This window comes from Tritonibacter multivorans (assembly GCF_001458415.1).
Taxonomy (GTDB): Bacteria; Pseudomonadota; Alphaproteobacteria; order Rhodobacterales; family Rhodobacteraceae; genus Epibacterium; species Epibacterium multivorans.
Genome location: NZ_CYSD01000043.1, coordinates 170545 through 284051 on the forward strand (window position 1 = coordinate 170545; position 113507 = coordinate 284051).

At 58.8% G+C, this 113507-nt stretch carries 104 protein-coding genes and 3 tRNA genes (2 of these 107 only partly in view); 47 read left to right on the plus strand and 60 right to left on the minus strand.

All coding sequences use genetic code 11. The annotated features are described in order from the left end of the window. Positions 1-161: the 5' end (the start) of a penicillin acylase family protein gene (locus TRM7557_RS18915; RefSeq protein ID WP_058291790.1), read on the minus strand. The gene continues 2308 nt to the left of window position 1, outside the view; the window shows 161 of its 2469 coding nt (coding positions 1-161); the start codon lies at positions 159-161; its stop codon lies beyond the left edge, outside the window. Between the two features lie 127 nt (positions 162-288). On the opposite strand from TRM7557_RS18915, the gene TRM7557_RS18920 reads away from it, so the two are divergent. Next, positions 289-1161, plus strand: coding sequence for an NAD(P)-dependent oxidoreductase (locus tag TRM7557_RS18920; RefSeq protein WP_058291791.1), 873 nt, complete (start codon positions 289-291; stop codon positions 1159-1161). A gap of 57 nt (positions 1162-1218) precedes the next feature. On the opposite strand, the gene TRM7557_RS18925 is transcribed toward TRM7557_RS18920, so the two are convergent. Both TRM7557_RS18925 and hemB read right to left on the minus strand, forming a co-directional pair. After that, the gene (locus tag TRM7557_RS18925; RefSeq protein ID WP_058291792.1) at positions 1219-1794 is read right to left on the minus strand and encodes a lipid-binding SYLF domain-containing protein; all 576 of its coding nucleotides are present in this window, start codon (positions 1792-1794) and stop codon (positions 1219-1221) included. Between the two features lie 153 nt (positions 1795-1947). Next, on the minus strand, positions 1948-2946 hold the full coding sequence (hemB, locus tag TRM7557_RS18930; RefSeq protein WP_058291793.1) for a porphobilinogen synthase: 999 nt from the start codon (positions 2944-2946) through the stop codon (positions 1948-1950). Between the two features lie 247 nt (positions 2947-3193). On the opposite strand from hemB, the gene TRM7557_RS18935 reads away from it, so the two are divergent. Both TRM7557_RS18935 and mfd read left to right on the plus strand, forming a co-directional pair. Then, positions 3194-3715 carry a hypothetical protein gene (locus TRM7557_RS18935; RefSeq protein WP_058291900.1) on the plus strand — a complete coding sequence of 174 codons (522 nt, stop codon included), beginning with the start codon at positions 3194-3196 and terminating at the stop codon, positions 3713-3715. Between the two features lie 60 nt (positions 3716-3775). After that, entirely contained in the window at positions 3776-7231 is a 3456-nt protein-coding gene (mfd, locus tag TRM7557_RS18940; RefSeq protein WP_058291794.1) for a transcription-repair coupling factor, read from the plus strand. A gap of 61 nt (positions 7232-7292) precedes the next feature. Here mfd and TRM7557_RS18945 read toward each other — a convergent pair whose 3' ends face one another. The 3 genes from TRM7557_RS18945 to TRM7557_RS18955 all read right to left on the minus strand — a co-directional run bounded on the left by TRM7557_RS18945 (position 7293) and on the right by TRM7557_RS18955 (position 10876). Continuing rightward, positions 7293-8516, minus strand: a complete 1224-nt coding sequence (locus TRM7557_RS18945) for a multidrug effflux MFS transporter (protein ID WP_058291795.1) — start codon at positions 8514-8516, stop codon at positions 7293-7295. Positions 8517-8675: 159 nt separating this feature from the next. Beyond that, positions 8676-9362, minus strand: coding sequence for a DsbA family oxidoreductase (locus tag TRM7557_RS18950; RefSeq protein WP_058291796.1), 687 nt, complete (start codon positions 9360-9362; stop codon positions 8676-8678). Beyond that, complete coding sequence (locus TRM7557_RS18955) at positions 9359-10876, minus strand: class I adenylate-forming enzyme family protein (protein WP_058291797.1); 1518 nt, start codon at positions 10874-10876, stop codon at positions 9359-9361. Before TRM7557_RS18955 ends, TRM7557_RS18950 begins: the two co-directional genes overlap by 4 nt. A 92-nt stretch (positions 10877-10968) precedes the next feature. On the opposite strand from TRM7557_RS18955, the gene TRM7557_RS18960 reads away from it, so the two are divergent. After that, on the plus strand, positions 10969-11592 hold the full coding sequence (locus TRM7557_RS18960; protein WP_058291901.1) for a helix-turn-helix domain-containing protein: 624 nt from the start codon (positions 10969-10971) through the stop codon (positions 11590-11592). Between the two features lie 35 nt (positions 11593-11627). On the opposite strand, the gene TRM7557_RS18965 is transcribed toward TRM7557_RS18960, so the two are convergent. The 5 genes from TRM7557_RS18965 to TRM7557_RS18985 form a co-directional block, all read right to left on the minus strand. Next, positions 11628-11840 (minus strand): hypothetical protein, encoded by a 213-nt coding sequence (locus tag TRM7557_RS18965; protein ID WP_058291798.1) that lies wholly within the window; start codon positions 11838-11840, stop codon positions 11628-11630. 99 nt (positions 11841-11939) lie between these two features. Further along, positions 11940-12599 carry an aquaporin gene (locus tag TRM7557_RS18970; RefSeq protein WP_058291799.1) on the minus strand — a complete coding sequence of 220 codons (660 nt, stop codon included), beginning with the start codon at positions 12597-12599 and terminating at the stop codon, positions 11940-11942. Continuing rightward, positions 12596-13072, minus strand: a complete 477-nt coding sequence (locus TRM7557_RS18975) for an arsenate reductase ArsC (protein ID WP_058291800.1) — start codon at positions 13070-13072, stop codon at positions 12596-12598. The genes TRM7557_RS18970 and TRM7557_RS18975 overlap by 4 nt, the downstream gene beginning before the upstream one ends. A gap of 23 nt (positions 13073-13095) precedes the next feature. Continuing rightward, positions 13096-13965, minus strand: a complete 870-nt coding sequence (locus TRM7557_RS18980) for an arsenate reductase/protein-tyrosine-phosphatase family protein (protein ID WP_058291801.1) — start codon at positions 13963-13965, stop codon at positions 13096-13098. Positions 13966-14054: 89 nt separating this feature from the next. Beyond that, positions 14055-15893: an extracellular solute-binding protein gene (locus TRM7557_RS18985; protein ID WP_058291802.1), complete on the minus strand. Its 1839-nt coding sequence runs from the start codon at positions 15891-15893 to the stop codon at positions 14055-14057. A 397-nt stretch (positions 15894-16290) separates the two neighbouring features. Between TRM7557_RS18985 and TRM7557_RS18990 the strand changes: the two genes are divergently transcribed. Both TRM7557_RS18990 and TRM7557_RS18995 read left to right on the plus strand, forming a co-directional pair. Beyond that, positions 16291-17076 (plus strand): 3-hydroxybutyrate dehydrogenase, encoded by a 786-nt coding sequence (locus tag TRM7557_RS18990; RefSeq protein ID WP_058291803.1) that lies wholly within the window; start codon positions 16291-16293, stop codon positions 17074-17076. Positions 17077-17103: 27 nt separating this feature from the next. Then, positions 17104-18108 carry a patatin-like phospholipase family protein gene (locus tag TRM7557_RS18995; protein ID WP_058291804.1) on the plus strand — a complete coding sequence of 335 codons (1005 nt, stop codon included), beginning with the start codon at positions 17104-17106 and terminating at the stop codon, positions 18106-18108. 41 nt (positions 18109-18149) lie between these two features. Here TRM7557_RS18995 and TRM7557_RS19000 read toward each other — a convergent pair whose 3' ends face one another. From TRM7557_RS19000 to TRM7557_RS19015, 4 genes are all read right to left on the minus strand, one after another. Then, positions 18150-18833 (minus strand): DUF502 domain-containing protein, encoded by a 684-nt coding sequence (locus tag TRM7557_RS19000; protein ID WP_058291805.1) that lies wholly within the window; start codon positions 18831-18833, stop codon positions 18150-18152. Between the two features lie 87 nt (positions 18834-18920). After that, positions 18921-19829 carry a pseudouridine-5'-phosphate glycosidase gene (locus TRM7557_RS19005; RefSeq protein WP_058291806.1) on the minus strand — a complete coding sequence of 303 codons (909 nt, stop codon included), beginning with the start codon at positions 19827-19829 and terminating at the stop codon, positions 18921-18923. After that, positions 19826-20734 (minus strand): PfkB family carbohydrate kinase, encoded by a 909-nt coding sequence (locus tag TRM7557_RS19010; protein WP_058291807.1) that lies wholly within the window; start codon positions 20732-20734, stop codon positions 19826-19828. The genes TRM7557_RS19005 and TRM7557_RS19010 overlap by 4 nt, the downstream gene beginning before the upstream one ends. A 73-nt stretch (positions 20735-20807) precedes the next feature. Continuing rightward, a complete protein-coding gene (locus TRM7557_RS19015) occupies positions 20808-21449 on the minus strand; it encodes a thiamine phosphate synthase (RefSeq protein ID WP_058291808.1) in 642 nt (213 codons plus the stop codon). A gap of 180 nt (positions 21450-21629) precedes the next feature. On the opposite strand from TRM7557_RS19015, the gene TRM7557_RS19020 reads away from it, so the two are divergent. From TRM7557_RS19020 to TRM7557_RS19030, 3 genes are all read left to right on the plus strand, one after another. After that, the gene (locus TRM7557_RS19020) at positions 21630-22379 is read left to right on the plus strand and encodes an RNA methyltransferase (protein ID WP_058291809.1); all 750 of its coding nucleotides are present in this window, start codon (positions 21630-21632) and stop codon (positions 22377-22379) included. Between the two features lie 68 nt (positions 22380-22447). After that, positions 22448-23593, plus strand: a complete 1146-nt coding sequence (gene ctaA / locus TRM7557_RS19025; RefSeq protein ID WP_058291810.1) for a heme A synthase — start codon at positions 22448-22450, stop codon at positions 23591-23593. A gap of 2 nt (positions 23594-23595) precedes the next feature. Next, positions 23596-25065 carry a carboxypeptidase M32 gene (locus tag TRM7557_RS19030; protein ID WP_058291811.1) on the plus strand — a complete coding sequence of 490 codons (1470 nt, stop codon included), beginning with the start codon at positions 23596-23598 and terminating at the stop codon, positions 25063-25065. Positions 25066-25098: 33 nt separating this feature from the next. Here TRM7557_RS19030 and TRM7557_RS19035 read toward each other — a convergent pair whose 3' ends face one another. Then, a complete protein-coding gene (locus TRM7557_RS19035) occupies positions 25099-25449 on the minus strand; it encodes a DUF6614 family protein (protein WP_058291812.1) in 351 nt (116 codons plus the stop codon). Positions 25450-25585: 136 nt separating this feature from the next. After that, positions 25586-28327, minus strand: a complete 2742-nt coding sequence (gene gyrA / locus TRM7557_RS19040; RefSeq protein WP_058291813.1) for a DNA gyrase subunit A — start codon at positions 28325-28327, stop codon at positions 25586-25588. Between the two features lie 229 nt (positions 28328-28556). Between gyrA and pgl the strand changes: the two genes are divergently transcribed. Both pgl and TRM7557_RS19050 read left to right on the plus strand, forming a co-directional pair. Continuing rightward, positions 28557-29228 carry a 6-phosphogluconolactonase gene (gene pgl, locus TRM7557_RS19045; RefSeq protein WP_058291814.1) on the plus strand — a complete coding sequence of 224 codons (672 nt, stop codon included), beginning with the start codon at positions 28557-28559 and terminating at the stop codon, positions 29226-29228. A gap of 87 nt (positions 29229-29315) precedes the next feature. Beyond that, positions 29316-29501, plus strand: a complete 186-nt coding sequence (locus tag TRM7557_RS19050; RefSeq protein WP_058291815.1) for a hypothetical protein — start codon at positions 29316-29318, stop codon at positions 29499-29501. A 43-nt stretch (positions 29502-29544) separates the two neighbouring features. On the opposite strand, the gene TRM7557_RS19055 is transcribed toward TRM7557_RS19050, so the two are convergent. From TRM7557_RS19055 to TRM7557_RS19065, 3 genes are all read right to left on the minus strand, one after another. Then, a tRNA-Gly gene (locus tag TRM7557_RS19055) sits at positions 29545-29618 on the minus strand. Positions 29619-29707: 89 nt separating this feature from the next. Further along, a complete protein-coding gene (locus TRM7557_RS19060) occupies positions 29708-31756 on the minus strand; it encodes an ASKHA domain-containing protein (protein ID WP_058291816.1) in 2049 nt (682 codons plus the stop codon). Positions 31757-31856: 100 nt separating this feature from the next. Next, the gene (locus TRM7557_RS19065; protein ID WP_058291817.1) at positions 31857-33035 is read right to left on the minus strand and encodes a CaiB/BaiF CoA transferase family protein; all 1179 of its coding nucleotides are present in this window, start codon (positions 33033-33035) and stop codon (positions 31857-31859) included. A 199-nt stretch (positions 33036-33234) separates the two neighbouring features. Here TRM7557_RS19065 and guaB point away from each other — a divergent pair, with 199 nt between their 5' ends. The 3 genes from guaB (at position 33235) to TRM7557_RS19080 (ending at position 38310) form a co-directional block, all read left to right on the plus strand. After that, positions 33235-34683 (plus strand): IMP dehydrogenase, encoded by a 1449-nt coding sequence (gene guaB, locus TRM7557_RS19070; protein ID WP_058291818.1) that lies wholly within the window; start codon positions 33235-33237, stop codon positions 34681-34683. 39 nt (positions 34684-34722) lie between these two features. Beyond that, positions 34723-35892: an RsmB/NOP family class I SAM-dependent RNA methyltransferase gene (locus tag TRM7557_RS19075; RefSeq protein ID WP_058291819.1), complete on the plus strand. Its 1170-nt coding sequence runs from the start codon at positions 34723-34725 to the stop codon at positions 35890-35892. A gap of 102 nt (positions 35893-35994) precedes the next feature. Continuing rightward, the gene (locus TRM7557_RS19080; RefSeq protein WP_058291820.1) at positions 35995-38310 is read left to right on the plus strand and encodes a PAS domain-containing hybrid sensor histidine kinase/response regulator; all 2316 of its coding nucleotides are present in this window, start codon (positions 35995-35997) and stop codon (positions 38308-38310) included. On the opposite strand, the gene TRM7557_RS19085 is transcribed toward TRM7557_RS19080, so the two are convergent. Next, positions 38307-38900 (minus strand): hypothetical protein, encoded by a 594-nt coding sequence (locus TRM7557_RS19085; RefSeq protein WP_058291902.1) that lies wholly within the window; start codon positions 38898-38900, stop codon positions 38307-38309. The genes TRM7557_RS19080 and TRM7557_RS19085 overlap by 4 nt on opposite strands. 203 nt (positions 38901-39103) lie before the next feature. On the opposite strand from TRM7557_RS19085, the gene recA reads away from it, so the two are divergent. From recA to TRM7557_RS19100, 3 genes are all read left to right on the plus strand, one after another. Beyond that, a complete protein-coding gene (recA, locus tag TRM7557_RS19090) occupies positions 39104-40177 on the plus strand; it encodes a recombinase RecA (protein WP_058291821.1) in 1074 nt (357 codons plus the stop codon). 200 nt (positions 40178-40377) lie between these two features. Further along, on the plus strand, positions 40378-43029 hold the full coding sequence (gene alaS / locus TRM7557_RS19095) for an alanine--tRNA ligase (RefSeq protein WP_058291822.1): 2652 nt from the start codon (positions 40378-40380) through the stop codon (positions 43027-43029). 3 nt (positions 43030-43032) lie between these two features. Further along, entirely contained in the window at positions 43033-43320 is a 288-nt protein-coding gene (locus tag TRM7557_RS19100) for a DUF1330 domain-containing protein (protein WP_058291823.1), read from the plus strand. 170 nt (positions 43321-43490) lie between these two features. Here TRM7557_RS19100 and typA read toward each other — a convergent pair whose 3' ends face one another. After that, complete coding sequence (gene typA, locus TRM7557_RS19105; protein WP_058291824.1) at positions 43491-45311, minus strand: translational GTPase TypA; 1821 nt, start codon at positions 45309-45311, stop codon at positions 43491-43493. Between the two features lie 391 nt (positions 45312-45702). On the opposite strand from typA, the gene TRM7557_RS19110 reads away from it, so the two are divergent. Together TRM7557_RS19110 and TRM7557_RS19115 are read left to right on the plus strand one after the other, a co-directional pair. Further along, positions 45703-45996 carry a hypothetical protein gene (locus TRM7557_RS19110; protein ID WP_058291825.1) on the plus strand — a complete coding sequence of 98 codons (294 nt, stop codon included), beginning with the start codon at positions 45703-45705 and terminating at the stop codon, positions 45994-45996. Continuing rightward, positions 45987-47564: a methyl-accepting chemotaxis protein gene (locus TRM7557_RS19115; protein ID WP_058291826.1), complete on the plus strand. Its 1578-nt coding sequence runs from the start codon at positions 45987-45989 to the stop codon at positions 47562-47564. Before TRM7557_RS19110 ends, TRM7557_RS19115 begins: the two co-directional genes overlap by 10 nt. Before the next feature lie 65 nt (positions 47565-47629). Here the strand turns inward: TRM7557_RS19115 and TRM7557_RS19120 are convergent, their stop codons facing one another. The 3 genes from TRM7557_RS19120 to TRM7557_RS19130 are packed head-to-tail and all read right to left on the minus strand — an operon-like array spanning position 47630 to position 49699. Further along, entirely contained in the window at positions 47630-48793 is a 1164-nt protein-coding gene (locus TRM7557_RS19120; RefSeq protein WP_058291827.1) for an HD domain-containing protein, read from the minus strand. A gap of 1 nt (position 48794) precedes the next feature. After that, complete coding sequence (locus tag TRM7557_RS19125; protein ID WP_058291828.1) at positions 48795-49046, minus strand: hypothetical protein; 252 nt, start codon at positions 49044-49046, stop codon at positions 48795-48797. After that, the gene (locus tag TRM7557_RS19130; RefSeq protein WP_058291829.1) at positions 49046-49699 is read right to left on the minus strand and encodes an alpha/beta hydrolase; all 654 of its coding nucleotides are present in this window, start codon (positions 49697-49699) and stop codon (positions 49046-49048) included. Before TRM7557_RS19130 ends, TRM7557_RS19125 begins: the two co-directional genes overlap by 1 nt. Before the next feature lie 191 nt (positions 49700-49890). On the opposite strand from TRM7557_RS19130, the gene iscR reads away from it, so the two are divergent. The 10 genes from iscR to TRM7557_RS19180 all read left to right on the plus strand — a co-directional run bounded on the left by iscR (position 49891) and on the right by TRM7557_RS19180 (position 58476). After that, complete coding sequence (iscR, locus tag TRM7557_RS19135) at positions 49891-50349, plus strand: Fe-S cluster assembly transcriptional regulator IscR (RefSeq protein ID WP_058291830.1); 459 nt, start codon at positions 49891-49893, stop codon at positions 50347-50349. 47 nt (positions 50350-50396) lie between these two features. Then, positions 50397-51440, plus strand: coding sequence for a cysteine desulfurase family protein (locus TRM7557_RS19140; protein ID WP_058291831.1), 1044 nt, complete (start codon positions 50397-50399; stop codon positions 51438-51440). A 20-nt stretch (positions 51441-51460) separates the two neighbouring features. After that, positions 51461-52981 carry a Fe-S cluster assembly protein SufB gene (gene sufB, locus TRM7557_RS19145; RefSeq protein WP_058291903.1) on the plus strand — a complete coding sequence of 507 codons (1521 nt, stop codon included), beginning with the start codon at positions 51461-51463 and terminating at the stop codon, positions 52979-52981. Between the two features lie 39 nt (positions 52982-53020). After that, positions 53021-53335: a heavy metal-binding domain-containing protein gene (locus TRM7557_RS19150; RefSeq protein WP_058291832.1), complete on the plus strand. Its 315-nt coding sequence runs from the start codon at positions 53021-53023 to the stop codon at positions 53333-53335. 145 nt (positions 53336-53480) lie between these two features. After that, positions 53481-54041 carry a hypothetical protein gene (locus TRM7557_RS19155; protein WP_058291833.1) on the plus strand — a complete coding sequence of 187 codons (561 nt, stop codon included), beginning with the start codon at positions 53481-53483 and terminating at the stop codon, positions 54039-54041. A gap of 116 nt (positions 54042-54157) precedes the next feature. Further along, positions 54158-54913, plus strand: a complete 756-nt coding sequence (sufC, locus tag TRM7557_RS19160) for a Fe-S cluster assembly ATPase SufC (RefSeq protein WP_058291834.1) — start codon at positions 54158-54160, stop codon at positions 54911-54913. Then, a complete protein-coding gene (locus tag TRM7557_RS19165; RefSeq protein WP_058291835.1) occupies positions 54913-56193 on the plus strand; it encodes a SufB/SufD family protein in 1281 nt (426 codons plus the stop codon). The genes sufC and TRM7557_RS19165 overlap by 1 nt, the downstream gene beginning before the upstream one ends. Before the next feature lie 3 nt (positions 56194-56196). Continuing rightward, the gene (locus TRM7557_RS19170) at positions 56197-56682 is read left to right on the plus strand and encodes a hypothetical protein (protein WP_058291836.1); all 486 of its coding nucleotides are present in this window, start codon (positions 56197-56199) and stop codon (positions 56680-56682) included. Continuing rightward, the gene (locus tag TRM7557_RS19175; RefSeq protein WP_058291837.1) at positions 56679-57227 is read left to right on the plus strand and encodes a YIP1 family protein; all 549 of its coding nucleotides are present in this window, start codon (positions 56679-56681) and stop codon (positions 57225-57227) included. The genes TRM7557_RS19170 and TRM7557_RS19175 overlap by 4 nt, the downstream gene beginning before the upstream one ends. A 28-nt stretch (positions 57228-57255) precedes the next feature. Then, complete coding sequence (locus TRM7557_RS19180) at positions 57256-58476, plus strand: cysteine desulfurase (RefSeq protein WP_058291838.1); 1221 nt, start codon at positions 57256-57258, stop codon at positions 58474-58476. Between the two features lie 50 nt (positions 58477-58526). Here TRM7557_RS19180 and TRM7557_RS19185 read toward each other — a convergent pair whose 3' ends face one another. The 12 genes from TRM7557_RS19185 to TRM7557_RS19240 all read right to left on the minus strand — a co-directional run bounded on the left by TRM7557_RS19185 (position 58527) and on the right by TRM7557_RS19240 (position 71479). After that, entirely contained in the window at positions 58527-59957 is a 1431-nt protein-coding gene (locus tag TRM7557_RS19185; protein WP_058291839.1) for a methyl-accepting chemotaxis protein, read from the minus strand. A gap of 620 nt (positions 59958-60577) precedes the next feature. After that, positions 60578-61267: a phosphate regulon transcriptional regulator PhoB gene (gene phoB, locus TRM7557_RS19190; protein ID WP_058291840.1), complete on the minus strand. Its 690-nt coding sequence runs from the start codon at positions 61265-61267 to the stop codon at positions 60578-60580. A gap of 3 nt (positions 61268-61270) precedes the next feature. Further along, positions 61271-61981: a phosphate signaling complex protein PhoU gene (gene phoU / locus TRM7557_RS19195; protein ID WP_058291841.1), complete on the minus strand. Its 711-nt coding sequence runs from the start codon at positions 61979-61981 to the stop codon at positions 61271-61273. A gap of 34 nt (positions 61982-62015) precedes the next feature. Continuing rightward, a complete protein-coding gene (gene pstB, locus TRM7557_RS19200; protein WP_058291842.1) occupies positions 62016-62813 on the minus strand; it encodes a phosphate ABC transporter ATP-binding protein PstB in 798 nt (265 codons plus the stop codon). An 18-nt stretch (positions 62814-62831) separates the two neighbouring features. After that, positions 62832-64175, minus strand: a complete 1344-nt coding sequence (pstA, locus tag TRM7557_RS19205; RefSeq protein WP_058291843.1) for a phosphate ABC transporter permease PstA — start codon at positions 64173-64175, stop codon at positions 62832-62834. Then, positions 64175-65653 carry a phosphate ABC transporter permease subunit PstC gene (gene pstC / locus TRM7557_RS19210; RefSeq protein ID WP_058291844.1) on the minus strand — a complete coding sequence of 493 codons (1479 nt, stop codon included), beginning with the start codon at positions 65651-65653 and terminating at the stop codon, positions 64175-64177. The genes pstA and pstC overlap by 1 nt, the downstream gene beginning before the upstream one ends. A gap of 100 nt (positions 65654-65753) precedes the next feature. Further along, entirely contained in the window at positions 65754-66809 is a 1056-nt protein-coding gene (locus TRM7557_RS19215) for a substrate-binding domain-containing protein (protein WP_058291845.1), read from the minus strand. Between the two features lie 312 nt (positions 66810-67121). Further along, entirely contained in the window at positions 67122-68162 is a 1041-nt protein-coding gene (locus TRM7557_RS19220) for a sensor histidine kinase (RefSeq protein ID WP_058291846.1), read from the minus strand. 53 nt (positions 68163-68215) lie between these two features. Next, entirely contained in the window at positions 68216-69370 is a 1155-nt protein-coding gene (locus TRM7557_RS19225; RefSeq protein ID WP_058291904.1) for a trans-sulfuration enzyme family protein, read from the minus strand. 24 nt (positions 69371-69394) lie between these two features. Continuing rightward, positions 69395-69916: a gamma carbonic anhydrase family protein gene (locus tag TRM7557_RS19230; RefSeq protein WP_058291847.1), complete on the minus strand. Its 522-nt coding sequence runs from the start codon at positions 69914-69916 to the stop codon at positions 69395-69397. Continuing rightward, positions 69913-70566 carry a guanylate kinase gene (gene gmk / locus TRM7557_RS19235; protein WP_058291848.1) on the minus strand — a complete coding sequence of 218 codons (654 nt, stop codon included), beginning with the start codon at positions 70564-70566 and terminating at the stop codon, positions 69913-69915. The genes TRM7557_RS19230 and gmk overlap by 4 nt, the downstream gene beginning before the upstream one ends. Positions 70567-70582: 16 nt before the next feature. Next, positions 70583-71479, minus strand: coding sequence for a YicC/YloC family endoribonuclease (locus TRM7557_RS19240; protein WP_058291849.1), 897 nt, complete (start codon positions 71477-71479; stop codon positions 70583-70585). Positions 71480-71702: 223 nt separating this feature from the next. On the opposite strand from TRM7557_RS19240, the gene TRM7557_RS19245 reads away from it, so the two are divergent. Further along, positions 71703-72617 carry a PAS domain-containing protein gene (locus TRM7557_RS19245; protein ID WP_058291850.1) on the plus strand — a complete coding sequence of 305 codons (915 nt, stop codon included), beginning with the start codon at positions 71703-71705 and terminating at the stop codon, positions 72615-72617. A 128-nt stretch (positions 72618-72745) separates the two neighbouring features. Here the strand turns inward: TRM7557_RS19245 and TRM7557_RS19250 are convergent, their stop codons facing one another. Together TRM7557_RS19250 and TRM7557_RS19255 are read right to left on the minus strand one after the other, a co-directional pair. Continuing rightward, the gene (locus TRM7557_RS19250; protein WP_058291851.1) at positions 72746-74152 is read right to left on the minus strand and encodes an FAD/NAD(P)-binding protein; all 1407 of its coding nucleotides are present in this window, start codon (positions 74150-74152) and stop codon (positions 72746-72748) included. Positions 74153-74368: 216 nt separating this feature from the next. Further along, positions 74369-75739 (minus strand): class II 3-deoxy-7-phosphoheptulonate synthase, encoded by a 1371-nt coding sequence (locus TRM7557_RS19255; RefSeq protein WP_058291852.1) that lies wholly within the window; start codon positions 75737-75739, stop codon positions 74369-74371. 198 nt (positions 75740-75937) lie between these two features. Between TRM7557_RS19255 and TRM7557_RS19260 the strand changes: the two genes are divergently transcribed. After that, positions 75938-76939 (plus strand): GlxA family transcriptional regulator, encoded by a 1002-nt coding sequence (locus TRM7557_RS19260; protein ID WP_058291853.1) that lies wholly within the window; start codon positions 75938-75940, stop codon positions 76937-76939. 5 nt (positions 76940-76944) lie between these two features. Here the strand turns inward: TRM7557_RS19260 and TRM7557_RS19265 are convergent, their stop codons facing one another. After that, positions 76945-78054: a PQQ-dependent sugar dehydrogenase gene (locus TRM7557_RS19265; RefSeq protein ID WP_058291854.1), complete on the minus strand. Its 1110-nt coding sequence runs from the start codon at positions 78052-78054 to the stop codon at positions 76945-76947. 159 nt (positions 78055-78213) lie between these two features. On the opposite strand from TRM7557_RS19265, the gene TRM7557_RS19270 reads away from it, so the two are divergent. The 6 genes from TRM7557_RS19270 to TRM7557_RS19295 all read left to right on the plus strand — a co-directional run bounded on the left by TRM7557_RS19270 (position 78214) and on the right by TRM7557_RS19295 (position 83891). After that, on the plus strand, positions 78214-79407 hold the full coding sequence (locus TRM7557_RS19270; RefSeq protein WP_058291855.1) for an ABC transporter substrate-binding protein: 1194 nt from the start codon (positions 78214-78216) through the stop codon (positions 79405-79407). Between the two features lie 96 nt (positions 79408-79503). Further along, positions 79504-80286 (plus strand): ABC transporter ATP-binding protein, encoded by a 783-nt coding sequence (locus tag TRM7557_RS19275; RefSeq protein ID WP_058291856.1) that lies wholly within the window; start codon positions 79504-79506, stop codon positions 80284-80286. Positions 80287-80288: 2 nt separating this feature from the next. Continuing rightward, positions 80289-80852, plus strand: a complete 564-nt coding sequence (locus TRM7557_RS19280; protein WP_058291857.1) for a hypothetical protein — start codon at positions 80289-80291, stop codon at positions 80850-80852. After that, on the plus strand, positions 80845-81558 hold the full coding sequence (locus TRM7557_RS19285; RefSeq protein ID WP_058291858.1) for an ABC transporter ATP-binding protein: 714 nt from the start codon (positions 80845-80847) through the stop codon (positions 81556-81558). The genes TRM7557_RS19280 and TRM7557_RS19285 overlap by 8 nt, the downstream gene beginning before the upstream one ends. 3 nt (positions 81559-81561) lie before the next feature. After that, complete coding sequence (locus TRM7557_RS19290; RefSeq protein WP_058291859.1) at positions 81562-82572, plus strand: branched-chain amino acid ABC transporter permease; 1011 nt, start codon at positions 81562-81564, stop codon at positions 82570-82572. Beyond that, the gene (locus TRM7557_RS19295; RefSeq protein ID WP_058291860.1) at positions 82569-83891 is read left to right on the plus strand and encodes a branched-chain amino acid ABC transporter permease; all 1323 of its coding nucleotides are present in this window, start codon (positions 82569-82571) and stop codon (positions 83889-83891) included. Before TRM7557_RS19290 ends, TRM7557_RS19295 begins: the two co-directional genes overlap by 4 nt. A 99-nt stretch (positions 83892-83990) precedes the next feature. On the opposite strand, the gene TRM7557_RS19300 is transcribed toward TRM7557_RS19295, so the two are convergent. Further along, positions 83991-85541, minus strand: coding sequence for a helicase HerA-like domain-containing protein (locus tag TRM7557_RS19300; protein ID WP_058291905.1), 1551 nt, complete (start codon positions 85539-85541; stop codon positions 83991-83993). A gap of 640 nt (positions 85542-86181) precedes the next feature. Between TRM7557_RS19300 and TRM7557_RS19305 the strand changes: the two genes are divergently transcribed. Then, positions 86182-86763: an invasion associated locus B family protein gene (locus tag TRM7557_RS19305; RefSeq protein ID WP_058291861.1), complete on the plus strand. Its 582-nt coding sequence runs from the start codon at positions 86182-86184 to the stop codon at positions 86761-86763. An 81-nt stretch (positions 86764-86844) separates the two neighbouring features. On the opposite strand, the gene TRM7557_RS19310 is transcribed toward TRM7557_RS19305, so the two are convergent. Genes TRM7557_RS19310 through TRM7557_RS19325 form a run of 4 tightly spaced genes read right to left on the minus strand, consistent with a single transcriptional unit; the run spans position 86845 to position 91133 of the window. Continuing rightward, positions 86845-88053, minus strand: coding sequence for a beta-ketoacyl-[acyl-carrier-protein] synthase family protein (locus tag TRM7557_RS19310; RefSeq protein WP_058291862.1), 1209 nt, complete (start codon positions 88051-88053; stop codon positions 86845-86847). A gap of 23 nt (positions 88054-88076) precedes the next feature. Continuing rightward, positions 88077-88334, minus strand: coding sequence for an acyl carrier protein (locus TRM7557_RS19315; protein ID WP_058291863.1), 258 nt, complete (start codon positions 88332-88334; stop codon positions 88077-88079). Positions 88335-88389: 55 nt separating this feature from the next. Further along, a complete protein-coding gene (gene lpxD / locus TRM7557_RS19320) occupies positions 88390-89463 on the minus strand; it encodes a UDP-3-O-(3-hydroxymyristoyl)glucosamine N-acyltransferase (RefSeq protein WP_058291864.1) in 1074 nt (357 codons plus the stop codon). Positions 89464-89501: 38 nt separating this feature from the next. Continuing rightward, positions 89502-91133: a L,D-transpeptidase family protein gene (locus tag TRM7557_RS19325; protein ID WP_110590818.1), complete on the minus strand. Its 1632-nt coding sequence runs from the start codon at positions 91131-91133 to the stop codon at positions 89502-89504. Positions 91134-91493: 360 nt separating this feature from the next. On the opposite strand from TRM7557_RS19325, the gene TRM7557_RS19330 reads away from it, so the two are divergent. Beyond that, positions 91494-92060 (plus strand): YcbK family protein, encoded by a 567-nt coding sequence (locus tag TRM7557_RS19330; protein ID WP_058291866.1) that lies wholly within the window; start codon positions 91494-91496, stop codon positions 92058-92060. Positions 92061-92225: 165 nt separating this feature from the next. Then, a tRNA-Arg gene (locus TRM7557_RS19335) sits at positions 92226-92302 on the plus strand. 50 nt (positions 92303-92352) lie between these two features. On the opposite strand, the gene TRM7557_RS19340 is transcribed toward TRM7557_RS19335, so the two are convergent. Continuing rightward, entirely contained in the window at positions 92353-93096 is a 744-nt protein-coding gene (locus tag TRM7557_RS19340) for an enoyl-CoA hydratase/isomerase family protein (protein WP_058291906.1), read from the minus strand. A 446-nt stretch (positions 93097-93542) separates the two neighbouring features. Here TRM7557_RS19340 and aroQ point away from each other — a divergent pair, with 446 nt between their 5' ends. Both aroQ and TRM7557_RS19350 read left to right on the plus strand, forming a co-directional pair. After that, positions 93543-93986: a type II 3-dehydroquinate dehydratase gene (aroQ, locus tag TRM7557_RS19345; RefSeq protein ID WP_058291867.1), complete on the plus strand. Its 444-nt coding sequence runs from the start codon at positions 93543-93545 to the stop codon at positions 93984-93986. 5 nt (positions 93987-93991) lie between these two features. Continuing rightward, a complete protein-coding gene (locus TRM7557_RS19350) occupies positions 93992-94744 on the plus strand; it encodes a helix-turn-helix transcriptional regulator (protein ID WP_058291868.1) in 753 nt (250 codons plus the stop codon). Positions 94745-95239: 495 nt separating this feature from the next. Here the strand turns inward: TRM7557_RS19350 and tsf are convergent, their stop codons facing one another. The 5 genes from tsf to TRM7557_RS19375 form a co-directional block, all read right to left on the minus strand. After that, positions 95240-96115: a translation elongation factor Ts gene (gene tsf / locus TRM7557_RS19355; protein WP_058291869.1), complete on the minus strand. Its 876-nt coding sequence runs from the start codon at positions 96113-96115 to the stop codon at positions 95240-95242. Between the two features lie 79 nt (positions 96116-96194). Beyond that, the gene (gene rpsB / locus TRM7557_RS19360) at positions 96195-96962 is read right to left on the minus strand and encodes a 30S ribosomal protein S2 (RefSeq protein WP_058291870.1); all 768 of its coding nucleotides are present in this window, start codon (positions 96960-96962) and stop codon (positions 96195-96197) included. Positions 96963-97155: 193 nt separating this feature from the next. Beyond that, positions 97156-97989, minus strand: a complete 834-nt coding sequence (olsA, locus tag TRM7557_RS19365) for a lyso-ornithine lipid O-acyltransferase (RefSeq protein WP_058291871.1) — start codon at positions 97987-97989, stop codon at positions 97156-97158. Beyond that, positions 97986-98753, minus strand: coding sequence for an L-ornithine N(alpha)-acyltransferase (olsB, locus tag TRM7557_RS19370; RefSeq protein WP_058291872.1), 768 nt, complete (start codon positions 98751-98753; stop codon positions 97986-97988). Before olsB ends, olsA begins: the two co-directional genes overlap by 4 nt. 122 nt (positions 98754-98875) lie before the next feature. Beyond that, a complete protein-coding gene (locus TRM7557_RS19375; protein ID WP_058291873.1) occupies positions 98876-99058 on the minus strand; it encodes a DUF3553 domain-containing protein in 183 nt (60 codons plus the stop codon). 30 nt (positions 99059-99088) lie between these two features. Here TRM7557_RS19375 and TRM7557_RS19380 point away from each other — a divergent pair, with 30 nt between their 5' ends. Then, entirely contained in the window at positions 99089-99685 is a 597-nt protein-coding gene (locus TRM7557_RS19380; RefSeq protein ID WP_058291874.1) for a histidine phosphotransferase family protein, read from the plus strand. 56 nt (positions 99686-99741) lie between these two features. Here the strand turns inward: TRM7557_RS19380 and TRM7557_RS19385 are convergent, their stop codons facing one another. The 7 genes from TRM7557_RS19385 to TRM7557_RS19415 all read right to left on the minus strand — a co-directional run bounded on the left by TRM7557_RS19385 (position 99742) and on the right by TRM7557_RS19415 (position 106050). Further along, a complete protein-coding gene (locus TRM7557_RS19385) occupies positions 99742-101007 on the minus strand; it encodes a glutamate-5-semialdehyde dehydrogenase (protein ID WP_058291875.1) in 1266 nt (421 codons plus the stop codon). A 78-nt stretch (positions 101008-101085) separates the two neighbouring features. Then, the gene (gene proB / locus TRM7557_RS19390) at positions 101086-102204 is read right to left on the minus strand and encodes a glutamate 5-kinase (RefSeq protein ID WP_058291876.1); all 1119 of its coding nucleotides are present in this window, start codon (positions 102202-102204) and stop codon (positions 101086-101088) included. Further along, complete coding sequence (gene obgE, locus TRM7557_RS19395; protein WP_058291877.1) at positions 102192-103229, minus strand: GTPase ObgE; 1038 nt, start codon at positions 103227-103229, stop codon at positions 102192-102194. Before obgE ends, proB begins: the two co-directional genes overlap by 13 nt. Positions 103230-103370: 141 nt before the next feature. Continuing rightward, the gene (locus tag TRM7557_RS19400; protein ID WP_058291878.1) at positions 103371-103916 is read right to left on the minus strand and encodes a GNAT family N-acetyltransferase; all 546 of its coding nucleotides are present in this window, start codon (positions 103914-103916) and stop codon (positions 103371-103373) included. Positions 103917-104129: 213 nt separating this feature from the next. Beyond that, positions 104130-104399 carry a 50S ribosomal protein L27 gene (gene rpmA, locus TRM7557_RS19405; protein WP_058291879.1) on the minus strand — a complete coding sequence of 90 codons (270 nt, stop codon included), beginning with the start codon at positions 104397-104399 and terminating at the stop codon, positions 104130-104132. 12 nt (positions 104400-104411) lie between these two features. Then, positions 104412-104963, minus strand: a complete 552-nt coding sequence (gene rplU / locus TRM7557_RS19410; protein ID WP_058291880.1) for a 50S ribosomal protein L21 — start codon at positions 104961-104963, stop codon at positions 104412-104414. A gap of 265 nt (positions 104964-105228) precedes the next feature. After that, entirely contained in the window at positions 105229-106050 is an 822-nt protein-coding gene (locus tag TRM7557_RS19415) for a DUF2059 domain-containing protein (protein ID WP_058291881.1), read from the minus strand. 195 nt (positions 106051-106245) lie between these two features. On the opposite strand from TRM7557_RS19415, the gene TRM7557_RS19420 reads away from it, so the two are divergent. The 3 genes from TRM7557_RS19420 to TRM7557_RS19430 all read left to right on the plus strand — a co-directional run bounded on the left by TRM7557_RS19420 (position 106246) and on the right by TRM7557_RS19430 (position 110463). Further along, positions 106246-106335 (plus strand) — tRNA-Ser (locus tag TRM7557_RS19420). Positions 106336-106690: 355 nt separating this feature from the next. Next, a complete protein-coding gene (locus tag TRM7557_RS19425; protein ID WP_058291882.1) occupies positions 106691-107530 on the plus strand; it encodes a hypothetical protein in 840 nt (279 codons plus the stop codon). After that, complete coding sequence (locus tag TRM7557_RS19430) at positions 107527-110463, plus strand: molybdopterin-dependent oxidoreductase (RefSeq protein ID WP_058291883.1); 2937 nt, start codon at positions 107527-107529, stop codon at positions 110461-110463. The genes TRM7557_RS19425 and TRM7557_RS19430 overlap by 4 nt, the downstream gene beginning before the upstream one ends. 47 nt (positions 110464-110510) lie before the next feature. Here TRM7557_RS19430 and TRM7557_RS19435 read toward each other — a convergent pair whose 3' ends face one another. Further along, positions 110511-111851, minus strand: a complete 1341-nt coding sequence (locus TRM7557_RS19435) for a tetratricopeptide repeat protein (protein ID WP_058291884.1) — start codon at positions 111849-111851, stop codon at positions 110511-110513. Between the two features lie 187 nt (positions 111852-112038). Between TRM7557_RS19435 and TRM7557_RS19440 the strand changes: the two genes are divergently transcribed. Further along, complete coding sequence (locus TRM7557_RS19440; RefSeq protein WP_058291885.1) at positions 112039-112782, plus strand: helix-turn-helix domain-containing protein; 744 nt, start codon at positions 112039-112041, stop codon at positions 112780-112782. Between the two features lie 20 nt (positions 112783-112802). Here the strand turns inward: TRM7557_RS19440 and TRM7557_RS19445 are convergent, their stop codons facing one another. Beyond that, positions 112803-113507 carry the 3' portion of a LysR family transcriptional regulator gene (locus tag TRM7557_RS19445; RefSeq protein WP_165610566.1) on the minus strand. It continues 210 nt past the right edge of the window, so 705 of the gene's 915 nt are visible here — the last part of the coding sequence; the start codon falls outside the window, past its right edge — the gene reads right to left on this strand; it ends in the stop codon at positions 112803-112805.

Sequence of the window (113507 nt, forward strand, 5' to 3'; positions counted from 1 at the left end):
CGCACAATTTCGATCGGGGCTGTGGGCCCGGGCAGTGCGATGGTCTTGTCGTATTCCGGCAGGGACTGCGACGCGAGGAAATAGACCAGAAGGACACCCGCAAGACACAGCAGAATCGCCCCGGCTGCAATCCGCAGGAGCCACTTAAAGAGCAGGCGCATGGTGTTCTATTCCCTCGATTTTTCTTGCTGTTGTCGCATGGGGAGATTGCGCTTTGCAATCGCCCTGTTAGGGTTGCCGCAACCATAGGCGAAGTTTCAATTAGGGAAAAGAGAGGGGGCACCGACAATGGCAAAAGTGGCGTTTCTGGGACTTGGGGTCATGGGCTATCCGATGGCCGGTCATTTGCAGGCAGCGGGCCATGAGGTGACTGTTTACAATCGCACAACCGCAAAGGCCGAAGCCTGGTCCGCAGCGCATGGCGGACGCTTTGCCCGCACACCGCGCGAAGCGGCCGAGGGGACAGAGTTTGTGATGTCCTGTGTCGGCAATGACGATGACCTCCGGTCCGTTTGTGTCGGTGAGGATGGCGCATTTGCGGGCATGTCGGCGGGGGCTGTTTTTGTGGACCACACCACGGTCTCTGCCAAAGTCACCCGAGAGCTGTTTGATATCGCTGCGGAAAAAGGCATCGGCTTTGTCGATGCGCCGATCTCTGGCGGGCAGGCCGGGGCCGAAAACGGTGTCTTGTCCGTGATGTGTGGCGGCGAAGAAGACGTTTACGGCAAAGCCGAACCTGTGATTGGCGCCTATGCCCGGATTTGTCGTCGTATTGGTGACAGCGGCGCGGGTCAGATGACCAAGATGTGTAACCAGATTGCCATCGCGGGGCTGGTGCAGGGCCTGAGCGAGGCGCTGCATTTTGCCGAAAAAGCCGGTCTGGATGGCCGAGCAGTGGTCGAGGTGATCAGCCAGGGCGCTGCGGGCAGCTGGCAGATGGCCAACCGGTCTGACACCATGTTGGACGATCATTTTGATCACGGCTTTGCCGTCGATTGGATGCGCAAGGATCTGGGCATCTGTCTGGATACAGCGGATGAAACCGGGGCAAGCCTGCCGGTCACTGCGCTGGTGGATCAGTTCTACAAGGATGTTCAGAAGATCGGTGGCGGGCGTTGGGATACGTCATCCCTGATTAAACGTCTGCGCGCACTGGACTGATTAAACACAAAAAAACCCTCCCGAAAGGGAGGGTTCTCGCCACTCAAGACGCACCGATCAGGGAATGATGCGTGTGTATTTGATGCCTTCGACAGTGGCGCCAATGCGCAGACCGGCCTGGCCAAAGACGGCGGCGATCACCGGGGCGGTCAGCGTGTTGGAATCTGCGGTAATTGAATTGCCTTCGTCGCTGATGACATATTCCAGATCAGCGCCCGCCGCCCAGCCAGAGGACCGGCGGAAGTTCGCAAGCGCGTCCTGAGTCATGAAGAACAGAACATGCGCATATTGCTGCGCGCCGATCTGTAGGCCAGCATTGCCTTTGATCGCGGAGTAATAATCCACGGTCACATCATCAATGCGCAGCGCACCACGGCCGAAGGCACCGCCAAAGACAAATCCGGCTTCGGTGACCAATGGCATCACCAGCATACCCGCTGCCTTATTGGACAGGTCAATGGTGCTGGGATATTGGCTGTACATTTGGTTCAGCGTGGCATCCACGCGGGCGTCCAGGGTGCTGGCATTGGTATTGCCGACGCCATTGCCGCAGGCGCTGGTCACACCAGCGGTTGCAAGCGCGCCAAAGGCAAATGCCCGGCGGGACATGATTTTAGGGGTCTGACTGCTCATTTTTTTGTCTCTCGTGCCTGTCGAGGGGGATTTCTGTATTGTTTATTGCCCCATACCATATGCGCAAAAAACCGCTCTGTCATCCTTGCCGGAGTTTTGATGCGCGGGTTCCTGCTGCCACGGCGGAGCTGGGACAGAGGTGGGCTGTCTGGCCTAGCCGTTCAAGATGCGAGCGGCTGCCGGGGCGAAATAGGTCAGAACCCCGTCACAGCCCGCGCGTTTGAAGGCCAGAAGGCTCTCCATCATCACCGTTTCGCCATCCACCCAGCCGTTCTGGGCGGCAGCCTGGATCATCGCGTATTCGCCAGACACCTGATAGGCAAAGGTGGGGACCTGAAATTCGGTTTTTACACGGTGGCAGATGTCCAGATAGGGCTGACCCGGTTTCACCATAACCATATCGGCGCCTTCGCTGAGGTCGCGCGCAATCATCCGCATGGCTTCGTCTGAATTGCCGGGATCCATCTGATAGGTTTTCTTGTCACCCTTGAGTGCGCCAGACGCGCCGACCGCATCGCGAAACGGCCCATAATAGGCCGAGGCATATTTGGCGGAATAAGACATAATCGTCACGTTCTGGTAGCCGCTGCTTTCCAGCGCCTGGCGCAGGGCACCAATGCGGCCATCCATCATGTCAGAGGGGCCGATAATGTCAGCGCCGGCCTCTGCCTGCGCCAGTGTCATTTTCACCAGCGCCTCAACGGTTTCATCATTGCGGATTTCCCCATCAATAACAAAGCCATCGTGGCCGTTGATATTGTAAGGGTCCAGCGCGACATCGGTCATGATCGCAATGTTCGGCGCGGCCTGTTTGATGGTGCGGATGGCGCGATTTGTCAGGTTCTCGGGATTCCAGGCCTCTGCGCAATCGGCGGTCTTCAGGCTGGGATCTGTATAGGGAAAGATGCAGATGGCAGGTATCCCCAGTGCCTCTGCCTCGCGGGCGGCGTCTGTCAGTTTGTCAATCGACCGACGCACCATGCCGGGCATGGAGGCGATTGGCTCCTCGATGCCTTCACCCGCACGCACAAACACGGGCCAGATCAGGTCATCCACCGTCAGCGTGTTTTCCCGAACCAGCGCGCGTCGGGCAGGGCTTGCACGCAGACGGCGTGGGCGGGCGTGGGGAAAAGGGGCTTGGACTGGCGGCATATTCGATACTCGCGTGATCAGGAGATATGCACTTGGTGGCATGGAATGCCGCCGAACCTCAAGAGCAATGCCGCTTGCGAATGCCCCCCTGAGTAGGAATGTCGCGCTTGCCTTTGAATTCAGAGATCTAGCTCTTGTGTCAATCGGGTGTGCATTGGATATAGAGTAGGATTTCCGGAACCGGTCCTTCACGCGAAGTGGGCGGTGAAACCACCGGGTAGAACACTTGCACAAGATGGGGCCGCGCGTGGACCTGATTGATTTCCTGACCGAGATGATTGATCTGCGGTCTTTTTCTAATCTCTGGTATTGGATCGGGCTGGCGGTTCTGTGGTCCTCGGCCAGTCACTGGGTGCTTGGTGTTCCCTTTGATCTGATCGCGCGAGCCGGTCGCAAGGGCGGTCAGGTGGCGATTGATCTGGAACTTGCTGTCGGCGTTCAGGTGCGGCGTGCCTTGCATATTGCTGAGTCTGCGGGAAATTTCCTGATCGCCTTTGTGTTCTTTGTGCTGACCGTGCTGGTTCTGCTTGGGTTTGTTTATGGGGTGGAGTTTGCGCAGGCGGTCTTTCTGATGATGTGCCCGATGTCGCTGGTCGGGGCGATGAACCTGCGCACTGCGCGTCAGATTGTGGGTCTGGATCTGTCTGGCGACGCTTTGCGCAAACTGCTGTTGCGCACGCGGCTTAAAATCCAAATGCTGGGGTCTATCTCTATTTTTCTGACGGCCTGTTGGGGCATGTATCAGAACCTGCTGACAGGGGCGCTCTAGGCGCGATTGCCCACTGACATGAGCCGCGCGCGTTGCGGCGCAAGGAAAGGAACAGCGCAAATGGCGCAGAACACTTTGGTCATGGGCGGCGCGCCCGAGGGCTTTGATGCGCGGCTTCTGCTGGCAGAGGTCGCCAAAACTGGCGCGCCGGTGGTGCATGTGGCCCGTGATGACAAGCGGATGGAGGCGATGCGCGCCGCGCTTGCGTTTTTTGCGCCGGATATGCCCGTTGTCATTTTCCCCGGCTGGGACTGTTTGCCCTATGACCGGGTGTCGCCCAATGCCGATATCGCGTCTGCCCGGATGGCAACACTGGCGGCGCTGGTACATCAGATGCCGTCGCAGTTCATTTTGCTGACCACCTTGAACGCGGCAACCCAACGGGTGCCTGCGCGATCCGTCCTGCGCGAAGCCGCCTTTACCGCCCGCGTTGACACCCGCGTGGATGAAGAAGCGCTGCGCAAGTTCTTGGTTCGTATGGGTTTCACCAAAGCGCCGTCTGTGATGGAGCCGGGCGATTATGCGGTGCGTGGCGGTATTATTGACATCTTTCCGCCGGGCGAAAGCGGTCCGGTGCGGTTGGATCTGTTTGGCGATGTTCTGGACGGTGCACGCCGGTTCGACCCGGCCACCCAGCGCACCACCGAAAAGCTGGAAGTTGTTGAGCTGGCGCCGGTGTCCGAGGTTATTCTGGACGATGCGGCGATCACCCGGTTCCGCCAGAACTACCGGTTGGAGTTTGGCGCCGCAGGCAATGACGATCCGCTGTACGAAGCCGTGAGTGCCGGGCGCAAACATCAGGGGATGGAGCATTGGCTGCCGTTCTTCCACGAAGACCTCGAGACGCTGTTTGACTACCTGCCCACCGCGAGCATCACGCTGGACGATCAGGTGACGCCTGCGCGTCTGGCGCGGTGGGACACAATCGCCGACCAGTATGAAACCCGCAAAGTTGCGATGCAGGCCAAGGGGCGCTTGGACAGTGTGTATAAACCCGTGCCGCCGGGGTTGCTGTACCTTGATGATAGCGCCTGGGAGGTCGCCATTGCCGACCACCGCGTGATCCAGTTCCACCCGCTGCCGCAGGCCTCTGGCCCCGGTGTGGTGGATGCCGGCGGGCGGATTGGCCGCAATTTTTCGCCCGAGCGGCAACTGGAAAGCGTCAGCCTTTTCGGGGCCTTGGTCGATCATGTGAAAGCAAAGCTGCAAAAGGGGCCGGTGCTGATCGCGTCCTATTCCGAAGGCGCGCGTGAACGGCTGACCGGTCTGATCGAAGACGAAGGCTTGGCCGAAGCGATCCCGGTGATGGATGGCACCCGGCTGGGGAAATCCGGTCTGCATCTGGCCGTCTGGGCGCTGGAGCATGGGTTCGAGACGCCGGATATGACGGTGATCTCGGAACAGGATGTGTTGGGGGATCGCCTGATCCGCGCACCCAAAAAACGCCGCAAGGCCGAAAATTTCCTGACCGAAACCCAATCTCTGTCACCTGGCAATCTGGTGGTTCATGTGGACCACGGAATTGGCCGTTATATGGGACTGGAAGTGGTCACCGCTGCGGGCGCTGCGCATGAGTGTATTCTGTTGGAATATGCCGAAAACGCAAAGCTTTACCTGCCGGTGGAAAACATTGAACTCCTGTCCAAATATGGCCATGACGAGGGGCTTCTGGACCGTCTCGGTGGCGGTGCCTGGCAGGCGAAGAAAGCCAAGCTCAAGGAACGCATCCGCGAGATGGCGGACCGGCTTATTCGCATTGCTGCGGAACGCGCCCTGCGTAAAGCCCCGGTTATTGATCCACCGCCTTCGGCCTGGGAAGAGTTCTCGGCCCGTTTCCCTTATCAGGAGACCGAAGACCAGCTGCGCGCCATTGGTGATGTGATGGACGACCTGCACTCCGGCGCGCCGATGGATCGTCTGGTCTGCGGCGATGTGGGCTTTGGCAAGACCGAGGTCGCCATGCGCGCGGCCTTTGTGGCGGCGATGTCGGGCCTTCAGGTTGCCGTGGTCGCTCCAACCACGCTGCTGGCGCGCCAGCACGCGGCAGGCTTTGCCGAACGCTTCCGGGGCTTTCCCTTGGAAGTCAGGCAGTTGTCCCGATTTGTTTCCACAAAAGAAGCGTCCGAGACCAAAAAAGGCATGGCGGCGGGCACCATTGATATTGTCGTTGGCACCCATGCGTTGCTGGCCAAAAACGTCAAATTCCAGAACCTTGGTCTGCTGATCATCGACGAAGAGCAGCATTTCGGCGTGGCGCACAAAGAACGCCTCAAGCAGCTGCGCAGTGACATTCACGTGCTGACGCTGACCGCGACGCCGATTCCACGGACCCTACAGCTGAGCCTGACCGGCGTGCGCGATCTGTCGATCATTGGCACGCCACCGGTGGACCGTCTGGCGATCCGCACCTATGTCAGCGAATTTGACGCGGTGACCGTCCGCGAGGCGCTGCTGCGCGAACATTATCGCGGCGGGCAGAGCTTTTATGTGGTGCCGCGCATTAAGGATCTGGCGGAAGTCGAGGATTTCTTGAAACAACAGCTGCCAGAGCTGACCTATGTGGTCGCCCATGGTCAGCTGGCTGCCGGAGAGCTGGATGACCGGATGAATGCCTTCTATGACGGCAAATATGACGTCCTGCTGGCAACCACGATTGTCGAAAGCGGTCTGGACATTCCAACAGCGAACACCATGGTGGTACATCGTGCGGATATGTTTGGTCTTGCGCAGCTTTATCAGATCCGGGGGCGCGTGGGGCGCTCCAAGACGCGCGCCTATGCCTATCTGACAACAAAACCGCGCCAGCGCCTGACCGACACAGCTGAAAAACGCCTGCGTGTGCTGGGCTCGCTCGACACGCTGGGAGCAGGATTTACCCTTGCGTCCCAAGACCTTGATATCCGCGGTGCAGGTAACCTGTTGGGTGAAGAACAATCGGGCCAAATGCGCGATGTCGGTTATGAGCTGTACCAATCCATGCTGGAAGAAGCGATCGGTAAGATCAAATCGGGCGAGCTTGATGGGCTGACCGATGGTGATGACCAATGGGCGCCGCAGATCAACCTGGGTGTTTCTGTTCTGATCCCCGAGGACTATGTCCCGGATCTGGATGTGCGTCTGGGGCTCTATCGCCGACTGTCGTCGCTGACCACCAAAGTCGAATTGGAAGGCTTCGCCGCTGAACTCATCGACCGCTTTGGCAAATTGCCCAAAGAGGTGAACACCTTGATGCTGATCGTTCGCATCAAGGCCATGTGCAAGAAGGCGGGTATTGCCAAGATGGATGGCGGGCCAAAGGGCGCGACCATTCAGTTCCACAATGACAAGTTTGCCTCACCGCAGGGGCTGGTGGAGTTCATTCAGGCGCGGAATGGGCTGGCCAAGGTCAAAGACAATAAGATCGTTGTGCGGCGCGACTGGAAGTCGGATGCGGATAAGATCAAAGGGGCCTTTGCCATTGCCCGTGATCTGGCCGAAAAGGTTGTCGCCGAGAAGAAAAAAGCCAAGGCCAAGTAACCCCGGCCTAAAGCTCACAAAGAAAAACCCCGGTCCGCAAAGGCCGGGGTTTCTTTTTGTCTTAGGCGGCTGCCGTGTCTTTTGCCTCGGCGCGGGCCAGTGCCAGCATACAGAGGAACCCAAGCGCCACATTGACCAGCACCCCGGCAACCAACGGCACGATGGTGCCGTTGAACATCAACCCCGTGGGCGCGGCGATCAGCGCGGACAGCACGGTCGACACGGCGCCCATAACAGAGGCACCGATCCCGGCAATATGGCCCAGCGGCTCCAGCGCGATAGAGTTCAGGTTGCCCATGGTCACACCGATCATGAAAAAGACGGTAACCTGCCAGACCAGGAACAGTGGGAAGGCGGCGGCGCCAAGATCAAACTGTGTCGACAGCAGCATGAGCATGCTGCCAACGGTCTGAAGCCCCAGCGACCACGTCACAACTTTGCGCATGCCCACACGGCCCACAATCCGCGCGTTCACATAGGAGGCAGAGCCCGCAAGCAGTGCAACGCCCATGAACCAGAACGGAAAGGTTTCGGCCTTGTCGAACACCTTGTCATAAACGGGCTGCACCAGAACGATCATGGTGAACAGCATGCCCTGACACAGCGCCAGACACAGCAGCGGCAGGCGGAACGACGGGTATGTGGCCATTTCCTGAATGGCGGACCAGATCAGCGGGGCAGACAGCGGGCGACGGTCCTCTTTGGCAAGTGGCTCCTCAATACGGAAGCACGTCCAGACGGCAATGATCGCACCAAAGATGGCAAAGCCAATAAAGATCGCACGCCAGTCGGCCAGCCAGATAATACCGGTGCCCAGAAGCGGCGCAAAGGCAGGAACCACGGTAAAGATCGTCATCGCCAGCGAGATGATCCGCGCCATATCGCGGCCAGAGTACAAATCACGGACAATCGCCACGCCCACAACCCGCGGCGCGGCAACGCCAAGGCCCATTAGCACACGGGTGATCAGGATCATGTCCAGCGACTGGGCAAAATAGCCCGCGATGCCGCCAACACCATAAAGCGCCAGCCCCCACAGCAGAACAGGCTTGCGGCCAAAGGCGTCAGACAGGGGGCCGGTAAAGAAGGTGCCTATCCCCATACCGAGGATAAAAGCAGAGATGATCAGCTGCGCCCGGTTCGGATCACTTGGGCTCAGGCTGGCGCCAATATCGGGCAGGGCCGGAAGAATGGCGTCGATGGAAAAGGCGATGCAGGCGAACATCATTGCAATCAACACAACGAATTCACCTTGGGACGGGATCGTCCGGCGGGGGGTAGTCATATTCGGAACCTCTGGAAACTCCGTGCGCAGATGATGCTGCCTACGGAAGATGGCTGCGCTAACATGAATTGCAAGCGAACGAAAGGTCCGAGCCCCCCTGAAGGTAAAGCAAATGCCAAGAACCAGCGGCCAAATAGGCCACTGGGACGCGGCTATGCGTTAGGCGTTTGGCTCTTCGTCCGTCACGGGGGGCTGATCCGCAAGCTGCGCCTGAATGTCCGCGATGACCTGTTTCCACAGCTCGGGCTTTTGCGCACCCGGAACGGCGTGCTGGTTGGCAACGATGAAGGTGGGCACCGAGGAGACACCCATTTCACGGGAATGGGCATCGCGGCCCTGGATCAGCTCTGCGTCTGCATCGCCGGACAGAAGACGTTCGACCATGGCGCGGTCCAGACCGGCCTCGGCTGCGATGTCCAGCAGCACGTCAACCGCGCCAATGTCCTTGCCATCCTCGAAATAGGCTTTGAACAGCGCATCAACCACGGCGGTCTGTTTTTCTTCCAGACCGGCCCAGTGGATCAGGCGGTGGGCTTTCATCGTATTCGGGGTACGCGCAATGCCTGCAAGGTCAAGCGTCAGCCCCGCAGCTTCGGCGTGTTCGGCGATCTGGGCATAGACTTTGACGGCATTTTCCTTGCCGCCGAACTTCTGTTCCAGATAGTCGCGACGATCCATGCCCTCGGCTGGCATATCGGGGTTCAGCTGGAAGGGATGCCATTCAATGACAAAGGGGTGATCTTCGGCCTCGGCCAAGGCCTTGTCGAGGTGCGTCTTGCCAATATAGCACCAAGGGCAGATCGGGTCGGAAAGAATGTCGAGTTTGACTTTCTGGATCGGGCTCATGTGCGATGTCCTTCGTATAATGCGGGCAGGGCGCGGCGGCGGAGCTTGCCATTGGGGCCCAGCGGCAGGGCCTCGACGCGCTGATAGGTCTTGGGCTGCTTGTAATCGGCCAGCCGGGATTTGGCAAAGTCACGAAGCACCTCTGCGGTCAACTCTTTGCTACCGGAATAGAACCCAACAATGATCTGCACGTCTGGCTTCACCTCAATGGCGGTCACGGCAAACTGGGTCAGATGCGGGCAGGTGGCCATTGCGGCCTCAACCTCGAGCGGGGAGACCCGGTATCCGCCCGCATTCATCATATCGTCGGCGCGTCCCAGATAGGTGACCTGCCCGTCAGCATCCATGGACCCGCGATCTCCGGTCAGGAACCATTCGCCCTGCATCCGTGCGCGCGTGGCCTCAGGCGCACCAAAATAGCCGATCATCAGACCGGGGTCGGTGCGGTGCACGGCAATCACACCGGGGTCATTCAACGGCGCTGGGCCATCGTCGCCAAGGATCGCCACACGCCGTCCGGTTTGCGGCTGACCAAGGCTGGATCCCGCGCTGGGCAAATGCGGCGCGGCAGAGATAAAGGTTGAGCATTCCGACATGCCGAAGGCTTCATAGATCTCGCGGCCTGTACGGTCCCGCCACGCGGCGTGGAGCGCAGGGGACAGTTTCTCTCCGGCGGAAAGGCAGTGGCGAAGGCGTGGGAAGGCCAACGCGGCCTCCTGCTTCAGAATGTGGCGGTAAATACCCGGTACGCCTGCAAAAATGGTTGCCTCTGAACGATCGAGAAGCCTTGCGAGATCGCCAGGCTGCGTCCCGGCCTTCGGCACCAGAGCGGTCGCGCCTACAGTCAGCGGATCCATCAGGCCGGTGCCAAGGGTAAAGGTCCAGTTGAACGCCCCCGCGTGCATCATGCGATCATCTGGGCGCAGGTCATACCAATCGCGGATCATCATGCGTCGGGCCCAGATGGCGCGGTGCGCATGGGCGACGGCGCGCGGCCGCCCGCTGGTGCCAGAGGTATAGACAATATAGGCCAGATCATCCCGGCCACTGTTGTGCTGCGCGTGGGGTGTGGCTGTCTGTAGGCGGCGCAGTGTCTCGGTGGTCAAAATGCGCGGGTGCGCTGGGCACGACAGGTCGGGTTCATGCAGAATGGCGGCAGGGCCCAGATCCGCAATTATGCCCTGCACTTCAGGTTCGCTCAGCTGGCCTGAGGTGGGCACCGGGATCAAACCGGCCCAGATGGCGGCCAGAAATGCAATTGGGAAGTCCACAGTATTTCCAAGCCGCATCAACAGGATATCGCCCGGCGTGAAGCCTTCGTCCAGCAAGCCTGCCGCCAATCCGCGCACGGCGCGCGAAAACTCTGCCCGTGTCCAGACCTCGGTGGATTGCGCCCCCAGCACTTCGAGCGCGGGTTTGTCGGGGGACACATCCGCCTGCGTCAGCACATACTGCGCCAGGTTCAGGTGACATGGGCAGGGCGTCGCAGTGCCGCGGTCAAAGATAGAAAGCAAAGGCGGGTCTCCCTTTGGTTTTGCCGTGTTTTCTGCGGCTGGTGGCGCGACTGAGCGTTGCAAGCTGTCCGGGGCGGATTTATACCAGCTTCATGGATGAACGCGACCCCAAAAGCCTGATTTCCATTGCGCATGCAAATGGTGAAGAGACGGCCCCCGAACCTCTTGATCTTGGTGCACGTGTGCGCGAGCTGCGAAAGCAGCGGGATTGGACCCTGGAGCACGCAGCGCAGCAGGCGGGTCTTGCGCGCTCGACCCTGTCCAAGATTGAAAACGGTCAGATGTCGCCGACCTATGACGCGCTGAAAAAGCTGGCCGTTGGCCTGCAAATTTCGGTGCCTCAGCTGTTTACACCGCCGCAGAAAGATCAGGTGAACGGGCGCATGGTGGTGACCAAAAGCGGCGAGGGTGCCGCCCATGCCACGGCGACCTATGAACATGAAATGCTGGCTGATGGTCTTACCCGCAAAAACATGTTGCCCTATCGGGCGCGTGTGCGGTCGCGGTCGATGGATGAGTTCGACGGCTGGGTCCGTCATGACGGGGAAGAGTTTCTCTATGTGCTGACGGGCGTTGTGCGCCTTTACACCGAATTCTATGAACCCGTTGAAATGCGCCGCGGTGACAGCGCCTATTACGATGGGGCTATGGGTCACAATGTGGTGTCAGTCAGCGCAGAAGATGCGACAATCCTGTGGGTCACATCCCTTGCCTGAAGCAGGTGAACTCGCGTTCTGAATTTTAAGGTGTTTTAGCTGTGATCCAGCTCGCGGTGGAGGCTTTCCAGATACAGGAAGTCTTCCACTTCGGCGCGCGCTTCACTTTCGGTGATATGCTGTTTTTTGGCCATGAACCGAATGAAGCGGTCCAGGTCATCCGTCGGCAGATTGTCATCGAAGTTCTGGATAATCGGGAAGCGCTGCCGCAGGCGCGGCAGACACTTTCTTAGATCGGAGGCTTTCATGGGCTTGAACACGTCGGACAACCTCCGGTTTCACCAATCACACAGATTGCCGTCCATTGTAACAAAGAACCATAAAAAAGGAACTTGTTTTAGCTTCGCTTAATCCTTCGGCGGAAAAAGGCGAGGCAGGATCAGATGAGCGACACCGACGCCGATGATCTGCATCACAATGAACATAAAGATGTGACCCGGGTAAATCCCTGCAAACGTGTCAGAAAATCCGCGCGCAATGGTGACCGCAGGGTTCGCGAAGCTGGTCGAAGATGTGTACCAGTAAGCGCCCGTGATATAAAGCGCGACAAGCGTCGGCACGGCCTCGGCCCGAGATTTCAGTCCGCCAAAGATCACAAAAAGCAGGCCAAATGTTGCAATCACTTCCGAAAACCACTGCGCGCCGCCGGTGCGATGCATGGTTGCGGACGCCTGAAGGACAGGCAGATCGAACATGATGTGGCTGGCCCAGACCCCCAGAATGCCGCCCGCGACCTGAACGCCAACATAGGCCGGTGCGTCTTTCCAGGCAAAATCGCCGCGCAGGGCAAAAGCCAGCGTCACGGCTGGGTTGAAATGAGCGCCCGACACAGGGCCCAGCGTGGTGATCAGCGAATAGAGGATACAGCCAGTGGCAATCGCATTGGCGAGCAGCGCCAGGGCAATGTTTCCGTCCGCAAGGTTCTGGGCCATAATACCAGAGCCAACAACGCCAATCAGCAGGAAGGCGGTTCCGAGCCCCTCGGCGAGCAGTTTTTGCGCGCTCATAGGATGTCCCCAATGCGGGTGAGATGCGGTTTCAGCGCGTCTTTGCTCAGGGTTTCCAGCGGCAGGTCCAGAAACGCTTTTGCGCGCTTTTCCAGAATGTCAAACGCGGTGCGGAAGGCTGGATCCCAGTCGGGCTCGGACGCGGCAGCGGGGTCTTCTACGCCCCAATGGGTGCGCAGCGGTGCACCGGGCCACATGGGGCATTCCTCGTTGGCGGCCGACCCGCAAACGGTGACGACCAGATCCATGACCGGCGCGTCCTCAGTGCCAAATTCATCCCAGCTTTTGGACCGCGCATCTGATGTATCGTGGCCCTTTTCTCCTAGCAAAACAAGAGATTGCGGGTGGACCTTGCCCGAAGGTTTGGACCCTGCGGAATAGGCAGTGACGCGGCCCTGTCCCAATGTGTTCAAAAGGCTTTCCAGCAGAATAGAGCGCGCCGAATTACCGGTGCAAAGCACAAGAATATTCATGAGTGGTGGCTTTCCCTAAAATATCAATCCGTGAGTGGGGTGTTGAGGCTGTGAGTGGTGGTGTCTGGCCCCGGCTTGGCGCGGCCAATATCATCGAGCTGGTGCTGCAATGACATCTTGTCGAGCGTCTCAAATGGCAACGCGACAAAGGCTTTGAGGCGGTTCAGAAGCAACCCGTAAGTTTGCTGAAACGCGAGGTTCTTTTCGGCTTCGGTGCCTTCGACACTGGCCGGGTCCGGCAGCCCCCAATGGGCCGACATGGGCTGGCCGGGCAATGTGGGGCAGACCTCGTTTGCGGCGTGGTCGCAAACGGTAAAGACAAAATCCATGTCCGGTGCCAGATCGGCGAATTCATCGATCGACTGGCTCGACAGATAGGAGGTGTCATAGCCTTTGGCTGTCAGCAGCGACAGGACCTCGGGCCGCGGGCCGTTGCCGGGCGTGGCGCCAGCCGAAAAAGCACGGAATTTGCCGTTGCCCAACTGGTTCAGAATGGCTTCGGCCAGAATGGAGCGGGCAGAGTTGCCGGTGCAGATGAACAAGACATTGAACGGCACTTGCTTGGACATGGTTACGTCTCCTTGAGGCTGAGCCGCCAGGCACACATCCGGCCGGTTCTGACAGCATCCCCCAAGGAGCGTGCCCATAAGGGCTGTCATGGCTTCGACATTGGCCTGATAGCGCAGTGAGGCGCCCTGGCGCTGCTGCGAAATCAGACCTGCTTGGCGTAGGTGGCCAAGGTAGGTCGAAGCGGTATTGGCCTTTAGATCCAGACTGCGCGAGATTTCCCCTGCGGGCACAAAGTCGGGAAACCGGCGCATAAGCAGGCGAAACAGGTCCAGCCTGTTTGGATGTGCCAAAGCGGCGAGCTGATCTGTGATCGTTAATTCCATATTTCATGAATATGTGAAATTATCGCGCGCGCCAAGTGATTTTTCCAAAAAAAAAACGGCCCGCGATGGGGCCGTTCTCCGGTGCTGGTTTAGGGGCTCTGGTGCCACCAGACTTCGGGCATGAAATAGTAGCCATCTCCATAGATCGGAAGGCGCATGGGATACCGCAGGCTGGCGTCATGTAGAATGCGGCTTTTTGAGTAATGCCAGATCGGGATGACATAGCGACCGGCGGTCAGGATCCGGTCCAGCGCTTTGGTGGCCGCGATAAAATCCTCCTGCGTGCGCGCCGACAGCATTGCGCCGATCATCGCGTCTGCAGCGGGGCTCTGGACGCCCATCAGATTCCGGGATCCTTGGGCATTGGCGGATTCGCTGCCCCAGTAGAGGTATTGTTCCGTTCCAGGGCTGAGCGACAGGGCGCGGCGCACAAAGGTCAGATCAAATTCGAACGCCGACTGCCGTTCCTGATATTGCGCGCTGTCGACCAGATCCACGGTCAGTGTGATGCCAAGCCGTTCCAGCGCAGGCGCATAGATGTCGGCAGCGCGTTGGACTTCTTCCTCGCCCAGATTGCCGTGTTTGATCAGCAGGCTCAGGTCCAGAGGTTGGCCATCGGCATTGCGCAGCACGCCGTCCTGCACGGTCCAGCCTGCGTCTTCCAGCAGTCCACGGGCCTTACGCAGGTTTTTGCGATTGCGTTCGCTGCCATCGCTCACCGGCAAGTCATAGCCCTCAAGCGTGCCTGCAGGCAGATCCGCCGCAAAAGGTTCGAGCAGCTCAAGCACCTTGCCAGTGGCGGGTCCATGATCCATCGCAAGGTAAGAGTTCGAGAAATACGACGTGATCCGGGGCAGGCGGCTGCCGGTGATCGTTTCATTGATGAACTCGAAATTGAACGCCTGGATCAGCGCTTCGCGGACTCGCCAGTCACTCAGAGCGGGGTGGCGTGTGTTGATCGCAATCCCGGTGATGCCCGAGGGTTTTTGATTTGGAATTTCCGTCTTGATCGCGCTGCCGTTTTGCACGGCTTCAAAGTCATAGGCGGTGTCCCACTTGTGGGCATTGAATTCTCGCATGGCCGACAGTTCGCCCGCTTTCAGGCTTTCGAACAGAACGGTCTGGTCGCCAAAGAAATCCAGTTTGATTTCATCCAGGTTGTTGGTGCCACGCCGAAGGGGCAGATCTTTGCCCCAATAGTCCGGATTGCGCATAAAGGTGACCTGGCGGCCGAATTCAAAGTCTTTGACGCGGTAGGGACCGGTGCCGATGACTTCTTCGTTGGACGGTGCGTCGGCAAAGCTGCGGCCGTCCCATTGTGCCTTCTTGAGGATCGGGCGCAGCCCTGCGATCAGGGCCAGCTCGCGGTTGTCACCGTCAAAGGTCAGCCGCACGGTGCGATCGTCCACAGCCTCGATGCTGGAAATCTGCGCCCACAGCCCGCGATAGCGCAGGTTGCCCTCGGTGCCGAGTGTTTCATAGGACCAGATCACGTCCTCAACCGTGACCGGGCTGCCGTCCCAGAACGTGGCTTCGGGACGCAGGGTGAATTGGACCCAAGACCGGTCTTCGGCAGTCTCGATGCTTTCTGCCAGCAGACCATAAAGTGTGAAGGGCTCGTCAAAGGATCGGCCCATCAGCCCTTCATATCCCCAGAACCGGATCTGCCAAGGGGGCGTGCCTTTCTGGACAAAGGGGTTCAGAGTGTCAAAGCCGCCCGTGTTGCCAAAGACAACGGCGCCGCCCTTCGGGGCGTCGGGGTTGACGTAAGGGAGGGCATTGAAATCGGCCGCAAGGGCTGGGTCGCCGTACATGGCAATGCCGTGGCTTGGGGCTGCAAGCGATTCGGATGCTGCCACTGCAGAAGACGCCAAGAGGGCGATTCGGAGCAGGCCGGGGCGGAGGCGGGTGAAAAAACTTTGTCTCACTGTCGGGTAAATCCTGTTCTCGTCCTTATTTTCAGGGCTAGGCCACGCTAACTTCGCCTTTCCGAGAATTCAAACTTTTAGCTTGGATGGGCGCTGGAAATTGCTTATAACGGAGTCACTGCTCGATAGGTTTCTTGCCTGTATGAAACCTGCCTCAATGACTGAACGCCGGCCTTGCGCCGGCGTTTTTTTTGTGCGGTTTTTCTGAACTATTCATTTTTCAACATCGATGGCCCCGACGCCAGTGTTGTGCAGGGTATCCCGACCGTTTGGCGGGAGTGCTCAGAATCTCTTCGCCCCGGAGGGCGATCAATTACACGTATCGTTTGGGATGTGCTAGTGACTTTGCACGTGCAGAATGAAAATATATCCACAGGTCATTTCTGGGAGAGGTTGAATGGCAATTGAATGGTCGCTGGCGGGCAAAACCGCTGTTATCACCGGGTCGAATTCGGGCATTGGTCTGGGTATTGCGCAGCAATTGGCGAAGGCAGGCGCAGATGTGGTTCTGAATTCCTTCACGGACCGCGACGAAGATCACGCGCTGGCGGCTGAGATCGCCGCTGATTACGGTGTCACTGCGCGCTACATCAAGGCCGATATGTCCAAGGGCGACGAATGCCGGATGCTGATCGAAAAAGCGGGTCGTTGCGATATCCTGGTGAACAACGCTGGCATCCAGCACGTGGCTCCGATTGATGAGTTCCCGATGGAGAAATGGGACGCCATCATTGCGATCAATATGAACTCTGCTTTCCACACGACGGCAGCGGCTTTGCCCAAAATGCGCGAAGCAGGCTGGGGCCGGGTGATCAATGTGGCCTCGGCCCATGGTCTGACGGCGTCGCCCTTTAAATCGGCATATGTTGCGGCAAAACATGGGGTGGTGGGCATGTCCAAAGTCATCGCTCTGGAAACCGCCGAGGAACCCATCACCTGCAATGCGGTGTGTCCGGGCTATGTGCTGACCCCGCTGGTCGAGGCCCAGATCCCTGACACGATGGCCAAATACAATATGGGCCGCGAAGAGGTGATCAAAAAGGTCATGCTGGAGCGCCAGCCCAGTCGGGAATTTGCGACCGTTGAGCAGCTGGGCGGCACTGTTGCCTTCTTGTGTTCGGATGCGGCGGCGCAGATCACCGGCACCTCGATCAGTGTTGATGGCGGTTGGACCGCACTTTAATGACGCAAGCCAAAGGGTTGGACTGACATGGTAAAGAAGATCAATCTGGCCCTGCAAGGTGGAGGCGCCCATGGTGCCTTTACCTGGGGCGTGCTGGACCGGTTTCTGGACGAAGATGATCTGGAAGTCACTGCCATCACCGGCACCTCCGCAGGCGCTTTGAACGGTGCGGCGTTCAAGGCGGGTATGGTCAATGGCGGGCGCGACGGCGCGCGTGCGACGCTTGATAAACTCTGGGCCCGTATGGGCGCGGTTGGCGATATGCGGATGAACCATTGGATGACGGGTCCGATGGTCAATGCGCTGCAGTTTTCGCCAATTGAAACCGTGAGCCAGATGGTCTCGCCCTATCTTTATGGGCCGTTTTATAAAAACCCGTTGAAACCTGTGGTCGAGGCTTTTGATTACCGCCGGGTCTGCGCGGACGAAGGGCCGGAGCTTTATATCTGCGCAACCGCGGTGCGGACAGGAAAGGTGCGCGTTTTCTCGGGCGATGAGATCACCACGGATGCGGTCCTGGCCTCGGCCTGTTTGCCCAATCTGTTTCAGGCGATCGAAATTGACGACCCGGAAACGGGCCGCATGGAGGCCTATTGGGACGGCGGCTACACCGGGAACCCCGCGCTGTTTCCGTTGTTTCGCAAACATTTGCCGGATGATCTTTTGGTGGTGAATATCAACCCGTTGGAACGCGATGAGATCCCCAAAGCCCCTCATGAGATTTCCAACCGGGTAAACGAGATCAGCTTCAACTCCTCGCTTTTGCGAGAGCTGCGCGCGATTTCCTTTGTGCAGCGGCTCTTGTCAGAAGGGGTGATGGAGCAGGGGCGGATGAAGGATATTCGCGTCCATATGGTGTCCGATGATGAACTGATGACCCAACTGTCGGTGACCACAAAGATGATCCCGATCCCACGGGTGCTGAACCAGCTAAAAGCGGCTGGCCGCAAGGCGGCAGATGGGTTCCTGCAGGCGCATAAAGGTGACGTGGGTCATCGCCAGACCGCCGATCTACAGGCAATGTTTGGATAAAGGAAAGCCCGGCTGAAACCGGGCTTTCCTTATTCGTCCGCTTACGCGTCTTCGGGGGGCTGGCTGGGATCTTTGCCGTTTGGATAAACAAGCCCGGCCGAGATCACCAGCTTTGCCGCATCCTCAACACTCATGTCGAGCTCGATAATGTCTTCTTTTGGGAAGTACAGAAGAAACCCCGAGGTCGGGTTTGGTGTGGTTGGGACAAAGACGCTCATCAGCTTGCCACCGGTTTCAGCCTTGTCGGCCACTTCGCCTCTGGCCTCGGTGGAGATGAAGCCAATCGCCCAGATGCCGCGGCGCGGATATTGGATCAGGCAGGCTTTCTCGAAAGAGCGTTCGGTCTGTGCAAACACAGTTTCTGAGATCTGTTTGATCCCGGAATAGATCGAACGCACCACCGGCATCCGATCAACCATGCTTTCGGCATAGCCAATCAGCGACCGGCCAATGATGCCTTTGGCGATCCAGCCGACCAGAATGGTAAACAGCAGGAAAAAGATCAGGCCCACACCACGCAGGTTGATGCCTATGTATTTTTCCGGCTTGAAGGTTTCGGGCACCAGTGGCAGCACAACGCCGTCGATCCAGCCCATGGCGGTCCACAACAGCCATATGGTCAGGCCCACGGGCGCAATGACCACGATCCCTGTCAGGAATGAGGAGCGCAACCGGGAAAAGAGACCGGGCTGGCGAGGTTGTTCTTCGTCAAAGGGCGTGTTCATTGGCGTCGTCTATATGGGGTCGGTTGCAAGCTATGTCGTCGTTGTCGTAACGACAATGGTTTAATGCCACCGACCCCGAGATTTGCCTTAGATTTTGAGCAATTCCTGAGCGATTTTCGAAGCCAGCCGCGCGTTGTTGCGTACAAGCGCAATATTAGCGACCAATGAACGGCCCTCGGTCAGTTCAAAAATCCGCTGCAGCAGGAAAGGCGTGACGCCTTTGCCGCTCACGCCCTGTGCGTCGGCCTCGGACTGGGCCTGCGCGATGATCGGCGCCAGCTCGTCTGCCGGGATCTCCGCATCTGCGGGAATCGGGTTGGCAACCAGCTGGCCGCCGGGCAGATCCAGGCTGACACGCATCTTATGGGCGCGGGCGATATCTGCTGCGCTGTCCATGCGCAAAGGTGCCGCCAGATCAGAGGTCGCAGACCAGAACGCCGGGAAGCTGTCCTGACCATAACCGATGACCGGAACGCCCTGGGTCTCCAGAACTTCGAGTGTTTTTGGCACATCCAGAATGGCCTTGGCACCCGCAGCAACTACGGTCACCGGGGTCTGGGCGAGCTCCATCAGGTCGGCGGAAATGTCAAAGCTGTCTTCTGCGCCTTTGTGAACGCCGCCAATGCCGCCAGTGGCAAAGACGGAAATGCCAGCCAGACGCGCCGCGATCATGGTTGCGGCCACGGTGGTCGCGCCGGTGCCGCCGGTTGCGATGCAGGCGGCGAAATCTGCGCGGGACAGTTTTGCGACATTGGTCATCTGCCCCAAGGATTGCAGGGTGTCGGCCTCAAGACCCACATGTAGCACCCCGTCGATCACCACCATGGTGGCGGGTGTCGCGCCTGCGTCGCGTACGTCTTGTTCCACCTGTGCGGCCACTTCGACGTTCTGCGGGAAGGGCATGCCATGGGTGATAATGGTGCTTTCCAGCGCCACAATTGCACCACCAGCCGCGCGGGCGGCTTCGACTTCTGCGGAATATTGGATCTTGATCAAACCGGGGGTTCTCCTGAAACATAGGTGGCCGCGGCGCGCAGGGCCGAGGCAAGGGCGGTGTCGCGGTCTTCGCCGCGCGCTTCGGCCACAATATGGGCCGCCATAAACGTATCACCAGCCCCGGTGACGCGGGCGACGGTCACCACGGGCGGGGCTTGGGTGCAGCTGCCGTCCTGATCCGCCACGGTCGCAGAGCTGCCGCCATCGGTGACCAGAACGCGGGCCGCGCCGCGCGCCAGCAGGGCGTCTGCGGCCTCGGCGCTGGAGGAAAATTCTTCCTGACACAGGATGCTGGCCTCTTCGAGGTTCACATAGAGTGTGCCACGGGAATGGGTCATGAAGGGGCGCAGCCGTTCCGCCTTGCCGGGCGACGCCGGGGCGACACGCAGGTCCGCCTTGTCAAACGCAGGATGCGTTGCGATTTCGGTCAGCAGCGACAGTTTGAGGTTCCCATCCAGGGCAACCGGGCCGGTGTAGGGCACGGCCTCGGACCCAAGCGTGCCATCCAGAAGCGGGCGCAGGATCTTGTCGCCAGCCGCTTCCAGCGAATGCGCGTCTGCAATGGCCGCGATCAGACCATTGGCGCCCTCGATGGCCATATAGCGGTCGGTTGGAAGGTCCTCGGAGCGGTACAGGTGATCGGTGATCAGCCCCAGCTGTGCGCAGGCTGCGACAAGTTCGTTGCCTTCGGCGTCCCGGCCAACCGCACTCAGCGCGGCGGGGCGCATGCCAAAGCGCGCCAGTGTCATGGCGATATTCATCGCCACACCGCCGGGCAGGCGGGTGATGCGGCCGGGCACGTCCGAGCCGACACGCATTTCAAGGTTGGAACGGCCGATAATGTCCCAAAGGACCGACCCAATGCAGAGAATATCCGGGGTTGCCGGTGTAGGAGCCTGTGTCATGACCGTCCTATTGCCGCCTTTGTAGGGGGCTCGCAAGTGATTTCGCGAGCGCTCACTCACGTGGTTTCGTGGATTACGCCATTGCGTCCTGAAGGGCGCTGAGGGCTGCGACCGGGTCATCCGTCTTCCAGATTTCTTCACCTATGCCGAAGAAATCCGTGATCGGTGACAGGGTGCGGATCAGGTCGGTGGTCAGACCGCCTTCGGCCACAATCGGGACCTCGATCATCTCGGACCACCATTGAAACAGCTCCGGTTCGGCCACGGCGCCATCGCCCAGACCGGACAGGCCAACGGGGCCAAAGCAGACATAATCCGCGCCCGCTTCGCCGGCGCTCATCCCGTCGTGGCGCGAGGTGCCGCAATGGCAGCCCACAATCGCGTCCGGCCCCAGCGCCTTGCGCGCGGTGCGCACCGACCGCGAGCTGTCCGACAGGTGCACCCCGTCCAGCCCCAGACGTTCGGCAAGGATCTGATGATCTGAAATCACCAGCGCAATGTCGCGCGCATCGGTCACCGTGCGCAGCGCATCCGCCGCCCGCAGCAGAACATCTTCGTCCCGCGATGCCAGATCCAGGCGCACGCAGGCGACATCTGTATGGTCCAGCACACGCGCCAGTTGCTCGGGGAAGACATCCAGCTCGAAGCTCGGCGGGGAGATCAGGTAGATCTGCGGCTGTTCAAGTTGATCCTGAGACGGGTCGGCGTTGGCCATGGCTGCTCTCCTGAGAAAGATGTCGGAGGGGAAGGTGAAGGCGCTGTTTACCTGATTTCGCGGTTTGCGCAAGGATTTGAAGGGGGAAAACGTCGAATTTCCCGCAGTGCACCGCGTGAAGCCCTTGCCCCTTTGGGCCATGCCCAGTAGGGGAAGATCACTTTTTCCGGAGACGTAAAGATGCCAAGCGAGACCCCGCAACCTTCCTTTGTTCTGGTACGCCCGCAGATGGGTGAAAACATTGGCGCTGCTGCGCGCGCGATGTGGAATTTTGGCCTTGATCGTATGCGCATTGTCGCGCCGCGCGATGGCTGGCCGAACCCGAAGGCTGTGGCGATGGCCTCTGGCGCAGGGCGTCTGCTGGACGAGGCACAAATGGCGGCCGATCTGCCCGAAGCGCTGGCGGATTGCACCTATGTCTTTGCCACCACTGCCCGCCCACGCGAATTGACCAAGCCGGTCTTCAGCCCGGAAGGCGCGATGAAGAAAGCGGCCGAGCTCATCGGGCAGGGTGAAAAGGTCGCGGTGTTGTTTGGCCCCGAACGGGCCGGGCTGGAAAACGACGACATCGCCAAAGCCAATGCGATCATTACCGTGCCGGTGAATCCCGAATTTGCCTCGTTGAACCTCGGCCAATGTGTGCTGCTGACCGCGTATGAGTGGCGCCGCCAGGCGGATACAGTGCCGGAGGAGGTCACCGATCTGGGCAAAAACGATTGGGCCACCAATGCCGAAATCGAAGCGCTGGTCACCCATTACGAGGACCGTCTGGTGGAGGCGGGCTATTTCTTCCCGCCGGAAAAAGCACCTGGCATGAAGACCGTGTTCCGCAACCTCTGGTCCCGCATGCGTTTGACCCGTGCCGATGTTCAGATGCTGCATGGGATCATGCGGCAAATGGTCCGTTGGAAAGAACACAGCGACAAATAAATCGCGGGAAGGTGGACGCAACCCCTTGCGCCCCCTAGCTTCCTTCAAAGCGACGATAAGAGGCCGACATGAGCAACCGCAGCATTTTTGAAGAGGTGTCCACCGAGAAGGCAGAGACCAAAGCGCCAGAGCCGGGTCTGATCGACCGTGGCCGAGGTGGCGCGCGCCGGGCGATCCGCGTCTGGCTGTCTGTGCTGTTTGCGCTGGTGGTGGCCATGATTGTGGTGGGCGGCCTGACCCGTCTGACCGACAGCGGCCTGTCGATCACCGAATGGCGCCCGGTCACTGGGGCGATCCCCCCCATGTCCGAGGCCGACTGGCTGGCAGAGTTCGAAAAATACAAACAGATCGATCAGTACCAGATCATGAACCAATGGATGGAACTGTCTGATTTTAAAGTGATCTACTGGTGGGAATGGGGCCATCGCCAGCTGGGCCGTGTGGTTGGGCTGGTCTGGGTCTTGGGATTCTTTGGGTTCCTGATTGCGCGTCAGATCCCTGCGGGCTGGACGGGCCGGTTGGCGCTGCCGGGTCTTCTGGGTGGAATGCAGGGTGCGATTGGCTGGTGGATGGTTGCCTCTGGCGTGACATCTGGCGGAGGGATGACCGCCGTGGCGTCCTACCGTCTGGCAACGCACCTTGGGTTGGCCTTTGTGATCCTTGGCTTCCTTGGCTGGTACATCCTGATGATGGGCCGGGAAGAGCGCGACCTGATGCAGGCGCGGCGCGGCAAAGAGGCCAAGCTGTTTTCCATGTCCACCGGCCTGATGCATTTTGCCTTCCTTCAGATCCTGCTGGGCGCATTGGTTGCGGGTATTGATGCGGGCCGGTCCTTCACCGACTGGCCGCTGATGGGCGGTCAGGTTCTGCCGCCGAACATGTGGATGGTTGAGCCGATCTGGAAAAACTTCTTTGAAAACCCGGGTTTGGTCCAGTTTGTTCACCGCGTCAGCGGCTATCTTCTGATGGCCTTCGGTGTTGTGGTCTGGCTGCGGTCGCGTGGCAGTGCCCATGTGGCGACCCGCTTTGCCTTCAACGTGGTCTTTGCGGTGCTCAGCCTGCAGATGCTGGTGGGTGTAATTACCGTCATTACCGCTGCACCGGTTGAGATTGCGATTGTCCATCAGCTGATTGCTGTGCTTCTGTGGGCGGTGATCCTGCGGGCGCGTTTCCTGGCCGGATACCCGATTGCAACTTCGATCAAAGGTCATTGAATATGAACGCTTTTGAGCAGCTTCTTGCATTTTCACGCGACACGCAGGCGCTCGGCCAGATCGCTGGCCGTTTGGGGTGGGATCAGGAAACCATGATGCCTGCGGGCGCGGGCGCGCAGCGCGGTGAGGAAATGGCCGCAATCGAAGGCGTGCTGCACGCGCGACGGTCCGATCCCAAAATCGCGGAGTGGCTTGCGAGCGCAGAAGCCCCAGATGCGGCAGGCGCCGCAATCCTGCGCGAGATTCGCTATGGCTATGACCGCACCCGCAAAGTGCCGGCCGATCTGGCGCGACGCATTGCGCAGGTGACCTCAGAATCCCAAGCCAAATGGGCCCAGGCCCGCGCGGATGAAGATGTGGCTGCCTTCCTGCCGGTTCTGGAAGAAGTTGTGGCACTGAAACGCGAAGAAGGTCAGGCGCTGGCCGAAGGCGGTGACGTCTATGATGCGATGGTCGCGGATTACGAACGTGGCGTAACCGGTTCGGACCTTGCGAAAATCTTCGATGCCATGCGCCCCGGTCTGGTCGATCTGCGCGCCCGTGTGCTGGAAAAACCTGCCCCCAAGGCGCTGGAAGGCCGCTTTGATGAGGGCAAACAACTGGCGCTGTCTGAACAATTGGCGGTGGCCTTTGGCTATAACCTCAACAATGGGCGTATCGACAAGGCCGTGCATCCGTTCTGTTCCGGCAGCGGGCAGGATGTGCGCGTGACCACCCGCACCAGCGCGACCGATCCGTTCAATTGTTTCTACTCGACCGTGCACGAGGTCGGCCATGCGGCCTACGAACAAAACGTCGATCAGGCCTATCTGCTGACCCCGCTGGGGGGTGGTGTGTCCATGGGCGTGCACGAAAGCCAAAGCCGGATTTACGAGAACCAGCTGGGGCGTTCGCGTGCCTTTACGGGCTGGCTGTTTGCGCAAATGCAGACGAGCTTTGGTGATTTTGGCATTGAAAACGCGGATGAATTCTACGCCGCGGTCAATGCCGTTCATCGTGGTTACATTCGGACCGAATCCGATGAACTGCAGTATAACCTGCACGTGATGCTGCGGTTCGGGCTGGAGCGCGCGTTGATGACCGGTGACCTGTCGGTTGGCGATCTTGAGGCTGCCTGGAACGACCGTTTTGCGGCGGACTTTGGCTATGCCGTCGACAAACCCTCCAACGGTGTGCTGCAGGATGTGCATTGGTCGGTTGGCCTGTTCGGGTATTTCCCGACGTATTCGCTGGGCAATATCTATGCCGGTTGCCTGTACGAGGCGTTGACCCAGGCGGTTCCAAACCTCGAGGCGGATCTGGCCGAGGGCAACACCCGCCGTGCAACGGAATGGTTGCGGGAAAACCTGCAACAGCACGGCGGCCTCAGATCCCCGAAAGACACGATTGTTCATGCGATCGGCGGGGAGCCAACCCATGAGCCGCTTAAGGGCTACCTCGAAAAGAAGTTTTCCGAGATTTATGATCTTTGAGAAAAGGCCGCGTGTTTCGCGGCCTTTTTTGTTTTATATCAATGCCATACGTTCGGCTCTTTCGGTGTCTGGGAACGGGCGGTACAGCCCAATGTCGTGATGCGCGATCAGTGAGGTCACATTGGCGTAAAGACGCTCCACCTCTTCATCATGTTCGCCCAGAACTTTAAAAGCCGCGTCCAGTTGGACCATATCGTCAAACTCGATCTCCAAAAGGAAATCGCGGCAGCTGTCACTGGCAAGGCTCAGTTTTCGGCGCAAAAGACGCCAGTTTCGGACCACGCCCCGGTCTTTTAGATATCCAAGCCATTGATCCAAAGCGCTCGCAAAAGCGAGCGCCTTGGCTTCGTGATGCAGGTCGATCTGACAATGGTAGAGGTTCATCGCGTCGCTCCTCCTCAAAAGCGCGTTTCCCACTGGAAAACTTTCCAGAGTCTGCCGCGCCAAGATGGGCGATCGGTAAATGAAAACGCCGCCCCCGGATGGGAGCGGCGTCAATTCTTCGCGAAATAGGCAGGGTTTATTCTTCCGCGCCGTCCTCTTCACCGCTTTCTGCGATCCAGGCCACGGACACAACCTCTTCACCTTTGCCGGTGTTGAAGACACGCACGCCACCAGCCGAACGGGAGCGGAATGAGATGCCATCCACAGGCACGCGGATCGACTGCCCCTTGGAGGTTGCCAGCATGATCTGATCGTCAAGTTCAACCGGGAAGGACGCCACCAGCGCGCCGCCGCGCATGCCTTTGTCCATCGCTGTGACGCCCATGCCGCCACGGCCGCGAACCGGATAATCATGGCTGGACGACAACTTACCGGCACCACCTGCAGTGATTGTCAGGATCAGGTTTTCGGCTGCAGACATTTCCGCATAGCGTTCCTGGCTGATGGTCGCGTTGGCGTTGGCTTCCTCATCCGCAGTGCCTTCCGCATCATCTGCAAGGCCCGCCACCGCACGGCGCATTTTCAGGTAGGCCGCACGCTCGTCCGAGGTCGCGTCAAAGTGACGGATCACCGACATGGAGACAACCTCGTCGCCGTCGCCAAGTTTAATGCCCCGCACACCCACAGAGTTACGCGAGTTGAACACGCGGACCTCGGTCGTGGGGAAGCGGATCGCGCGGCCCGTGTTTGTCACCAGCATAATGTCGTCATCTTCGGAACAGATGCGCGCATTGATCAGCTTGGTGTTTTCGTGTTCGTCCTCGAACTTCATCGCAATCTTGCCGTTGCGCATGACATTTGTGAAGTCCGACAGGCGGTTACGACGCACAGTGCCCGCAGAGGTCGCGAACATGATCTGCAGATCAGCCCATTCTTTTTCGTCCCGGTCCACTGGCATGATCGCCGCAATGGAAACTCCGGTCGGGATCGGCAGGATGTTGACGATCGCCTTGCCTTTCGCAGTCCGGCCACCTTGCGGCAGGCGCCAGGTCTTCAGTTTGTAGACCATGCCATCGGTGGTGAAGAACAGAAGTTGTGTGTGGGTGTTGGCCACGAAGAGCGTGGTGATCACGTCCTCTTCTTTGGTCTGCATGCCCGACACACCCTTGCCGCCGCGTTTTTGCGCGCGGAAATCGGCCAGCGGAGTGCGCTTGATGTAGCCACCCGAGGTCACGGTCACAACCATGTCTTCGCGCTCGATCAGGTCTTCGTCGTCCATGTCACCGGACCAGTCAACGATCTCGGTGCGACGGTCGACTGCGAAGTTCTCGCGAACTTCGCGCAGCTCATCGGCAATGATGCCCATGATGCGTTCGCGCGAACCGAGAATTTCGAGGTATTCCTTGATCTTACGCGCCAGTTCTTCCAGCTCGTCGGTGACCTCTTTGACACCAATCTGGGTCAGACGCTGCAGGCGCAGTTCCAGAATGGCGCGGGCCTGCGTTTCGGACAGGTTATAGGTCCCGTCGTCGTTCATCTTGTGGGTTGGATCATCGATCAGCTGGATATAGGCCGCAATGTCACCAGCAGGCCAGCGACGTTCCATCAGTTTCTGACGGGCTTCGGCGGCATCCGCCGAGGCGCGAATGGTCGCAACGACTTCGTCCACGTTGGAGACGGCCACGGCCAAACCACAGAGAATGTGGCTGCGTTCGCGTGCTTTACGCAGGTTAAAGGCCGTGCGGCGTGCCACAACATCTTCGCGGAAGTCGATGAAAGACGTGAGGAACCGGCGCAGGGTCAGCTGTTCCGGGCGGCCACCGTTCAGCGCCAGCATGTTGCAGCCAAAAGAGGTCTGCATCGGTGTAAAACGATAGAGCTGGTTCAGGACCACTTCGGCGGTTGCATCGCGCTTCAGCTCGACCACAACGCGGACACCGTTACGGTCGGATTCATCCTGCACGTGAGCCACGCCTTCAATGCGCTTTTCGCGCACCTGTTCTGCGATCTTTTCGATCATTGCGGCCTTGTTCACCTGATAGGGAATCTCATCCACAACAATGGCATAGCGGTCTTTTCTGATCTCTTCCACGCGGGTTTTTGCGCGGATGATCACAGAGCCACGGCCCTCAAGATAGGCTTTGCGCGCACCAGAACGGCCCAGCATCACACCGCCGGTTGGGAAGTCCGGACCGGGCACATAGTCGATCAGCTGCTCTGAGGTCAGGTCCGGGTCATCGATCAGCGCGAGCGTGGCGTCAACCACTTCGCCAAGGTTATGCGGCGGAATATTGGTGGCCATACCAACCGCAATGCCGCCAGCACCATTGACCAGCATGTTCGGGAAACGCGCGGGAAGAACTGTGGGTTCACGGTCCTTGCCATCATAGTTGTCCTGAAAGTCGACCGTTTCCTTGTCGATATCCGCCAACATAAAGGCCGAAGGCTTGTCCATGCGCACTTCGGTGTAACGCATTGCCGCCGGGTTGTCGCCATCCATAGAGCCAAAGTTGCCCTGACCGTCCAGCAGCGGCAGCGACATAGAGAAGTCCTGCGCCATGCGGACAAGCGCATCATAGATCGCGCTGTCGCCATGCGGGTGGTATTTACCCATCACATCGCCAACAGGACGCGCCGACTTGCGGTAGGACTTGTCGTGGCTGTTGCCCGTTTCGTGCATCGCATAAAGAATGCGGCGGTGAACCGGTTTCAAACCGTCCCGCAGGTCCGGGATCGCGCGGCTGACGATAACCGACATCGCATAATCCAGATAGGAGTTGCGCATTTCGGTTTCGATAGAGACGGTGGGGCCGTCATAGACCGGGCGTTCGGGAAGATTTTCGTCTGCGTTTTCAGGAGTTTCCGGCGTATCGCTCACGTTGGCAGCCTGTTCTTTTTTGAAATCTATATTTTGTGTTACGACCTTATCAGGAACCGCATATCCAGCGCAAGCTATCAGCCGCTTGTGGGGCGCTTTGTTCGTCGCAAATCGTCGCTTTGGCGGCTGTTTTCGCCCCTTTGCAGTCGACGCTCGGTGAATTATGAAGAGAGGGCTTGAGGGCGCTGCCGCTCGGGCCAGAATTTCCGCGAAAATCGAGGTGAGGACGATGGAATTTAAAGAATACGCAGATCGCGAACTCTTGGTGTTAGCGGTAGCGGATCGGATCGCCAGTGATTTGAGACAACATCTGGATCACAACGATCAGGCTGCCATCGCGCTGGCTGGCGGGACGACGCCGGGGCCGATTTTTGACGACCTCTGTGCGGTCGATCTGGCGTGGGATCGGGTCAATGTCATGGCCTCGGACGAACGCTGGGTGCCAACGGATCACGAACGCTCCAATGCAAAGTTGATCCGCGAGCGGCTGTTGGTAGAGCACGCGGCAAAGGCACAGTTCCTGCCGTTTTTTCGGGAAGGCCTGACGCCCGAAGCGGCAGCCGAAAAAGTATCCGCCGAAGTGGACGCTACGGGCCCGCTGGCTGTGGCACTTCTGGGCATGGGTGAAGACATGCATACGGCGTCGTTGTTTCCCGGTACAGCCGGTTTGGAGGCCGCGCTTAGCGCAGATGCGCCTGCTTTGGTTGTCCTGCGTCCCGACAGTCAGCCCGAAGTGCGCATGAGCCTGAGTGCACAGGTTCTGAACGGGGCCATAAATAAGCATCTTGTCATCTTTGGGGAAGGCAAGCGGGCCGCTTTGGATCGCGCGGTGAGCCTGCCGCCGGAAGAGGCCCCGATTAACGCGGTGCTGTCCGAGGCCACGGTGCATTGGGCGCCGTAAAGGGCGTGCAACAACCGCTCCAAGGTGCGAAGTACGTGCCTTGGAGCTCCTTTGAAATCAAAGTCGTACCCGAAGTAATTACATCCGATGAGCAAAGAAATCTCCGTAACCCGCCGCGACGATGGGCAAATCCAGGTCATCAAAGGGACGTGGTCCGACACCTTCCCGGAAGACCAACGTCAGCCCTGGATCGAATGGTATGAGCAGATGCAGAAAGACCATGGCTACGAGGGCTATGGCGAGATGGCACAGCGGCTGCGCGACCTGGGCTGATCCCCTTAGGGTCGGCCAGACAAATTCATCGATTTCAGGAGGTTGGAGCGGGTAACGGGAATCGAACCCGTAACTAAAGCTTGGGAAGCTGCCGTGATACCTTTTCACCATACCCGCGCTCGCGAGGCCCAGAACTAAGCGGCAGCCCCAGGAAGGTCAAGGGGCTGCCGTTGTTTTTTATGTGGTCTATCAGGGTGAGCTGTGGATTAGCCGCGACGGCGGCGGCGGCGGCCACCGGCACCTGCGCCTCCGGCGTCTCCACCGGTGTTAAAGTTCACGCTCGGCAGGGTCACGACGCTTTCCAAAATCGGGAAAGGCTCTGCCGAGTTCGGAATGGCCGAAGCGTTGACAAAATGTTCTTGGAAACGCGGTTCGACTGCGGTTTCGATCTTTTCGATCTGACGCACCGTGTCTTCGATCTCGCCGCGGGCTTTGGTGTTCAACAGGGCAATCCGCGCACCTGTCCCTGCGGCATTGCCCGCGCTGGTGACCTTGTCCAGCACACAGTCAGGGATCATGCCCAACACCATCGCGTGTTTGGCCGAGATATGTGCGCCAAAGGCCCCAGCGAGCACCACGCGGTCCACGGTGTCGACGCCGAACTTATCCATCAGCAGGCGCGCGCCAGAATACAGCGCGGCCTTGGCCATCTGAATGGCGCGGATGTCTGGGTTGGTGACCGTAATGGTCGGACCACCCTCGGCCGAGCCATCCCACAACAGATACGCATTGGTGCGCCCGTCCTGAATACAGCGTACGCTGCCAGTCTGTTCTGCCGACCCAATCAGGCCAGAGGCATCCAGAACGCCCGCAAGGCGCATTTCGGCAATCGCCTCGATAATGCCGGACCCGCAGATCCCGGTGATCCCGGTGGTCGCTATGGCCTCTGCAAAGCCGTTTTCATCAGACCAGATGTCCGATCCGATAATGCGGAACCGGGGTTCTTTGGTGACGGGGTCAATCTCGACCCGTTCAATCGCACCCGGCGCCGCCCGCTGGCCCGAAGAAATCTGCGCACCTTCAAATGCAGGTCCGGTCGGGGACGAGCACGCAAGGACTTTTTCCTTGTTTCCCAATAGGATCTCGGCGTTTGTTCCGACGTCCACAATCAGGGCAAGGTCTTCGGATTTATCCGGCGCCTCAGAGAGAGCAACCGCTGCCGCATCTGCGCCCACGTGGCCTGCGATACAGGGCAAAAGGTAGACCCGCGCCGACGGATGCAGGGTCAGATCCAGTTCGGTTGCTTTCAGGCGCATCGCGTCCGAGGTCGCAAGCGCAAAGGGGGCCTGACCCAGCTCAAAGGGATCAATGCCAAGGAACAGGTGGTGCATAACCGGGTTGCAGACAAAAACCGCATCGACGATCAGCTCTTTGTCGATCTCGGCTTCGCCCGCGATCTGATCAAACAGTGCGTTCATGCCGTCACGCACGGCAGAGGTCATTTCCTTGTCGCCGCCTGCGTTCATCATTGCATAAGACACGCGGCTCATCAGGTCTTCGCCAAAGCGGATTTGCGGGTTCATAATCCCCGAAGAGGCCACGACCTCGCCGGTTTTCAGATCACAGAGGTGCGCGGCAATGGTGGTGGAGCCAAGGTCAACGGCCAGACCATAGATCGTGCCTTCATAGAAGCCGGGCCAGATCTGCATGATCTTTGGCGGGGTGGTCTCATCGCCCAGGTGAACCGCAACGGTGACCTTCCAGCCGCCTTTGCGCAGCACCGGCTGCATCAGCTGAAGAATGCGAAGATCGGCTTCTACGCCTTTGATCTCCCACTGTTTCTCCAGCGCTTCGATCAGGCGCTCCAGATCGCCGGAGGGCTTGTGCATGTCGGGTTCTTCGACCTCGACATAATACAGGCGCACGGCGGGGTTCATGGTGATGTCGCGCACTTCGGCGCGCTTGCGCACCACCTGACGGTGCACCTGGCTTTCTGGCGGCACGTCGATGACAATGTCGCCTTCGACCTTGGCCTGACAGCCCAGACGGCGGCCGTCGATCAGCCCGCGTTTGTCCTTGTAACGCTGCTCAACCTTGTTCCATTCACTGAGCGCGTCATCTGCAACCGTTACGCCGTGTTTCGGAAATTCTCCGTAAGACGGGGTAATCTGGCATTTGGAACAAATCCCGCGGCCGCCACACACGGAATCCAGATCCACGCCCAATTGGCGTGCAGCGGTCAGCACAGGTGTGCCAACCGGGAAACGTCCGCGTTTGCCGGAGGGGGTAAAGACGACGAGGGGATCTTCTGCCATCAGGTCATGCCTTTTCGTGATCTTCTTTAGATATCGACCATATGTCACTTTTTCTAATCTGAAAGGCAAGCAGCGGCGTTATGGGAAATGTTCACGTCGTTTATGAGCTTTTTTCCAGCCAACGGAGGATGTGGTCGCGGTGCTCGTCCAGCTTTGGCGCGGGCGCGCGGGTGCTGGGATCGGGCAGGGCGCTCATCTTAATCGGATTGCCGGCCGCGACATAGGCCGGGCTGCCGCTTTGGTCCAGCACATCCACAACCATATTGCGCGCTAAAATCTGCGGGTCCTGCATCACCTGATCGACGGTTTGGATGGGTCCCGTCGGAATGCCTGCCTGTGTGAGGAGTTCGATCCAATGCTCGGCCGGTTTGTCGATGGTAACTGCTTCGATCAACCGTTTGAGAAGGCGCGCGTTTTTGCATCTTTCGGGGTTGGTGGAAAACCGCGGGTCCTGCGCCAGTGGCAAGTTCAGCGTGACGCAGAGCTGGGCAAACAGGGCATCGTTTCCGGCCGCGATCACAAAGAGCCCATCTTTCGCATGAAAGGTTTCAAAGGGCGCAATAGACGGGTGGCGCGCGCCAGAAGGGCGCGGCGCGTCGCCCGTGACCGATGTGATCGCAATCGCATGTTCCAGCAGGGCCAATTGGCTGTCTAGCATGGCAATATCGATCTTCTGACCAAGGCCGGTTTTTTCCCGCGCAATCAGGGCGGCCAGCACCCCTTGGGTCAGGAACATGCCGGCCGCAATATCTCCAATCGACGCGCCGACGCGCACAGGCTCGCGGTCCCGCTCTCCGGTGATCGACATGACCCCGCCACGGGCCTGAACCACCATATCATAGGCGGGCCGCAGCGCTTCGGGCCCGGTGTGCCCAAAGCCGGAAACAGCGCCGTAAATCAGGTGTGGATGCTGCGCATGAAGCTGGTCCCAGCCATAGCCCAATCTGTCCATCACGCCGGGGCGATAGTTCTCAAGTAGAATGTCAGACTTTGATAAAAGCTGTTCAAAAACAGAACGATCAGAGGTGTCCTTTAGGTTAAGTGCGATGCTTTCCTTGCCGTGGTTGATGGTCGCGAAATAGGCGCTTTCTCCGTCTTTGAACGGTGGGAACGCGCGGGTGTCATCGCCAAGACCGGGCCGTTCCACTTTGATCACCCGGGCGCCAAGATCGGACAGGGTCATCGATGCATAGGGTCCGGCCAGCACATGGGTCAGGTCCAGAACTGTCAGGCCCGCCAGCGGCGCGGCCCCTGCAGTGTTCTCGTTGCTTTGGGACATGGGAGGGCTCCATTTTATGGTCTGCACTACGGGTGATCTAGAAAGAACGGGTCTGGTTTCCTTTGATCCAGATCAGTCCATAAGGCCCTGATTCAAAGGTTTCGCAAAAATGCGAAATTATTTGCGGTAAGGGCCTTTTCCCCAAAAAAGATCTGTGCAATAGGGTCACCGTCAAACGGGCTATGCATGGGGAAGACAGATGCAGATTCGTGAGGCACTCACCTTTGACGACGTATTGCTGGTTCCAGCCGCTTCAAGCGTGCTGCCGAACACAGCTGACACCCGCACATGGGTGACACGCGATATTGCATTGAACATTCCGCTTCTGAGTTCGGCCATGGACACCGTGACCGAAGCCCGCATGGCCATCGCAATGGCGCAGGCTGGCGGCATGGGCGTGATCCATAAAAACCTGGATGTGGCAGAGCAATCGCGTCAGGTTCGCCGCGTAAAACGCTTTGAAAGCGGCATTGTTTACAACCCGATTACCCTGACGCCCGACCAGACCTTGGCTGATGCCAAAGCGCTGCAGGAACGCTACCGCGTCACCGGTTTCCCGGTGGTCGGCGAAGACGGCCGCGTTGTGGGCATTGTGACCAACCGCGACATGCGCTTTGCCACCGATGATGCCACCCCAGTCAAGGTCATGATGACCTCGGACAATCTTGCCATGTTGCAAGAGCCCGCGGATCTGGAAGAGGCGAAAAGCCTGATGAAGGCGCGGCGCATTGAAAAACTGCTCGTGACCGATGGTGCTGGCAAGCTGACCGGTCTGCTGACCCTAAAAGACACCGAACAGGCGGTTCTGAACCCCACGGCCTGCAAGGACGATCTGGGGCGTCTGCGCGTCGCTGCGGCAAGCTCTGTGGGGGACAGCGGTTTCGCCCGCTCTGAAGCGCTGATTGATGCCGGTGTTGATATAGTTGTGGTTGATACTGCCCACGGTCACTCTGCCGGGGTTATTGAGGCGGTTCAACGCATTAAAGCGCAGTCCAACGCCGTTCAGGTCATCGCAGGCAATGTTGCCACGGGCGATGCGACCAAGGCGCTGATCGACGCTGGCGCCGATGCTGTGAAGGTTGGCATTGGTCCGGGCTCTATCTGTACCACCCGTATGGTGGCCGGTGTTGGTGTGCCGCAGCTGACCGCGATTATGGATTGTGCCAGTGCGGCTGGCGATGTTCCGGTGATCGCTGACGGCGGCATTAAATTCTCGGGCGATTTTGCCAAGGCAATCGCCGCTGGCGCCTCCTGCGCGATGGTTGGCTCCATGATTGCGGGCACGGATGAATCTCCGGGCGAAGTCATCCTGTATCAGGGTCGTTCCTTCAAATCCTACCGCGGCATGGGCTCCATGGGCGCAATGGCGCGTGGTTCTGCCGACCGGTATTTCCAGAAAGACGCAGCCTCTGACAAGCTGGTGCCCGAGGGCATCGAAGGTCAGGTGCCGTACAAAGGTCCGGCAGGCACCGTTCTGCACCAGCTGGTGGGCGGTCTGCGCGCTGCGATGGGCTATACCGGCAACGGCACCGTCGAGGAAATGCGCAAAAACAGCAATTTTGTCCGCATCACCGGCGCAGGCCTGAAAGAAAGCCACGTCCACGACGTGCAAATCACCCGCGAAGCGCCGAACTACCGGATCGGCTAAGGAGCGTCTCATGGCCGTTTGGCACCAGAGGGCAGGGGCATGACCCCTGCCGCCCGCTATCAAGCGGCCATAGAAATCCTTGATCACGTATTGGACGGCAGTGCGGCCGAACAGGCGCTGACCTCCTGGGGGCGCCGCAGCCGCTTTGCAGGCTCCAAGGATCGCGCGGCTGTGCGGGATCATGTGTTCCAAGCACTGCGTTGCCTTCGGTCTTATGCGGTGCTTGGGGGCGCACGCAGCGGACGCGGGCTTGTGCTGGGGGCACTGCGCGCGGCGGGACTTGATCCTGAAGCGGTTTTCACCGGTGAAGGACATGCGCCCAAGCCCCTGACTGAAGGCGAAAAAAATCCCCCTTCCGGATTTTCCTCGGCGTCCGAAGAGCACGACATCCCAGACTGGCTCTGGCCGGATTTTGAGGCGAGCCTTGGGGCCGAGGCCACGGATGCTGCGCAAGCGTTGCGGACCCGTGCGCCTGTGCATCTGCGGGTGAACATGGCCAAAGGCACGCGGGCATCGGCGATTGCGAAACTGTCCGACGAGGACATCATCACCGAAGCGCACCCCGCGTCCGAGACCGCGCTGACGGTTCTGGAAGGCGCGCGAAAGGTCAAAAATTCCAATGCGTTCCAGTCCGGTCTTGTGGAATTGCAAGACGCCGCAAGCCAGGCTGTTGTGGATTTTGTTCCGCTCGCAGACGGCCAGAAGGTGCTGGACTTTTGCGCAGGCGGTGGCGGCAAATCGCTCGCTTTGGCGGCGCGGGCGAAGCTGCGATTGTTCGCGCATGACGCAGATCCCAAGCGGATGAAGGACATCGCGCCGCGTGCAGAGCGTGCCGGTGCCCAAATCAAACTCCTCAATCCCGGCGCGCCCAAGCAGGAAGCGCCTTTTGATGTGGTGCTGTGCGATGCGCCTTGTTCCGGCACCGGATCCTGGCGTCGCGCCCCCGAAGGCAAGTGGCGTCTGGACCGTGACGGTTTAGACCGCACGCTGCAGATCCAGTCTCGGATCCTGGATGAGGCCTGCGAGCTTGTCGCGCCGGGCGGTGTCTTGGCCTATGCCACCTGTTCCATGCTGGCGCAGGAAAACCGCGATCAGGTTGACGCTTTTCTGGCTCGCACCAATGGCTGGACTCTTGAGGCGGATCAGGCGTGGTTTGTCCATCAGGGCACGGATGGCTTCTATATTGCTGTCCTGCGGCATGTGGCCTGACAGCACGTTTTAGGAAATTGTTAAAGATCATGGCTTGGTTAACTTGGCCTTAACCAATCTTGTCGTGATAGTGCGGCTAAACCTTTCATTAACGGAGCGCGAATGCTCGGTCGTCCCACGTCTTCTGTACCGTCGCTCAAGGTGCAAACGCCAGAACAGGCGCGTCTCATTTCCATTTTGGTGCTGGCACTTGTGCTTGTCCTTGCCTCGTGGCTTGTTGAGGGGCCCGCGTGGGTGATGCGAGCCATGGCGGCTGTTGGGCTGACCCTTGCCGCAGTCACCGCGATTGTGGCGTTGCAAGCCCGAAAACAGCTGACCGAACGCGCCATGGTGCGCGATATGCTGAGCGGCTTCATTGACAATGATGCCACCCCCAGTTTTGTCACCGATGCGGATGGTGTCATTCACGCCTGCAACCGTGCCGCGCTGGACCGGTTTGAGGGCGCGGCCTCGGAAACGCTGACGGCCACGCTGCGTTCCTTGCTGGCGAACCCTTCCGCTGTTTTGTTCCGCATGCGTAGCAAGGCCACCAAAGAGGGCCACGCCAAAGAGGAACTGTCTGCGCGAAGCGGTCAACTGCGGTTGAGCGTGCATGAAATGACAGCGGGCAACTTCCTGTGGCGGATTGAGGACGTGACCCCCGAACGGTCCACGGGGCGCGCGACCGAGACGGTTTCGATCCCGATGGTCACCATTGGTCGCACGGGCACCATCTTGTTCATGAATGAGGCGGCCCGAAAACTGGTGGGTGAGCGGGTTAAATCCACTGAACGCCTGTTTCCGGGCGGCCCGGTGCTGAGCGGTCAGGTGCAGGCGCTGATGACGGCGCAGGGCCCGGTGGATGTACTGGTTCAGGAACATCAGCGTCCGCAGGGGCGTTCGGAGCTGTATTTCCTTGAGGCAAAACCGATCTCCAGCGGCCCGCAGGCGGGGTTTGAGACCCTTCCGGTGCCGTTGTTGAAAGTGCTGCCCGATGGTCAGGTTGTGTCGGTCAATCGGATGGCGATGAACCTGCTGGGGGTCGAAGATTTCAAAGGCCAGTATCTGGGTGAGCTGATGGAGGGCCTTGGCCGCCCAATGACCGAATGGCTGAAAGAAACAGCGCTGGGTCTGGCGCAGCACAAATCCGAATTCCTGCGCGTCAGCCGCAAAGATAAAGAGGTCTTTGTTCAGGTCACGCTGGCCCGCGTGGTCGAAGATGATGGCACCTCGATCATTGCGGTTTTGAATGACGCGACCGAGCTGAAGACGCTCGAAGCGCAATTTGTGCAAAGCCAGAAGATGCAGGCAATTGGCCAACTTGCGGGCGGTGTGGCGCATGATTTCAACAACCTTTTGACTGCGATTTCCGGGCACTGCGATCTTTTGTTGCTGCGCCACGATCAAGGTGATCACGACTATGGGGATCTGATCCAGATCCATGAGAACGCCAACCGGGCCGCAGCCCTGGTGAGCCAGCTGCTGGCCTTCTCGCGCAAACAAACACTGCAACCCGAAGTGCTGGATGTGCGCGAAACCCTGTCGGATCTCACCCATCTGCTGAACCGTCTTGTCGGCGAACGGGTCACCCTGACCCTAAGCCACGATCCGGTGATGCGCGCCATTCGCGCCGACAAACGCCAGCTGGAGCAGGTCTTGATGAACCTTGTGGTCAACGCAAGGGATGCGATGCCGCAGGGCGGGGAAATTCGTATTGAGACCGAAACCGTGTCCCTGACAAAGCCGCTGGAGCGGGACCGTGCCGTGGTGCCCGAAGGCGATTGGGTGTCCATCCGTGTCAGCGACGAGGGCACCGGTATTGCAGCCGACAAGCTGCAGAAGGTCTTCGAACCTTTCTACACCACCAAACGCACCGGTGAAGGCACCGGGCTTGGCCTCTCGACCGCCTATGGCATCATCAAACAAACCGGTGGCTTTATCTTTGTCGACTCGACCGTCGGGCAGGGGACGACCTTCTGCATGTACTTCCCGGTTCACAAAAAGCGCGAAGAGGTCGAGGAAGCTGCAAAAGAAGTGGTTGTCGAAAAAGCGGCCCCTGCGGTTAAACACGGCGAAGGTGTGATCCTGCTGGTCGAGGATGAGGCCCCCGTGCGCGCCTTTGCCTCGCGCGCGCTGCGGATGCGGGGCTATACCGTGCTCGAGGCCGAATCCGCCGAAGACGCGCTGGATGTCCTGTCGGATGCGGATCTGAGTGTGGATGTCTTTGTCACCGACGTGATTATGCCCGGCATGGATGGGCCAACCTGGGTGCGCCAGGCGTTGGAAACGCGCCCCGGCACGAAGGTTGTGTTTGTCTCTGGCTATTCGGAAGGAGCCTTTGGCGACGCACAGCCCGAGGTGCCGAATTCGACCTTCCTGCCGAAACCTTTCTCACTCAGCCAGCTGACCGAGACGGTCCAAGAGCAGCTGGACCTCTAGGGGATGCTGTCGTAAAGGTCGAATTCCTCGGCGCATTTGCGGCGCAGAATGGCTTCGGTCTTCTCAGATAACGTGAGCTCCATCTTCGGGCTCACGTTTTTTTGTTCCGTCTCAATCGTCAGGCCAAGCCGGTCTTCCAAGAAGCTGTGAAACTGGCTCAGCGCTTCATAGCGGAACAGGTGATCGACCTTGCAGCCGTTGGGCTGTGCTTCCAGAAATTTCGCTTGCGAGCCGACATTGGCATAAGGCGGTCGGTTGCCGCGGCAATAGTCGCGGACAAAATCGTCAAAGGTGATGTCTTTAGTCGAGGCAGGCTTGCCGTCCAGATGGGGGCGTTGGCGGAACCGGTACCAGCTGCCCAACCAGTCGACCGGCTCGCGCATCACCGCTGCAACTTCCAACTCCGTACCGCAGACCTTGTCAAACATCGGCCGGATCCAGCGGTTGTAGCGGTAGACAGGGGCGTGCTTCAGTTCGGGTGGGTCGGTAATGACCATATCCGCATGGGGGCGCAGCGCCGCCTGCAGCGCGGTTGTGCCCGTTTTGGGCACGGACAACAGCGCCAGCCGCGCCTTATAAAATACCATCATTGCGTAAAGGATCCGGTAATACTTCTGCTCTTGGCTCATGGTAAACCATTCTTTAACCGCCGGGACAGTCCTTTTGTGTTGTTCGTTTTTTCTTGCAATGTTCTCTTTTTGATCCCATATGGAACAAGAGGTGAACAAAGCAGTCACAAAGCAATCATTGTCGTCAGCCTCCGGGTATGACACATAGAGAGGAACACGGGACTATGGCGGATCTATTGACCATGAAGGACGACAAGAAAGCAGGCGACAAGCAGAAGGCGCTGGACAGCGCGCTGGCGCAGATCGAACGGCAGTTCGGCAAGGGCTCTATTATGAAGCTCGGCGACGGCAATGCGATCCACGAGATCGAGGCGAGCTCTACCGGCTCTCTGGGTCTTGATATTGCGCTGGGGATTGGCGGTCTGCCGATGGGCCGGATCATTGAAATCTATGGTCCGGAAAGCTCGGGTAAAACCACGCTGACCCTGCACTGCATTGCCGAACAGCAGAAAAAGGGCGGCGTTTGTGCCTTTGTGGACGCGGAACACGCGCTGGACCCGCAGTATGCGAAAAAGCTGGGCGTTGATCTGGACGAGCTGCTGATTTCGCAGCCTGACACCGGCGAACAGGCGCTTGAGATCACCGATACGCTGGTGCGGTCCGGCGCGGTGAACATGGTCATTGTTGACTCGGTTGCGGCGCTGACGCCGAAATCGGAACTCGAAGGTGACATGGGTGACAGCAGCGTAGGCGTTCAGGCCCGCCTGATGAGCCAGGCAATGCGCAAGCTGACCGGTTCTATCTCGCGGTCCAAATGCATGGTCATCTTCATCAACCAGATCCGCATGAAGATCGGCGTGATGTTCGGCTCTCCGGAAACCACCACTGGCGGTAACGCGCTGAAGTTCTACTCCTCGGTCCGTCTGGATATCCGCCGGATTGGCGCGATCAAAGACCGGGACGAGGTCGTGGGCAACTCCACCCGCGTCAAGGTTGTGAAAAACAAAGTGGCGCCGCCGTTCAAACAGGTCGAGTTTGACATTATGTACGGCGAAGGCATCTCCAAAATGGGGGAACTGCTGGATCTGGGTGTGGCCGCAGGTGTGGTCAACAAGTCCGGCGCCTGGTTCTCTTACGGGGACGAACGCATCGGGCAGGGGCGCGAGAACGCCAAAACCTTCCTGCGTGACAATTCCCGCATCGCGCTGGAGATCGAAGACAAAATCCGCGCCTCCCACGGCCTTGATTTCGAGATGCCGCCGGAAGAACGCGACGACGATGTTCTGTTCGAAGGCTAAACGCCCCCAAGATTGAATTCCGACCGGCCGCTCTGTTCCTGCAGGGCGGCCGGTGTGTTTTTGCGGGGCTGCACGGGTGTTAAGTCGTTGCGAAACTTGAGGTCAGACCCCCATGGCGCATTTTGATGAGTAGACAGCCCCGCGCACGCGCGATAAACCGCTGAGGACTGTTATAAACCACCAATGAGAGCGCCTTTTCGATGCCCAGCTTGAACGACATCCGGTCGACTTTCCTGAACTACTTTGCCAAGCAGGGCCACGAGGTTGTGGACTCCAGCCCGCTGGTGCCGCGCAATGACCCCACCTTGATGTTCACCAACTCGGGCATGGTGCAGTTCAAGAACTGCTTCACCGGGGTTGAGCGCCGCGACTATACCCGCGCGACCACCGCGCAGAAATGTGTCCGCGCCGGCGGCAAGCACAATGACCTCGACAATGTGGGCTATACCGCGCGTCACCACACTTTCTTTGAAATGCTGGGGAACTTCTCCTTTGGCGACTATTTCAAAAAAGAAGCGATCCCCTTTGCCTGGGAGCTGATCACCAAGGAATTCGATATTCCGAAGGACAAGCTCTATACCACCGTCTATCACACCGATGACGAAGCGTTTGAAATCTGGAAGAAAATGGGCGTGCCCGAGGACCGGATCATTCGCATCGCCACCTCGGACAACTTCTGGCAGATGGGTGACACCGGCCCCTGCGGCCCCTGCACCGAAATTTTCTATGATCACGGCGACCACATCTGGGGTGGCCCTCCGGGTTCTCCGGAAGAAGATGGCGACCGCTTTATCGAGATCTGGAACGTTGTTTTCATGCAGAACGAACGTTTTGCAGATGGCTCCATGACCGATCTGGACATGCAGTCCATTGACACCGGCATGGGTCTGGAACGCATTGCGGCATTGCTGCAGGGCACCCACGACAACTATGAAACCGATCTGTTCAAGGCGCTGATCGAAGCCTCGGCGGATGCCACGAGCACCGATCCGTTTGGCGACCAGAACGTGCACCACCGGGTGATTGCGGACCACCTGCGGTCTTGTTCCTTCCTGATCGCCGAAGGTGTGCTGCCGTCGAACGAAGGCCGGGGCTATGTGCTGCGCCGCATTATGCGCCGCGCCATGCGCCATGCCTCGCTGCTCGGCGCAAAAGACCCGGTGATGCACAAGCTGGTGCCTGCGCTGGTTCAGAAAATGGGCGGTGCCTATCCGGAACTGGGGCAGGGTCAGGCCCTGATCGAAGAAACCTTCGAGCAGGAAGAAACCCGCTTCCTCAAGACGCTGGATCGTGGTCTGAAACTGCTGGACGATGCCTCGGTGGATCTGAGCAAGGGCGACACCCTGCCGGGGGAAACCGCGTTCAAGCTCTATGACACCTACGGCTTCCCGCTCGACCTGACCCAGGACGCGTTGCGCGCCAAAGAGATCGAGGTCGACACCGACGGTTTTGACGCCGCAATGAAGGCGCAGAAAGAACAGTCTCGCGCAGGCGGCATTGGTCTGGGCGAAGCGGCAGATGTGAAGGTTTACTTTGACATTCTGGACGAAGCTGGCCCGACCGAATTCCTCGGCTATGAAACCGAAAAGGCCGAAGGTCAGATCGCGGCCATCGTCAAAGATGGCGCGCGCGTGGACGCGGCGGCCAAGGGCGATCAGGTTCAGATTATCCTGAACCAGACCCCGTTTTACGGCGAAAGCGGCGGTCAGGTGGGCGACACAGGTCAGCTGACCGTTGAGGGCGGCACAGCCAAGATCACCGACACCAAGAAGGTCGAAGGCCTGTTCCTGCACATCGGCGAAGTGACCGAAGGCGAGATTAAGGTTGGCGTTGGGGCCGAGTTGGAAGTGGATCACGCCCGTCGTGCGCAGATCCGGGCCAACCACTCTGCCACTCACCTGCTGCACGAAGCTCTGCGCAATGCGCTCGGTGAACATGTGGCGCAGAAGGGGTCGCTCAATGCAGCCGACCGTCTGCGGTTTGATTTCAGCCACGGCAAAGGTCTCTCAGCTGCGGAACTGGTGCAGGTTGCCGCCGAAGTGAATGATTTCATTCGCCAAAACACCACAGTGTCGACCCGGATCATGACCCCGGATGACGCCCGCGACATGGGTGCGCAGGCGCTGTTTGGTGAGAAATACGGCGAAGAGGTCCGCGTGGTCTCCATGGGCAGTGCCCCCACTGGCAAAGGCGCGGATGGCAACACCTACTCGATCGAGCTCTGTGGCGGCACGCATGTCAAACAGACCGGTGACATTGGTACCTTTGTGATCCTTGGCGACTCCGCGTCGTCGGCTGGCGTGCGCCGGATTGAAGCGCTGACCGGTGCGGCGGCCTTTGAACATCTGGATCGCGAAGCGACCCGCATGGGTGAAATCGCAGCCGCGCTGAAAACCCAGCCTGCGGATGTCATGGATCGCCTGAAGGCGATGATGGATGAACGCAAGGCGCTGCAGAACGAGATCTCGAACCTGAAGCAACAGGTCGCTATGGGCGGTGGCTCTGGTGGTGGTGCCGAGGCGAAAGAGATCGGCGGCAAGAAGTTCCTGGCGCAAGCGCTGCAAGGCGTGTCCGGCAAGGATCTGCGCGGCCTGATCGATGCCCACAAGCAGAACCTCGGCTCTGGCGTTGTCCTGCTGATCGCCGAAGATGATGGCAAGGTTGCTGTCGCGGCGGGGGTCACCGACGATCTGACAGCTGAGATCTCTGCTGTGGACGTGCTGAAAGCAGCCGTACCGGCCGTTGGCGGCAAGGGCGGCGGTGGTCGTCCCGACATGGCGCAGGGTGGCGGCAAGGATTTCGCGGGCGCTGATGAGGCGATCAAACTCGCAGAACAGCTGTTGGAGGGCTGAACAATGGGCGCACTTTGGATTGCACATGTGACTGTGACCGACACAGAGGCCTATGGCAAATATGCCGAGCTTGCGGGCCCGGCGATTGCCAAACACGGCGGTGAGTTCATCGCCCGTGCGGGTCGCTTTGTTCAGCTGGAAGGCAAAGAGCGCCCGCGCAATGTGGTGGCAAAATTTGCCAGCGTCGAAGCGGCTGTCGATTGCTACAACAGCCCGGAATATCAGGAAGCCCTGAGCCACGCCAAAGGCGCCTCTGAGCGGGAACTTCTGGTGGTGGAAACCACGGACTGATCCGAAGATCCTATAGAAATGCAAAGAAGGGCGCCAACTGGGCGCCCTTTCTTTTTGTCTGTGCTGTCCGGACCCGGTCAGCAGAACATTGTTCGCGTTTAACCGCAGGCAAAGAAAAAAGGCCGCCGAACCGGCGACCTTTTGCAGTTTTGTCTGTACGAAGCCGCAGCTTAGGCGTTGGCTTTTGCCATCCGCTTACGCTCGTGCGGGTCAAGGTAGCGCTTGCGCAGACGCACGTTGTTCGGTGTCACTTCCACCAGCTCATCGTCATCGATATAAGCAATCGCTTCTTCGAGGCTCAGGGTCATCGGCGTGGTCAGGCGCACCGCATCGTCGGTGCCGGACGCGCGCACGTTGGTCAGTTTCTTACCTTTCAGCGGGTTCACTTCCAGGTCGTTTTCCCGGCTGTGTTCGCCAATGATCATGCCCTGATAGACATCTTCCTGCGCGCCGATCATCATCTTGCCGCGCTCTTCCAGGTTCCACAGCGCGTAAGCGACCGAGGTGCCGTTCTCCATAGAGATCAGAACACCGGCGCGACGGCCCGGGATCGCACCTTTGTGCGGGGTCCAGCCGTGGAATACGCGGTTCAGAACACCGGTGCCGCGGGTGTCGGTCAGGAATTCGCCGTGATAGCCGATCAGGCCGCGCGACGGAACATGGGCGATAATGCGGGTCTTGCCTGCGCCTGCGGGCTTCATCTCGACCAGCTCACCTTTGCGGTGGCCGGTGAGCTTTTCGATCACAACGCCAGAGTATTCGTCATCCACGTCGATGGTGGCTTCTTCGACCGGCTCCATGCGCACGCCGTCCTGTTCGTCGAACAGAACCTGCGGACGGGAGATCGACAGCTCGAACCCTTCGCGACGCATGTTTTCGATCAGAACGCCCATCTGCAGTTCGCCACGGCCCGCGACCTCGAAGGCCTCGCCGCCGGGGGTGTCGGTGATCTGGATCGCCACGTTGGATTCCGCTTCCTTCATCAGGCGGTCACGGATCACGCGGGACTGAACCTTTTTGCCGTCACGACCCGCCAGAGGGCTGTCGTTGATGCCAAAGGTCACGGTGATGGTCGGCGGATCGATCGGCTGTGCGGGCAGCGGGTTTTCCACGCTCGGGTCCAGCAGAGAGTCCGCAACGGTGGCTTTGGTCATGCCAGCAACGGACACGATGTCGCCTGCTTCGGCCACGTCAATCGGCTGTTGCGCCAGACCGCGGAACGCCAGCACTTTGGTGCAGCGGAAGTTCTCAATCAGCTCGCCTTCGCGGCTCAGCGCCTTGATGCTGTCGCCGACTTTCAGGGTGCCGGATTCAACGCGGCCCGTGAGGATGCGGCCCATGAACGGGTCGGACCCCAGGGTGGTTGCCAGCATCTGGAAGGGTTCGTCTTTTTTCGCGATCTGCGCGGGTGCGGGCACGTGTTCCACGATCAGGTCGAACAGAGCAGAGAGGTCCTTGCGCGGGCCGTCCAGTTCCATGTCAGCCCAGCCAGAGCGGCCGGATGCGTACATGGAGGGGAAGTCCAGCTGTTCGTCGGTGGCGCCGAGGTTGGCAAACAGGTCAAAACACTGGTCCAGCGCGCGGTCCGGTTCGCCATCGGGTTTGTCGACTTTGTTCACAACCACAATCGGACGCAGGCCCAGAGCCAGCGCTTTGGAGGTCACGAATTTGGTCTGCGGCATCGGGCCTTCGGCGGCGTCCACCAGCAGAACCACGCCATCTACCATAGAGAGGATGCGTTCCACTTCGCCCCCAAAGTCGGCGTGGCCGGGGGTGTCGACGATATTGATGCGGGTGTCTTTCCATTCGACCGAAGTTGCCTTCGCCAGAATGGTAATGCCGCGTTCGCGTTCCAGATCGTTGCTGTCCATGGCACGTTCTGCCACGGCCTGGTTCTCGCGGAACGCACCGGATTGTTTCAGAAGCTCGTCAACCAGCGTTGTCTTGCCGTGGTCAACGTGCGCGATGATCGCAATATTGCGCAGGTCCATGGGTGTATGCCTTTGAATGGAGGTTGCGCCGCGCATAGCGCGATCTGGGCTTAAAGGCCAGAGGAAATCCTTCTTTCGCCAGGAAGGCCGCAGCGACACGGCCCTGCAGCGGCAGATTTCGGCGCGGGCTGCTGTGGTCGCGCCTTTGAAAGCGAAAATTCTTGAAGCGCCGCCCGGTGGCAACAGAAAATCAATATGTGCACTTCATATGTCGCTTTGATCCAATTTTGATGCCCTCATGCCGTCGGAGCCCTTCGCTAAAGTTTGAAGCTTTTCTGCGCCCAAATTTGCTTTTTCCAAATGAAAACCCTGATCACCCGGCGTCACTGCGTGGCTCTGGTAACTTTTTGTGAGTGCTTAATGGGCTACTCACGGTAGCAGAGGTGATCGTATGGGGAAATTCACAGTGGTATGTGCGGCCATCTTGGCCGTTGCGGCAGCGCCCTTAATGTTTCTGGCTGTGGCCGGTGGCGTTTCAGAGCCGGGGGTTGCCCTGATTGTAGCGCGTCCTGGCTTGTCGCCAGAGACGATCATTGCCGCCGCAGGTTTGGCCGAGATCGGCCCGGAACGAGCACCCTTTGGTGCTTTTGCCCAGATCGACACACTTGATGACGTGAAAAAACTCCAGCAGGCGGGTGCCGTCTTTGTGCTGGATGGCAGAAAGGTCTTGGAACTATGTTCTTGAAGGATATTCTGACCCGCCCGGAGCGGTCAGAGGCGGGACAGGGCGATGAGTGGCGCGTTTTGCAGATCGCAAACTGGCTCTTTGTGCCAACGCCGATGTTGGTCAGCCTGTTTTTGAATGATGCAATGCCGTGGTGGCTGATGGGGGGCTTGGGCGCGGCTTTTGGTGCGCTGGCCTATTTTGCGAAATTTCTGAAATCAGACACCCGTGATTTCATGATCAGCTTCAGCTTTGTGGCGCATTGCGTGCTGTTCACAATGTCTTTTGTGGGTCACCCGTGGCAGATCGACAGCCATATGCTGTTCTTTGCCTCGTTGGCGATTGTCTCCACGCTTTATAATCCGCAGGCTCTGCTGTTTGCGACCGTTCTGGTGGCGGTGCATCACCTGTCGTTCAGTTTCCTTTTGCCGCAAATGGTCTATCCCGCCGGCAGCTCGGCAGAAAACCTGTCGCGCACGCTGATGCATGCGGTGATTGTTGTGGTCGAAACCGGCGTTCTGCTGGTGGGGCAGCTGAAGCGCATTCAGGCGGACCGCGAAGTGGTGGCGCAGGGCAAGGCCGCCAAAGATCAGGCCATGGCCGCAGAAGAAGCGCAGGCGCGATCGCAAGAGGCGGAACGCGATGCCTTTGAGGTGGTGCAGGTCTTTGGCGATCATCTGGGCCGCATGGCGCGTGGGGATCTGTCCTGCAAAATTCATGCAACCTTCCCCGAGGCTTATGTCCGCGTCAAAGAGGACTTCAACAGTCTGGCCGACACGCTGGGCAACCGCATTGGGGCCGCGCAGGAAACGGCGCTCGACTTCCGCAGTCAGGCAGGCGAAGTCGCTGGCGCGGTGGACAGTCTGTCTGGCCGCACAGAGTCGCAGGCCGCAACGCTGACCGAAACCACGGCCGCGCTTCAGGAGCTGTCCAGCTCTGTGCAGAAGAGCGCGGAAGATTCCGGCGCAGCAAGTGACCGGGCCCGTGGGGCGCAGACTGATGCGGAAAACAGCGGTGATGTCATGAAGGCGGCAGTTGAAGCAATGGCCGGCATTCAGGCGTCGTCGCAAGAGATTTCGACCATTATTGATGTGATCGAGGATATCTCTTTCCAGACCAATCTGCTGGCGCTGAACGCCGGTGTTGAGGCCGCACGTGCCGGCGAAAGTGGGCGTGGCTTTGCGGTGGTCGCGGCCGAGGTCCGGGCGCTGGCGCAACGCACCGCAGATGCGGCCAATCAGGTCAAAGGCCTGATCGGAACCAGTGCGGGGCAGGTTCAGGAAGGCTCTGATCTGGTGAATGAGGCCGGTCAGGCGCTGCAGTCGATTGTACAGCGCGTGACCGAAACTTCCGAGCTGATTGACGGGATTTCCGGCACCTCGCGCGAGCAGGCCTCTGCCCTGAAGGAAATGGCAGAAGCGCTGGGTCTGTTGGACAACGCAACCCAGACCAATGCGGCGATGGTCGAAGAGATGACGGCCATGAGTGCGCGGATGGACAATCAGTCCCGCGACCTGACCGAAGTGCTGGCTCATTTTGAGAGCGGGAGCAGCAGCACGCAGAAGCCGCCGCTTGCCTCCGTCGCCTAAGCGCCGGTCTTCGGTTCAAGATGAAAGAAGCCCCGCCTTATGCGGGGCTTTTTGCTGTCTGAGCGTCAGAGGCGGCCGTGTTCTGCGAACCACGGGGTGATTTCATCCAAAAGATGCTGCCAGACCCGCAGAGAGCCCCGGCGCACCTTGTCGCCCACACGCGCTTCCAGCTGCGGCAGGCGGACGTCATATTCGACCCAGCTGCCGCCATTGGTCAGCAGGTTCAGCAAGACGGGCTGAACCCGGTCCATTGCCTTGGCAAAGCGCGCATCTTTGCTGTCTGCGGCCTCGAACTCCTGCCAGATCGACAGCATCGCATCCCCTTGTGCGTCGGGCAGCAGGCCAAAGATGCGCTTGGCAGCGGCTTGTTCCTCGGCCTCGATCGCGGCCAGCTGTTCTGCGCTGGGTGCCGCGTGGATCGGCACATCGCCTGCGTCGATTTCCACCAGATCATGCAGCAGCAGCATCTGCAGTACGCGATCGATCTGAATGTCGTCTTCGGCAAAATCTGCAAGGATCAGCGCAAACATCATAATATGCCAGCTGTGCTCGCCCGAGTTTTCTTGACGGCTGCCCGACCCAATGCGGGTTGCGCGGTGGATGTGTTTGAGCTTATCGGCCTCGTTCACAAAGGCAATCTGACGTGCAAGGTCGCCCTCAAGCGGCGCGTTGGCGTCTTCGAGCAGGCGCTGCATTGCGTTAAACGCCTCTGGCAGGCGGTCTTGGACACTGCGGGCGCGGCCGGTTTCAAGGTTTTCCCGGCAGATCGCCAGATGATCGGGCAGGCGGGGTGCGCCGCACAGGGTCTGCACCAGCGGCTGCAACCGATCAAGCGCCTTGGCAAACCGCGCATCCGCGCTTTGGTCGGATTCAAACTCTTGCCATAGATCCAGGTATTGCGCGCCATCCGGCAGCAGGCCAAAGATCCGCGCAGCCGCCGCCTGTTCACGCACCTCGACCTCTTGCCAGTCCACGGCCTCGTGGATCGGGTGATCGCCGACTTCGATTTCCACAATGTCATGGATCAGCAGCATGGTAATGACGCGGGTGATGTTCACGTCATCGGCGGCATGTGGTGCAAAAGCCAGCGCATAGAGCGCCAGATGCCAGCTGTGTTCGGCAGAATTTTCCCGCCGCGCGCCATCGAGCAGCAGATTGTGCCGCGTTATCCCGCGCAACCCCTCGATTTCTTTGAGAAACTCGAAGTGCGGCGCAAGGGATTGGGGCATTTTACTGTTCCGGTTTGGGAGCTTGAGATTCAAGCGCGGCCTTGGCGGCCGCAACTTTTGTGTTCAGGAACTCTCGGGCCTTGCGTTCAGCAAGGCGGACACGCATTTCGGTCAGAAAGGCTTCTTCCAAGGATTGAGAGGCCGCTGCCAGAACCTGGGCGACCTCTGTATAGAGCCTGTCTTCTTGCAAGGCGTCTTGGACCTTGAGCGTGTCCTCGGCCAGCTTTTCAGCCAGCCGATCGATCGTTGACATTAGCGGGTGTTCTCCGTCAGGCGGCGCTTCACGTAGTCGGAAACATCGCCGATCATGGTGTCCATGTGCTGCTCTTGGAAGAAATGGTCCGCACCTTCCACCTCGTTGTGGGTGATGGTGATGCCTTTCTGCTCATGCAGCTTGTTCACCAGGTTCAGCGTATCTGCGGGCGGGGCCACGCGGTCGGCTGTGCCGTTGATGATCAGGCCCGAAGACGGGCAGGGCGCCAGGAACGAGAAGTCATACATGTTTGCAGGCGGCGCGACGGAGATAAATCCGGTGATTTCGGGACGGCGCATCAGAAGCTGCATGCCAATCCAGGCGCCGAACGAGAACCCAGCCACCCAGCAGTGCTTGGAGTTGGAGTTCATCGACTGCAAATAATCCAGAGCGGATGCCGCATCGGACAGCTCACCTACGCCCTGGTCGTATTCACCCTGGCTGCGGCCCACGCCACGGAAATTAAACCGCAGGACCGTGAACCCCATATTGTAGAACGCATAGTGGAGGTTATAGACCACTTTGTTGTTCATGGTGCCGCCGAACTGCGGGTGCGGATGCAGGACGATGGCAATCGGCGCGTCGCGTTCTTTCTGCGGATGGTAACGGCCTTCAAGGCGGCCTTCGGGTCCAGGGAAAATGACCTCGGGCATGGGTGGGTTAATCCTACTCTCATTTTGCGGGAATGCACGGTGGATATACTTGACGCATTCCCTCGGGCACCTTAGAACGGTTCTAAACAGAGCGCGCAAAAGTTCGGCCCCGTCCCGCTGAAATAAGGGTTGACGGGACAATCGTCAATCAATTGCTGCGTTTGGATGATCGGACGAAGGGAACTAGGGCGATGAAACTCTCGACCAAGGGGCGTTATGCCATGGTGGCGCTGACAGATATTGCGCTGCAACCTGCCGGCGGGCTGGTGGTTTTGTCCGAAATCTCCAAACGTCAGGATATCTCTTTGCCGTATCTCGAACAGCTCTTTGTGAAGCTGCGCCGCGCGGGACTTGTGGAGTCTGTGCGGGGTCCGGGAGGCGGGTATCGTCTTGCCATGGCGCCGTCGGACATTCGGATTGTCGATGTGCTGGCCGCGGTGGATGAAACTGTCGATGCCATGCACAAAGGGGCAGGGGCGTCCGGTGGCTCCAGTGGCAGCCGCGCGCAGTCCCTGACCAACCGCCTGTGGGAAGGTCTGAGCGCCCATGTCTACGTGTTTCTGCACCAGACCCGGCTCAGCGACATTATCAAGAACGACCTCGCCCCCTGTCCGGCGGTTCCAAACCTGTTTGCCGTTGTTGACGACTGACGCGGGCGGATGGCTCGGACCTGAAATCTGCTGAAAAAGATGACTCCATGACACGTGTTTACCTGGACCACAATGCGACCGCGCCGCTGCGGCCCGAAGCGCGCGATGCCATGATCGCCGCAATGGATCTGTGTGGAAACCCGTCGTCGGTCCATGCCGAAGGCCGTGCGGCAAAGGCGCTGGTCGAAAAAGCGCGAGGCCAGATTGCTGCGGCCTTTGGGGCAGATGGGGCGGATATTGTTTTTACCTCCGGGTCCACCGAAGGGGCGTCGCTTGCGATTGGCGGGCGCAAACTGCATGGTGCACCTGTTGAGCATGACGCTGTAAGGGCTTGGACACACGAGGATCTTTCGGTGTCCCCGACGGGGGAAGTCACCGTGACGGATCCCGCAAACAGCACCCTTCAGTTGGCCAATTCCGAAACCGGTGTCCTGCAAAAGCTTCCTGATGGCCTGGCCGTGACAGATGCGACGCAGGCTTTTGGCAAGCTGCCAATCTCCTTTAACTGGATGGGGGCGACCATGGCCCTTGCCTCGGCTCATAAATTTGGTGGCCCCAAGGGAATTGGCGCGGTTCTTTTGAAGCGTGGCACGGATTTGCCTGCGCAAATTCGCGGTGGCGGTCAAGAGATGGGGCGTCGCTCTGGCACCGAAAACATCATTGGAATCGCGGGCTTCGGTGCCGCAGCTGAAGCGGCAGCCAAGGATCTTGCAGAGGGTGTCTGGGAGCGGGTTTCTGAAATTAGAATAATTCTAGAAAAAGCTCTTGCAGCTGAGGCACCACAGACTATTTTAGTCGGAAATGAGGCCGCACGCCTTCCAAATACCTTATGTTTCGCTACCCCCGGCTGGAAGGGCGAGACACAGGTGATGCAGATGGATTTGGCGGGTTTTGCGATCAGTGCAGGCAGCGCCTGCTCGAGCGGCAAAGTCCGCGCCAGCGCCGTTCTGACGGCCATGGGATACGACGAGGAAACAGCACAAGGCGCGGTGCGCGTCTCGCTGGGGCCCGAAACAACAGAAACCGATGTGCTGCGCTTTGCCGAGGCGTGGTGCGCAAAGGAAAAGAAACATCGTGCCCGCCGGGCGTGATTTTCCAAGGAGAAGACGACATGGCCGCATTGGACCAGTTTGAAGCCAAGGAAGGTGTCGACCAGGAGACCGTGGATGCGGTCCGCGAGGTCAGCACCTATAAATACGGTTGGGACACCGACATCGAGATGGAATACGCCCCCAAAGGCGTGAACCCCGATATCGTGCGTCTGATCTCGGAAAAGAACGAAGAGCCCGAATGGATGCTGGAATGGCGTCTGGCGGCGTTCGAGCGCTGGACCCAGAAAGAAGAGCCCAAGTGGGCGATGGTGAACTACCCGGAAATCGATTTCCAGGACCAGTACTACTATGCGCGTCCCAAATCCATGGAGACCAAGCCGAAGTCTCTGGATGAGGTCGATCCCAAGCTTCTGGCCACTTACGAAAAGCTTGGTATCCCGTTGAAAGAACAGATGATTTTGGCAGGCGTCGAAGGCGCCGAGGACATGCCAACCGAAGGCCGCAAGGTCGCGGTGGATGCGGTGTTTGACTCCGTTTCCGTGGGCACGACCTTCCAGGCCGAACTGAAAAAGGCAGGTGTCATCTTCTGTTCGATCTCCGAAGCGATCAAAGAACACCCGGAGCTGGTCAAGAAATACCTCGGCTCTGTTGTGCCGGTCACCGACAACTTCTATGCGACCCTGAACTCTGCCGTGTTCTCGGATGGCTCCTTTGTGTACATCCCGCCGGGCGTGCGCTGCCCGATGGAGCTGTCCACCTATTTCCGCATCAACGCGGAAAACACCGGCCAGTTCGAACGCACCCTGATCATCGCGGATAAAGGTAGCTATGTCAGCTACTTGGAGGGCTGTACTGCACCGCAACGCGACACCGCCCAGCTGCACGCAGCGGTGGTTGAGATCATCATCGAAGAAGATGCCGAAGTAAAATACTCCACCGTTCAGAACTGGTTCCCCGGGGACGAGAACGGCAAGGGCGGCATCTACAACTTTGTGACCAAACGCGCAGATTGCCGTGGCGCTCGCTCCAAGGTGATGTGGACGCAGGTCGAGACCGGCTCTGCCGTAACTTGGAAATACCCGTCCTGCATCCTGCGCGGCGAAGAAAGCCAGGGAGAATTCTACTCCATCGCCATCGCCAACAATATGCAGCAGGCCGACACCGGCACCAAAATGGTGCACCTGGGCAAAAACACCAAGTCGCGGATCGTCTCCAAAGGCATCTCGGCGGGCAAGGCGCAGAACACTTACCGTGGCCTCGTGTCGATGCACCCCAAGGCCAAGGACAGCCGGAACTACACCCAGTGTGACAGCCTGCTGATCGGCGACAAATGTGGCGCGCATACGGTTCCCTATATCGAGGTGAAGAACAACTCTTCCCGCGTGGAGCACGAAGCAACCACATCCAAGGTGGATGACGACCAGCTGTTCTACTGCCGCCAGCGCGGCATGGACGAAGAAGAAGCGGTCGCCCTGGTTGTGAACGGCTTCTGTAAGGACGTCCTGCAGGCGCTGCCGATGGAGTTCGCCATGGAAGCCCAGCAGTTGGTGGCGATCTCTCTGGAAGGTTCCGTCGGTTAATGTCGCTTCCAAAGGTAAAGAAAAAAAGGACCTGTTTCCATGATCGTAACCACCACTCCTAATGTCGAAGGCTATCAGATCGCTGAATACAAAGGCATCGTTGTGGGCGAAGCGATCATGGGGGCCAATGTGGTCCGGGATTTCTTTGCCTCGGTCACTGACATCGTCGGCGGCCGTTCGGGCGCATATGAAAGCAAGCTGCGGGACGCGCGCGAGACTGCCATGGCAGAGCTCGAAGATCATGCGCGCGCCCGCGGCGCAAACGCCGTGGTTGGCGTCGACATCGATTACGAGGTCGTCGCGGACAGCATGCTGATGGTCTCCGTCAGCGGCACCGCTGTGGTTTTGGGGTAAACCGAGATGCAGATGCAAATTAGGACATTGGCAAAGACTGTGTCGTGCCCGCCGCGCGGACACTTCCTGATTGCATCTCGTGTTCAATACTCGGTAAAATTGTCCGGAGATATTTTTTTCTTCGATTTGAATACGGACAATTTTTATGGAAACCACGCCACAGCCGTCCTTTCAGGACCGCGTCGATCGCATTTCTGCATCACACAAAGAAGCAGCCGAGCAACGCCGCTTAATGCTTGCAAATCTTCCCAAGGAAGAAAAAGTCAAAGTAAACAAGTGGTGGCAGGCCTTCACAATTGCCGTGGCGATCGCTTTTGGCATGGTGCTGCTATTCGTCGCGACATCCGCGCGAATGAGGCTGTATGGATACAGCGACGAGAGCGCGATGGTTCTCACGCTCGCCGATGTGTCAGGCGCATTGGCTTTGACCTGGGGGTTCGGGCAGTTTCAAAACAACTACAACCTGAAGAACAAATTGGCGCAGGCGGTCGGTATACTCCTCATGGCCGTCGGCATCCACAATCTTGCTTTCTGGTTTCCCGAAACCATGTCTCTGGCCATATCCGGCGACTGGGTCCGGCAGCAGCAGGTCGAAGCCGCGCCGAATTCTGTCCTTATCGGGCCGAAATACATACGTCTCAGCAAGCGCGACATGGAATATGGCGCCCCTCTAAATGTCACGCCCAAGGTGATTTACCGCGACTGACACTGCGGAACACCGGAACATCTCAATCACTGAAATTCGCGCGCAGCGTTGCGCGCCCTTTCTTGCTGTCGCGGTCACATTGACTGCGACACCTTTCTTAGGAATACGAGGTAAAAATGCTCGAAATCAAAAACCTGCACGTTAAACTTGAGGACGAAGACAAGGCCATCCTCAAAGGTCTGGACCTGAAGGTTGAGGCTGGCAAAGTGCACGCGATCATGGGCCCGAACGGCTCTGGTAAATCCACGCTGTCTTATGTTCTGTCCGGTCGTGACGGCTACGAGGTCACCGATGGCTCCGCGACGCTTGATGGCGAAGACCTGCTGGAACTGGAAGCAGAAGAACGCGCGGCACTGGGCATCTTCTTGGCGTTCCAATACCCGGTTGAAATCCCTGGTGTGGGCAACATGACCTTCCTGCGCACTGCCGTGAACGCACAGCGCAAAGCGCGTGGCGAAGAAGAGCTGTCCGCGACAGACTTCCTGAAAGAAGTCCGCGCCAAAGCGAAATCGCTGAAGATCGACGCCGACATGCTGAAGCGTCCGGTAAACGTCGGCTTCTCCGGTGGTGAGAAGAAGCGCAACGAGATCCTGCAGATGGCGATGCTGGAACCGAAGATGTGTATCCTTGACGAGACCGACTCTGGCCTCGACGTGGACGCGATGAAGCTGGTTTCCGAGGGCGTGAACGCGCTGCGTGACGAAGGTCGCGGTTTCCTGGTGATCACCCACTACCAGCGCCTGCTGGACCACATCAAACCGGATGTCGTGCACATTCTGGCCAATGGCCGCATTGTGAAAACCGGCGGCCCCGAGCTGGCGCTTGAGGTTGAAAACAACGGCTACGCCGACATTCTGGCAGAGGTGGAATAATGGCGCTTCCCGAAGTGAAACAAACCGCAACGGAGGCGCGTCTGGCCGCGCTTTCGCTGCCGACCGGTGGCTGTCTCGAGGCAGGCCGTCGCGCGGCTTTGGCGCGGGTGCAGGAAATGGGCCTGCCGGGCGCACGGGACGAATACTGGAAATACACCCGTCCCGAGACCCTTGTTCAGGCTGCTGCTCCGGAAGCGTCGGTCTTTGACGACGGCGAAGTGGCCATGTTCAACGAATTCGACCGCCTGCAGGTTGTCTTTGTGGATGGTGTTTTTGACGCCGAAGCCTCTGATGATCTGTCGCTGGAAGGCGTGACCATTGAACGCCTGTCTGACCTGAGTGCGAAAGATCTGCACTGGGCCAAGGACCTCTATGGTGTTCTTGAAGCGCGTGGTCAAAACCCGGTTGAACGCCCGCTGGCGGCGCTGAACACCGCGTTTGCCACCGATGGCGTGGTTGTTCACGTGACTGGCAAACCGTCCAAGCCGATCAATCTGGTCTATAAGCACGCAGAAACCGCGTCGGATGCGATCCTGCATCACGTGATCAAGGTCGACAGCGGCGCGGAAGCGACCATTCTGGAAAACGGCCCCGCGGCGTCGCGCTTTAACAAGGCGATGGAGATCGATGTTGCGGACGGCGGTTCCCTGCATCTGATCCGCGCACAGGGGCGCGACCACGAACGCCGCGCCGCAACGCATCTGTTTGCCCGCCTTGGAAAAGAAAGCGTTTTCAAGGCCTTCACGCTCACTGTGAATGGTGTCTTGACTCGCAACGAAGCCGTTGTTGAATTCCTTGGCGACGACGCCGTCGCGCATATTGCCGGTGCCTGTGTTGGTGATGGCGACTTCCATCACGATGACACCGTCTTCATCACGCATGACGCGGTGAACTGCGAAAGCCGTCAGGTGTTCAAAAAGGTTCTGCGCAATGGCGCAACCGGCGTGTTTCAGGGCAAGATCCTGGTGAAGGAAGGCGCGCAAAAGACTGACGGATATCAGATTTCTCAGTCTTTGCTGCTGGATGATGACAGCCAGTTCCTCGCCAAGCCAGAGCTCGAGATCTATGCCGACGACGTGGCCTGTTCGCATGGTTCCACTTCGGGTGCGATTGATGAGGAAGGCCTGTTCTACCTGCGGTCGCGCGGGGTTCCGCTGGCGGAAGCCACCGACCTGATGACATTGGCCTTCCTGGCTGAAGCCATCGAAGAGATCGAAGATACAGATCTGGGCACCGCCCTGATCGAGCGTCTGACGGGCTGGCTGGCCCGCCGCCGCTGATCTATGGCCGTGACCACGGATATCACGGCAACCTATCGGGGGCCGCGCAAGGTGATTGCGCGGCTTCTTCAAATGGGCGCGCGTGAAGATCGGCTTTTGGCGGTCCTGATGGGGTTTTGTGCCTTGCTGTTCGTCGCACAAATGCCGCGTCTGGCCCGCGAGGCGCATCTGTCGGGTCAGGAACTGAATCCGATGCTTGGCGGATCGCTGCTGGCGCTTGTGTTCATTCTGCCGTTGATCTTGTATCTGCTGGCCTGGGTTGTCCATCTGGCTGTGCGGGCCGTGGGCGGGCAGGGCGAAGCCTACCGGGGGCGTCTGACCCTGTTCTGGGCCTTGCTTGCATCGTCGCCTTTGATCCTGCTCAACGGGCTGGTTGCCGGTTTTATCGGCGCCGGACCTGCGTTGAATGTCGTTGGGGGCTTGTGGTTTGTTGTGTTCCTGTGGTTTTGGATTGCAGGACTGGCAGAAGCATACTGGGCAAAACAATGACCGATCTTAAGGCCTTGGTGGCCGAAACGATTTTCTCTCCGGCGACAGCGGGGAAACGGCTGCTGGACATGCAGCTTGGCCGTCAGGCCATAGTGTCCATGTTTGCGCTGTCCTTGGTTGTGGCGGCCATTCTGGAGATCGTCCAGCGCCTGATCGTGCCGCTGCCAGAAGAGTTCATGGCCGCTGGCGTGTCGCCGGTCACCTTCATCCTTATTGTCGGTGGTATGCAGCTGGCAATTGTCGCCGCCATGACCGGAGTTGGTCGCTGGCTGGGCGGCCGGGCAGGGATGTTGGATCTGCTGGGCCTGCAAAGCTGGCTGACATTGGTAAGCTTGATGTTCCAGACGGTTGCTGTGCTTTTGCTGATTGTGTCACCGCTGCTGGCAGGCCTCTTGAACCTGGCGGTTGTGATCTATGGTTTTTACGTCGCGCTGCACTTTGTGAATGTCGCGCATGGCTTTGAAAGCCTTATGAAATCCTTTGGCGTGGTGGCAATGTCGGCCTGTTCGGTTGCCATGATGCTTCTTATTCTCAGCGGGATCTGAAACCCCGAGGTCGAACTGGATCTGTCTTATGTATGATGTCGAAAAAATCCGCGCGGACTTTCCGATCCTCTCCCGAGAGGTGAACGGCAAGCCTTTGACCTATTTGGACAATGGTGCCTCGGCGCAAAAGCCTCAGGTCGTGATCGATGCGGTGACCAAAGCCTATGCTGAGGAATATTCTAATGTTCACAGGGGCTTGCACTTTCTGTCTAACCTCGCGACGGAAAAATACGAAGGCGTGAGAGGTATCATTGCCCGCTTCTTGAACGCCGCGGATGAAAATCACATTGTCCTGAATTCTGGCACCACCGAAGGCATCAACCTTGTGGCCTATGGCTGGGCCATGCCGCGCATGGAAGCGGGCGATGAGATTATCCTGTCGGTGATGGAACACCATGCAAATATCGTGCCCTGGCATTTCCTGCGCGAACGTCAGGGTGTGGTTTTGAAATGGATCGATACCGAGGTTGACGGCAGCCTTGATCCCCAGAAGGTTCTGGATGCGATCACGCCCAAGACCAAGCTGATTGCGATCACCCAATGTTCAAATGTTCTGGGCACCGTGGTCGATGTAAAATCCATCTGTGCAGGCGCGCGGGCCCAGGAGGTTCCTGTGCTGGTCGATGGTTCGCAGGGTTCGGTCCATATGCCTGTGGATGTGCAGGATATCGGCTGTGATTTCTATGCGGTCACCGGTCACAAACTTTATGGCCCGTCCGGGTCTGGCGCGATCTATATTCACCCCGACCGGATGGCTGAAATGCAGCCCTTTATCGGTGGCGGCGATATGATCAAAGAGGTCAGCAAAACCAATGTGGTCTACAATGACCCGCCGATGAAGTTCGAAGCAGGCACGCCGGGCATCGTCCAAACAATTGGTTTTGGTGTGGCACTCGAATACATGATGTCCGTCGGAATGGCCGAAATCGCCGCGCATGAAGCGGAGCTTCGCGACTATGCGCTAAGCCGGTTCAAGTCGTTGAACTGGATGAATGTTCAGGGTCAAGCCCCTGGTAAGGCGGCGATTTTCAGCTTTACCCTTGAAGGTGCCGCGCACGCTCATGACATTTCGACCATCCTTGACAAAAAGGGCGTTGCCGTACGGGCAGGGCATCACTGTGCGGGTCCGTTGATGGATCACCTTGGTGTCTCCGCCACCTGCCGCGCGTCTTTTGGGATGTACAACACAAAGGCCGAAGTTGATGTGTTGGTCGATGCGCTTGAGCTGGCGCATGAGTTGTTCGGCTAAGCCACAAAAGAAAGACCGCCGCATCTTTGAAGGATGCGGCGGTTTTTTGTTTAGAAATCTTCCCAGCCCGCTGGGGTTTCATGGGCACTTGGCGGTGCATTCACAGCCACTTGCTCCACAGGCGCAGGCTGTGGCGCGCTGGGTTCAACAAATGGCGTGACATTGGCCGCACCGGCGCCGCCACTGGTGGTGAAGCGCGCCATCTGGCGGCTCATCTCTTTGGAATCATTGGCCAGTGTCTGGCTGGCAGCGGTCGCTTCTTCGACCATCGCGGCGTTGTGCTGGGTCACTTCGTCCAGCTGACCGATGCCGGTGTTGATTTCCCCCAGGGTGACAGCTTGTTCTTCGGCACCACGGGCGATGGTGGTCACGTTCTCGGAAATGCTGTTGACGCTGCTGATGATGTTCTCCAGCTCGGTGCCGGCACGGCCCACAAGGGTCACACCGTTGGACACATGTTTGGAGCTTTCCAGAATCAGGCCTTTGATTTCGCCGGCCGCATCCGCGGAACGTTGGGCAAGCGCACGCACCTCGGAGGCAACAACCGCAAACCCACGACCAGCTTCGCCAGCGCGCGCGGCCTCAACGCCTGCGTTCAGAGCGAGCAGATTGGTCTGGAATGCAATGTCGTCAATCACAGAGATGATCTTTGCAATCTCTTCCGAAGAACTTTCGATCTGGGACATGGCCTGGATCGCATCGGACACAACCTGACCGCTGTCTTCCGCGGTGGTCCGTGCGGTCTGAACGGCGTGTTCCACTTCTTTGGCACCTTCAGCCGAGGAGCGCACAGTGGAGGTCAGCTCTTCGATCGCGGCTGCGGTTTCTTCCAGCGTCGCTGCTTGGTTTTCCGTGCGCTGGGACAGTTCGCTCGACGAGGTGTTCATTTCGTCCGAGGTTTTCTCCACACCGTCGGCCACGGTACGGACGGTGCTGATAGCGCCTTCGAGCGACACAACGGCTTCGTTGTAGGACTTCGCGAGGCGCGCAATATCTTCGATGGACGACGGTTTGCAGCGATGCGTCAGATTCCCGTCACGCAGCTCTTCCAGCGCGGAGGCGATTTCCGCAATCTCGGCACGGCGCGCGGTGATGTTGGTCGCGATTTTGACAATGCTTGTAACATTATCATCGTCGTCAAGAATAGGCGCATAAGTGGCCTGGATCCAGACAACCTGACCATCCTTGCGAAGGCGCGGAAACTGGTCCGCTACTGGTTTGCCAGCGGCCAGATCATCCCACATCTGTTGGTACAGTGGATTCTTGACGAAGGACGGATACACAAACATTTTGTGATGTTGGCCCACGATCTCATCCAGAGTGTAGCCGACCGTATCAAGAAAGTTCTGGTTGGCGTGCTTGATGATCCCATTGGGTTCAAATTCGATCATCGCTTGCGTGCGATCAATCATTTTTCGCAACGCGTCGTTGTTCAGGCTTGTATCGGCAACCGGGGGGGATGAGGTTTTTCTAAAAAACATGGGCCTTGTCACTGTTTGATTGTTCCGTCCCGGACATAAGTACCCTTATTTTGTTGCTTATTCGCTAACGCCGATGGCTGGGTTTTTGACCAAAAAGCGTAGGAGTTTAGGGAAAAGCCCCCACATAAGTGCTATAATTTTACATAATACTGATTATGAAAGTCGTATCCGTCCTGCAATATTGCAATTTGTGCCCGCTCAAACTCAGCGAAATCGGGTTTGCACGGGTATCGGTTTGACAGGATCAAACACGTCTTTGTCTTGCATATTGGTCCGTTTTGCAAAATCTCAAAAACCAATGTTAACGCGCTTGCGACTTCAATCCGTTGGCAGCATGAGATCCAGATGAGAGTTGTTAAGGCGTCAGTTAACGAGCGGGTGTTTTTGGAGAGTTCTGAAGTATTAACAGAGGCTTGCTGCCCTTTGCTGATGTGCAATCCCATGCGCTTTACCAGTCGGATCGGCTGGTTCTACTGGTTAAAAACCCCCGCTTCGGCATCCCGAAAAACGAAATCCCGGGCCATGATCAAGCCCGGGATTTTGGTAGGTTCTGCGTAACCAATGGCGACGAATTTACGCTGCCTTTTGCACGATTTTTGGCGCTTAAAACGGAGCTGAAATCAACCCAATGCGTAGCCTGCGCCGCGCACCGTGCGCACAGGATCGGCGCCGCCATGCTGCGTCAACGCCTTGCGAAGACGGCCGATATGGACGTCCACGGTGCGTGTATCGACGTAAATGTCGCGGCCCCAGACACGGTCCAGAAGCTGCTCTCGGCTCCACACCCTGCCCGGCTTTTCCATAAAGGTGGACAGCAGCCGGAACTCAGTCGGGCCAAGCTTCAGCGGCTGTTCACTGCGCGACACCTTATGCGTTTCTGCGTCCAGAACGATGTCTTCAAACTCCAGTCGCATGCCGACGGTGGCAGGACGCACCCGGCGCAGCTGTGCGCGGACACGGGCCATCAGTTCGATCACGGAATAGGGTTTGACCACATAGTCGTCAGCCCCGGTTTCCAGGCCGCGCACTTTGTCGACCTCTTCCGAGCGCGCGGACAACATAATGACCGGGATATTGCGGGTTTCCGAGCGGGATTTCAAACGGCGGCACACTTCGATCCCGCTCAGATTGGGCATCATCCAATCCAGAACGATAATATCGGGCATGTCCTCATCGACCAGAAGCAGCGCTTCTTCGCCGTTTTCGGCCTTGATAACCCGGAAGCCGTCGGCTTCCAGATTATATGCGAGCACTTCGCGCTGTGCCAATTCGTCTTCGACCACCAGAACTGCGGGCTGATCGGCACTCATGACTTACACCTTTTGCTCAGTGGTCGAGGTGATGTCAGCCTTGGCGCGGTCTTCTTCCGGCTTTTCACCGGTGACCAGATAGACCACCTGCTCTGCGATTGCAGTCACATGGTCGCCCATGCGTTCGGTGTTTTTGGCGATGAAATGCAGGTGCATACAGGCCGAGATATTGCGCGGATCTTCCATCATATGGGTCAGGAATTCGCGGAACAGCGCGTTATACATCTGGTCGACTTCTTCATCGCGGGCGATGACATCACGGGCCAGTTCGGCGTCCCGCTGGATGTAGCTGTCCAGCGCATCCTTCAGCATCAGTTCCACTTCGCGCGCCATGCGGCGCAGCGCAGCGGTCCCATCCGAGATGTTCGGCCCCTGTGCCAGCAGCGAGGTGCGCTTGGCCATGTTCTTGGCATAGTCACCGATACGTTCCAGATTGCCCGCGATTTTCATCACTGACAGAACCAGACGCAGGTCGCTTGCCGTCGGCGCGCGCAGCGCGATCAGACGGGCCGATTCCTCGTCGATCAACTCTTCCAGGCCATCGATGGCTTTGTCGCCATCGCGGACCTCGAGCGCGAGATCCTCGTCGCGGGTTTCCAGCGCTTTCGCACCGAGGCGGATGGCCTCTTCGACAAGGCCACCCATTTTCATGATCTGGGCCTGCATGGCCTCCAGATCACGGTCAAATGCGGATGCAATGTGTTGTTCTTCCATGGGAAAACTCCCCTTCAGTAAGTAACCGGTGATCTTAACCGATACGGCCGGTGATGTAGCTCTCTGTGCGCGGGTCTTCGGGGTTGGTGAAGATTTGGCCGGTGGGACCAAATTCCACGAGGTTGCCCAGGTGGAAGAAGGCGGTTTTCTGGCTGACGCGCGCGGCCTGCTGCATGGAGTGCGTGACGATGACAACCGAATAGCGGCTGCGCAGCTCGTCGATCAGCTCTTCGACCTGTGCGGTTGCAATCGGGTCTAGCGCCGAGCACGGCTCGTCCATCAGCAGAACTTCGGGCTCGGTGGCAACGGCACGCGCAATACACAGACGCTGCTGCTGGCCGCCAGACAGGCCGGTGCCCGGCTTGTCCAGACGGTCTTTGACCTCGTCCCAGATTGCGCCGCGGCGCAGGGATTTCTCGACGATCTCGTCCAGCTCGGCTTTGTTCTTGGCCAGGCCGTGGATGCGTGGGCCGTAGGCCACATTGTCATAGATCGATTTGGGGAACGGGTTCGGTTTCTGGAACACCATGCCCACTTTGGCGCGCAGCTGCACCGGGTCGACGCGCTTGTCATAGATGTCTTCGCCATCAAGCAGAATGTCACCGGTGACCTTACAGATGTCGATGGTGTCATTCATCCGGTTCAGGCAGCGCAGGAAAGTGGATTTGCCACAGCCCGACGGGCCGATGAAGGCTGTGACGGTCTTGTCTTCGATCTCGACGTTGACGTCCTTGATCGCATGGGCTTCGCCATAATGTACGTCTACGCCTTTGGCTGCGATCTTGGTCTTTTGCTGTTCCATGGTTTTATCCATTGCGGTCATATCGTTCATTTTTGTTACCCCTTCAGCTTACCAGCGGCGTTCGAAGCGGCGGCGGAGGATCACTGCCACAGTGTTCATGGTGACGAGGAAGATCAACAGGATGATGATACCACCCCAGGCGCGCTCATAGAACGCAGGGTCCGCACGCTTGGCCCATTCAAAGATCTGGGCAGGCATGGCAGAGTTCGGGGACAGAAGGCCTTCGGCGATGCCTTGCGGCGGGTTGGAGGCGATAAAGCCCACCATGCCGATCAGCAGAAGCGGTGCGGTTTCCCCCAGCGCCTGTGCCAGACCAATAATGGTGCCGGTCAGGATGCCCGGTGCGGCCAGCGGCAGCACGTGGTGGAACACCGCCTGCATTTTCGAGGCCCCTACCCCCAGTGCCGCATCGCGGATCGACGGCGGAACCGACTTCAGCGAGGCACGGGTAGAGATAATGATGGTCGGCAGCGTCATCAGCGTCAGCACCAGACCACCCACCAGCGGCGCAGAGGTCGGCAGGTGCATGTAGTTGATAAAGACCGCAAGGCCCAGAATACCAAACACAATGGACGGAACAGCCGCGAGGTTGGAGATATTCACCTCGATGATGTCGGTCAGCCAGTTCTGCGGGGCAAACTCTTCCAGGTAGATGGAAGCTGCGACACCAATCGGCAGCGCCAGCGCCAGAACCACCAGCATCATGAACAGCGACCCCATCATGGAGACACCGATACCGGCCGCTTCGGGACGCGCGTCCGAAGCGTCTGCGCCCAGAATGAAGTCCCAGTTGAAGGTCTTTGCGATCACGCCAGCTTCCACAAGCGCATCCACCAGATCCAGTTGCTCGGAGGAGATGTTCTTGTCATTGGCAATATTGGCGCGGATCACGCGACCCTTGAGGTAGCCGTCTACACGCGATTGCGCGAGGAAGCGGAATTCAACGGTGTCGCCAATCTTTTCGGGGTTGGCGACCACAAATTCGCGCAGCTGGGCTGCCGCATCCTTGGACAGCAGGCCCGCCATGGCCTTGGCTTTCAGCGGGGTATCAATGCCGAGGCCGGTCACCTTGGCTTCGATCGCATTTCGAATGATCGGGGAATAGCCGAAGGTGGTGACCTTCTTAATATCCGCCAGATCACGATTGCCTTTTTTGTCCAGTTTGCTTTCCAGCAGTTCAACATCCAGCGTGATGAAGGTCTGCTGAAACGCGCCCGTGCCTTTGGATACGATATTGAAAACCAGCACCGCCAGCATCAGCAGGCCGATGGCAATCGCGCCAATGCCATAGGCGCGGAAGCGTTTTTCAGCGGCATTGCGGCGCTTGGTGCGGTCTGTCAGCTCCAGAAGCGAGGAGCTGGGACGCGGGGTGTTTTGAGTGTTCTCAGACATTAGTCGTACTGCTCCCGGTATTTGCGCACGATGGCGAGCGCGAGCACGTTGAGGCCCAGGGTAAGGACAAAGAGCGTCAGGCCAAGGGCGAAGGCCACCAGCGTTTCAGGGCTGGCAAAATCGGTGTCGCCCGTCAGCTGGCTGACAATACGGGTGGTGATGGTGGTCATGCTCTCCAGCGGGTTGGCAGAGAATTTTGCAATCGCCCCTGCCCCCATAACCACGATCATGGTTTCCCCAATCGCGCGGGAGGCCGCCAGAAGAACCGCACCAACGATGCCCGGAAGCGCGGCTGGCATAACCACTTGGCGGATGGTTTCGGACTTGGTGGCGCCCAGACCAAGAGAGCCGTCGCGCATGGCCTGCGGCACTGCGTTGATGATGTCGTCAGACAGCGAGGACACAAAGGGGATCAGCATGATGCCCATGACCACGCCTGCGGTCAGAACCGAGGTCGCGCCAGACATCCACTCAACACCCAGAATGCCATTTTCGCCCTGGCCAAAGAACCGCACCAGCGCGGGGCCAACGGTCAGCAGGGCAAACAGACCGTAAACAATGGTCGGGATGCCGGCGAGGATCTCCAAGAGCGGCTTGGCAAAAGAGCGCACCGCATTGTTGGCGTATTCCGACAGGTAGATCGCAGCAAACAGGCCAATCGGCACCGCAACCAGAAGCGCGATCACCGAGATATACAGCGTGCCCCACAACAGCGGCAGGATCGACAGCTCAGAGTCGCCGCGGAAGTTCGGCGCCCAGGTGCCGCCGAAGAAGAAATCGGTCCAGCTGTGCAGGCTAAAGAAGTTGATGGTCTCAAAGAACATCGACAGGACAATGCCAATGGTGGTCAGGATCGCGAGGGAAGCCGCCAGAATAAGCAGCGCCATGATCCCCTGCTCCACCACATTGCGGGCACGGAAGTCCTTGTGTGTCTTGGAATAGGAATAAGCAAATCCAACGGCCGCGATCAGCGCGACAACAAAGATCATTGCTGTGGTGCCGGTGTTGCTCAGGTTGCGATAGCTTTGTGCCGCATTCAGAACCTCGGGGCGCACGTCGGACCCAAGGGCCACGCCGATTTCGCCCAGACGGCCGCGCACATCCGAGAATTCAGAGCGCATGTTGCGGGCCTGTTCAGGTGTCATGACACCTTCGGAAACCGCAAGATCAAGACCTTCTGCAACACGGCGCACGTCGCTCATGACGAGGCCCAATGTGGAGCTTTCGGGGATCGCCTCTTCGGGGATCAGGCTCGACACGCGGCTTTCGATGAAAAGCGGCTGTGCCAGAAGCCAGATGGCCAGAACACCCAGTGCGGGGACAAGGCCGGTCAGCGCGACGTTGTGCCCATAATAGCTGGGTAGCGAATGAAGATCCTTCGAATTTCCACCGGCAGAGGCAAGCGCTCTTTGCCGGCCGAGGAAGAAACCGGCAACAGAAAGTGCCAGCAAAATGAGGACGAGCCATAGGAGAGGCATTGAGTGCTCCGTTCCAAGCGAATTTGCAGGGGTGTATTGAAACGAAAGGCCGGGGTAGCGCAACCACCCCGGCCAGTTTTTTTAACCGAATGCCGGGAACTTAGGAGTTGCCGCCCATGGTTGCTTCTGCCGCAACGGCTTCCTGGGTTTTGACCAGCTCAGGGTCAGCAACCAGGCCGTACTCGGACAGCGGGCCGTCGGAACCAGCAACTTCGTCAGACACGAAGAACTCAGCATATTCTTTCAGGCCGGGGATCACGCCGATGTGGGCTTTCTTCACGTAGAAGAACAGCGGGCGGGAAACCGGGTACTCACCAGTCGCGATGGACTCGGTGGAAGGAACGATGCCGGACATGGTTGCAACTTGCAGCTTGTCGGTGTTGTTCTCGTAGAAGGCCAGACCGAAGACGCCGATGCCGTCTTTGTTGCTTTCGATGCGCGCCAGGGTCTCGGTGTAGTCGCCGTCGATGTCAACGGAAACGCCATCGGTACGCAGAGCGATACAGGCTTTTTCAGCGGCTTTGTGCTTCGCCTTGTCGGTGTCGCCTTCAGCGGCGGCCAGCAGGGCGTCGAATGCGCCGGTGGCTTCACAGCCCGCCAGGATCACTTTGTCTTCGAAAACTTCGCGGGTGCCGTGCTTGGTGCCCGGAACGAAAGCTTGGATCGGCTGTGCCGGGAACGCAGCGTTTACGTCGGCCCAGGTTTTGTTCGGGTTGTCGACCAGCGCGCCGTCTACCAGAACTTTGTCGGACAGAGCCAGGAACCAATCGGTCGGGGTGTATTCGAAACCGTTGCCGTTGATGTCGGAGGCGAACACGATGCCATCATAGCCGATGCGGACTTCGATGATGTCGGTTACGCCGGCTTCCGCACAGGCTTTGATTTCTTTTTCTTTGATCTTACGGGACGCGTTTGCAACGTCGATGGTGTTCTCGCCAACGCCTTCACAGAAGCGCTTCAGGCCAGCGGAAGACCCACCGGATTCAACAACCGGTGTCGGGAAGTCGAAGTTTTCGCCGAACGCTTCGGCAACGATGGAAGCATAAGGCAGAACGGTGGAAGAGCCGGCAACCTGAACCTGGTCGCGCGCTGCAGCTGCGGTTGCGGATACGGCAGCAATTGCCAGGGTCGATGCGGTGAGTTTCACAAAGGACATCTACGTCTCCATGAGATTTATGAATTTACGATCACCCCCAAGATGATCTTGCAGCCTCTCCTAGAAGCTTCACATGAGCCTTTTGTGACACGTATGTAACGGTTACATGACAACAGGGGGCTTCCCCTACGGAATTACAGGATTTTTCCGCGCTGCGGCAAAAAAAGAGCGCAATTCTTCCAACAATTGGACTGGTTTGCCGATGGGCAAAAAGATTATTTTTTACAATGGATTGCGATAATGGGTGTCGGTTTTGCAACGGCAGCGATTTCGGCGCATATTGAAATATCACGCCGAAATCGCCGTTGTTAATTATTGTGGCAGGATTACGGTGAACACGGCGCCTTTGCCCAATTCACTTTCGACCCGAAGCCGCCCTCTGTGACGGTTGATTATGTGTTTTACAATGGCCAGCCCCAGCCCGGTGCCGCCCATTTCGCGCGAACGGTGGCTGTCGGCGCGGTAAAACCGTTCCGTCAGGCGCGGCAGGTGCACAGGGTCAATGCCTGGGCCATTGTCGATCACCTGGACCCGGACGGCAGGCGCGCGCAGGGCGCGGTCCCGTTCAACCGGGGTGACAACCACACGCGCGTCGGACCCGCCGTATTTCACCGCGTTCTCGATCAGGTTTGTAAAGACCTGCTGGATCTGGTCGGGATCGGCGGGAATTTCGACCGGGGTGGCGGGGGCCTCAAGATGCAGGGACACCCCACCATTGCTGGCCAGGGGTTCCAGTGACTTGATTGTGGACTCCAGCTGTGCCGCCAGATCGATGCGTTCTTTGGGGCGGACCCGTTCTTCGCTTTCCACCCGGTTCAGCGACAGAAGATCGCCAACCAGACGGTTCATCCGGTTTGCCTCGCCCTCCATAATGGTCAGAAAGCGGTCGCGTGCATTTGCGTCGTTGCGCGCCGGTCCGCGCAGGGTTTCAATAAACCCCATCAGAGCCGTGAGCGGCGTGCGCAACTCGTGACTGACATTGGCGACAAAGTCCCGCCGCATCAGGCCGGCCTGTTCGCGTTCGGTGATGTCCTCAAAGCAAATCATCACCGCGCCGCCGTTGACCGCACCAATGCCCGCGACATAACGCAGGTTGACCTCGAAGGTGGTGTCCTGCGCGCCGTCATTTGACAGGTGCCGGGTCTTGCGTGAGGCGCGGTCCAGCAGACAGCTTTCGATCGCCGAAGACACAGAGGGCTGGCGCAGGATGGTTGCAAAATGGCGGCCAATGATCTGCGGCCCCAGCAAGGTAGAGCCCGCCACATTGGCTGCGATAAAGCGTTCGGTCTGGTCCACCAGGACGGCCGGCAGCGGAACCGCTGCCAGAAATCCGTCGATCAATTCTTGCGACATGAGTCGTGCCTCGTTCAGTACAGTGGCGGCCTCTTAGAGAGCGATTGTAACTCTCATGTGGCAGCCGAAACGGCATCGGCGAAAATCCGGCGCAAAAGCTCCGGCTCCTCAAGGCCTACGGACACGCGGAAAAACCCTTCGTGCAGACCCAGAGCGGCACGATTGTCCGCGCTGAGGGCGCGGTGCGATGACGATGCCGGATGTGACAGCGTGGTGCCCACGTCGCCAAGGGTTGGCGCAAAGTTCAAACCCTCGGCCGCGCGGGCAAAAGCGTTTGCGGCCTCGCGCCCGCCATTCAGCTCAAAGCTCACCATATTGCAGCCCCTGCCCCCAAGCAGCGCCAAAGCGCGTGCCTGGTCGGGGTGATCTTCGCGCGTCGGGTAAATCACCCGTTTGATCCCCGGCAGGGTAGCCAGATGATCCGCCAGGTCCTTAGCAGTGGCTTCCGCACGATCATAGCGCAGGTCAAACGACAACAGGCCGCGCTCGGCCAGCCAGCAGTCAAAGGGCGATGGCGTCATACCTGTGGTGACAGAAAACACCCGCATCCGATCATTCAGCGCCGGATCTTTTGCCACCACATAGCCCAGCATCACATCAGAATGCCCTGCCAGCAGTTTGGTGACCGAGTGGATGACAATATCCGCCCCATGTTCAAAGGGTTTGAACGCCCGTGGCGTGGTGAACGTATTGTCCACCGCCAGCAGGATGCCCTTCTCGTGACACAGCTGCGCCAGACCTGTGATGTCTGCAACTGCCAGCGTAGGGTTCGACACGACCTCAACCAGCACCAGCTTGGTTTCCGGTCTGATCGCGGCGCGCACGGCGTCAATATCGCTGGGATTGGCCAGCGAGGTCGAAATCCCCAGACGCGGCAGGTCTTCTTTCATCAGGCGCAGGGATCGCCCATACAGCTGATCCGCCCCAATCACATGATCGCCGCTCTGCAACAATCCCATGAGCACGCAGGACACCGCCGCCATGCCTGAGCCCACAACAACCCCGCCCGTCGCGCCTTCCATGGCGTCCAGTCGTTTTGCAACCACATCGGCATTGGGGTGACCCTCGCGGGAATATGTGTAGCCCTGAAGCTTGCCTTCATACTGGGCATCCAGTTCGTCCGGATGGGCAGAGGCATAAACCACAGAGGGGCTCAGCGGGGTTGCGACGGGCGTGCTAACACTGTCAGGAATCCCATGCGGGCGCATGATCGAGGGACGGGAATTCTTCAATTAAATCTCCTTCAGGTCGGCTTTGAACCGGCGCATGTTCTCTTGATAATGGAGCGCGCTTGCAGTCAGACGCTGGGCCCCGGCGGCGTCGACCGCGCGGATGATCTTACCCGGCGCGCCCATGACCAGAGAATTATCCGGGATCTCTTTGCCCTCGGTGATCAGCGCGCCCGCCCCAATAAGGCAGTTTTTGCCAATCTTTGCGCCATTGAGAACCGTGGCCCCCATGCCGATTAGGGTATTGTCGCCAATGGTACAGCCGTGCAGCATGGCCTGATGGCCTATGGTGCAGTTCTCCCCAATGGTCAGCGGGAAGCCCTTGTCGATGTGCATCACCACGTCTTCCTGAACGTTTGACCCTTTGCCGACCCGGATCACCTCGTGATCGGCGCGGATGGTGACACCGAACCAAACAGAGGCTGCTGCTTCAACCACCACCTGGCCGATCAATTTGGCACAGGGTGCAACCCAAGTGTCCTCGTGAATGTCAGGGCGCAGATCACCAAGAGCGTATAGGGTCATTCCAGTTCCTCGAACTCGCTTTGCAGTTTGCGGGCATGGTCAATCAGATGCGGCTGCTGAATGCGACGCAGGCGGGTAGCGGAAATGATGGTTTTCAGCTCGGCCTCGGTTTTGTCGAGGTCTTCATTGATCAGCACATGGTCATAAGACCCCCAGTGCGAAATCTCGTCCCAGCTCTTCTCCATCCGGCGCGCAATTGTTGCGGCGTCATCCTGACCGCGGCTTTCTAGGCGGCGGCGCAGTTCGGTGATCGACGGCGGCAGCAGGAAGATCGACAGCGTGTGTTTGCCCAGATCCGAATTGGTGATCTGCTGCGCGCCCTGCCAGTCGATATCAAACAGCACATCTTTGCCGTCCTCGATCGCGGCCTGTACCGGTTTCTTGGGCGAGCCATAGAAATTCCCGAACACATGCGCATGTTCCAGCATATCGCCATTGGCCACGTCGTGTTTGAAGTCCTCGACAGAGGTAAAGTGATAATCCTGCCCGTCCACTTCACCGGGGCGCGGGTTGCGCGTGGTCGCAGAGACCGAGAAGCTGATGTCGGGATCCCAGGCCCGCAGCCGCTTGGCCAGCGTTGATTTGCCCGCGCCCGACGGCGAAGACAGGATGATCAATAGGCCACGGCGGTTTACGGTAGGGTTGGCCATCGGGGGCTCCTCTTTCTTATTCGATGTTCTGGACCTGCTCACGCATCTGGTCGATGACGGTTTTGAGTTCCAAACCCACTGCGGTCAAGTCGGCATTCTGCGCTTTGGAACACAGAGTGTTCGCCTCGCGGTTAAATTCCTGCATCAAAAAGTCCAGCTTGCGCCCCACATGGCCGCCATTTGTGACAAGTTTACGCGCCGCATCAATATGCGCGGCCAGCCGGTCCAGTTCTTCTGTGACATCGGCCTTGACTGCCAGCAGCGCCAGTTCCTGGGCCACGCGCTCTGGATCTGCCCCGTCCGCATTGTCCATCACCCGCGCCAGCGCGGCTTGCAGGCTGTCGCGGATCAGGTCTTTGCGTGTCTCGGCATGGGCAATGGCATCCAGCCGCAGCTGTGCGACCTGATCCAGCTGCCCCATCAGAACGGCTTGCAGAGCCGCGCCTTCTTCGCTGCGAGAGTTAATAAAATCGGCAAAAAGCGAGTCGAATTGGGATAGGAGCGCCTCAATCAAAGGGGCCGTATCCTGCTCAGTCTGGGCAATTTCGAGCACCCCGCGCATGGCCAGGACCTCTGTGGCGCTGGGCAGGCTCAGAGCGGTTCCCGCGGCCTCTGCGGCCTTTTGAACCGCTGAAACAGCCGCCAAAGCCCCCTCGAGTGCCGCTGCATTGACCTGAAGGTGAGCGCCCTCCTCTTCTGCGCGCGACAGGCGCAGCGCAAGGTTTACATTGCCGCGGCCCAGCTCTACCCCCATCTTCTTTTTTAGCGCGTTTTCAAACCCTTCAAGCCAATCTGGCACCCGTAAACGCAGGTCCAGACCCTTCGCATTGACCGAGCGGATGTCCCAGCTCCAGGTGTAGATTCCATAAGCGCCCTGCGCTGCGGCAAAGCCAGTCATGGACTTGAGAGACATATCTGATCCTTCCGAAAGTGATGACCTATGCGGCAGACGCAATCTGTCTGCACAAGGGTCAGGGGTGCTATCCTAAAGTGTTAACCATTGATTAAACTATTGGTCCAAACTTTAGTCGCATTGTGTCATGTTAACTCCAACGTAACTTATTAGGCGTTAACACAAGTGAGCAAGTTCTTAGCTCCGGTGGACGCCAGCAGCGGATGCAGCAGAGGATGATGCGATGATTTTTGGCGGTCAGAACAGCTCGGGCAAAAACGCGGGCAAAGAGAAAGTAGTCGTAATGGATCGGTTCCGCAGCCGCACCACCCTGTCCCCTCTGCGTCAGGCCGAAGCCTATTGGGCCGGTCTGCGTCGCGGTGACGAAATCCCCAGCCGTGCACAGGTCGATCCCCGTGGTCTGGAAAACATCCTGAGCCAAACTTTCATTCTGGAACGTGTGGCCCCTGGTATTGCGCGGTTCCGTCTGGCCGGTCAGCGCGTCAATGAACTGGCAGGTATGGAGGTGCGTGGCATGCCGCTGACCGCGTTCTTCACTGCAGATGCCCGCAAAACCGTTTCTGCCGCGCTGGAAAACATGTTTGATGAGCCTTCCATTATCGAAATGGAGCTGCAGACCGAAGCCACCCGCCTGCGTGGCAGCCGCACTGCGCGCATGATCCTGCTGCCGCTGCGCTCTGATCTGGGTGACGTGAGCCGCGCGCTGGGCGTGCTGGTGTCTGAAGGTGGTGCCTCGAAGATTTCTCAGCGCTTCACCGTGACAGAGTGTGACATTCGCCCGGTGTCCGTGGGCGAGAAAGCCGCGCCGAAGGCCGCATCGAAAACTGCGCCCAAACCCACGCCGAAGCCGTCTGTAAACGCGCCGGTTGCAGGGTTTGCAGAGCGGAAGTCGGCCTTCGCACCGAAAGCAGACACAAAACCCAACAGCCTGATGGATGAGGCCCGCACCTTGCTGGACCGGGCCCGCAGCGAAAACAACAAGCCGCTGGCGTCTCAGTTCACGTCTCAGCGCCGTGACATGAAGCCGGTGCGCGATGCCGGTGTTGAAACTGGCGCGGATCTGGTGTCTCGCCCGCCCCGTGGCGGCAAACTGAAGAAAGACGCCTCGCACCTGCGTCTGGTGGTTTCGCGGGACTGATCGTTAAAATTATCGGCGAATGTACCGGTAATTTATCGCAAAATTCGACCTGCTGGACACAGAGTTGAAATGAAAACGCCCGGTTGCAGAAGCACCGGGCGTTTTTCTATGTCAGGTTTTTCGGGCGCTCAGCCGTAGCAACGCGCGGCCCAAACCCGAAGCAAATGCGCATCAAACAGTGGCATGGGCAGAATTTCCGCGCCGATCTTGGCGGTTGCGGGGGACAGATGCCGCAGGTTCGGCCAGGCGGTCTCGCAGCGGTCGCCGACCACATAGCCTGCGCGTGAGACCTCCAGAATCCCCCGGTCGATCATGTTTTGTGTCAGCGGATCATGGCCAGCGGTCATCACCGACCCCGAGCAGTTGATCACAAGGCCCGTTTCGTGGCGCTGCGCGTTTCCTTCTGCATCGCGGTAGTGCACAACCGCGCCGTTGTCGTGGCTTTCGATTTTCTCAACGGCCCCGGACAGCAACCGGGTCTGGCCGGTCTGCGACAGGCGTTCAAAGTCGTGAATGCTGTCGCGGGTGCCCGCGCGCAGCCAGTGTCGCAGTTTTGCGGGAACCTTGAGCGCCTCTTCTGGGGCGGCCACAAAGTCGGTGATCGAATTTTCAACAAAGAACGCGCGCATCCCTGCGCGGACTTCGCGAATGGCAAGCCCATCGTTCTCAGCTGCTTGGATCTGTTCCTGAAGGTCCGATAGGAAGCTGGCGGCGGTTGTGTGGCCGGTGTTCGGCTGCGGGGTAAAGCTGCGCCGTGGCAATTGCGGGATCAGTGCTGCGGGCAAGCGGCCACTGGGCGAACAGGCCACAAAGGAGATGTCGGTTTCCGCTGCAAGGGACTGGCACAGGCGCAGGCTGTCCAGCATGGTGGCATTGGTGCCGACGCAGAAAATTTCGCGTCCGGCCCGCACATGTTCGGCCACCACCTCTTCATAGCCAAACAGGGTTGGCACGCTGAACGCGCTGTCATCGCCTTCGATCCGCTGGGTGGTGGGTGCGCCGGGGGCAACATCCACGCGGTCGGCGGACAGAACGCGGCCAGAGGCCAGCGCCACATCCAGATACGCGCCGTTCCGGGTGACGCTTAACGCTTCGTCGGACAGAACCGCGACGTCGACACCTTTGTCCTTTAGGGCGGCAAGCGCGGATTTGCCCTGTGCCTCCAGATAGTCGCCAAACGTCGATCGCGGGTAATTCAGCCCGGCAAAATCACCCTTGGCCACAAGATCCTGAGCCGCCCCAAGCCAATTCGGGCTGCGGCCTTCCATCTGGGCGCGAATGCGGTCAAAATTCTCGGCGGCCCAGTCTGCGAAGTCGGGGTCAATATCATCCGCCGGAGAGTTCAGCAGATAGGCAAACTGCCACGGGGTCTCGTTGGGGTCTGCCGCATAGGCCGCGCCCCGACCAAAGGCATGCGCCGTCCGGCCCACGATCGTCAACCTGTCACCACTGGCCAAAGGTATGGCCGCAACCAGCGCCAAAGCTGTTACGCCGTCGCCTACGATCAAGTGGTGAAGGGGTTGCGATCTGTTCATCCGGGTGTCCTTTGGGTCGTTAAAGTTTCCTTACACCGTCATTGCCTTTCATTTTTACGAAAGGCCCGTCCGGTTGCGGCAATCAATCTGGACTATGCGCCAGAAAGGATGTGTCCCTGCGTCACTCTGGGCGTGATCCTTCAGGGCGCAGCTGAAATGACAAAAGCCCCGCAGGACTGCGGGACTTTAGGTTCTTACGGTGCGCAATTGCGCGGTTTAAACGGCTTTGCGCTTTTCGGCGTCAGCGCGCTGTTTGGACAGTTCCTCGGACACGAGGAAGGCCAGTTCCAGCGACTGATCCGCATTGAGGCGCGGGTCACAGGCGGTGTGGTAACGCGCGGACAGATCTTCATCGGTCACATCGCGCAGGCCGCCGGTGCATTCGGTGACGTCCTGACCGGTCATCTCGAAGTGGACGCCGCCGGGGATGGTGCCCTCGGACTGGTGCACACCAAAGAAGTCGCGCACTTCGCGCAGGACGTTCTCGAACGGACGGGTTTTGTAGCCGGTGGAGGATTTGATGGTGTTGCCGTGCATCGGGTCGCAGACCCAAGTCACGTTTGCCCCTTCTTCTTTCACGGCCTGAACCAGACGCGGCAGGTGTTCGCCTGCTTTGCCAGCGCCGAAACGGGCGATGAGGGTCAGCTTGCCCTCTTCGTTTTCCGGGTTCAGCTTGCCTATCAGAACCTTCAGGTCCTCGGCAGTGGTGGTCGGACCACATTTCAGGCCAATCGGGTTCAGAACGCCGCGGCAGAATTCCACATGCGCGCCGTCGGGCTGACGGGTGCGATCGCCGATCCAGATCATGTGACCAGACCCCGCGAGCCATTTGCCCGAGGTAGAGTCCATACGCGTCAGGGCTTCTTCATACTCCAGCAGCAGACCTTCGTGGCTGGTGTAGAAATCCACGGTCTGCAGGGTATGCGCGGTATCCGCATTGATGCCTGCGGCCTTCATGAAGTCCAGCGTGTCGGTGATCCGGTTTGCCAGCGCGCGGTATTCTTCGGCCTTTTCGCTTTCGGTAAAGCCAAGTGTCCAGGCATGGACCTGGTTCACATCCGCATAACCACCGGTGGAGAATGCCCGCAGCAGGTTCAGGGTTGCAGCAGCCTGAGTGTAGGCCTGCAACATCTTGCTTGGGTTGGGAATTCGCGCTTCAGGGGTGAAGTCGAGTTCGTTGATAATATCGCCACGGTAGCTGGGCAGTTCCACGCCGTTGATGGTTTCGGTCGGGGCCGAGCGCGGTTTCGCGAACTGACCGGCCATACGGCCAACTTTCACAACTGGCACCTTGGCGCCATAGGTCAGAACCATCGCCATCTGCAGCATCACCTTGAAGGTGTCGCGGATCGCATCTGCGCTGAACTGGTCAAAGCTTTCGGCGCAGTCACCGCCCTGCAGCAGGAAGGCTTCGCCGCGGCCAGCTGCACCCAGCTGATCCTTGAGGCGGCGTGCTTCGCCTGCAAACACCAGCGGAGGATACTTCGACAGCTGTGCTTCAACTGCGTTCAGCGCTGCCGGATCCGTGTAATCGGGCATCTGGACGCGCGGTTTTTGGCGCCAGTTCGTTTTTTGCCATTCACTCATCGCTTTTCCTCCGGCTCTGAGAGATCATTTCCTCTTTTCGAAGCGTCCCTATACAATAGAGAGAAAACAGAGGCCAGTTTTGTTTTCACATACTTGACGCTAGGCTTAAGCTATGAACAGGGTCATCAAATTCCCGCAAGTGATTTGCGGGACCTTGAAGACACTCACGAAATTCCAAGTTGTTGTAGGACGCGCGCCATGCAAAGCCATCCGGAGACCCTTACCGACCTCCCGACAGCCGACAAACACCGTCGCTTTGCCTTTGTTCTTTTGGACAATTTTACGTTGCTTTGTTTTTCAGCGGCCATGGAATCCCTGCGCATTGCCAACCGCATGGCTGGGGCCGACGTCTATTCCTGGACTGTGATTGGCGAAGGCGGTGAAACCGTGTCCTGTTCGGCCGGTGCCAGCTTTAATTTGGATGGCGATCTGAGCGAATTGCAGCGGGACGATACCATTCTGCTGTGCGGCGGCATTGACGTGCAAAAGGCGACATCCAAAAAGCTCATGGCGTGGCTACGACGCGAGGCACGCAAGGGTATTACAATTGGCGGGCTGTGCACTGCGGCCTATTCCATGGCCTGCGCCGGGCTGCTTGATGGCAAGCGGGCGACGATCCACTGGGAAAATTCCGACAGTTTTGCCGAAGAGTTTCCGGATGTGGACCTGACCAAATCGGTGTTTGTCATTGATGGCAACCGGATGACCACGGCGGGCGGCACTTCCTCTGTGGACCTGATGCTGAAGATCATTGCCGAAGATCACGGCGAAGACTTGGCAAGCCTTGTGGCGGATCAGCTGATCTATTCCTCTATTCGGACGGATCAGGACACCCAGCGTCTGTCGATCCCGACCCGGATTGGCGTGCGCCATCCGAAGCTGTCGCAGGTCATCCAGATGATGGAAAACAATATCGAGGAGCCGATCAGCCCCTCGGTGCTGGCCGAAGATGTGGGCATGTCCACGCGCCAGCTGGAACGGCTGTTCCGCCGTTACCTGAACCGCAGTCCCAAGCGCTACTATATGGAATTGCGCCTGCAGAAAGCGCGCAACCTGCTGATGCAGACCGATATGAGCGTGATCAATGTGGCGTTGGCTTGTGGCTTTGCCTCTCCGTCGCATTTCTCCAAATGTTACCGGACGCATTACGACACCACGCCTTACCGCGAACGTGGCGCCAAGGGCGCGCGCGCCAGCTGAGGCCCTTACGGTTTGGGCGAAATGCGGATCAGCGCGCCTTCCTGTTCGGATGCAAACCAGATCGACCCATCCGGGGCCTCGCGCAGGTCCCGGATGCGGCCTGTCTCATCCGACTGAAGCTGCTCCACTTCTGTTAGGTTTCGTCCAGACAGCCTTGAAATATAGTCAAATTTCAGGGATCCAACAAAAATATCCCCGCGCCATTCCGGCCAAAGCTTGCCGGAATAGATCATCATGCCAGACGGCGCAATCGACGGATCCCAATACCAGTCTGGCTGTTCCATGCCGGCCTTCTGCGTCCCCTCGCCGATCTTACGTCCAGAATAGTGGCGCCCATAGGAAATCACCGGCCAGCCATAGTTCGCGCCCTTGGTGATCTTATTGACCTCATCGCCGCCGCGGGCGCCATGTTCCACCGCCCAGAGCTGCCCGCTTGCGTCCAGCGCCATGCCCTGCGGGTTGCGGTGACCAAAGCTCCAGATTGCGGGTTGAGCGCCTGAGGTGCCGACAAAGGGGTTGTCGCCCGGAATGCTGCCATCGCGGTTGATGCGTATGATGGACCCCTGCTCGCGACCCAAGTCCTGTGCGCTGGGGCGGTCGCCCCGTTCGCCCAGGGTGACAAACAGGCTGCCGTCCGGGGCCTCCACAATGCGAGAGCCAAAATGACGCCCACCGCTGGTCGATGGCGTGGCTTCAAAGATGACGTCTACATCGTTGATTTGGCGAAGGTCCTTTGAAAGTCGCCCCTTGGCAAGGGCCGTGCCAGAGCCGCTGCCCTGACGTTTGGAAAAGGTGAAGAACACCTCACGTGTGGCGCTGAAATCCCGTGGCAGCATAATGTCCAGTAGGCCACCCTGCCCGTCCGCTTCGACCTTCGGCATGCCGCTGACTTGATGTGTCTGTCCGCCTTTGGAAAAAAGCAAAGCGCCTTCGCGTTCGGTGATCAGAACACCGCCTTCCGGCAGAAAGGCAAAGCCCCAGGGCACGTCCAGCCCCTCGACCATCGTATCGAGCTGCATCGCGCCCAATGTGGTCGTCAAAGTGCCAGAAAATGCGGCCGACCCGGTGCAGATCGCAAGGGCCGCCAGCGTGCCAAACGGGCTGACTTTGGACATGAAACCTCTCTCCCTTTGGTGATGTGATTTACTGCAACACGCGGAAAACGATGGATTTATCCATTTCGGATACAAAATCACATCTGACCTCTTCCCTTTCGGAGGTTGCGCGCCTAGGGTTCCTGTCGAACAACATCGTTCCGATAGGGGAGAAATCAAATGAAAAAATTCCTCATGGCCTCCGCTGCTATGACACTGTGCGCTGGGACCGCATTTGCGGACGGTCACGCGAAAGAAGTTAAACTGGGCGTTATGCTCGGCTTCACCGGCCCGATTGAATCGCTGACGCCGATGATGGCCGCTGGCGCGGAGCTGGCGATGGCGGAAGCAACCGCCTCTGGCAAGCTGCTGGACGGCGCCAAGGTGACCCCGGTTCGCGCGGACTCCACCTGCGTTGACTCCGGTGCGGCCACTGCGGCGGCTGAAAAGCTGATCGCCGACGGCATCAACGGCCTGATGGGCGCTGACTGTTCTGGCGTGACCGGCGCGGTTCTGGCCAACGTGGCGATCCCGAACGGTCTGGTCATGGTCTCCCCGTCCGCGTCTTCCCCGGGTCTGAGCGACGTCGAAGACAACGGCCTGTTCTTCCGCACCACCCCGTCTGACGCCCGTCAGGGTCAGGTTATGGCGGCAGTCATGAAAGAGCGTGGCATCGAATCCATCGCGCTGACCTACACCAACAACGACTACGGCAAGGGTCTGGCGGATTCCATCAAAGCAAACTTCGAAGCTGTTGGTGGTGAAGTGACCATCGTTGCTGCGCATGAAGATGGCAAAGGTGACTACTCTGCCGAGGTTGCAGCACTTGCATCTGCCGGCGGCGACGTTCTGGTTGTTGCAGGCTACCTCGACCAAGGCGGTCTGGGCATCATCCAGGGGGCCCTCGACACCGGCGCGTTTGACACCTTTGGCCTGCCCGACGGCATGATTGGTGATTCTCTGCCCGAGAACGTCGGTCCGGATCTGGACGGCTCCTTTGGTCAGATTGCAGGTTCCCAAAACAAGGGTGCTGACGTCTTCTATGCGGCGGCAACCGAAGCGGGCTTTGACGGCACCTCCAGCTATGCGGCAGAATCCTATGACGCAGCTGCGCTGTTGATGCTGGCAATGCAGGCCGCGGGTTCTGTTGACCCGGCGGAATATGCAAGCAAAGTCATGGATGTAGCGAACGCACCTGGCGAAGAGATCTCTGCGGGTGAGCTGGCCAAAGGTCTGGAGATCCTCGCAGCTGGCGGCGACATCAACTATCAGGGCGCAACCGGTGTTGAGCTGGTCGGCCCCGGCGAGAGCGCGGGCTCTTTCCGTGAAGTTGAAGTCCAAAGCGGCAAGATCGAGACTGTTAAGTATCGCTAATCTGCGCTAATTGGATACAATCTAGATCAGCCCGGGTTTCTGACCCGGGCTTTTCCAAATTCAATAAGCCGCAAAATGCGGCAGGGGATATCACATATGATCGTCGTCGAGGACTTGCATAAGCACTTCGGCGGGTTCCACGCGGTTGACGGCGCTTCGCTGGAAATCGCAAAGGGATCCATTACCGGTCTGATCGGGCCAAATGGCGCGGGTAAGACCACCCTTTTCAACGTAATTGCCGGCGTTCTGAAGCCGACGTCAGGCCGTGTTCTGATGGATGGCGAAGACATCACCGGTCTGCCGCCGCATCAGCTGTTCCACAAGGGCCTCTTGCGCACCTTCCAGATCGCGCATGAGTTTTCCACCATGACCTGCCGCGAGAACCTGATGATGGTTCCGGGCGACCAGCTTGGTGAAAACCTGTGGAACACATGGTTTGGCCGCAAGCGTATTGCCGACCAGGAACGCGCCCTGCGCGCCAAAGCCGATGAGGTGCTGGAGTTTCTGACCATCAGCCATATCGCTGACCTGAAAGCAGGCGAGATTTCGGGTGGTCAGAAGAAGCTTCTGGAACTGGGCCGCACCATGATGGTCGACGCCAAGATCGTCTTCCTCGACGAGGTCGGCGCGGGCGTGAACCGCACCCTTCTCTACACCATCGGTGATGCCATCAAGCGTCTCAACGAGGAACGCGGCTATACCTTTGTGGTGATTGAGCACGACATGGAATTCATCGGTCAGATCTGCGACCCGGTCATCTGTATGGCCGAGGGCAAAAAACTGGCCGAAGGCACCCTGTCCGAGATCAAAGCAAACGAGCAAGTCATCGAAGCTTATCTCGGTACAGGTCTGAAAAACAAAGACAAACTGGAAGCCTGACTATGACTACCCTGAAGTCCGCTATTGCAGCTGCTATGACGTTCTCAGCAGCGGCGACATCTCTTTTTGCGGATGATTTTTCCTGCCCGGCAACATTCCAAGGGGATGCAGCAACCTGCGAAACGCTGGCCCCTGGGTTGGGTATCTGCGATGTGCCCAGTACCTGGTTCCCGAATGATGTGGCCGAGGGCGACCTGCGGTCGTACCGCGTGATCGGCGGCTACGAGATGCACCTTGCAACGCTGGCCGCTGGCAGTGCTGCCGAGGTCGCAGAGATCCTGAAGGCGCAGGGTCAGGCCCGTGCAACGGAAGGCGAGGACAGCTTTCTAATGCACTGGGACCATGATGCCACCACGCAAGACTGTGGGGTCGTTTCCGTGGCATATCGCACGGTTCTTGAATCTGGACCCCGCGATGTGATCGCAACCGCCTACCCGACTGCCGATGGCTGGGTGGTCGCCAAATACGAAGGCTATGACCGGGTCTTCCCCTATGCACGGGGCAAGTACTGGAAAGACATCCACGGGCTTATGTCCAAAGTCCTATTTGAGGGGCGCTATGAGTGAACCATTTCTGATTGGCGATGCCATGACTGGAGGATACGGCAAGGGGCCGGATATCCTTCATGATTGCACCATCGCTGTAAATCCCGGCGAGATTGCCGTGATCGTGGGCCCCAATGGGGCCGGTAAATCCACGGCAATGAAGGCCACCTTTGGCATGTTGAACGTGCGGTCTGGCGCGGTGCGACTGGGTGGTGAGGACATCACCAACCTGACCCCGCAGCAGCGTGTGGTCAAAGGCATGGGTTTTGTGCCCCAGACCAGCAATATCTTCACCTCGATGACGGTGGAAGAAAATCTGGAGATGGGCGCCTTTATCCGCACGGATGATTACTCGGACACGATGGAGCAGATCTATGGCCTGTTCCCGATCCTGAAAGACAAGCGCAACCAACCGGCGGGCGAGCTGTCCGGTGGTCAGCGTCAGCAGGTGGCCGTGGGCCGCGCGTTGATGACCCAGCCCAAGGTTCTGCTGCTGGACGAACCCACTGCAGGCGTGTCGCCGATCGTCATGGATGAATTGTTCGACCGGATTATTGAGGTCTCTCGTACCGGTCTGCCGATCCTGATGGTGGAGCAGAACGCCAAGCAAGCGCTTGAAATCGCGGACAAAGGCTATGTCCTTGTTCAGGGCCGTAACGCACATACAGGCACCGGCAAAGAGCTGTTGGCCGACGAAGAAGTGCGCAAATCATTCCTGGGGGGTTAAGAGATGGATTTCCTTAATGCCCTCGTGGCACTTGCAAACTTTGTGCTGATCCCCGGCATCACCTATGGCAGCCAGCTGGCGCTGGGTGCGCTGGGTGTGACGCTGATCTATGGTATTCTGCGGTTCTCGAACTTTGCCCATGGCGACACCATGGCGTTTGGCACCATGGTGACCATTCTTGTGACCTGGGGCTTTCAGGCCATGGGGATCTCGGCGGGGCCGTTGCCCACTGCGCTTCTGGCCCTGCCCTTTGGCATTCTGGCCACCATGGCGCTGGTGCTGCTGACCGACAAAGCCGTCTATGGATTTTATCGCCACCAGAAAGCCAAACCGGTTGTGCTGGTGATGGTCTCGCTGGGCGTGATGTTCATGATGAACGGTCTTGTGCGTTTCATCATTGGCCCGGGCGATCAGCGTTTTGCCGATGGTGAGCGGTTCATCATGAAGGCCCGCGCCTTCAAACAGATGACCGGTCTGCGTGAAGGTCTGGCGATCAAGACCAGCCAGGGCATCACCGTGATCACTGCGATCATCGTTGTCGCGGCGCTGTTCTGGTTCCTGAACAAGACCCGCACCGGTAAATCCATGCGCGCCTATTCCGACAACGAAGATCTGGCGCTGCTGTCCGGCATCAATCCCGACCGCGTGGTCATGTACACATGGCTGATCGTGGCCGCGCTGGCGACCATTGCCGGCACGCTCTATGGTCTGGATAAATCCTTCAAACCCTTCACCTACTTCCAGCTGCTGCTGCCGATCTTTGCAGCCGCAATCGTTGGTGGTCTGGGCAACCCGCTTGGCGCGATTGCAGGCGGTTTTGTCATTGCCCTGAGCGAGGTCACAGTGACCTATGCCTGGAAGAAAGTGCTGAATTACACCATGCCCGATGGGCTCGAGCCCAGTGGCCTCGCACAGCTGATGAGCACCGATTACAAATTTGCGGTGTCCTTCACGATCCTTGTGATTGTGCTGCTGTTCAAACCCACCGGCATCTTCAAAGGAAAAGCGGTATGACGGAGACTGTCAAAACCGGGCTGCTGTTCGCAGCCGCCGCCCTCTTGATCGTGCTGGATGGCACGGTGAGTTTCGGCATCTTTTCAGGGTCTTGGAATTCGTCCCTGACCATTCTCAACATGGGTCTCATCTCGGCCATTATGGCGCTGGGTGTAAACCTGCAGTGGGGCTTTGCGGGGCTCTTTAATGTCGGCATCATGGGCTTTACGGCGCTGGGTGGTCTGGCTGTGGTTCTGACCGCAATGCCGGTGACCGAAGGCGCATGGTCCGCAGGTGGCTTCCGCATTGTGGGCGGCCTGATCTTTGGTGCGGCCACCATCGTGGCGGCTGTTCTTGCCTACACCAAACTGTCTGCAGGTCGCGCGCGCAGCTTCACTGTGCTGGCTATTCTCGTTGTTGGCTTCTTCGTCTATCGCGGGATCTTTGATCCGGGCGTTGCCGCCGTGGAAGAAATCAACCCGGCCCTGCAAGGCAATATCGGCGGTCTGGGCTTGCCGGTGCTGCTGGCCTGGCCTGTTGGGGGTCTGATCGCGGCCGGTGCGGCTTGGCTGATTGGCAAAACCGCGCTGGGTCTGCGCTCTGATTATTTGGCGATTGCCACCCTTGGCATTGCAGAAATCATTCTGGCAGTGCTGAAGAACGAAGACTGGTTGTCGCGCGGCGTGAAAAACGTGGTCGGCCTGCCCCGTCCGCTGCCGTATGAGGTTGATCTGCAAAAGGACGCAGACTTCATTGCCGGGGCAGCCTCCTGGGGGCTGGATGTCACCACCGCGTCGTCGCTCTATGTGAAAACCGGCTACGCGCTGATGTTCGCGGCTGTTCTGATCGTTCTGCTGGTCATGGCGCAGCTCGCACTCAAAAGCCCCTGGGGCCGAATGATGCGCGCGATCCGCGACAATGAGGTCGCGGCCGAAGCCATGGGCAAAAACGTCACCCAACGTCACCTGCAGATCTTCATCCTCGGCTCTGCCATCTGCGGCATCGCCGGTGCGATGATGACCACGCTGGACAGCCAGCTGACACCGGGCACCTATAACCCGCTGCGCTTCACCTTCCTGATCTGGGTGATGGTCATCGTTGGCGGGTCCGGCAATAACTTTGGCGCGGTGCTGGGCGGCCTGCTGGTCTGGTTCTTCTGGATCAAGGTGGAGCCGATGGGCCAGCTGCTGATGGAGCTTGTGACGTCTGGCATGGCAGACGGCAGCGCACTCAAAGCGCATCTTCTGGGCAGTGCTGCACATATGCGCCTCTTCATGATGGGCCTTGTTCTGCTCCTCATGCTGCGGTTCAGCCCACGTGGGCTTATCCCTGAAAAATAACAAAAAACGCCGCCTCTCTTCCCGAAAGGCGGCGTTTTCTTTTGGCCCAAAATACTCCCGCCGGAGGCAGCGGTTGCGCAACGCGCAGCCGCTTTTTCGTTAGCGTCCTTTGAACAACCCGCCCAGAATACCGCGCACAATTCGGCGTCCGGTGGTGCCTTTCAGTTCCTTGATAACCGCCTGAGACAGCGCAGACCCAAAAGTATCCGGCGACCGGCGGCTCATCCGGCGCGAAGACGACCGGCTGACGCGGCTGCCATTGTATCGCCGTGCCGCATTAAATTCGCGCGCCATGGGCTCCGGTGCCATCTCCGCTGCGTCTTCGGCCTGCGCAGCTTTGGCTGCGGCCGCCTCTGATCGTTTCTTCAAAATCTCATAGGCCGATGTCCGATCCAGGGCTTCGGCGTATTTCTGATGCAGCGACGAGGTAAGGATCACGCCCTCCCGTTCTGCCGCTGTGATCGGGCCCAGCTGGCTCGACGGGGGACGGATCAGGGTGCGTTCGACCACGCCGGGAACGCCTTTCTTCTGGAGCATCGACGTCACGGCCTCGCCGACGCCGACGTCGCGGATGGCGTCTTCCGTAGAAAAACGCGGGTTGTCGCGATAGGTCTCTGCCGCAAGGCGCAGTTTCTTGCGGTCTTTGGCGGTAAAGGCGCGCAGCGCATGTTGCACCCGATTGCCCAGCTGACCCAGAATATCTTCGGGAATATCATCCGGGCTTTGGGTGACAAAATAGACGCCAACCCCTTTGGACCGGATCAACCGCACCACCTGTTCGACCTTATCGACAAGGGCTTTTGGCGCGTCCTCAAACAGAAGATGTGCCTCGTCAAAGAAGAACACCAGCTTGGGTTTGTCGGGATCGCCAACCTCGGGCAGCTCTTCGAACAATTCGCTCAGCAGCCACAAGAGGAAGGTCGCATAGAGTTTCGGCGAGGCCATCAGCTTGTCGGCGGCCAGAATGTTCACCATCCCGCGGCCATCGTCCGCTGTGCGCATCAGGTCGTTCAGCGCCAGTGCGGGTTCGCCAAAAAAACCAGCGCCGCCCTGGTTTTCCAGAACCAAGAGCCTGCGTTGGATCGCGCCAATCGACGCGGTGGACACATTGCCATAGCGCAGCGACAGCTCTTTGCGGTTTTCGCCGACCCAGACCAATAGCGCCTGCAGGTCTTTCAGATCCAGCAGCGGCAGGCCGTCTTCATCGGCCAGTCGGAAGGCAATGTTCAGGATACCTTCCTGCGCTTCGCTCAGCTCCAGCAGGCGTGACAGCAGCAATGGTCCCATCTCTGCCACCGTGGTGCGGATTGGATGGCCCTGTTCGCCAAACAAATCCCAGAAGGTGACTGGGCAGTCATGATACGTGAATTCTTCAAAAAGAATTTTCTGCGCCCGCTCCATGAAGGGGGCGTGCAGCTTGGCACTGCTGGATCCGGGCATGGCAAGCCCCGACAGGTCGCCTTTGACGTCGGCCATGAAAACCGGCACGCCATTGTTCGAGAAGCTTTCGGCAAGGATCTGTAATGTCACGGTTTTACCGGTGCCGGTCGCGCCTGCGATCAGGCCGTGGCGATTGGCATATCTGAGCGAAAGCTCCTGCGCTTCGGAATAATCAGCACCGCCGCCGCCTATAAAAATCTTGTCAGTCATACAAATGCCGCTCCCGCTCGACTTATCCACATGACCATACATTTTTAACCCTTTCGTGCAAAAGTGATATTTGCCCGTTGATCCAAATGCGGTTGGGTTGACGGACATTTCCTCCCTGTCAGACTGGGCCGTGCCTTGTGCACGGCCTACTTTTTTCCAAACGCCGCCTGACTCGTGGCCTGTCCGGGCGTGTCATCTGTTCCGCAAATCTTCAATCGTCCTCTCCATCTGCGATATCGCGCCACTGGGCGCAGAATCTGGCACGTTTTATTAGACGAAGCCGGAGTTTGCCCCGTCACTCACTCAGGTTTGAAACTGTTGTCGTATTTTTTTGTCATTGGCTGTTGACCATTGGGATCTTGGACCGTAACGTCCTGATTAATAACTAAGTCGGCCAGTCCGGCGGGGAGAAGAAATTGAAAAAGGGGATCTGTCAGATCCTCTTTTTCATATTGTAGGAACGGGAACTTAGGCGGCAAAAATGGTCGCGGTTGCCGGTTCTGTTCCGCCGCCGCGCCGCAAGCGTTCCACCACGCTCCCCCCTCACATATCTTTGCAGCCTTTATGGACTGACATGCTGGATTGTGCGTGTTACACCGCAAACACGCAGTTATTGAGCAGACATAGAGAAGAGGCTTTTATGCTTAACTCCCTCACCAAAGTTTCCGCGATTGTCGCGTTGAGTGTTCTTTGGCAGCCCCTCGCGGCACAAGAAACATCTGAAGGCGAGGCCCCTGTTGCCGGTGGGTTGGACATGGGCCAGACGGTTCTGGGCCAGCTTTACATGAAGGAAAAGTCTGGCGACTGGCTTGTTGTCTGCACCAAGACAAATGCAGACGCAGACCCCTGTCATCTGTCGCAAACCCTGAATGATGCCGGCGGTCCGGTGGCCGAGATCAACCTCTATCGTCTTGAAGAAGGCAACCAGGCGGTTGCGGGCGCTCAGCTTCTTGCGCCGCTGGGCACCCTGCTGACCACTGGCGTCTCTTTCTCGGTCGATGGCGCACCGGGCAAGCGGTACAACTTCAGCCACTGTGAACCCGGCGGCTGTATCGCCAAGATCGGTCTGACCGATGGCGACATCGCCGCATTCAAACAGGGCACCGCAGCCACTGTTTCGCTGCGCCCAGCCGAAGCGCCGGCGCAGATTGTCAAAGTTCCTATGTCGCTGAAAGGCTTTACCGCCGGGTTTGACGGCCTGAAGCCGGTCCTGCCGAACTAACCCGCCCCCCGACGCAAAAGTTGTAGCGCCGCTTTGGGAAGGTCCAAAGCGGCGCTTTTTCATTGCGTGATCTTTGGCGTGTCAGATTTTGCGCAGCGCCAGAACCGCGTTCAGCCCACCAAAGGCAAAGGCGTTGGACAGAACCACATCCACTTTGGCGTCGCGCGCTTCATTTGGCACCACGTCGAGCGCACATTCCGGGTCGGGTTCTTCATAGCCAATGGTCGGGGCAATCACCCCATCGCGCAGGGCCATAATGCAGGCCAGCAATTCGACCGCGCCGGTGCCGCCGATCAAATGGCCGTGCATGGATTTTGTCGAAGAAATCATCAGCTGATCGGCATGTTGACCAAAGGAATCCGCCACTGCGGCGCATTCGGTTTTGTCATTGGCAGCCGTGCCCGTGCCATGGGCATTGATGTATCCCACGTCTTCCGGGTTTAGACGGGCATCTTTCAACGCGCCGGAAATGGCCCGCGCGGCGCCCTGTTTTGACGGCATGACAATGTCGGCTGCGTCAGAAGACATGGCAAAGCCGATGACTTCGCACAGAATTTCTGCGCCGCGTGCCTTGGCGTGTTCGTATTCTTCAAAGACAAAAATACCTGCGCCTTCGCCCTGAACCATGCCTTTGCGGTTGGCGCTGAACGGGCGGCAGGCGTCTTTGGACATGACCCGCAGGCCTTCCCAGGCTTTTACGCCGCCAAAACACAGCATTGATTCAGACCCGCCGGTGACCATTGCCGTGGCCATGCCTGTGCGCACCATCTGAAACGCCTGTGCCATCGCGTGGTTCGAGGACGCGCAGGCGGTGGAGACAGTAAAGCTTGGCCCCTTGAGGTTATGTTCCATTGACACATGGCTGGCGGCCGCATTGTTCATCAGCTTTGGCACAACAAAGGGATGCACGCGGTTTTTGCCGTCCTCATAGACAGACCGGTAATTGTCATCCCAGGTCGACACCCCGCCCCCGGCAGTGCCCAGCACCACACCGGTGGTGGTGGCCAGCTCGCCGTCGAATGCCAGGCCCGACTGCTGGATGGCTTCATCGGCAGCAAACAGGGTGAATTGGGTGAAGCGGTCATAAAGCGCCATCTGCTGGCGGTTAAAGCGACCTTCGGCTTCAAAATCGCGGACTTGGCCGCCGATCTTAATCGACAGCCGGTCGACGTCCTGAAACTCCAGCGCGCCAATGCCGCAGCGCCCTTCCTGCATCGAAGTCAGTGTTTCAGATACCGAATGGCCGAGCGCATTGATCGTGCCTGCGCCAGTGATCACAACACGTTTCATCATCTCTTCCCTTTGTGCGAAGGTCAGCCTTTTTCGGCGACCAGCTTTTCAATGCCTTGGATGATCGCGGCGACATTGGAAATGTCGAAATCGCTTTCTTCGGGCTCGTTGGCATTAAAGGGGATGGAGATGTCGAACTCTTCTTCGATGGCAAAGATGCTCTCGACCAGGCCAAGGCTGTCAATGCCAAGGCTTTCGAGCGTGCTGTCGAGGGTCACGTCGGATGGTTCAAGAACTGCCTGCTCCGCGATGATTGCGATGACCTTGTCCTGAATGCTCATGGCTGTCGTGCCCCTGATCTTGCTTTAGGTTACCAGTGATGTAATGCCTGTGGCACTATTTGAAAACAGCCTTTTTCAAGGCTTCGATATCCTTCATCAGGCGTGGCAGGCGACGCTGAGCTTTGTACATTTCGGTGTTGGTTTCCATCTTGACCGCAGGGTAGCCCATCATGACGCGACCTTTGGGGACATTGGACAGGATTTTGGTGCCGCCAGCAGCAATCACGCCATCTCCAATAAACAGATTGTCCGCGACGCCGACCTGACCGCCCAAAACAACATTATTGCCAATATCAACCGACCCCGAAACACCAGCTTGCCCACACAGCAGACAGTCTTGGCCGACGCGTGTGTTGTGGCCAATGTGGACCTGGTTGTCCAATTTGCTGCCCGAGCCAATCACGGTGTTGCGAATGGTGCCATTGTCGATGGTGACATTGGTGCCCAGCTCTACGTCGTTGCCGATGGTGACAGCGCCAAGCGAATGAATCCGCATCCAGCTTTGCGCCTTTGCATCGCCGCTGTCGCCCAATGTCTTGCGCACGTTTTCAACGCCCGAGACTTCGGGTGTGACATAAGAAAACCCGTCGCCGCCCACCTTGGCCCCGGGTTGGGCCCAGAACCGGTCACCGATCGTGGCGCGCGCGCCGATTGACACCATTTCGCGCAGGAAGGCCTGTTCGCCAAGGCGGACATCTGCGCCAATAAAACACTGCGGCCCAATCACCGACCCGGCGCCGATTTTGGCACCGCGGGACACCACGGCCAGCGGACCGATGCTCACGCCCTCGCCCAATTCGGCGGTGGGATCAATCACGGCTGAGGGGTGAATACCCGGCGCGAAATGCTGACCCGCATCAAGCATCCGGGTGATGCCGCCCATGGACATACGCGGGCGCGCGGCAAAGATAGCGGCCTCAAGGCCCATCTCTTGCCAGTCAGCCCCTTCCCACAAAAGGGCGACGCGGGCCTGACCCGCGCTCAGCTGTTCTGCGTATTTCGCCTGTGTTGCAATCGCAATTTGATCCGGGCCTGCGTCCTGCGGTTCGGCCGCGCTCAGGATTTCCAGATCAAGGTTGCCTGCGGCCTCTGCGCCGAGGGTTTCAGCAATTGCGCGAACAGTGAACATGGGGCCATTCCTCCTGATTGGGGATCTGGCCCCAGCCTTTAGCTTTGAAATCCAGGGAGCGCCACCCCTGCCCGTTCCAAAGCCTCCCAAACCTTGGCATCCCGACCATAGACATCGCGGCGGAACTGCGGCGTGCCGGTTTCGTCGATGAAGGCCGTGCGATAGATAATATGCACCGGCACGTTCTTTTCGAGGTTTACTTTGGTTTCACGACCAGAATTCAGCGTGCGGTCAAAAAACGCCTTTGGGTCCTCGGACTGTTTTGCCAAAAGCGCATAGGCAAATTCAAAGGGTTGCGCCAGACGGATGCAGCCGTGGGAATAGGCCCGCACTTCGCGCGAGAACAGGTTTTTGGCCGGCGTGTCGTGCAGGTAGATATTGTATTTGTTCGGGAACATGAACTTTACCAGACCCAGCGCGTTGCGAGAGCTTGGCGGTTGGCGCATGGCAAAGGGGAAGCTGCGTGCGGTGAACTGGGTAAAGTCCACGGCATCCCGGTTCACAACCCGACCCCGGTTGTCGGTGATCTCAATATAGCTGTGCGCGTGCGGGTTGTTCTTCAGCTTCGGCAGGTATTCCTTGGTCACGATCGAACGAGGCACGTACCAGCTCGGGTTGATGACCATGTGTTCCATGGTGTCCGAAAACTCGGGCGTGCGACGGTCCGAGGTGTGCTTGCCAATCACGGACCGGGTGACAAAGGTCACCTCGCCCTGATCCACGATCTTGGCAGTGAAATCGGTCTGGTTGACCAGCACGTGGCGCTCTCCGCGCTCTGGCGTCAGCCACCGTTCGCGCTCCATCGCGACCAGAACGGACTTCAGGCGGTCCTCCGCAGTGCGGTTGATTTCCCGGATCGTGCCGGTGCCTGCAACCCCGTCCACATTCAGACCATGGTCTTCCTGGAACTGGCGCACGGCGTCCTGTAGTTTGTCGTCAAATTCGTTGGACAGGCTGCGACCCAGATAGCCCATCGCCACCAAACGGTTGCGCAGCGCCACGACTTTGGCGCCCTTTGCGCCCACTTCCAGTTTGCTTTCCGGAACGCTTTGGCCCCAGCCGCCCGCGGTCATCGTGGCCTCAAGGCGCAGTTTTTCGCGCATCAGGGCGCGGTACTGCTGCGATTGCGGCACCAGTGACTGCATGTAGGCAAAGGGACGGTCGGTCTCCATCCCGGCGAGCAGCGCGGCACTGTCGATCTTGCGCTTTTTGCGCACCATGCCTTCGTCAATGCGGGACGGCACCAAAAGCCCGGTCTGAATGTCGCGTGCATAATCGACCAGCGCACGGCTCAGCGCCACTTCGACCTCGCCCAGATCGCGGGTCGACTGAACATTGCGCATCTGGTCCAGCAAGGCATTGGCCTGCGCTGTCATATCCGGCAGGCCATGATGCGCGGCTTCGCTCAGCGCTTGCAGCAAGGCAGAGCGTCGCTGCGCCGCGGCCGCATCCGCGCCGGTCCACAGTGGCTGGAACCCATTGCTGCGATAAAAGCCTGCAACCGCTTCGTCTTCCCACGCCATTTCGGCAATGGCCTGGCGGAAACCCGCCGAAGACACAGCCGCGCTGTCCTGCGCCGTCGCTGCGATTGGTGCCGTCAGACCCAGCGCAAGCGCAAGGCCGCCGATCTGCAAAAATTTCAGGTCTGGCAAAAGGCGTGTCATCGGCATTCTGTCAAAGGCTCCCAGTATCACATTCAGCAACGTCGTTTTTGTCTATTGTACAATAGTTAACTCTGCCCTGCGGCTGTCTATTCACATTCTCCTGAAGGCGCAATTCTTAGTTGACCGTGTTGAAGAACTGTCGCGCATGAAGCACTGAATGGACGCCAGTGTGCGGGGAAAAATGTATCTCTTTTCCCAATTTGCGCAAATTTCCGCCTATATTTCCACGCTCTGTCTTGGTTAACGAAGCTTTGCTTGGCAGAAAAAAAATGCTGTGGCATACCTACGACACGTAACAAAACGTGAAGAACCGTCCGGCAACGACCGGGCAACCAAAGACCTTAAGCGTACGGGACAGCGCTAAAAATGGCAGAAAAAACTACCGGCTTCAGCCGTCGAGCAATCCTTGGAGCGTTCGCTGCAACAGCAGTCGCAGCCGCGCCCACCTACTCCAACGCAGCTGGCTTCTTGCGCGGCAGCGGAGATATCCGTCGCATTCGCATGTATTCCGGTCGCACCGGCGAGCGGATCGACATGGTGTACTGGATCGACGGCAATTACATCAAAGACGCGCTAAAAGAAGTGAACTACTTCATGCGCGACTGGCGTCAGGACGCGGTCAAATCGATCGACACCCGCACGATCGACATTATGGCGGCCTCGCACAATCTTCTGGACATCAGCGAACCTTATCTGCTGCTGTCGGGCTATCGCAGCCCTGCAACCAATTCGGCCCTGCGCAACCGGTCCCGGGGTGTTGCGAAAAACTCGCTTCATATGCGCGGTCAGGCCGCTGACCTGCGACTGGCCACGCGGTCGGTGTCGCAGATGGCAAAAGCCGCGCAATCGTGCCGCGCAGGCGGCGTTGGCCGCTACTATGGTTCCAACTTTGTGCATATGGATTGCGGCGACGTTCGCACTTGGCGTGGTTAAGCGGCGCGGTTAAACCCAGCCCTCTTTTTCGAGCGGTCCCATGTTCGGCTTTGTCCCAGCCGATCAGCAGACCTGTCTTGAAATGAAACTGAGGGCTTTGGAAAGATTTACGATTTTCCCCATTGCAGAGGCGGATGCCCCCTAGTATACCGCCCCTCACGGAATGCACCTGTAGCTCAGCTGGATAGAGCGCTGCCCTCCGAAGGCAGAGGTCAGAGGTTCGAATCCTCTCAGGTGCGCCAACTCCCCTTACAACCAAATATGCATGCCGGTTTGGGTGATGTTGCGCGTATCAGGCGGTGTCCCGACGCCCTGTGTGATGCGGCAACCAGTGGTTTGCAATTTCCGGATCTTCCGACAACGAGGCAGCAATCCGTGCCAGGGCGTCCTGACGCAGTTCCATCTTGACCTGTGCATAGGACTCCGGGTGCAGGTTCGCCAGCTTCCGGGCCTCTTTCAGCGCATAGTCAATAAGATCCTCATAGTCATCGGCAATGACGTCAATGAACCCGGCATGGCGCCCCGAAATCGGGCCCAGACGTTGGCCGCCCAGCATCAGCCGACGTTGCGATTGCGGGTCCAGCGTTGCACGGGCGATTTCCATCAGCGTTACGGGATAGATCTGCCCGCGTGATACGTCAGACATTTCAAACGCCGCGCGCGCATGGGCCACACGTATGTCGCTGGCCAGCACAAAGAACATGCCCGCCTCCAACACTTCGCCGCGGGCGACGCAGACAACGGGCTTGGGGCAGGCAAACAGGGTCAGAAACGCCGCATTCAGCGCGCGCTCCAGCGCTTCGCTTGATGTGCTGTCCTGATGCCAGTCCTTGGATGTTGTGCCGGTCGAGAAGTCTTTGAACGGGCTGGTGAGCACAATGGATTTCACCTCAGGATCCTCTTCGAGGAGGCTGATCTGGCTTTGGAAATCCATCAGAAATTCAACCGAAAGCGTGTTCTGGGGCGCGTGGCCCAGTTTCAGTTCGACAACACCCTCGCCGTGCACGCGGCGGTTCAGCCATTGTTGTTGTTCCATTGGGATGCTCTCTTTCGGTTCTTCCTTATCGGCCATCAGGGTCGGCCATCAGGCGCGTCTTCGTCCTGTCCTTTTTCTGCCGTGAATCTTGTGATTGCGTTACGGTCCCCGGAGAAGGATCTGTCAATTTTAACGGTTTTGGGGATCCCGTAAGTGCGCTTACAACTTTAAGGGTTTAAACTGTCGCGAATTAGCGACAAATTGCTTGCGGTTTGGGGGCTTGCAGGCGAAAATCAGCCCGAACCTAGGGGCTAGCTTGTCAGAATACAGAGCCCTTTTGCTGGCACAGTTGATGCGCAGCGCCGTGGATATTTGATCAAGGCGTGCGCGGTTTACGTAACTCCCCGCTGAAGTTTGAAAAGCGGCGCGCCAGGATGGCCCGGCAAGCGAACGTTCACCTGGAAATACTATGAGCGCAGAACATATGCGCGTGAAGGAAGACGAATATGAAACAGGTTTTGGTGTTGAACGGCCCCAACTTGAATCTTTTGGGCACCCGCCAACCAGAGGTTTACGGGCATGAGACCCTGACGATGGTCGAAGACGCCTGTCGTGCACATGGTCAGTCCCTTGGGATCGAGGTCACGTGCCTGCAGTCAAACCACGAAGGCGCCCTGCTCGATGCCATCCACGCCGCCAAAGGGGTGCAGGACGGGCTGATTATCAATGCCGGTGCTTATACGCACACATCGATTGCCCTGATGGATGCCGTGTTCTCGGTCGAGATTCCGACCGTCGAGGTCCATATGTCCAATATCCATGCGCGGGAATCCTTCCGCCATGTGTCTTATCTCGCCAAGGCGGCGGTTGGTCAGATCTGCGGATTTGGCAGCAAGGGCTACCTTCTGGCGCTGGATGCGCTTGCGGATCAATTCCAGCAAAAGTCCTGAACATAATGGAATTGGAAGAGTATTTATTAAAGGTCACCCGCGCTGCCGATCTCGAAGCGCTGTGGCCATTGCATGTCCGTCAGATGTCCCGGTTTGGATTTACCCGGTTTATCTACGGCTACACCGTGTTCAAGACAGAAAATTCGCTCGGTGATCCGGATGATTTTGTCATCCTGAGCAACCACGACAAAGTGTATCTGGATGGGTTCATTGGCGAAGGCCTGTATATGGACGCGCCGATGATGCGGTGGACGTTGGACAACGAAGGGGCTGCCAGTTGGCGACTTGGGCACGAGGCCTATGCTGCGGGTCTTCTGACCGACGCGCAGGCCAATGTGCATGAATTCAATCAGCGCATGGGCGTGACCGCCGGGTATACCATCAGCTTCAACTCTCCGTCTCATCGCTTCAAGGGCGCGATTGCCATGGCCGCGCGCCATGGGATGACCCAGGCCCAGGTGGATGATCTCTGGCTGGAGCATGGCGATGTGCTGACCGTGATCAACAATGTGCTGCACCTGAAAATTCGGTCCCTGCCCTACAAGGCGCCCAACCGCTCTTTGACAAAACGTCAGCGCGAGGTGCTGCAATGGGTTGGCGATGGCAAGACCACGCAGGACATTGCCGTGCTTTTGGGTCTGACGCCCGCCACCATTGAAAAGCACCTTCGTCTCGCAAGAGAATCGCTTTGTGTTGAAACAACCGCGCAAGCTGTACTTAAGGCTGCTTTGCACAATCAGATGTATGTGCTCGAGTGAAACCTCGGAACGAACCCCCAGTCAGAGTCAGATTTGTTCCGTCAAACTGCAATTATTTCAGTCAATAAATTAAAAGGTATGGAAATCAGGACTGGCTCTGAAAAAGGAACTGATGCACATTAGCGTCGTTCCGTGAGTGGTGGCTTTAGCCTAGGAACTTTGAGAATGAGACCCCTGCAATATCAGGGCCCTGTTTTTCTCCTCCGGTGAGTGACGTGTATTTTTCAGCGTTGGTCACCGGAACCTGATATCCCCCTAAATTACTCTGCTTGTGCTGAAGCCGGCTGCTCTGTGCGGTGGGTGTCTTTGCGTTTGACCCCTGTTCTTTCCCCCTGTGCTTTCCCCCTTTGCTTTCCCCCTGCGCTTTAACTGTGGCCGCTTCACGCGCCAGCGCATCTTTGTTGCGCCTGACTGGAGGCCACGCAAAAGGCCAGCGCGGAAACCGCACTGGCCTGTGTCGCAGCCCCAAAGGGCCACGAGGGATCCAAAGCTGGATTAGCCCTGAGCTGCTTTTGCAACTTCCGCTGCGAAGTCTTCTTTTTCGACTTCGATGCCTTCGCCAACTTCAACACGTGCAAAGCCGGTGATGGTTGCGCCAGCTTCTTTTGCTGCGGCTTCGACGGTCAGGTCGGGGTTCACAACGAACTGCTGGTTCAGCAGGGTGGATTCCGCCACGAATTTCTTCATGCGGCCCACGATCATCTTCTCGATGACCTGCTCCGGCTTGCCGGACTCGCGTGCGATGTCGATCTGAACCTGACGCTCTTTGTCAACGATCGCTGCGTCGAGGTCGTCTTCGCCCAGAGCGGCCGGGTTCACAGCTGCGATGTGCATTGCAACCTGCTTGCCGAAGGCTTCATCACCGCCGGTCATTGCAACCAGAACGCCGATTTTGCCCATGCCGCCGGTTACAGCGTTGTGCACGTAGGACACAACCGCGTCACCTTCGAGCGACTCCATGCGGCGCAGGTTCATGTTTTCGCCGATGGTGGCGATTTTGTCGGTCAGGGTCTGTGCAACAGATTTGTCGCCCAGGCTCGCTTCGGACAGCTCTTCAACGGTGTTCACACCCAGAGCGGCAAAAGCGATTTTGCCAACCATTTCCTGAAACTCGCCGTTCTTCGCAACGAAGTCGGTTTCGGAGTTCACTTCGACAGCAACACCTTTGCCGCCATCGACGACAACAGCCACAAGGCCTTCAGCGGCGGTACGGCCGGATTTCTTAGCTGCTTTCGCGAGACCTTTGGTGCGCAGCCAGTCAACAGCGGCATCCATGTTGCCGTCGTTTTCGACCAGTGCTTTCTTCGCGTCCATCATGCCTGCGCCGGTGGATTCGCGCAGTTCTTTCACCATTGCTGCAGTGATTGCCATCTTGGGCTCTCCTCAAGTCAAATGCGGTTTGGGGCAGGTGATACCCTGCCCCGCATGTCAAATATATGACAAGCTCAGATTAGGCTTCGGCTTCTTCCGCCAGAGCTTCTTCTGCCGGTGCCTCTTCCAGTGCACCGAGGTCAACGCCTGCAGCGCCCAGCTGAGCGGACATACCGTCCAGCGCAGCACGTGCAACCAGGTCGCAGTACAGGGAGATCGCGCGGGCCGCGTCGTCGTTGCCCGGGATCACGTAGTCGATGCCGTCGGGGGAGCAGTTGGTGTCGACAATAGCAACAACCGGGATACCCAGTTTGTTGGCTTCTGCGATGGCCAGTGCTTCTTTTTTGACGTCGATGACGAACAGCAGGTCAGGAACACCGCCCATTTCGCGGATGCCGCCCAGGGAAGCGTTCAGCTTCTCTTGGTCGCGCTCCATGCCCAGACGCTCTTTCTTGGTCAGACCTTCGGCGCCGGTTTCCATGCGCTCGTCGATCTCTTTCAGACGGTTGATGGACTGGGAAACGGTTTTCCAGTTGGTCAGCGTGCCGCCGAGCCAGCGGTGGTTCATGAAGTACTGAGCGGATTTCTCAGCTGCTTCTGCGATCGGTGCTGCCGCTTGACGCTTGGTGCCAACGAACAGAACGCGGCCGCCTTTTGCAACGGTTTCGCGCACAACGTTCAGTGCCGCGTCGAGCATCGGGACGGTTTGGGTCAGGTCCATGATGTGGATGCCGTTGCGCGAGCCGTAGATGTACTCGCCCATACGGGGGTTCCAGCGCTGGGTTTGGTGACCAAAGTGAACGCCAGCTTCGAGCAGCTGACGCATGGTGAACTCAGGAAGAGCCATGCTTTTCTTTCCTTTCCGGTTTCATTCCTCGGCGGGGGTTCAGAGCATGTGGCTCCAACCGGGGGTATGTCAGGGATGTCTCCCCTGAACAGACCAAACCCCGCCTGCGGGTTCGATGGCGCGCGTATACGGCAGCGGTGGGGGATGTGCAAGGGGGTTTTCGACGATCCCGCCGCAGGGCCCGTGTTTGGGCTCAGATTTTGCTGCGCAGCGCCTGATGGCCCTCGCGTACCATGGTTTCCGTCGCCGCTGCCAGTGCTTTGCGGTCCTTATACTCCGCCACCTTTACGGGCGGATGATAGCGCAGCGTCACCCGCCCCTGACGTGGCATGGCCAGCACCTGCAGCAGATGGGATTCAAACCCCATATCGCCAAACCAGCCGTAAAACCGCGAATCCTGACCTTCGGGCGCTTGAAAATACGCCGAAACAGGCTGAACCGACAGCGCGTCGCGCAGGGACGGGTCAAACAGCGCCGCAAACAGCGTGGATTTAAAGGGCAAAACCTGCTGCCCGTCAGTAGAGGTGCCTTCCGGAAAAAACAGCAGTCGGTGACCGGCCAGAAGGCGCGCCTCGAAGATTTCCTTCTGTTCGCGCGCCTTGGCGGGGTTGCGCTCCACAAAGACGGTGCCTGTGGCGCGCGCAAGCCAGCCGATCCCGGCCCAGTCGGCCACTTCGGCCTTTGAGACAAAGTAGAGCGGCTGACGCGCGTTCATCACAAATATATCGAGCCAGGAAGAGTGATTGGCGACCCAGATGCCAGGGCCTTGCAGGCGCGCGCCTTCCGTGTCCAGGCGCAGCCCCATGATGCGCAGCGCATTGCGGCAGACAAACACGGTGATCCAAGGGGTCACCGGCCGTTTCAGGCCAAAAAGCGGGCGTTCAACCAGCCGGAGCAGCAGCAACAGGAGCAGCCCGCCAAACACCAGAACGGCCAGCGGAAGCCCACGTGCCACCGCGCGCAGCCAGTCCTTTGGCCCAAGCTGGCGCGTTTGAACCGGGCGGTCACTTTCCCACCGCATGGTCATGCGCCGCGCTTTCCGGGGCCTTGCCCATACAGGCGGCTCTGCCGGGTGCTCATTTTTTCTGTGTCTAAAATCAGACAGATATCGGTTGTATTGAAAGCATGGTCCACAAAAGCGCCCTCGCCCACATAGCCGCCAAGCCGCAGGTAGGCCTTGATCAGCGCGGGGGTGTCGATCATCGCCTGACGCCGGTCCAGCGCGTCTGGGGCCACCAGGTTCATCGGTTGAAACACTTTCGACCGCACGCGCAGATCTGCTGGGGCGAGGTGGTTGTGGTGCAGCATCGACAGGGAATTGGCCAAAGGCACCGGGTCGGTGCCGTGGAAGGAGGCCACGCCGAACAAAATCTCGATCTTATGCTCTGCCACATAGTCGGCCAGCCCCGACCACAGGTGAAACATCGCCGCCCCGCCCCGATAGTCTGGATGCAGACAGGACCGGCCCAGTTCCAACAGCTTGCGCCCAGAGGCGCGCAGCGGGCTCAGGTCGTATTCATCTTCTGAATAAAAGCGCCCCATCTCAGCCGCCTGATCGTCGCGCAGCAGCCGGTAGACGCCAATGGTCTGTCCTGTGGCGTCATCTTTCACAATCATATGGTCGAAGAAAGGGTCAAACCGGTCCCGTTCAAGGCCCTGTTCGTGGTCAACCAGATCCCCATCGCCGCCCAATTCGCGGACGAAGACGTCGTACCGCAAGGCCTGGGCTGCGCGCAGCTCGTCCTCGGTTTCGGCGATCTTCACGGTAAAGCCTGCGGCTTCGTCCTGCATGCCCTGCCCCTGTCTTATCAAGGTGTCTTTTCAAGTTTTTAAGGGAAATAGCCCAGCAAACGCGTGTGTTTCAAGAAATATCAACACTTGTTTAACGCGCGTTAACCATTCATAAACCTTCTTCACAGATCAAAGACCGGAACAAGGGCGATGCGTCCTGCGTCGATGACAAGCTTGCCCTGATCCGGAAAGTTCACGGTGATCTTGTTGCCGATATTGGATTGCACCTGTCCCACGCCCCATTCGGGGTGGTCGGGGTGGCGGACGTACATGCCTGGCGCAAGAATTGCATTGAGGTCGTTCATATTGAGAATGGCCCGTATCGGAGGAAAGTTATGGCAACAGATAATGCCAAACTCGCAGCATTGGTAGGGTCGCGGATTTGTCACGACCTGATCAGCCCTGTTGGCGCGATCAACAACGGTCTGGAACTTCTGGGCATGGCGGGCGCGATGGATGGGCCCGAGCTGGAACTGATCTCTGACAGTGTGAACAATGCCAATGCCCGTATCCGCTTTTTCCGGATCGCCTTTGGCGCCGCAGGCATGCAAGAACTTGGCCGGGCCGAGGTCGAAGGCGTCCTAAGCGACGTCAGCAAAGGTGGCCGGGTCAAATATCAGTGGAACGTGGAAGGCTCTGCCCCACGCGCGGATGTGCGGCTGGCGTTTCTTGCGGGTCTCTGTATGGAAAGCGGCCTGCCCTATGGTGGCACGGTCGAAATTTCCCGGTCCGAGGACAGCTGGACCATCACCGGCGAAGGCCGCAAGGTCAACGCCGACAGCGCGCTCTGGGCGTCGCTGTCTGGCGGCACGGGCGAGATAGAGATCACCCCGGCGCTGGTTCAGTTTGCTCTGATGCCTGCAATGGGCGCTGAAACCGGACGCACCGTGTCGGCCACGGCAAGCGAAGAAAAGCTGACGATCCAGTTCTGAAAATCGCTAAGCCGAAATTAGAAAAGCCCCGCAAGTATTTGCGGGGCTTTGTTATTTCAGGCGCGTGTGGTGCCGTTGCCGCGGACCAGATATTTGAAGCTGGTCAGCTGGGTGGCGCCGACGGGCCCGCGGGCGTGCATCTTCCCGGTGGCAATGCCAATCTCCGCGCCCATGCCAAATTCGCCGCCATCGGCAAACTGGGTAGAGGCATTGTGCATCAGGATCGCACTGTCCAGTTCAGCAAAGAACTGCGCCACGGCGCTCTCGTCTTCGGTGATGATGCAGTCGGTGTGCTGCGAGTGGTTTTCACGGATATGCGCAATCGCCGCGTCGATGGAGGCCACGGATTTCGCCGCAATGATCGCGTCAAGGTATTCCTTGCCCCAATCCTCAGCTGTCGCCTCGATCATGCCCTCGGGTCCGGGCAGGCCTGCTTCGGCGTGGATCTCGACGCCTGCATCCGCCAGCGCGGTCAGCACGGCCTTGCCCAGGGTCTCTGCAATATCCTGATGGATCAGCAGGCATTCTGCCGCGCCACAGATGCCGGTGCGGCGGGTCTTGGCATTCAGCACCACATCCAGCGCCTTCTGCGGGTCGGCGTCTTTGTCCAGATAGATGTGCACAATGCCCTCAAGGTGCGCAAAGACCGGCACGCGGGCTTCGCGCTGGACCAGACCCACAAGGCCCTTGCCGCCACGGGGCACGATCACGTCGACATAGTCGGTCATGGTCAGCAGCTCCTGAACCGCTGCGCGGTCGCGGGTCGGCACCAGCTGCACTGCGTCTTCGGGCAGGCCAGTGGCGCGCAGGCCTTCGGCGAGGCAGCTGTGGATCGCCTGCGCCGAATGCAGGCTTTCAGAGCCACCGCGCAGGATCACCGCATTGCCGGATTTCAGGCACAGCGCGCCGGCGTCTGCGGTCACATTGGGGCGGCTTTCATAGATCACCCCGATCACACCAAGCGGCGTGCGCACGCGCTGGATGTTCAGACCGGTGGGCTGCTGCCATTCTTCCATCACCTGACCAACAGGGTCGTCCTGACCGGCCACGGCCCGCAGACCATCGACGATGCCCTGAATACGCGGCTCATCCAGCATCAGCCGGTCCATCATGGCGTCTGTCAGGCCCTTATTGCGGCCAAATTCCAGATCCTTGGCATTGGCGTCAATGATCTCTGCCCGCTTGGCCCAGACAGCATCTGCCGCGCCTTCCAGCGCTTTGGTTTTCTGTTCAGCCGTGGCGGTGGACAGCACCTGTGCGGCGGCCTTGGCGCGTTGGCCCAGATCCTGCATCAGCGCGGGGATATTGGTTTCGTCTTTCATCTTCTTTGCCTTTCCTCGGGAGGCGGGCCAGACCGGCTGGCCGAAATTTCCTGCAAAATGGCAGCTTCGCTTACAAAGTCAAAGCGCCATGTCATCGCGGTGGATCAAGGCCGCGCGTCCAGAGTAACCAAGGATCTCCTCGATCTCGTCCGAACGGTGGCCTTTGATGGCCCGGGCTTCTTCGGCGGTATAGCGCGCGAGGCCCTGACCCAGCTTGTGACCGGCTGGGCTAAGGATGGCCAGGGGATCGCCCCGGCCAAAATCACCCTCCACGTGACGGACACCTGCGGGCAGCAGGCTTTTGCCGTTTTTCAAAGCTTTTTCAGCGCCTTCGTCGACCATGATAACACCGCGCGTCTTCATCGACGCGATCCAGCGCTTGCGCGCCAGCTGCGGGTCCTCATCCGCCGTGAACCAGGTGCAGTTCGCGCCATTTTCAAGCGTTCTCAACGGGTTCAGGGGTGAACCTTCTGTGATCGCCATGGCGCAACCCGCCGCAGTGGCCATCTTGGCGGCCAACAGTTTGGTGATCATCCCGCCTTTCGACAGGCCAGACACGCCATCCCCTGCCATCGCCTCAATCTCGGGTGTGATTTCATCAATCACATCATAGCGATGCGCCTTGGGATCCAGCGCGGGATTGGCGCTGTAGAAGCCATCGACATCCGAGAGCAGAACCAGCACATCAGCGCCCGTGGTCACCGCGATCTGTGCCGCCAGACGGTCATTGTCGCCATAGCGGATCTCATCGGTGGCAATGGTGTCGTTCTCGTTCACGATCGGCACCGCGCCCAAATTGACGAGCGTGCCCAGCGTCGCGCGCGAGTTCAGGTAGCGGCGTCGGTTTTCGCTGTCTTCCAGCGTCACCAGCACCTGCGCGGTTTTGATGCCATGCGGCGCCAGCGCTTCTTCATAGGCGCGGGCGAGTTGGATCTGACCGACGGCCGCGGCGGCCTGCGATTGTTCCAGCGGCAGGTCTGCGCGCGGCAAGCCCAGCACCTCGCGCCCCAGCGCGATCGAGCCAGAGGAGACAAGGATCACATCCTTGCCCTGCGCTTTAAGCCAGGCGACGTCATCGGCAAGGCTTTGCAGCCAGTCTGCCCGCAACGCGCCGCTGGCCCGGTCCACCAACAGGGCCGAGCCGATCTTGACGACAATCCGTTTGGCCGTGCCGAGAGAGGCGCTTAGGGTTGCCAAGGCGCTTCCTCCGCGTCGGTGTTCTTGTAACGAATGCGGTCTTCATCCACCTTCGCACGAACAGCGCGCAGCACGGTGTCCAGACCTTCGCGGCTGACACCGGACATCATCAGAGCCGGGCCGCCCACGGCAGCTTCCAATTCCGCCTGCGCCTCGGCGCGTTCTTCCTCATCCAGCGCGTCGATCTTGTTCAGCGCGGTGATGCGGGGTTTGGTGGCGAGTTCACCGCCATAGGCCTCAAGTTCACCGATGATGGTGTTGTAATCCTCGGCAATGGTGTCCGAGGTGCCATCGATCAGATGCAACAGCACCGAGCAGCGTTCAACGTGACCCAGGAACAGATCGCCCAGACCGCGGCCTTCGCTTGCGCCTTCGATCAGGCCGGGGATGTCGGCGACAACAAATTCCGCATTATCAATACCTACGACGCCCAGGTTCGGGTGCAGCGTGGTAAACGGATAGTCCGCGATCTTGGGGCGCGCGTTGGAGCTCGCCGCGAGGAAGGTGGATTTCCCGGCGTTCGGCAGACCCAAGAGGCCCGCATCGGCGATCAGCTTCAGGCGCAGCCAGATGGTGCGGTCGATGCACTCTTGACCCGGATTGGCGCGGCGCGGTGCCTGGTTGGTTGCAGATTTAAAGTGCAGGTTGCCAAAGCCGCCATTGCCGCCTTTGGCGAGCAAGACGCGCTGGCCAACCTCGGTCATATCGGCAATCACGGTTTCCTGATCTTCGTCCAGAACTTCGGTGCCAACGGGCACGCGCAGGATGATGTCATCGCCATCCGCGCCGGTGCGCTGGCGGCCCATGCCGGACTGGCCGTTTTTAGCAAAGAAGTGCTGTTGATACCGGAAGTCGATCAGGGTGTTGAGCCCATCGACAGTTTCGACCCAGACAGAGCCGCCCTTGCCGCCGTCCCCGCCATCGGGTCCGCCGTATTCTTGGTATTTCTCGCGGCGGAAGCTGATACAGCCGTTGCCGCCTGCGCCGGAGCGGATGTAGACCTTGGCGAGATCGAGGAATTTCATGTCGGGCCTCAAAAGCAGAAAGTGTATCAGGCCTTAACGGAATTGCCGGGATGCCTCAAGCCTGACTGCAAAGGTCTCCGGAAAATGAAACACGGGCCCGCCGAATGGCGCGCCCGCGTGATTGGTGCCGGTGGCTGTGACTTACAGCTTGCGGCTGTAGGTCCATGTTGGGACAGTAGCGCCACGCGCGACCGAGAAGGTCTCTGCATCGCCCAGGTATTCAAAGCCACGTCCGGTCATGACCTGCGCACCTTCGGGGTTGTCCTGAAACACAGCTGTGAACAGCGCCGTGTCGCCAAAGGGGTTGGCGTCGATCAGCAGATCCAGCGCCTCGGCCGCAAGGCCGGTGTTCCAGAATGGCGGTGCGATCCAATAGCCGATCTCGGATTGGGCGCGGTCCATACGCTTCAGGCTGACCACGCCCTTCAGTTCGGGGCCGCCGTCGCTGGTGCCGTCAATGGCCCAGATGATTTCATTGTCATCGCCCTTCATGGCCCGCGCCACAAAAGCCTCTGCCGCGCCGGGCGGCAAAGGGTGCGGAATGCTGCTGGTCAGGCGGGACACACGTTTGTCGCCCGCATAATGCGCAATCAGGCCGGCGTCAGAGACGCGCAGAGGGCGCAGCACAAAGCGCGCACCGGTGATTGCCGTTTGTTGTTCCATTTGATCCACTTGATCTAAACTCATACGCTCGGTCCTCCTCAGAACTCGATGACGCGGTGCCGGGCCCTACTCCCTACCCCGGTGGCGCCGATTTGGGGCTTGCGGCGGTGGGATGCAAGGTAAGGGACAATCAAATCCCCGTCATGCGTTCTTCCGCAGTGCCAAATGCCCAAAAGCAGAAGGGACCGGCTGTTTAGCCGATCCCCCCTAAGATTTTTCTAACCTATCAGGTTCGGCTTACTCAGCGGCCTCCGCCACCGGCAGAACCGAAACGAAGGTGCGGCCCTTGAGGCCCTTGTGGAAGGTCACAGCACCGTCGGCGGTTGCAAAGAGGGTGTGGTCTTTGCCCATGCCAACGCCTTCGCCGGCCCAGAACTTGGTGCCGCGCTGACGCACGATGATGTTGCCTGCGATGGCGGCTTGGCCACCGTACAGTTTCACGCCAAGGCGGCGACCTACAGAGTCGCGACCGTTACGGGAGGAACCACCAGCTTTTTTATGTGCCATTCTTGTCTCTCCTTAGCCTTGAGCCAGTTCTTTGGCTTGCTCAACCCACTCGGGTTTCACTTTGATGCCTTCGATACCAGCAATGTCGTCGTCCGACAAGGCTGCGATCTGAGCGAAGGTGGTGAGGCCTGCGGCTTGCAGCTTTTTAACAGCTGCGGGGCCAACGCCGGTGATCTGGGACAGATCGTCAGCAGAGGAAGAACCCGCTTCGCCTTTGCCGGTGGCTGCTTTGACGCCAGTTGCGTCTGCGCCAGAGGCCAGGATCTCGGTCACACGAACCAGGGTCAGCTTTTGACGGTGACCAACGGTGCGCTTGGAGGAGTGCTTACGACGGCGCTTAACGAAGTTGATGACCTTATCGCCTTTGATCTGGTCGACAACTTCTGCCTGAACAGCGGCACCTTCGACGAAGGGCGCGCCTACGACCGGTGCATCACCACCGAGCATCAGGACGTCGTTGAATTGGATGGTTTCGCCAGCGTCTGCAGCCAGTTTTTCCACGCGGAGCACGTCGCCCGCCTGTACTTTGTACTGCTTGCCGCCAGTCTTGAGGACTGCGAACATTTCAGTCATTCCTTTTCTAACCGCGTTCTGTGGTCCCCAATCGGGCGTTTTTGATGGGGTTGCCCCCGTCACCTCGAACAGCGCGCCCCCTTTGGGGCTGTATGATAAAAACATCCCGGATCATGGGACCTCAAAAGAGATTCCACGCCGGGATGCGCGCTTTTGTTCGATTTCGCGGATGAAGTCAAGTTTTTTCCACAGGCCCCTTCGGCTGTGGAAATCACCCTTCGGATATCGCAGTTAAAGCGCCACTAGAAGACGGAGGTCAAAGGTCGGAATTGGGGGCCAGCTCTGTCATGCGGCGGGCCAGTGCCTCGTAACGGTTGGCCTGAATTTCGTACTGCACCGAATTCAGCAGGCTGTACACCTCCTGCATCAGCGGATGCTCCAGCGCGTCCACATAGGCGTTCAGTTCGTCAATGGTGAACCCCTGATAGGTATAGGCATTGCTGGCCAAGGCGCCTTCGCTGATCGACAGACGCAGAAACGGTTCCTGCTCTCGCAGGGCCTGCTCCAGCGTTTCCGGATCCATCCTCAGGTCGATAATGCCGGCATCTGAGGCCGCATTGAGAAAGCGCAGCTGCACGGTTTGAACCGCACGCAGGGTGTCGTCGCTGTCGCTGATCGCATCTGTCATGCGGCGAAACACTTCGATCTTCGGGTCGCTCTCCTGCACCATCTGGGCAATAATCCGACTGCCCGCCTCCAGCGTGACATCGCCGTCGACGATATCATGCGAGGCATTTTCGGCGCGCACCAATTTCTTGCCCAGATCCGAGGCGTAAAAGCTGTTGGCGTGGTCCAAGGCCTCGGGGGACAGGGTTTCACGCAGCATCAGAACGGCCATGTCGCGGATGTTTTCCGGGTCAAAAACCTCATCCGCTATCGACTCCCAAGTCACCCCAAAGCTGCGCGCATCCAGCCCAATCATGGCCGGCGCGTTTTCGGCGGAATGGGCAATGCTGTCGAGGGCCACATCGAAACCGGTGATATTCAGGAAGTCCTCGATCGCAGCCTGCGCATATGGCGCGGCGTCCACGGCGTCGGGGAACGCAGATTGCTCGGCCCGGGCCGCTGCGGGGGGCATTGATGCTATTGCGCAGAGACAAAGACCAACAGGGAACAAGCGGAAGACCGCGTTTTGTAAAAACCAAGAGCGCATATGAACAGTGTGGGGATTTTTAAGATAGGTTTCAACAAAATTTCGAATTCGAAGAGTTTCTTCCAAATAACCCCTTGCGTCCGTTTTGAAACCTCATTAAACGCCCCCTCACCCCCCCGCGGAGAGGTGCCGGAGTGGTCGAACGGGGCGGTCTCGAAAACCGTTGTCCCTTCACGGGGACCCAGGGTTCGAATCCCTGTCTCTCCGCCATTATTCCCCCGGAATACCCCCCTTCAAACAACTTACCAATGACCACATCCATCCTGGATGCGTGACACGCTGACCAAGCGTATGGCATTCGGCAGTTTCAATGGGTTTTGGGTGCGATCGGTGATATTGATCGGCAAAATCGATTGAAGTATTGTTTTTAATGCGTTTTCCAAGGTTTTTTGGTCGGTTAAACCGATTTTAGCCACATCAACACATCGACCAGCGGCGGGATGGCTTCCTGTGCCGCGTGATCAGCCAGCTTTGACGCCATAATGCCCCTACTCACCTTTCATGCCCCTGCGCGTGGTCGCCAGACTGCCGATGCAGGGCGCGCACCGTTTTCGGCTGGGGGCAGATGATGCGCTCTGCCTCCTCTTCTGGACATTCATCGGATTGGTCGGTTGCAAAGCGCGCCAGTTCCACACGCCCCGACCTGAGCCGTCGCGCTTTGGTCGTTGCGGTAAGTGCGACCCTTTTGGGCATTCTTGTGGCTGTCCCGCTGTTCCGCGACACGCGACCGGGCGCGCCGTTTAATCAGGCCTGCGCGATTGCGGGGACGATCTGTCTTTTGATGCCTGCGGTTTTCTTTTTTGCAAAACGCGGCGGCGCGGCGAAAAATCCTCCGCTTTGGTTCGTGTTGCACGCGATCTGCGGTTTTATGGGGATTTTCCTGATTTCGATCCATGTGGCCTCGGTGTCTGCGCTGTCGCCTGCTTTGGTGCCGCTGGTCGCGCTGATGTTTCTGGTGTGCCAGGGGTTCTGGGTGCGGGCCTTTCTGACCCGGCGGCTGTCCTTCCTCTTTGCGCGATCCCCTAAAAGTTTTGACTTCGGCACCGCCCTGCCCGACAACCGGGCCGCCATTGGCGCTGTGATCGAGCAGAAAACCGCCCTGCTGGCCATGCTCGACCCGCAGGCAAACGAGGCCACATTCTCCCCGCGGCTGCGTCATTGGCTGCGTGCGCCGCTGAAGGCGCTGCGCTACGATCTGCTGGCCCGCCGCGAGGCCGCGCTGGTCGGGGCGCGGGCGCGGGCAGGCTTTGTCCTGTCTTATGCGCGTCAGCTGCATATTGCCGTGGCGGCCATCTTCTATCTCAGCCTTTTGGCCCATGTGGTGGTCATGCTGTTCTTTGCCGGATACGCGGCCAAGGGCGGCGAGGTCTATTGGTGGCATATCGCGAATTGGGGAAGCAAATGACCGTCGCACCCGACAACCCGCTGAGCCTGCTTATTGATCTGGAACGCTGCATCGGCTGCAAAAGCTGCGAAGCGGCCTGCAAACAGTCCAACGCTTTGGGGCCGCACACCTATCGCAACCGGGTGATGTGGTACGGCGAGGGCGAGGAACAGACCGAACAGTTCCGCCCGGCCCTGCTCGATTTTCTGACCGTGACCTGCCAGCAGTGCGAGCGCCCCGCCTGTCTGCGCGCCTGCCCTGTGACGCCCAAGGCGATCAGCAAGGATCCCATCACCGGTGTTGTGCAGATCAACGAGGACCGCTGCACTGGCTGCGGCGAATGTGCGGTCTCCTGCCCCTATGGGGCCATTGGCTACAACGCCGAAAAACACCACGCGGTGAAATGTGATCTCTGCGCCCATCGCCGCGCCGAGGGCGATGGCCCCGCCTGTGCCTCTGTCTGCCCAACACAGGCAATCCAGTTCGGCACCCGCAATGACCACATTGCCAAGGCAAAAGCCGAAGACCGCGACGTTCTGGACACCGATCACTTCCTGCAGAAACCCGCAACTGTCTACTTCAAGCGTCTGGGAGACCGCGACAAAACCGCGGCCGAGGTGCCAAACCTCATGGCGGATGACGCCGCGCGTGCCAATCTGACCAGTGATGTCCAGCACGGCACGTTTGATCGCGCCACCCGCGAACAAGCGGAAGAGGCCCCTGCGATCAAACACAAGGGCGGCTGCAATATCTGCTTTAACGCCTGCCCGATCACCTACGAGCTGCGCGACGGCAAGGTCACCAATATCTATGGCACCAAGGACGACCCGATCTTTGGTGGCCGCATCTGTCCAAAATCGCAAATGACGCTGCAGATGTACGGCAACCCCGACCGGCTGCTGACGCCACTGAAACGTGTGGGCGAACGCGGATCTGGCCAGTTCGAGGAGATCTCCTGGGATCAGGCGCTGGTTGAGATTGCCGCCAAGCTGACACAGGTGCGCGACCAATACGGCCCCGAAGCACTGGCCATTCAGGCAGGGTCGCGTACGGGCGTGTTGAACATCATGGGCGCGGTGCCGCTGTTTGCCGATCTCTGGGGCACCGGCAACCTCGCCGCCACCGAACCCTTCTGCGACCTTGGCAAATCGGTGAGCCTCGAGCTGACCCAAGGCTCCACCATGCTGGCCAATGTCTACACGCCCGAAGACATCGGCAGCGCCGGGATGTATGTCTATATCGGCGACAATCAGGCCGAAACCCGGCCCGTCAACTTTGGCCTGATGAACAACTGGCGGCTGCAGAACAAAGCCAAGCTGGTGGTGGTCGATCCCCGCCAGACGGTCACTGCCTCCAAGGCGGATGAGTGGCTTGCGATCCGGCCTGGCACGGACATGGCGCTGGGTCTGGCGATGATCCATCACATCTTGTCCAACGCTCTGCAGGACCAGCACTTCTGCGACACTTGGATGGAAGGGTTTGAAGACTGGCGCGATTATATCTTTGCCAAAGGCTATGACGCCGACTGGGCCGCGCCGATCACCGATTTACCCGCCGAGAAGATCCGCAAACTGGCCGAAGAGATCGCCCGTGTCGACGGCTGCATGATCTACCTCAGCCGTGGTGTGAACCAGCACACGAACTCGGCCCAGACCAACCGCGTCTATCAGTTCCTTGTGGCGATCACCGGCAACTATGGTCGTCGCGGCGGTGGGTATTTCAATGTGTCCTCTGAGCCCGACTGGAAATACCCCGAGGTCCCCACGAGCCGCAAACCGCAGACCCGTCCGGCGATTTCCAAAAACCCGGCGGATTGGGTGGGGGCCATGCTGGGCGAGGCGCAATATCCAATCCGCGCCATGATCACCGGCAACAACCCCTTGGGGCAATGGCCGAACCTGAACCGCGCCCGCCGCGCGGTCAAAGGGCTCGATCTGGTGGTGCATATGGACCTGTTCCGCAATGCCACCTCGGATCACGCAGACTATGTACTTCCCATGGCCAGCGGCATTGAAAAAGGCGGCACCACCCGCTTTGCCGAAGACCGCCGGATTGTCTGGAACGACAAGCTGATCGACCCGCCGGGCGAGGCACGGTCGGACCATTGGTTCTGGATTGAACTGGGCAAACGCTTTGGTTTCGACGACATCCTGAAGGACCGCTACAAAGACCCCCGTGTTCTGTGGGACGAGGTGGTGGCCCCAACCACCCCCGGCGTCCGGGGCATCACCACCAAACGTCTGATCGAACAGCCCAGCCGATGGATGCGCATTCCGGCGAAGGATGAAGACAGTATTGCGCCCGATACCCTCTATCTCGAAGGCACCACCGCCTTTGACGCCCCCGAAGGCCACCGTTTCCCGACGCCCTCGGGCAAGTTGGAGTTTTTTACCCCGACGTTGGAAGGGCGGTTTGCCGCCATGGGCCTGACCGCCCTGCCCGAATTCTATACCGAAAAACCCTCGGCCCATCTTGCGCCCACGCTCCGCTACAGTGGCGAGGATGTGGTGTCTTCTTTCTTCCATGCCGACACCTACGCGGAAAAAGGGACGCTGGTGGCCCCCTCAGATCGACCTGTTGTCAGCGAATTTGACACCGAACTGGTCACGGGCCGTCCCCCTGCACCGCATTTCCATTCCTGGACGCATTACTTCTGGCAGGCGCAGGAAATGTGGCCGCAGCTTTACTGTCAGATCCACCCAAAGAAAGCCGATGCGCTGGGGATTGCAGATGGGGATGAGGTTTTGGTCCGAACCGAGAATGGCGAGGTCAAAGTGCGCGCGTGGCGCTATGCCGGTATCCGTGAAAACGCGATCTTCATTCCCATTGGCTGGGATGAAAAGCAGCCCTATCACCCGGCAGAGTCGGTCAATAAACTCACAGGCTTGGCGCTTGATCCGATCTCGCAGCAGCCAAACCTGAAACTGCACATGTGTAATCTGAGCAAGGTCTAGCACATCAGAGCCCCCGCAAAGTCATTGACCTTGCGGGTGTTTTTAACTCAGGCCATCGCCGCAAGCTGTGCTGTTTTCTGGCGGTTGTAAGGGCTGTTTGGCCGATGGTTCAGCCGTTCGCTGATCAATGCCTCGGCCAGTGATTTCTGATTGTCGCGCAGCGCCGCCTCAAGAAGGGTGCGTTCGACCACATCACGCTGCGCATGGCTGCCGCCAAACCGGATGACCTGATCCCGAATGGGCAGCAACCCGTCGACAACCGCACTGTAATCCGCGCGACCAAAGGCTTGTAAAGACGCGCAAATCGGCCGACCTACCGTTGCGGTGACGGCAAGATTTGTATTGTGCTTCAGATCCCCCTGTTCCAACACCCGATCCAGAGCCGCCAAAAGGCGCGCGGCCTCCGTGTCACGGCCGGCCGCAACAAAAGCCATCATCGCATGCACATCATTGAAGGCGCAGAAGGCCTGTTCGGCCACAGGCGCCCAGCTGTTGGCCAGCCGCTGCCAGCGATCGCCCGTCTCAGTGCCGTCCAGATGCAGCCGCCACAAGGCGGATGAGCCATCCACCAGCCCCAACAGTGCGGGCGTCTTGCCACTGGGCTGCACATAGGCGTCATAGAGGTCAAGCACGCGGGCAAGATCGCCCTGCTCCAGCCGGTAAAGAATCGTGTGAATGGCATTGTGCGAAACCAGAACATTCTGCTGCGACCAGCTGTCGGTCCCCGCGTCCATAAAATCTGCGCCGCGATCGAAATCTCCCAACATTTCATAGGCATGTGCAACGGCATGAATGCTCCAGACGTCGCGTGGTTCCGCGTTCAGCGCGGACAGGCCAGCTGCCAGTGCGCGCTCTGTTTCGCCGGCTTCTTCCAGGCCAAAAGCATGCATGCCCTGCACAAAGCTATAAAGCGGATGTGTGGGATCCCAGAACGGCAACACGTCGGCTATGCGGTCGCGAATTCGGGCAGAATGACCAAGGTAGAAATCCAGCTGATGCGCCATCCACAGGGCGAGGAAATCCGTCGGATATGTGGCCAACAGGTGATCAAACCCGCGACTTGCCGCGATCCAATCCCCTGCATGCCACTGGCGCAGCACATCCAGATGTAGCCTTTCCCGCGCAAGGCAGTTTTTGGTGCATAAGTCCTCAATGATTTCAAGGCGCTGCGCCGCCATGTTGGCGTATCTGCGATCTGTGGATGCCATGTCCATATAGGCCTTGAAGATATGGCCCATGATGAATTTCGGTTCCTCATCTGTGGCCGCGTTCAGGATCGCGATTGGGTTGCGCCAGAGGGCAAGTTCGCGCAGTGCTGCATCAAATTTGGCCGCGGTCTCGGGTGCGGCGGCAGACAGGTCAAGACCGGTATTGTCTCTTGTCGTCAAAGCGTTGTCTCCTCATAGTCATCCAGGCCGCGGCCGGTTGGGCTGTGGTGACAGGCTAACAGATCGAGCGCCCCTCGGGATGATCCCTCCAGTAACCATGAGGCGAAAAGTGAACCCTTTGCAGATACTTCTCCAACAGTTTGCCGCCCCGGCTGACGCGGTGGGTCACCCCGGATTTCCAAAGCAGATGGAGCAGCTTTTCGACGGGGTTCTGCCCCATGATATGCGCTGGAGCATTGTCTATTCCGCGACCATGGCGCCCAAGGTTCTGGGCCACAGCATGCCGCAGGGCAGCCTTGGCGTGGTCGATCACGACCTGATCCGCCGCACCTATGACGCGGGCTATTTCCGGTTCGATCCTTTCTACCGTTTCTGGCGCGATGAACGTCAGGGCGGCGTCTTTCGGCTCAGCGATATTTCCAATATGGATCAGGGGGATGCGGCCTATTTGTCAGGCTTTGTCCCGATGACAAAATTTGAAGATGACGTGGCGCTGATCTGCCCCATCGACACGGACACAGCCGTGGCTCTGACGCTGGAACGGTGCCGTGTGTTTTCCACGCAAGAGATGGCCGTGCTGAAGGCAGGCTATGCCCCCCTGGCCGCCCTTGTGCGCAGCCACTGGCGCATGACAGGGCCGCAGGCAAAATCACCCGCCCCGCAGGCGGGCCTGCCGCCCTTGACTTATCCTGAGGCGACCGCCGGTTTCCTGCCCGGTGCGTTGACGCCAAAAGAACGCGAAATTGTACATTTGTCCTTTGCAGGCTTTGACAATCGCGCCATCGCCCAGCGTCTGGGCGTCACCATTGGCACGGTAAAGAACCACAAGAAACGGCTTTACGCAAAGGTGGATGTCACCAGCGAACGCGAGCTGTTCAGCCTGTTTCTGGGGTATTTGATGGGGGTAGAGCCGTCAGAGCTTGGTGCGTGATGTACCCCGTCCCTTGAGCCTCACAGGGAGGCGAGCCGCTCTTCCAGTGATTCCCGGAAAAGATCCGCCAGCTGCGACAGCGGGCGGTGTTTCGGTGTCATCAGGCTGACTTCAAGCGAGATCGCCGGTGAAAACGGCACAAATACCAGATCCGCATGGCTGCCGCGCATGACATTATAGGTCTCGCGCGCAAGGGAATCCATAATGCCAAAGCATTGGCCACGCTCAATAAACCGGAAGATCGGCACAAAGAACCGCGACCGGATGCGGGCGTTCAGCTCGGCGCCGGCGTCATCAAACACCTGCTGCAGACGTTTGGCGCCGGGGTGGTCGGCATTCAGACAGCCAATCGGTGCCCCAGACAGGTCCGACGGCGTCAAAACCGGCTTTAGGGCCAGCGGGTTGTCTTTGCGAAGCGCGCAGAAGGTGTCAAAGCGAAAGATCTTGTGGTTCAGCACGGTGCTGCCCTTGCCGCCCGCAAACTGTGAATCGCCGATCCCGATGTCATAATTCTGCGTCGCCATCAGCTGTTCGACCTGCGGGCTGGTGCGTGAAATCAGGGTGACTTTGACGTCCGGCCGATCCTCGATGAAGTCGGAAATGAGCTCTGGCAAAAATTCAACCGTCGGCCCCGGCATAGAAACCAATGTCAGTTCACCGCGAAGCTGATGGCGCAGGTTGCGCATGTTGCGCTCTACGGTCTCCAAGCTGTCGAGAATGCGTTC

Coding starts and splice junctions, on each gene's coding strand:
- TRM7557_RS18945 (WP_058291795.1), bottom strand. CDS start 8,516: ATGACTACCCCCCGCCGGACGATCCCGTCCCAAGGTGAATTCGTTGTG.
- TRM7557_RS18920 (WP_058291791.1), top strand. CDS start 289: ATGGCAAAAGTGGCGTTTCTGGGACTTGGGGTCATGGGCTATCCGATG.
- sufB (WP_058291903.1), top strand. CDS start 51,461: ATGGCCGCATTGGACCAGTTTGAAGCCAAGGAAGGTGTCGACCAGGAG.
- TRM7557_RS19130 (WP_058291829.1), bottom strand. CDS start 49,699: ATGCCCGAGGTCATTTTCCCTGGACCCGAAGGCCGCCTTGAAGGCCGT.
- TRM7557_RS19350 (WP_058291868.1), top strand. CDS start 93,992: ATGGAATTGGAAGAGTATTTATTAAAGGTCACCCGCGCTGCCGATCTC.
- TRM7557_RS18965 (WP_058291798.1), bottom strand. CDS start 11,840: ATGAAAGCCTCCGATCTAAGAAAGTGTCTGCCGCGCCTGCGGCAGCGC.
- TRM7557_RS19175 (WP_058291837.1), top strand. CDS start 56,679: ATGACCGATCTTAAGGCCTTGGTGGCCGAAACGATTTTCTCTCCGGCG.
- pstA (WP_058291843.1), bottom strand. CDS start 64,175: ATGTCTGAGAACACTCAAAACACCCCGCGTCCCAGCTCCTCGCTTCTG.
- TRM7557_RS18960 (WP_058291901.1), top strand. CDS start 10,969: ATGGATGAACGCGACCCCAAAAGCCTGATTTCCATTGCGCATGCAAAT.
- TRM7557_RS19010 (WP_058291807.1), bottom strand. CDS start 20,734: ATGACACAGGCTCCTACACCGGCAACCCCGGATATTCTCTGCATTGGG.
- lpxD (WP_058291864.1), bottom strand. CDS start 89,463: ATGTTCACTGTTCGCGCAATTGCTGAAACCCTCGGCGCAGAGGCCGCA.
- TRM7557_RS19185 (WP_058291839.1), bottom strand. CDS start 59,957: ATGTTTTTTAGAAAAACCTCATCCCCCCCGGTTGCCGATACAAGCCTG.
- sufC (WP_058291834.1), top strand. CDS start 54,158: ATGCTCGAAATCAAAAACCTGCACGTTAAACTTGAGGACGAAGACAAG.
- olsB (WP_058291872.1), bottom strand. CDS start 98,753: ATGCAGGACGAAGCCGCAGGCTTTACCGTGAAGATCGCCGAAACCGAG.
- TRM7557_RS19275 (WP_058291856.1), top strand. CDS start 79,504: ATGATCGTCGTCGAGGACTTGCATAAGCACTTCGGCGGGTTCCACGCG.
- TRM7557_RS19310 (WP_058291862.1), bottom strand. CDS start 88,053: ATGAAACGTGTTGTGATCACTGGCGCAGGCACGATCAATGCGCTCGGC.
- pstB (WP_058291842.1), bottom strand. CDS start 62,813: ATGAACGATATGACCGCAATGGATAAAACCATGGAACAGCAAAAGACC.
- TRM7557_RS19030 (WP_058291811.1), top strand. CDS start 23,596: ATGAACGCTTTTGAGCAGCTTCTTGCATTTTCACGCGACACGCAGGCG.
- TRM7557_RS19260 (WP_058291853.1), top strand. CDS start 75,938: ATGCAAAGCCATCCGGAGACCCTTACCGACCTCCCGACAGCCGACAAA.
- phoU (WP_058291841.1), bottom strand. CDS start 61,981: ATGGAAGAACAACACATTGCATCCGCATTTGACCGTGATCTGGAGGCC.
- TRM7557_RS19140 (WP_058291831.1), top strand. CDS start 50,397: ATGACACGTGTTTACCTGGACCACAATGCGACCGCGCCGCTGCGGCCC.
- TRM7557_RS19120 (WP_058291827.1), bottom strand. CDS start 48,793: ATGCCCCAATCCCTTGCGCCGCACTTCGAGTTTCTCAAAGAAATCGAG.
- TRM7557_RS19270 (WP_058291855.1), top strand. CDS start 78,214: ATGAAAAAATTCCTCATGGCCTCCGCTGCTATGACACTGTGCGCTGGG.
- TRM7557_RS19340 (WP_058291906.1), bottom strand. CDS start 93,096: ATGGAACAACAACAATGGCTGAACCGCCGCGTGCACGGCGAGGGTGTT.
- TRM7557_RS19215 (WP_058291845.1), bottom strand. CDS start 66,809: ATGTCCTTTGTGAAACTCACCGCATCGACCCTGGCAATTGCTGCCGTA.
- recA (WP_058291821.1), top strand. CDS start 39,104: ATGGCGGATCTATTGACCATGAAGGACGACAAGAAAGCAGGCGACAAG.
- TRM7557_RS18950 (WP_058291796.1), bottom strand. CDS start 9,362: ATGAGCCCGATCCAGAAAGTCAAACTCGACATTCTTTCCGACCCGATC.
- TRM7557_RS19220 (WP_058291846.1), bottom strand. CDS start 68,162: ATGTCGCAAGAATTGATCGACGGATTTCTGGCAGCGGTTCCGCTGCCG.
- TRM7557_RS19035 (WP_058291812.1), bottom strand. CDS start 25,449: ATGAACCTCTACCATTGTCAGATCGACCTGCATCACGAAGCCAAGGCG.
- TRM7557_RS19385 (WP_058291875.1), bottom strand. CDS start 101,007: ATGAAAGACGAAACCAATATCCCCGCGCTGATGCAGGATCTGGGCCAA.
- TRM7557_RS19020 (WP_058291809.1), top strand. CDS start 21,630: ATGCCAAGCGAGACCCCGCAACCTTCCTTTGTTCTGGTACGCCCGCAG.
- TRM7557_RS19300 (WP_058291905.1), bottom strand. CDS start 85,541: ATGACTGACAAGATTTTTATAGGCGGCGGCGGTGCTGATTATTCCGAA.
- TRM7557_RS19110 (WP_058291825.1), top strand. CDS start 45,703: ATGGGGAAATTCACAGTGGTATGTGCGGCCATCTTGGCCGTTGCGGCA.
- TRM7557_RS19100 (WP_058291823.1), top strand. CDS start 43,033: ATGGGCGCACTTTGGATTGCACATGTGACTGTGACCGACACAGAGGCC.
- TRM7557_RS19325 (WP_110590818.1), bottom strand. CDS start 91,133: ATGCCGATGACACGCCTTTTGCCAGACCTGAAATTTTTGCAGATCGGC.
- gmk (WP_058291848.1), bottom strand. CDS start 70,566: ATGGCCAACCCTACCGTAAACCGCCGTGGCCTATTGATCATCCTGTCT.
- TRM7557_RS19380 (WP_058291874.1), top strand. CDS start 99,089: ATGGCAACAGATAATGCCAAACTCGCAGCATTGGTAGGGTCGCGGATT.
- TRM7557_RS19400 (WP_058291878.1), bottom strand. CDS start 103,916: ATGAGTTTAGATCAAGTGGATCAAATGGAACAACAAACGGCAATCACC.
- TRM7557_RS19305 (WP_058291861.1), top strand. CDS start 86,182: ATGCTTAACTCCCTCACCAAAGTTTCCGCGATTGTCGCGTTGAGTGTT.
- TRM7557_RS19225 (WP_058291904.1), bottom strand. CDS start 69,370: ATGCGCCCGCATGGGATTCCTGACAGTGTTAGCACGCCCGTCGCAACC.
- TRM7557_RS19050 (WP_058291815.1), top strand. CDS start 29,316: ATGAGCAAAGAAATCTCCGTAACCCGCCGCGACGATGGGCAAATCCAG.
- TRM7557_RS19375 (WP_058291873.1), bottom strand. CDS start 99,058: ATGAACGACCTCAATGCAATTCTTGCGCCAGGCATGTACGTCCGCCAC.
- TRM7557_RS19330 (WP_058291866.1), top strand. CDS start 91,494: ATGGCAGAAAAAACTACCGGCTTCAGCCGTCGAGCAATCCTTGGAGCG.
- TRM7557_RS19425 (WP_058291882.1), top strand. CDS start 106,691: ATGATGCGCTCTGCCTCCTCTTCTGGACATTCATCGGATTGGTCGGTT.
- TRM7557_RS18980 (WP_058291801.1), bottom strand. CDS start 13,965: ATGGAATTAACGATCACAGATCAGCTCGCCGCTTTGGCACATCCAAAC.
- TRM7557_RS19430 (WP_058291883.1), top strand. CDS start 107,527: ATGACCGTCGCACCCGACAACCCGCTGAGCCTGCTTATTGATCTGGAA.
- pgl (WP_058291814.1), top strand. CDS start 28,557: ATGGAATTTAAAGAATACGCAGATCGCGAACTCTTGGTGTTAGCGGTA.
- typA (WP_058291824.1), bottom strand. CDS start 45,311: ATGGACCTGCGCAATATTGCGATCATCGCGCACGTTGACCACGGCAAG.
- rpmA (WP_058291879.1), bottom strand. CDS start 104,399: ATGGCACATAAAAAAGCTGGTGGTTCCTCCCGTAACGGTCGCGACTCT.
- TRM7557_RS18990 (WP_058291803.1), top strand. CDS start 16,291: ATGGCAATTGAATGGTCGCTGGCGGGCAAAACCGCTGTTATCACCGGG.
- TRM7557_RS19415 (WP_058291881.1), bottom strand. CDS start 106,050: ATGCCCCCCGCAGCGGCCCGGGCCGAGCAATCTGCGTTCCCCGACGCC.
- TRM7557_RS19280 (WP_058291857.1), top strand. CDS start 80,289: ATGACTACCCTGAAGTCCGCTATTGCAGCTGCTATGACGTTCTCAGCA.
- TRM7557_RS19290 (WP_058291859.1), top strand. CDS start 81,562: ATGGATTTCCTTAATGCCCTCGTGGCACTTGCAAACTTTGTGCTGATC.
- TRM7557_RS19065 (WP_058291817.1), bottom strand. CDS start 33,035: ATGTCCCAAAGCAACGAGAACACTGCAGGGGCCGCGCCGCTGGCGGGC.
- TRM7557_RS19080 (WP_058291820.1), top strand. CDS start 35,995: ATGCTCGGTCGTCCCACGTCTTCTGTACCGTCGCTCAAGGTGCAAACG.
- TRM7557_RS19180 (WP_058291838.1), top strand. CDS start 57,256: ATGTATGATGTCGAAAAAATCCGCGCGGACTTTCCGATCCTCTCCCGA.
- TRM7557_RS19085 (WP_058291902.1), bottom strand. CDS start 38,900: ATGATGGTATTTTATAAGGCGCGGCTGGCGCTGTTGTCCGTGCCCAAA.
- TRM7557_RS19165 (WP_058291835.1), top strand. CDS start 54,913: ATGGCGCTTCCCGAAGTGAAACAAACCGCAACGGAGGCGCGTCTGGCC.
- TRM7557_RS18995 (WP_058291804.1), top strand. CDS start 17,104: ATGGTAAAGAAGATCAATCTGGCCCTGCAAGGTGGAGGCGCCCATGGT.
- TRM7557_RS18925 (WP_058291792.1), bottom strand. CDS start 1,794: ATGAGCAGTCAGACCCCTAAAATCATGTCCCGCCGGGCATTTGCCTTT.
- mfd (WP_058291794.1), top strand. CDS start 3,776: ATGGCGCAGAACACTTTGGTCATGGGCGGCGCGCCCGAGGGCTTTGAT.
- alaS (WP_058291822.1), top strand. CDS start 40,378: ATGCCCAGCTTGAACGACATCCGGTCGACTTTCCTGAACTACTTTGCC.
- TRM7557_RS19440 (WP_058291885.1), top strand. CDS start 112,039: ATGGAGCAGCTTTTCGACGGGGTTCTGCCCCATGATATGCGCTGGAGC.
- guaB (WP_058291818.1), top strand. CDS start 33,235: ATGCAGATTCGTGAGGCACTCACCTTTGACGACGTATTGCTGGTTCCA.
- TRM7557_RS19315 (WP_058291863.1), bottom strand. CDS start 88,334: ATGAGCATTCAGGACAAGGTCATCGCAATCATCGCGGAGCAGGCAGTT.
- TRM7557_RS19240 (WP_058291849.1), bottom strand. CDS start 71,479: ATGTCTCTCAAGTCCATGACTGGCTTTGCCGCAGCGCAGGGCGCTTAT.
- pstC (WP_058291844.1), bottom strand. CDS start 65,653: ATGCCTCTCCTATGGCTCGTCCTCATTTTGCTGGCACTTTCTGTTGCC.
- TRM7557_RS19245 (WP_058291850.1), top strand. CDS start 71,703: ATGATTTTTGGCGGTCAGAACAGCTCGGGCAAAAACGCGGGCAAAGAG.
- TRM7557_RS19285 (WP_058291858.1), top strand. CDS start 80,845: ATGAGTGAACCATTTCTGATTGGCGATGCCATGACTGGAGGATACGGC.
- TRM7557_RS19255 (WP_058291852.1), bottom strand. CDS start 75,739: ATGAGTGAATGGCAAAAAACGAACTGGCGCCAAAAACCGCGCGTCCAG.
- TRM7557_RS19230 (WP_058291847.1), bottom strand. CDS start 69,916: ATGACCCTATACGCTCTTGGTGATCTGCGCCCTGACATTCACGAGGAC.
- aroQ (WP_058291867.1), top strand. CDS start 93,543: ATGAAACAGGTTTTGGTGTTGAACGGCCCCAACTTGAATCTTTTGGGC.
- tsf (WP_058291869.1), bottom strand. CDS start 96,115: ATGGCAATCACTGCAGCAATGGTGAAAGAACTGCGCGAATCCACCGGC.
- TRM7557_RS19265 (WP_058291854.1), bottom strand. CDS start 78,054: ATGTCCAAAGTCAGCCCGTTTGGCACGCTGGCGGCCCTTGCGATCTGC.
- TRM7557_RS19075 (WP_058291819.1), top strand. CDS start 34,723: ATGACCCCTGCCGCCCGCTATCAAGCGGCCATAGAAATCCTTGATCAC.
- TRM7557_RS19125 (WP_058291828.1), bottom strand. CDS start 49,046: ATGTCAACGATCGATCGGCTGGCTGAAAAGCTGGCCGAGGACACGCTC.
- TRM7557_RS19015 (WP_058291808.1), bottom strand. CDS start 21,449: ATGGCCAACGCCGACCCGTCTCAGGATCAACTTGAACAGCCGCAGATC.
- TRM7557_RS19170 (WP_058291836.1), top strand. CDS start 56,197: ATGGCCGTGACCACGGATATCACGGCAACCTATCGGGGGCCGCGCAAG.
- TRM7557_RS19060 (WP_058291816.1), bottom strand. CDS start 31,756: ATGGCAGAAGATCCCCTCGTCGTCTTTACCCCCTCCGGCAAACGCGGA.
- TRM7557_RS19250 (WP_058291851.1), bottom strand. CDS start 74,152: ATGAACAGATCGCAACCCCTTCACCACTTGATCGTAGGCGACGGCGTA.
- TRM7557_RS18970 (WP_058291799.1), bottom strand. CDS start 12,599: ATGAGCGCGCAAAAACTGCTCGCCGAGGGGCTCGGAACCGCCTTCCTG.
- rpsB (WP_058291870.1), bottom strand. CDS start 96,962: ATGGCTCTTCCTGAGTTCACCATGCGTCAGCTGCTCGAAGCTGGCGTT.
- olsA (WP_058291871.1), bottom strand. CDS start 97,989: ATGACCATGCGGTGGGAAAGTGACCGCCCGGTTCAAACGCGCCAGCTT.
- TRM7557_RS19000 (WP_058291805.1), bottom strand. CDS start 18,833: ATGAACACGCCCTTTGACGAAGAACAACCTCGCCAGCCCGGTCTCTTT.
- phoB (WP_058291840.1), bottom strand. CDS start 61,267: ATGAGTGCCGATCAGCCCGCAGTTCTGGTGGTCGAAGACGAATTGGCA.
- obgE (WP_058291877.1), bottom strand. CDS start 103,229: ATGAAATTCCTCGATCTCGCCAAGGTCTACATCCGCTCCGGCGCAGGC.
- TRM7557_RS19155 (WP_058291833.1), top strand. CDS start 53,481: ATGGAAACCACGCCACAGCCGTCCTTTCAGGACCGCGTCGATCGCATT.
- TRM7557_RS18975 (WP_058291800.1), bottom strand. CDS start 13,072: ATGAATATTCTTGTGCTTTGCACCGGTAATTCGGCGCGCTCTATTCTG.
- TRM7557_RS19150 (WP_058291832.1), top strand. CDS start 53,021: ATGATCGTAACCACCACTCCTAATGTCGAAGGCTATCAGATCGCTGAA.
- TRM7557_RS19115 (WP_058291826.1), top strand. CDS start 45,987: ATGTTCTTGAAGGATATTCTGACCCGCCCGGAGCGGTCAGAGGCGGGA.
- ctaA (WP_058291810.1), top strand. CDS start 22,448: ATGAGCAACCGCAGCATTTTTGAAGAGGTGTCCACCGAGAAGGCAGAG.
- TRM7557_RS19295 (WP_058291860.1), top strand. CDS start 82,569: ATGACGGAGACTGTCAAAACCGGGCTGCTGTTCGCAGCCGCCGCCCTC.
- rplU (WP_058291880.1), bottom strand. CDS start 104,963: ATGTTCGCAGTCCTCAAGACTGGCGGCAAGCAGTACAAAGTACAGGCG.
- hemB (WP_058291793.1), bottom strand. CDS start 2,946: ATGCCGCCAGTCCAAGCCCCTTTTCCCCACGCCCGCCCACGCCGTCTG.
- iscR (WP_058291830.1), top strand. CDS start 49,891: ATGAAACTCTCGACCAAGGGGCGTTATGCCATGGTGGCGCTGACAGAT.